This window comes from Streptomyces sp. Y2F8-2 (assembly GCF_014905555.1).
Lineage (GTDB): Bacteria > Actinomycetota > Actinomycetes > Streptomycetales > Streptomycetaceae > Streptomyces > Streptomyces cynarae.
On sequence record NZ_BNGS01000009.1, the window covers coordinates 228,122 to 341,050 of the forward strand.

Annotated in this window: 101 protein-coding genes, 1 tRNA gene, 3 pseudogenes and 1 riboswitch (2 of these 106 only partly in view); of the genes and pseudogenes, 48 read left to right on the forward strand and 57 right to left on the reverse strand. The window is 71.2% G+C overall.

From position 1 onward, the window contains the following. On the forward strand, window positions 1–898 hold the 3' portion of the coding sequence (locus tag SY2F82_RS28480) for an amidohydrolase family protein (RefSeq protein WP_200422013.1). The gene continues 311 nt to the left of window position 1, outside the view; 898 of the gene's 1,209 nt are visible here — the last part of the coding sequence; the start codon falls outside the window, past its left edge; the stop codon is at window positions 896–898. Between the two features lie 3 nt (window positions 899–901). On the opposite strand, the gene SY2F82_RS28485 is transcribed toward SY2F82_RS28480, so the two are convergent. Next, window positions 902–1,564 carry a TetR/AcrR family transcriptional regulator gene (locus SY2F82_RS28485; protein WP_236041845.1) on the reverse strand — a complete coding sequence of 221 codons (663 nt, stop codon included), beginning with the start codon at window positions 1,562–1,564 and terminating at the stop codon, window positions 902–904. 67 nt (window positions 1,565–1,631) lie between these two features. Here SY2F82_RS28485 and SY2F82_RS28490 point away from each other — a divergent pair, with 67 nt between their 5' ends. Further along, window positions 1,632–3,128, forward strand: coding sequence for an FAD-dependent monooxygenase (locus SY2F82_RS28490; RefSeq protein ID WP_200422158.1), 1,497 nt, complete (start codon window positions 1,632–1,634; stop codon window positions 3,126–3,128). A gap of 36 nt (window positions 3,129–3,164) precedes the next feature. On the opposite strand, the gene SY2F82_RS28495 is transcribed toward SY2F82_RS28490, so the two are convergent. Next, window positions 3,165–4,283 (reverse strand): PP2C family protein-serine/threonine phosphatase, encoded by a 1,119-nt coding sequence (locus SY2F82_RS28495; protein ID WP_236041846.1) that lies wholly within the window; start codon window positions 4,281–4,283, stop codon window positions 3,165–3,167. Window positions 4,284–4,681: 398 nt separating this feature from the next. On the opposite strand from SY2F82_RS28495, the gene SY2F82_RS28500 reads away from it, so the two are divergent. Continuing rightward, window positions 4,682–6,043: a hypothetical protein gene (locus tag SY2F82_RS28500; protein WP_200422015.1), complete on the forward strand. Its 1,362-nt coding sequence runs from the start codon at window positions 4,682–4,684 to the stop codon at window positions 6,041–6,043. Window positions 6,044–6,107: 64 nt separating this feature from the next. Here the strand turns inward: SY2F82_RS28500 and SY2F82_RS28505 are convergent, their stop codons facing one another. Beyond that, window positions 6,108–7,361: a cytochrome P450 gene (locus SY2F82_RS28505; RefSeq protein WP_200422016.1), complete on the reverse strand. Its 1,254-nt coding sequence runs from the start codon at window positions 7,359–7,361 to the stop codon at window positions 6,108–6,110. A gap of 137 nt (window positions 7,362–7,498) precedes the next feature. Between SY2F82_RS28505 and SY2F82_RS28510 the strand changes: the two genes are divergently transcribed. The 7 genes from SY2F82_RS28510 (at window position 7,499) to SY2F82_RS28540 (ending at window position 15,493) form a co-directional block, all read left to right on the forward strand. Then, window positions 7,499–8,731: an FAD-dependent oxidoreductase gene (locus SY2F82_RS28510; protein WP_200422017.1), complete on the forward strand. Its 1,233-nt coding sequence runs from the start codon at window positions 7,499–7,501 to the stop codon at window positions 8,729–8,731. Between the two features lie 543 nt (window positions 8,732–9,274). Beyond that, entirely contained in the window at window positions 9,275–10,036 is a 762-nt protein-coding gene (locus SY2F82_RS28515) for a DeoR/GlpR family DNA-binding transcription regulator (protein ID WP_200422018.1), read from the forward strand. Window positions 10,037–10,191: 155 nt separating this feature from the next. Then, the gene (locus SY2F82_RS28520) at window positions 10,192–11,556 is read left to right on the forward strand and encodes a sugar ABC transporter substrate-binding protein (RefSeq protein ID WP_200422019.1); all 1,365 of its coding nucleotides are present in this window, start codon (window positions 10,192–10,194) and stop codon (window positions 11,554–11,556) included. A gap of 85 nt (window positions 11,557–11,641) precedes the next feature. Beyond that, the gene (locus SY2F82_RS28525; RefSeq protein ID WP_200422020.1) at window positions 11,642–12,604 is read left to right on the forward strand and encodes a carbohydrate ABC transporter permease; all 963 of its coding nucleotides are present in this window, start codon (window positions 11,642–11,644) and stop codon (window positions 12,602–12,604) included. Beyond that, window positions 12,604–13,461 carry a carbohydrate ABC transporter permease gene (locus SY2F82_RS28530; protein ID WP_200422021.1) on the forward strand — a complete coding sequence of 286 codons (858 nt, stop codon included), beginning with the start codon at window positions 12,604–12,606 and terminating at the stop codon, window positions 13,459–13,461. The genes SY2F82_RS28525 and SY2F82_RS28530 overlap by 1 nt, the downstream gene beginning before the upstream one ends. Beyond that, window positions 13,458–14,447: a zinc-dependent alcohol dehydrogenase family protein gene (locus tag SY2F82_RS28535; protein ID WP_200422022.1), complete on the forward strand. Its 990-nt coding sequence runs from the start codon at window positions 13,458–13,460 to the stop codon at window positions 14,445–14,447. The genes SY2F82_RS28530 and SY2F82_RS28535 overlap by 4 nt, the downstream gene beginning before the upstream one ends. Further along, window positions 14,444–15,493 (forward strand): carbohydrate kinase, encoded by a 1,050-nt coding sequence (locus SY2F82_RS28540; RefSeq protein ID WP_308437794.1) that lies wholly within the window; start codon window positions 14,444–14,446, stop codon window positions 15,491–15,493. Before SY2F82_RS28535 ends, SY2F82_RS28540 begins: the two co-directional genes overlap by 4 nt. Before the next feature lie 305 nt (window positions 15,494–15,798). On the opposite strand, the pseudogene SY2F82_RS39180 reads toward SY2F82_RS28540, so the two are convergent. The 4 genes and pseudogenes from SY2F82_RS39180 to SY2F82_RS28555 all read right to left on the reverse strand — a co-directional run. Further along, window positions 15,799–16,185, reverse strand: a pseudogene (locus SY2F82_RS39180) (lectin); the annotation flags it as partial. Window positions 16,186–16,248: 63 nt separating this feature from the next. Beyond that, window positions 16,249–16,641, reverse strand: a pseudogene (locus tag SY2F82_RS39185) (septal ring lytic transglycosylase RlpA family protein); the annotation flags it as partial. Window positions 16,642–16,782: 141 nt separating this feature from the next. Next, on the reverse strand, window positions 16,783–17,853 hold the full coding sequence (locus SY2F82_RS28550) for a lectin (protein WP_200422160.1): 1,071 nt from the start codon (window positions 17,851–17,853) through the stop codon (window positions 16,783–16,785). 470 nt (window positions 17,854–18,323) lie between these two features. Continuing rightward, entirely contained in the window at window positions 18,324–20,567 is a 2,244-nt protein-coding gene (locus SY2F82_RS28555) for an RICIN domain-containing protein (RefSeq protein ID WP_374707215.1), read from the reverse strand. Between the two features lie 438 nt (window positions 20,568–21,005). On the opposite strand from SY2F82_RS28555, the gene SY2F82_RS28560 reads away from it, so the two are divergent. Together SY2F82_RS28560 and SY2F82_RS28565 are read left to right on the forward strand one after the other, a co-directional pair. Next, window positions 21,006–21,650 carry a dihydrofolate reductase family protein gene (locus SY2F82_RS28560; protein ID WP_200422024.1) on the forward strand — a complete coding sequence of 215 codons (645 nt, stop codon included), beginning with the start codon at window positions 21,006–21,008 and terminating at the stop codon, window positions 21,648–21,650. Window positions 21,651–21,775: 125 nt separating this feature from the next. After that, the gene (locus SY2F82_RS28565; protein ID WP_200422025.1) at window positions 21,776–22,039 is read left to right on the forward strand and encodes a hypothetical protein; all 264 of its coding nucleotides are present in this window, start codon (window positions 21,776–21,778) and stop codon (window positions 22,037–22,039) included. Here SY2F82_RS28565 and SY2F82_RS28570 read toward each other — a convergent pair. From SY2F82_RS28570 to SY2F82_RS28590, 5 genes are all read right to left on the reverse strand, one after another. Then, window positions 22,021–22,094 (reverse strand) — tRNA-Pro (locus SY2F82_RS28570). The two genes, SY2F82_RS28565 and SY2F82_RS28570, sit on opposite strands and share 19 nt — an antisense overlap. 107 nt (window positions 22,095–22,201) lie before the next feature. Further along, window positions 22,202–23,116: a YceI family protein gene (locus SY2F82_RS28575; protein WP_200422026.1), complete on the reverse strand. Its 915-nt coding sequence runs from the start codon at window positions 23,114–23,116 to the stop codon at window positions 22,202–22,204. A gap of 177 nt (window positions 23,117–23,293) precedes the next feature. Then, window positions 23,294–24,376, reverse strand: a complete 1,083-nt coding sequence (locus SY2F82_RS28580) for a maleylacetate reductase (RefSeq protein ID WP_200422027.1) — start codon at window positions 24,374–24,376, stop codon at window positions 23,294–23,296. Continuing rightward, window positions 24,373–25,248, reverse strand: a complete 876-nt coding sequence (locus SY2F82_RS28585; protein ID WP_200422028.1) for an intradiol ring-cleavage dioxygenase — start codon at window positions 25,246–25,248, stop codon at window positions 24,373–24,375. The genes SY2F82_RS28580 and SY2F82_RS28585 overlap by 4 nt, the downstream gene beginning before the upstream one ends. Before the next feature lie 48 nt (window positions 25,249–25,296). After that, on the reverse strand, window positions 25,297–27,075 hold the full coding sequence (locus SY2F82_RS28590; protein WP_308437795.1) for an FAD-dependent monooxygenase: 1,779 nt from the start codon (window positions 27,073–27,075) through the stop codon (window positions 25,297–25,299). A 118-nt stretch (window positions 27,076–27,193) separates the two neighbouring features. Here SY2F82_RS28590 and SY2F82_RS28595 point away from each other — a divergent pair, with 118 nt between their 5' ends. The 3 genes from SY2F82_RS28595 (at window position 27,194) to SY2F82_RS28605 (ending at window position 30,611) form a co-directional block, all read left to right on the forward strand. Then, window positions 27,194–28,906, forward strand: coding sequence for a helix-turn-helix domain-containing protein (locus tag SY2F82_RS28595; RefSeq protein WP_200422030.1), 1,713 nt, complete (start codon window positions 27,194–27,196; stop codon window positions 28,904–28,906). 53 nt (window positions 28,907–28,959) lie between these two features. Continuing rightward, complete coding sequence (locus SY2F82_RS28600; protein ID WP_200422162.1) at window positions 28,960–29,310, forward strand: DUF779 domain-containing protein; 351 nt, start codon at window positions 28,960–28,962, stop codon at window positions 29,308–29,310. Window positions 29,311–29,426: 116 nt separating this feature from the next. Next, window positions 29,427–30,611: a phosphodiester glycosidase family protein gene (locus tag SY2F82_RS28605; RefSeq protein ID WP_236041847.1), complete on the forward strand. Its 1,185-nt coding sequence runs from the start codon at window positions 29,427–29,429 to the stop codon at window positions 30,609–30,611. 3 nt (window positions 30,612–30,614) lie between these two features. Here SY2F82_RS28605 and SY2F82_RS28610 read toward each other — a convergent pair whose 3' ends face one another. The 5 genes from SY2F82_RS28610 to SY2F82_RS28630 form a co-directional block, all read right to left on the reverse strand. Further along, complete coding sequence (locus tag SY2F82_RS28610) at window positions 30,615–30,809, reverse strand: hypothetical protein (protein WP_200422163.1); 195 nt, start codon at window positions 30,807–30,809, stop codon at window positions 30,615–30,617. A gap of 207 nt (window positions 30,810–31,016) precedes the next feature. Beyond that, the gene (locus SY2F82_RS28615) at window positions 31,017–32,090 is read right to left on the reverse strand and encodes an acyl-CoA dehydrogenase family protein (protein ID WP_200422032.1); all 1,074 of its coding nucleotides are present in this window, start codon (window positions 32,088–32,090) and stop codon (window positions 31,017–31,019) included. Beyond that, window positions 32,087–33,268, reverse strand: coding sequence for an acyl-CoA dehydrogenase family protein (locus SY2F82_RS28620; protein WP_200422033.1), 1,182 nt, complete (start codon window positions 33,266–33,268; stop codon window positions 32,087–32,089). The genes SY2F82_RS28615 and SY2F82_RS28620 overlap by 4 nt, the downstream gene beginning before the upstream one ends. Continuing rightward, entirely contained in the window at window positions 33,265–34,236 is a 972-nt protein-coding gene (locus SY2F82_RS28625; protein WP_200422034.1) for an NADPH:quinone oxidoreductase family protein, read from the reverse strand. The genes SY2F82_RS28620 and SY2F82_RS28625 overlap by 4 nt, the downstream gene beginning before the upstream one ends. An 84-nt stretch (window positions 34,237–34,320) precedes the next feature. Beyond that, window positions 34,321–34,893, reverse strand: coding sequence for a helix-turn-helix domain-containing protein (locus SY2F82_RS28630; RefSeq protein WP_200422035.1), 573 nt, complete (start codon window positions 34,891–34,893; stop codon window positions 34,321–34,323). A 116-nt stretch (window positions 34,894–35,009) separates the two neighbouring features. Between SY2F82_RS28630 and SY2F82_RS28635 the strand changes: the two genes are divergently transcribed. From SY2F82_RS28635 to SY2F82_RS28650, 4 genes are all read left to right on the forward strand, one after another. Beyond that, entirely contained in the window at window positions 35,010–36,557 is a 1,548-nt protein-coding gene (locus tag SY2F82_RS28635) for an ATP-dependent DNA ligase (protein WP_200422036.1), read from the forward strand. Beyond that, window positions 36,554–37,039 (forward strand): NUDIX domain-containing protein, encoded by a 486-nt coding sequence (locus tag SY2F82_RS28640; RefSeq protein WP_200422037.1) that lies wholly within the window; start codon window positions 36,554–36,556, stop codon window positions 37,037–37,039. The genes SY2F82_RS28635 and SY2F82_RS28640 overlap by 4 nt, the downstream gene beginning before the upstream one ends. Before the next feature lie 79 nt (window positions 37,040–37,118). After that, window positions 37,119–38,504 carry an NADP-dependent succinic semialdehyde dehydrogenase gene (locus tag SY2F82_RS28645; protein ID WP_200422038.1) on the forward strand — a complete coding sequence of 462 codons (1,386 nt, stop codon included), beginning with the start codon at window positions 37,119–37,121 and terminating at the stop codon, window positions 38,502–38,504. A gap of 25 nt (window positions 38,505–38,529) precedes the next feature. After that, the gene (locus SY2F82_RS28650) at window positions 38,530–38,760 is read left to right on the forward strand and encodes a DUF6213 family protein (RefSeq protein ID WP_103839044.1); all 231 of its coding nucleotides are present in this window, start codon (window positions 38,530–38,532) and stop codon (window positions 38,758–38,760) included. Window positions 38,761–38,780: 20 nt separating this feature from the next. On the opposite strand, the gene SY2F82_RS28655 is transcribed toward SY2F82_RS28650, so the two are convergent. Next, window positions 38,781–39,446 carry a transcriptional regulator gene (locus tag SY2F82_RS28655; RefSeq protein WP_200422039.1) on the reverse strand — a complete coding sequence of 222 codons (666 nt, stop codon included), beginning with the start codon at window positions 39,444–39,446 and terminating at the stop codon, window positions 38,781–38,783. Window positions 39,447–39,634: 188 nt separating this feature from the next. Here SY2F82_RS28655 and SY2F82_RS28660 point away from each other — a divergent pair. The 3 genes and pseudogenes from SY2F82_RS28660 to SY2F82_RS28670 form a co-directional block, all read left to right on the forward strand. Beyond that, a pseudogene (locus SY2F82_RS28660) lies at window positions 39,635–40,708 on the forward strand (type III polyketide synthase); the annotation flags it as partial. 1 nt (window position 40,709) lies between these two features. Then, the gene (locus tag SY2F82_RS28665) at window positions 40,710–41,957 is read left to right on the forward strand and encodes a cytochrome P450 (protein WP_200422041.1); all 1,248 of its coding nucleotides are present in this window, start codon (window positions 40,710–40,712) and stop codon (window positions 41,955–41,957) included. A 7-nt stretch (window positions 41,958–41,964) separates the two neighbouring features. After that, window positions 41,965–42,504 carry a cupin domain-containing protein gene (locus tag SY2F82_RS28670; RefSeq protein ID WP_200422042.1) on the forward strand — a complete coding sequence of 180 codons (540 nt, stop codon included), beginning with the start codon at window positions 41,965–41,967 and terminating at the stop codon, window positions 42,502–42,504. Between the two features lie 17 nt (window positions 42,505–42,521). Here SY2F82_RS28670 and SY2F82_RS28675 read toward each other — a convergent pair whose 3' ends face one another. Continuing rightward, window positions 42,522–43,748: an acyl-CoA dehydrogenase family protein gene (locus tag SY2F82_RS28675; protein ID WP_200422043.1), complete on the reverse strand. Its 1,227-nt coding sequence runs from the start codon at window positions 43,746–43,748 to the stop codon at window positions 42,522–42,524. 188 nt (window positions 43,749–43,936) lie between these two features. Between SY2F82_RS28675 and SY2F82_RS28680 the strand changes: the two genes are divergently transcribed. Then, complete coding sequence (locus tag SY2F82_RS28680; RefSeq protein ID WP_200422164.1) at window positions 43,937–44,581, forward strand: TetR family transcriptional regulator; 645 nt, start codon at window positions 43,937–43,939, stop codon at window positions 44,579–44,581. Between the two features lie 90 nt (window positions 44,582–44,671). On the opposite strand, the gene def is transcribed toward SY2F82_RS28680, so the two are convergent. Continuing rightward, window positions 44,672–45,211: a peptide deformylase gene (def, locus tag SY2F82_RS28685; RefSeq protein ID WP_200422044.1), complete on the reverse strand. Its 540-nt coding sequence runs from the start codon at window positions 45,209–45,211 to the stop codon at window positions 44,672–44,674. A 142-nt stretch (window positions 45,212–45,353) separates the two neighbouring features. On the opposite strand from def, the gene SY2F82_RS28690 reads away from it, so the two are divergent. The 7 genes from SY2F82_RS28690 to SY2F82_RS28720 all read left to right on the forward strand — a co-directional run bounded on the left by SY2F82_RS28690 (window position 45,354) and on the right by SY2F82_RS28720 (window position 53,450). Further along, window positions 45,354–46,592 (forward strand): MurT ligase domain-containing protein, encoded by a 1,239-nt coding sequence (locus SY2F82_RS28690; protein WP_200422045.1) that lies wholly within the window; start codon window positions 45,354–45,356, stop codon window positions 46,590–46,592. 19 nt (window positions 46,593–46,611) lie between these two features. Beyond that, window positions 46,612–47,340, forward strand: coding sequence for a type 1 glutamine amidotransferase (locus SY2F82_RS28695; RefSeq protein ID WP_200422046.1), 729 nt, complete (start codon window positions 46,612–46,614; stop codon window positions 47,338–47,340). Window positions 47,341–47,590: 250 nt separating this feature from the next. After that, window positions 47,591–48,616 carry a 6-phosphofructokinase gene (locus SY2F82_RS28700; protein WP_200422047.1) on the forward strand — a complete coding sequence of 342 codons (1,026 nt, stop codon included), beginning with the start codon at window positions 47,591–47,593 and terminating at the stop codon, window positions 48,614–48,616. 120 nt (window positions 48,617–48,736) lie between these two features. Then, window positions 48,737–49,687 carry a cytochrome c oxidase assembly protein gene (locus SY2F82_RS28705; RefSeq protein WP_200422048.1) on the forward strand — a complete coding sequence of 317 codons (951 nt, stop codon included), beginning with the start codon at window positions 48,737–48,739 and terminating at the stop codon, window positions 49,685–49,687. A gap of 128 nt (window positions 49,688–49,815) precedes the next feature. After that, window positions 49,816–51,390, forward strand: a complete 1,575-nt coding sequence (locus SY2F82_RS28710; protein ID WP_200422049.1) for a PASTA domain-containing protein — start codon at window positions 49,816–49,818, stop codon at window positions 51,388–51,390. A gap of 58 nt (window positions 51,391–51,448) precedes the next feature. Then, a complete protein-coding gene (locus tag SY2F82_RS28715) occupies window positions 51,449–53,275 on the forward strand; it encodes a serine/threonine-protein kinase (protein ID WP_200422050.1) in 1,827 nt (608 codons plus the stop codon). Window positions 53,276–53,288: 13 nt separating this feature from the next. Beyond that, window positions 53,289–53,450, forward strand: a complete 162-nt coding sequence (locus SY2F82_RS28720; RefSeq protein WP_200422051.1) for a hypothetical protein — start codon at window positions 53,289–53,291, stop codon at window positions 53,448–53,450. Between the two features lie 21 nt (window positions 53,451–53,471). On the opposite strand, the gene SY2F82_RS28725 is transcribed toward SY2F82_RS28720, so the two are convergent. Then, complete coding sequence (locus SY2F82_RS28725; protein WP_200422052.1) at window positions 53,472–54,731, reverse strand: MFS transporter; 1,260 nt, start codon at window positions 54,729–54,731, stop codon at window positions 53,472–53,474. A gap of 54 nt (window positions 54,732–54,785) precedes the next feature. On the opposite strand from SY2F82_RS28725, the gene SY2F82_RS28730 reads away from it, so the two are divergent. Next, window positions 54,786–55,667 (forward strand): winged helix-turn-helix transcriptional regulator, encoded by an 882-nt coding sequence (locus SY2F82_RS28730; protein ID WP_200422053.1) that lies wholly within the window; start codon window positions 54,786–54,788, stop codon window positions 55,665–55,667. A gap of 159 nt (window positions 55,668–55,826) precedes the next feature. On the opposite strand, the gene SY2F82_RS28735 is transcribed toward SY2F82_RS28730, so the two are convergent. Genes SY2F82_RS28735 through SY2F82_RS28750 form a run of 4 tightly spaced genes read right to left on the reverse strand, consistent with a single transcriptional unit; the run spans window position 55,827 to window position 59,876 of the window. After that, on the reverse strand, window positions 55,827–57,032 hold the full coding sequence (locus SY2F82_RS28735; RefSeq protein ID WP_200422054.1) for a sensor histidine kinase: 1,206 nt from the start codon (window positions 57,030–57,032) through the stop codon (window positions 55,827–55,829). Then, window positions 57,029–58,741 carry a cation acetate symporter gene (locus SY2F82_RS28740; protein ID WP_200422055.1) on the reverse strand — a complete coding sequence of 571 codons (1,713 nt, stop codon included), beginning with the start codon at window positions 58,739–58,741 and terminating at the stop codon, window positions 57,029–57,031. Before SY2F82_RS28740 ends, SY2F82_RS28735 begins: the two co-directional genes overlap by 4 nt. A gap of 10 nt (window positions 58,742–58,751) precedes the next feature. After that, window positions 58,752–59,111: a hypothetical protein gene (locus SY2F82_RS28745; protein ID WP_200422056.1), complete on the reverse strand. Its 360-nt coding sequence runs from the start codon at window positions 59,109–59,111 to the stop codon at window positions 58,752–58,754. Window positions 59,112–59,120: 9 nt separating this feature from the next. Continuing rightward, window positions 59,121–59,876 carry a LytTR family DNA-binding domain-containing protein gene (locus tag SY2F82_RS28750; protein ID WP_200422057.1) on the reverse strand — a complete coding sequence of 252 codons (756 nt, stop codon included), beginning with the start codon at window positions 59,874–59,876 and terminating at the stop codon, window positions 59,121–59,123. A 123-nt stretch (window positions 59,877–59,999) separates the two neighbouring features. Between SY2F82_RS28750 and SY2F82_RS28755 the strand changes: the two genes are divergently transcribed. The 3 genes from SY2F82_RS28755 to rocD all read left to right on the forward strand — a co-directional run bounded on the left by SY2F82_RS28755 (window position 60,000) and on the right by rocD (window position 62,678). Continuing rightward, window positions 60,000–60,515 (forward strand): Lrp/AsnC family transcriptional regulator, encoded by a 516-nt coding sequence (locus SY2F82_RS28755; protein ID WP_200422058.1) that lies wholly within the window; start codon window positions 60,000–60,002, stop codon window positions 60,513–60,515. 124 nt (window positions 60,516–60,639) lie between these two features. Beyond that, window positions 60,640–61,461, forward strand: coding sequence for a dimethylargininase (gene ddaH / locus SY2F82_RS28760; RefSeq protein WP_200422059.1), 822 nt, complete (start codon window positions 60,640–60,642; stop codon window positions 61,459–61,461). Then, entirely contained in the window at window positions 61,458–62,678 is a 1,221-nt protein-coding gene (rocD, locus tag SY2F82_RS28765; RefSeq protein ID WP_200422060.1) for an ornithine--oxo-acid transaminase, read from the forward strand. The genes ddaH and rocD overlap by 4 nt, the downstream gene beginning before the upstream one ends. Before the next feature lie 256 nt (window positions 62,679–62,934). Here rocD and SY2F82_RS28770 read toward each other — a convergent pair whose 3' ends face one another. The 4 genes from SY2F82_RS28770 to SY2F82_RS28785 form a co-directional block, all read right to left on the reverse strand. After that, window positions 62,935–63,411 carry a TIGR00725 family protein gene (locus SY2F82_RS28770; protein WP_200422061.1) on the reverse strand — a complete coding sequence of 159 codons (477 nt, stop codon included), beginning with the start codon at window positions 63,409–63,411 and terminating at the stop codon, window positions 62,935–62,937. An 8-nt stretch (window positions 63,412–63,419) separates the two neighbouring features. Continuing rightward, the gene (locus SY2F82_RS28775; protein WP_200422062.1) at window positions 63,420–66,512 is read right to left on the reverse strand and encodes an FAD-binding and (Fe-S)-binding domain-containing protein; all 3,093 of its coding nucleotides are present in this window, start codon (window positions 66,510–66,512) and stop codon (window positions 63,420–63,422) included. Window positions 66,513–66,624: 112 nt separating this feature from the next. Then, a complete protein-coding gene (locus SY2F82_RS28780) occupies window positions 66,625–67,656 on the reverse strand; it encodes an SDR family oxidoreductase (RefSeq protein ID WP_200422063.1) in 1,032 nt (343 codons plus the stop codon). Between the two features lie 58 nt (window positions 67,657–67,714). After that, entirely contained in the window at window positions 67,715–68,044 is a 330-nt protein-coding gene (locus SY2F82_RS28785; RefSeq protein WP_200422064.1) for a helix-turn-helix domain-containing protein, read from the reverse strand. Between the two features lie 171 nt (window positions 68,045–68,215). On the opposite strand from SY2F82_RS28785, the gene SY2F82_RS28790 reads away from it, so the two are divergent. From SY2F82_RS28790 to SY2F82_RS28800, 3 genes are all read left to right on the forward strand, one after another. After that, window positions 68,216–69,049, forward strand: a complete 834-nt coding sequence (locus SY2F82_RS28790; RefSeq protein ID WP_200422065.1) for an anti-sigma factor antagonist — start codon at window positions 68,216–68,218, stop codon at window positions 69,047–69,049. A gap of 127 nt (window positions 69,050–69,176) precedes the next feature. Beyond that, the gene (locus SY2F82_RS28795) at window positions 69,177–69,545 is read left to right on the forward strand and encodes a hypothetical protein (RefSeq protein WP_200422066.1); all 369 of its coding nucleotides are present in this window, start codon (window positions 69,177–69,179) and stop codon (window positions 69,543–69,545) included. Between the two features lie 35 nt (window positions 69,546–69,580). Continuing rightward, window positions 69,581–69,775 (forward strand): hypothetical protein, encoded by a 195-nt coding sequence (locus tag SY2F82_RS28800; protein WP_200422067.1) that lies wholly within the window; start codon window positions 69,581–69,583, stop codon window positions 69,773–69,775. Between the two features lie 57 nt (window positions 69,776–69,832). Here SY2F82_RS28800 and SY2F82_RS28805 read toward each other — a convergent pair whose 3' ends face one another. The 11 genes from SY2F82_RS28805 to SY2F82_RS28855 all read right to left on the reverse strand — a co-directional run bounded on the left by SY2F82_RS28805 (window position 69,833) and on the right by SY2F82_RS28855 (window position 86,973). Next, window positions 69,833–71,215 carry an L-serine ammonia-lyase gene (locus SY2F82_RS28805; protein WP_200422068.1) on the reverse strand — a complete coding sequence of 461 codons (1,383 nt, stop codon included), beginning with the start codon at window positions 71,213–71,215 and terminating at the stop codon, window positions 69,833–69,835. 250 nt (window positions 71,216–71,465) lie between these two features. Further along, window positions 71,466–72,068, reverse strand: a complete 603-nt coding sequence (locus tag SY2F82_RS28810) for a sarcosine oxidase subunit gamma (protein ID WP_200422069.1) — start codon at window positions 72,066–72,068, stop codon at window positions 71,466–71,468. After that, on the reverse strand, window positions 72,061–75,384 hold the full coding sequence (locus tag SY2F82_RS28815) for a sarcosine oxidase subunit delta family protein (RefSeq protein WP_200422070.1): 3,324 nt from the start codon (window positions 75,382–75,384) through the stop codon (window positions 72,061–72,063). Before SY2F82_RS28815 ends, SY2F82_RS28810 begins: the two co-directional genes overlap by 8 nt. A gap of 11 nt (window positions 75,385–75,395) precedes the next feature. Further along, complete coding sequence (locus SY2F82_RS28820; protein ID WP_200422071.1) at window positions 75,396–76,628, reverse strand: sarcosine oxidase subunit beta family protein; 1,233 nt, start codon at window positions 76,626–76,628, stop codon at window positions 75,396–75,398. Further along, window positions 76,625–77,911: a serine hydroxymethyltransferase gene (gene glyA, locus SY2F82_RS28825; protein ID WP_200422072.1), complete on the reverse strand. Its 1,287-nt coding sequence runs from the start codon at window positions 77,909–77,911 to the stop codon at window positions 76,625–76,627. The genes SY2F82_RS28820 and glyA overlap by 4 nt, the downstream gene beginning before the upstream one ends. Further along, window positions 77,908–78,768: a bifunctional methylenetetrahydrofolate dehydrogenase/methenyltetrahydrofolate cyclohydrolase gene (locus SY2F82_RS28830; protein ID WP_200422073.1), complete on the reverse strand. Its 861-nt coding sequence runs from the start codon at window positions 78,766–78,768 to the stop codon at window positions 77,908–77,910. The genes glyA and SY2F82_RS28830 overlap by 4 nt, the downstream gene beginning before the upstream one ends. Before the next feature lie 22 nt (window positions 78,769–78,790). Continuing rightward, window positions 78,791–81,229, reverse strand: coding sequence for an FAD-dependent oxidoreductase (locus SY2F82_RS28835; RefSeq protein ID WP_200422074.1), 2,439 nt, complete (start codon window positions 81,227–81,229; stop codon window positions 78,791–78,793). Between the two features lie 207 nt (window positions 81,230–81,436). Then, a complete protein-coding gene (locus SY2F82_RS28840; protein WP_200422075.1) occupies window positions 81,437–82,402 on the reverse strand; it encodes an ABC transporter substrate-binding protein in 966 nt (321 codons plus the stop codon). 13 nt (window positions 82,403–82,415) lie between these two features. Next, window positions 82,416–84,392, reverse strand: coding sequence for a proline/glycine betaine ABC transporter permease (locus SY2F82_RS28845; RefSeq protein ID WP_200422076.1), 1,977 nt, complete (start codon window positions 84,390–84,392; stop codon window positions 82,416–82,418). Next, the gene (locus SY2F82_RS28850) at window positions 84,392–85,483 is read right to left on the reverse strand and encodes a glycine betaine/L-proline ABC transporter ATP-binding protein (RefSeq protein ID WP_200422077.1); all 1,092 of its coding nucleotides are present in this window, start codon (window positions 85,481–85,483) and stop codon (window positions 84,392–84,394) included. The genes SY2F82_RS28845 and SY2F82_RS28850 overlap by 1 nt, the downstream gene beginning before the upstream one ends. Window positions 85,484–85,503: 20 nt before the next feature. After that, window positions 85,504–86,973: an aldehyde dehydrogenase family protein gene (locus SY2F82_RS28855; protein ID WP_200422078.1), complete on the reverse strand. Its 1,470-nt coding sequence runs from the start codon at window positions 86,971–86,973 to the stop codon at window positions 85,504–85,506. Between the two features lie 208 nt (window positions 86,974–87,181). Between SY2F82_RS28855 and purU the strand changes: the two genes are divergently transcribed. Next, window positions 87,182–88,054: a formyltetrahydrofolate deformylase gene (purU, locus tag SY2F82_RS28860; RefSeq protein ID WP_200422079.1), complete on the forward strand. Its 873-nt coding sequence runs from the start codon at window positions 87,182–87,184 to the stop codon at window positions 88,052–88,054. Between the two features lie 124 nt (window positions 88,055–88,178). Here purU and SY2F82_RS28865 read toward each other — a convergent pair whose 3' ends face one another. Further along, a complete protein-coding gene (locus SY2F82_RS28865) occupies window positions 88,179–89,012 on the reverse strand; it encodes a 5,10-methylenetetrahydrofolate reductase (RefSeq protein WP_200422080.1) in 834 nt (277 codons plus the stop codon). A gap of 3 nt (window positions 89,013–89,015) precedes the next feature. Then, window positions 89,016–90,686, reverse strand: a complete 1,671-nt coding sequence (betA, locus tag SY2F82_RS28870) for a choline dehydrogenase (RefSeq protein WP_200422081.1) — start codon at window positions 90,684–90,686, stop codon at window positions 89,016–89,018. Between the two features lie 155 nt (window positions 90,687–90,841). Between betA and SY2F82_RS28875 the strand changes: the two genes are divergently transcribed. Beyond that, window positions 90,842–91,639 carry an IclR family transcriptional regulator gene (locus SY2F82_RS28875; protein ID WP_236041848.1) on the forward strand — a complete coding sequence of 266 codons (798 nt, stop codon included), beginning with the start codon at window positions 90,842–90,844 and terminating at the stop codon, window positions 91,637–91,639. A gap of 48 nt (window positions 91,640–91,687) precedes the next feature. Here SY2F82_RS28875 and SY2F82_RS28880 read toward each other — a convergent pair whose 3' ends face one another. The 5 genes from SY2F82_RS28880 to SY2F82_RS28900 all read right to left on the reverse strand — a co-directional run bounded on the left by SY2F82_RS28880 (window position 91,688) and on the right by SY2F82_RS28900 (window position 96,472). Then, the gene (locus SY2F82_RS28880; protein ID WP_200422082.1) at window positions 91,688–92,821 is read right to left on the reverse strand and encodes an aromatic ring-hydroxylating dioxygenase subunit alpha; all 1,134 of its coding nucleotides are present in this window, start codon (window positions 92,819–92,821) and stop codon (window positions 91,688–91,690) included. Between the two features lie 129 nt (window positions 92,822–92,950). Then, window positions 92,951–94,153: an NAD(P)/FAD-dependent oxidoreductase gene (locus tag SY2F82_RS28885; protein WP_200422083.1), complete on the reverse strand. Its 1,203-nt coding sequence runs from the start codon at window positions 94,151–94,153 to the stop codon at window positions 92,951–92,953. Continuing rightward, window positions 94,150–94,512: a bifunctional 3-phenylpropionate/cinnamic acid dioxygenase ferredoxin subunit gene (locus SY2F82_RS28890; protein WP_200422084.1), complete on the reverse strand. Its 363-nt coding sequence runs from the start codon at window positions 94,510–94,512 to the stop codon at window positions 94,150–94,152. The genes SY2F82_RS28885 and SY2F82_RS28890 overlap by 4 nt, the downstream gene beginning before the upstream one ends. Window positions 94,513–94,757: 245 nt before the next feature. Next, entirely contained in the window at window positions 94,758–95,387 is a 630-nt protein-coding gene (locus tag SY2F82_RS28895) for an MBL fold metallo-hydrolase (RefSeq protein ID WP_200422085.1), read from the reverse strand. Beyond that, window positions 95,387–96,472: an S-(hydroxymethyl)mycothiol dehydrogenase gene (locus SY2F82_RS28900; RefSeq protein ID WP_200422086.1), complete on the reverse strand. Its 1,086-nt coding sequence runs from the start codon at window positions 96,470–96,472 to the stop codon at window positions 95,387–95,389. Before SY2F82_RS28900 ends, SY2F82_RS28895 begins: the two co-directional genes overlap by 1 nt. A gap of 703 nt (window positions 96,473–97,175) precedes the next feature. Between SY2F82_RS28900 and SY2F82_RS28905 the strand changes: the two genes are divergently transcribed. Continuing rightward, the gene (locus SY2F82_RS28905; RefSeq protein ID WP_200422087.1) at window positions 97,176–97,901 is read left to right on the forward strand and encodes a 1-acyl-sn-glycerol-3-phosphate acyltransferase; all 726 of its coding nucleotides are present in this window, start codon (window positions 97,176–97,178) and stop codon (window positions 97,899–97,901) included. A 74-nt stretch (window positions 97,902–97,975) separates the two neighbouring features. On the opposite strand, the gene SY2F82_RS28910 is transcribed toward SY2F82_RS28905, so the two are convergent. The 8 genes from SY2F82_RS28910 to SY2F82_RS28945 all read right to left on the reverse strand — a co-directional run bounded on the left by SY2F82_RS28910 (window position 97,976) and on the right by SY2F82_RS28945 (window position 105,007). Further along, window positions 97,976–99,574 carry an alpha/beta hydrolase gene (locus tag SY2F82_RS28910; protein WP_200422088.1) on the reverse strand — a complete coding sequence of 533 codons (1,599 nt, stop codon included), beginning with the start codon at window positions 99,572–99,574 and terminating at the stop codon, window positions 97,976–97,978. A gap of 139 nt (window positions 99,575–99,713) precedes the next feature. Then, a complete protein-coding gene (locus tag SY2F82_RS28915; protein ID WP_200422089.1) occupies window positions 99,714–100,478 on the reverse strand; it encodes an urease accessory protein UreD in 765 nt (254 codons plus the stop codon). Then, window positions 100,466–101,143 (reverse strand): urease accessory protein UreG, encoded by a 678-nt coding sequence (gene ureG / locus SY2F82_RS28920; protein ID WP_200422090.1) that lies wholly within the window; start codon window positions 101,141–101,143, stop codon window positions 100,466–100,468. The genes SY2F82_RS28915 and ureG overlap by 13 nt, the downstream gene beginning before the upstream one ends. A gap of 186 nt (window positions 101,144–101,329) precedes the next feature. Then, complete coding sequence (locus SY2F82_RS28925; RefSeq protein ID WP_200422091.1) at window positions 101,330–102,004, reverse strand: urease accessory protein UreF; 675 nt, start codon at window positions 102,002–102,004, stop codon at window positions 101,330–101,332. After that, the gene (locus SY2F82_RS28930; RefSeq protein ID WP_200422092.1) at window positions 102,004–103,725 is read right to left on the reverse strand and encodes an urease subunit alpha; all 1,722 of its coding nucleotides are present in this window, start codon (window positions 103,723–103,725) and stop codon (window positions 102,004–102,006) included. The genes SY2F82_RS28925 and SY2F82_RS28930 overlap by 1 nt, the downstream gene beginning before the upstream one ends. Next, window positions 103,718–104,029 (reverse strand): urease subunit beta, encoded by a 312-nt coding sequence (locus SY2F82_RS28935; RefSeq protein ID WP_200422093.1) that lies wholly within the window; start codon window positions 104,027–104,029, stop codon window positions 103,718–103,720. Before SY2F82_RS28935 ends, SY2F82_RS28930 begins: the two co-directional genes overlap by 8 nt. Before the next feature lie 13 nt (window positions 104,030–104,042). Then, a complete protein-coding gene (locus SY2F82_RS28940; protein ID WP_200422094.1) occupies window positions 104,043–104,345 on the reverse strand; it encodes an urease subunit gamma in 303 nt (100 codons plus the stop codon). A gap of 386 nt (window positions 104,346–104,731) precedes the next feature. Continuing rightward, window positions 104,732–105,007, reverse strand: coding sequence for a type II toxin-antitoxin system Phd/YefM family antitoxin (locus SY2F82_RS28945; protein ID WP_200422095.1), 276 nt, complete (start codon window positions 105,005–105,007; stop codon window positions 104,732–104,734). 166 nt (window positions 105,008–105,173) lie between these two features. On the opposite strand from SY2F82_RS28945, the gene SY2F82_RS28950 reads away from it, so the two are divergent. The 4 genes from SY2F82_RS28950 (at window position 105,174) to SY2F82_RS28965 (ending at window position 107,938) form a co-directional block, all read left to right on the forward strand. Next, the gene (locus tag SY2F82_RS28950; RefSeq protein WP_200422096.1) at window positions 105,174–105,809 is read left to right on the forward strand and encodes an ATP-dependent Clp protease proteolytic subunit; all 636 of its coding nucleotides are present in this window, start codon (window positions 105,174–105,176) and stop codon (window positions 105,807–105,809) included. A 7-nt stretch (window positions 105,810–105,816) separates the two neighbouring features. Continuing rightward, on the forward strand, window positions 105,817–106,122 hold the full coding sequence (locus SY2F82_RS28955; protein ID WP_200422097.1) for a hypothetical protein: 306 nt from the start codon (window positions 105,817–105,819) through the stop codon (window positions 106,120–106,122). 315 nt (window positions 106,123–106,437) lie between these two features. Further along, a riboswitch (cyclic di-AMP (ydaO/yuaA leader) is annotated at window positions 106,438–106,633 on the forward strand. Window positions 106,634–106,636: 3 nt separating this feature from the next. Next, window positions 106,637–107,110, forward strand: a complete 474-nt coding sequence (locus SY2F82_RS28960) for a C40 family peptidase (protein WP_200422098.1) — start codon at window positions 106,637–106,639, stop codon at window positions 107,108–107,110. Window positions 107,111–107,401: 291 nt separating this feature from the next. Next, entirely contained in the window at window positions 107,402–107,938 is a 537-nt protein-coding gene (locus SY2F82_RS28965; RefSeq protein ID WP_200422099.1) for a DUF6328 family protein, read from the forward strand. Window positions 107,939–107,991: 53 nt separating this feature from the next. Here SY2F82_RS28965 and SY2F82_RS28970 read toward each other — a convergent pair whose 3' ends face one another. Further along, window positions 107,992–108,453 carry an ATP-binding protein gene (locus tag SY2F82_RS28970; protein WP_200422100.1) on the reverse strand — a complete coding sequence of 154 codons (462 nt, stop codon included), beginning with the start codon at window positions 108,451–108,453 and terminating at the stop codon, window positions 107,992–107,994. Window positions 108,454–108,704: 251 nt separating this feature from the next. On the opposite strand from SY2F82_RS28970, the gene SY2F82_RS28975 reads away from it, so the two are divergent. Continuing rightward, the gene (locus SY2F82_RS28975; RefSeq protein WP_200422101.1) at window positions 108,705–109,565 is read left to right on the forward strand and encodes a helix-turn-helix transcriptional regulator; all 861 of its coding nucleotides are present in this window, start codon (window positions 108,705–108,707) and stop codon (window positions 109,563–109,565) included. A gap of 9 nt (window positions 109,566–109,574) precedes the next feature. Next, window positions 109,575–109,793: a DUF397 domain-containing protein gene (locus SY2F82_RS28980; protein WP_200422102.1), complete on the forward strand. Its 219-nt coding sequence runs from the start codon at window positions 109,575–109,577 to the stop codon at window positions 109,791–109,793. Between the two features lie 151 nt (window positions 109,794–109,944). Here SY2F82_RS28980 and SY2F82_RS28985 read toward each other — a convergent pair whose 3' ends face one another. Next, window positions 109,945–111,072 (reverse strand): 8-amino-7-oxononanoate synthase, encoded by a 1,128-nt coding sequence (locus SY2F82_RS28985; RefSeq protein WP_200422103.1) that lies wholly within the window; start codon window positions 111,070–111,072, stop codon window positions 109,945–109,947. A gap of 146 nt (window positions 111,073–111,218) precedes the next feature. On the opposite strand from SY2F82_RS28985, the gene bioB reads away from it, so the two are divergent. Both bioB and SY2F82_RS28995 read left to right on the forward strand, forming a co-directional pair. Next, entirely contained in the window at window positions 111,219–112,409 is a 1,191-nt protein-coding gene (gene bioB / locus SY2F82_RS28990) for a biotin synthase BioB (protein ID WP_200422104.1), read from the forward strand. Next, on the forward strand, window positions 112,402–112,929 hold the 5' portion of the coding sequence (locus tag SY2F82_RS28995) for an adenosylmethionine--8-amino-7-oxononanoate transaminase (protein WP_200422105.1). 753 nt of this gene lie beyond the right edge of the window; 528 of the gene's 1,281 nt are visible here — the first part of the coding sequence; its start codon is at window positions 112,402–112,404; its stop codon lies beyond the right edge, outside the window. The genes bioB and SY2F82_RS28995 overlap by 8 nt, the downstream gene beginning before the upstream one ends.

Sequence of the window (112,929 nt, forward strand, 5' to 3'; positions counted from 1 at the left end):
GGGGACGGACGTGTTCTGCGTCGACACCGGCTACACGCCGCACCGCCTCACGACACCCGCGGAGCTCGCCGACGCCTCGGGTCGTCCGGGGGCGACCGCGTACGAAGTCGTGCGCCTGGAAGCCGTCGCGGAGGCCGTGGCAGCAGAGGGAGTGGAACCGGACGAGTACGCCTCGGCGTTCGTCACCGCCACGTGCGACGCCGTGGACGAGCGGCGCGCGGTGGCCGTGAAGTCCGTCGCCGCCTATCGCACCGGATTCGACCTGGACCCCAGCCGGCCTTCGGACGCGGACGTCACGGATGCGGCACGGAACTGGCTGGCCCCGGCGGGAACCGGCGGCAAGGCTGCCGGAACCGAGGCGGAAACCCGCACCCCTCCCCGCCTGAACGATCCCGTCCTCGTACGGCATCTGCTCTGGACGGCGGTGGACCTCGGACTGCCCCTCCAACTGCACACCGGCTTCGGGGACAACGACATCAGGATGCATCGGGTCGACCCCACCCGTCTGACCGACTGGCTGCACCGCACCTCCGGCACGATCGCCGTGCTGCTCCTGCACTGCTGGCCCTATCAGCGTCAGGCCGCCTACCTGGCCACGGTGTTCGAGCAGGTGTACCTCGACGTGGGACTCACCCTGCACCACGTCGGCCCCGTCCGCGCCCGGGCGATCCTTGAGGAGGCCCTCGAGATCACCCCGTTCCGCAAGCTCCTCTACAGCTCCGACGCCTACGGGATCCCGGAGTTCTACCAGCTCGGCGCGCTGGCCTTCCGGCGGGGTCTGGCAGAGTTGCTCCAGGACCGGGTGGACGCCGACGAACTGAGCCTGCCCGACGCGCGGCGCATCGCCGCGTGGACGGGCCGCGACAACGCCTGCCGCGTGTACGGGCTGCCCCGGTGAGATTCACTGCCGCGGGGTCAGGTGCCGCAATCCGTTCTCGAGCAGCGCGAACGCGTGTTCGGCGTCAGCCACCGCACCCGCATAGCGCTCGTCGGCCGGCTCCCCGTACGCCAGGCGTTCGGCGTTGTCCTGGGCCAGCGCCCAGTGGACCGCGACGATCTGGACGGCAGCCAGCCGCGCGGTGAGTTCCGGAGTCTCCGCCGTCTCCCGCAATGCCTCAGCGAGTGCGCGTTCGGCGCCGGTCTTGAACCGTTCCATCCGGGCCACCAGCGAGGGCGCGTCCAGGATCATCCGGAGGAGCCTGCGCACCTCGGGATGGTCGTTGAGCCCGGTGAAAGGGTCCCGCTCGCGCAGCCCCCTGAGGAAGTTCTCGCGCACTGCCGTCAGCGGGGCGGTGCCGGGCGGGCGGGCCCGCACGACGCGGGCGATTTCGGTCTCGTGGTCGGCGAGGCGGTGCACCACGAGGTCTTCCTTCGTCGGGAAGTAGGCGAAGAGCGTGCGTTTGGACACTTCCGCCGCCTCGGCCACCTGGGCCACCGAGACCTGGTTGAAGCCGTGTTCGAGGAACAGCGTGATCGCCGCCTCGGAGATCGCCGTGCGCGTCCGCTGCTTCTTTCGTTCCCGTAGCCCTGGCTTGCCGTCCACGGCCACCACGGTATCAGACATCTGCACTCAGAGGATTTCTGCACCTGGTATACATATAACCCGAGACGAGAAACGAGGGGGAGTGATGATGTTGACGGAGCGCACGACCGAGGTCGTCATCGCGGGCGCCGGCCCGACCGGACTGATGCTGGCGTACGAACTGGCTCTGGCCGGGGTCGAGACCCTGGTGCTGGAGAAGCTGCACCAGCGCATCCAGCAGGTGAAGGGCGGCGCGATCCAGCCCCGTACCGCCGAGCTGCTTCAGTCGCGTGGGCTGCTGGAGCCGCTGCTGGGGCGGGCCACACCGCGTGAGCCGGTGGGCGGGCACTTCGCGGCCCTGCCCGTGCCCCTGGACTGCACGCCCTGGCAGACCAGGCACCCTTTCCCGATCGCGATCCCCCAGTGGGAGATCGAAGAAGTGCTCGAGGACCGGGCGATCGCCGTCGGCGCGCGGGTCGTGCGCGGCGCCGCCGTCTCGGGGATCGAGGCGGACGACGACGGTGTGGTCGTGACGGCGGACGGCCTGAAGGTGCGGGCCCGCTACCTGGCGGCGTGCGACGGCGCCCACAGCACGGTGCGGAAACTGCTCGACCTGCCGTTCCCCGGCCGACCCGGAACGCATCAGGCGGTGGTCGCCGACATCCGCCTGTCCGCCGCGTCGTCGCTGGTGCCGCGGCAGATGGGCCATATGAGCAGCCTGACCCGTCACGCGGGCGGCTACTGGGCCATGCTGGTCCCGCTCGGCGGAGACCGGTACCGGCTCACCTTCGGGCGCGCGGACCAGGCGGACACCACCCGCGACCTCCCCGTCCCCCACGAGGAGATCACTGCGGCGCTGCACGCCGTGTACGGCCCCGAGACCACGCTCGGTGCCGTGGACAACGCGTCCCGGTTCACCGACGCCACTCGGCAACTGGAGCACTACCGCGCGGGCCGGGTCCTGTTCGCGGGCGACGCCGCCCACATCCACCCGCCGCTGGGCGGTCAGGGACTCAACCTCGGCATACAGGACGCGTTCAACCTCGGGTGGAAACTGGCCGCGGCCGTCCAGGACCGGGCGCCGAGCGGCCTCCTGGACAGCTACCACACCGAACGGCATCCGGTCGGAGCCCAGGTCCTGCATCACACGTCGGCGCAGCGCGTGCTGGCGGTTCCGGACCCGAGCGAGGACGTGTCCGCCCTGCGTGACATCTTCATCGACCTGCTGCGTCTGCCCGATGCCAACCGGCACCTCGCGGGACTGATGTCGGGCCTCTCACTGCGCTACGAACTGCCCGGCAAGCATCCGCTCACCGGACAGCGCACACAGGATGCCGACCTGGTCACCGAGGCCGGCCGCACCCGGCTGTCGGCGCTGTTCGACTCGGGGCACGCCGTCCTGCTCGATCTGGCCGGAGCCGTCCCGGCCGACCTCGCGCTCCCACCACGGGTCGACCTCGTCCGTGCCGCCTGCACCGACGACCTGGGCGCCGCTGTCCTGCTCATCCGCCCCGACGGCTATGTGTGCTGGGCGGCGGACAGCTCCGCAGCCGGCGACGATTCGCTGCTCACCACCATCGCCGACCACCTTGCGAAGGTGCAGTGATCCGGGTGCCCACCACGGCCGGACCGCGCTCGCCCCTTACGCGGAGCGCACCCGAGCCGGGGTGTGCCGGCAGCGCACAGCGAGGGCTGCGATGTCGTCGTCGAGCCTCCCGCCGCTGTAGTGGAGCAGGTCTTGATGGAGCCGGTCCAGCAGCTCGCGGGGCGGCGTCGGGCCGTGCTGCCGCATCCACTCCGGCAGGGGGAAGAACGTGCCGGTGCGATCCCGGGTCTCCGTGACGCCGTCGGTGTAGAGCAGCATCTGGTCGCCCGAGGCGAAGGCGATGGTGTCGACGTAGTAGTGGTGCCCGAGGAGCGTCGCGAGGTTGAGGGGTGGCGAGGGGAGGCTGGGTTCGAGGATCTGGACCTCCCCCTGCCGCACCAGAACCGGTGGCGGGTGCCCGCAGTTGAGGATTCTGGCGTGCCCGCTGTCGTGACGGATCTCGGCGATGAGGGCGGTGGCGAAGTGCTCCGGACGGTCCTGGGCGAGTGTCACGGCGCTGTAGCGGGCCAGACTGATCTCCAGGCGATGGATGATGCCCATCAGGTCGGGCTGGTCGTACGCGGTCTCCCGGAAGCAGTTGATCACCGCAGAGGCCGCCCCCACCGCCGACAGCCCCTTGCCCCGCACATCGCCGATGAGCAGCCGGACCCCGTACGGCGTGTCGACCGCCTCGTAGAAGTCACCTCCGATCCGGGCCTGCTCCTGGGCTGCCAGATACAGCGACTCGATTTCGACGTGCTGGATGCAGCGCGGCAGCGGGCGCAGCAGCACCTTCTGGGCCGCGTCGGCGACGAGCCGGATCTGGAAGAGTGCCTCTTCCCGCTGAAGTCTGAGGTGGCTGGCATACGCGGCTGCCAACGTGACCGCGACGATCGCGGCAGCCGTGTACGGCGTCCCCAGATCGGAGTAGACGAAGCTGAGCCCGATCATCACCAGCAGGCAGAACGCCCCCAGCAGGACCGTCGCGAGCACGGGCCACATCGCGGCGGCGAGCGCGGGAGCCGCGGGCAGGAGGCGGCTGAAGGCGATCTGCCTCGGAGTGGCGAACGCCAGACTCGCGACGAGGACGGTGAGGATCACCGGTGACAGCAGTACGGTGTCCCGCCGGCCACCGTACGGGGGGCGGCGGCGCCGGAGCCGTCCTGACCTGATCACAAAATGCATCCTATCGGGGTGAAGCGGACATCGAGCCGCGTGGGGCACGCGCCCGATCACCGCATCGAATCCCGTGCCGCGGCCCGCGGCGCCCCTCCCGTGAACCGTGCCTGCGCCCGTCGCTCCGCCCGGCTCGGCGACGACTCCCCCGCCGCTCGCCGGGCATCCGGACTCTCAGCGTGTCATCGAGATGACGCGCTGGGAGCCGGGGCAGCGACCAACCCGGGCACAGAAGGCGACCGCGCCGACGCTCGGGCTTGATTCCTTCGCGTACCGCTGACAGGCTCCCAAGCCGGGCCGGATGTGGATCTCGGTGACCGTGTGGCTCTCGCCCGCGGTTCCCTCGACCGCCTCAGGTCCCGGACGAACAGGACCCGACAGCGACTCAGCGAGTGACCGTGACGACCGACAACGACGAGCTGACTCCGCGTTCCGCGGGTCGGATGCGGACAACTCCCTCGCCGGGGCTGACGGTCGTCGGGCAGTTCCGGCCGCGGGCGGCCGTATGGACGGCCGTGGCGGGCATCGCACTGTTCGCGCTGGTCGGTGCGAGCGCGCCGAACCACAACACGCTCCGGGCGCCGATCACCTGGCTCCGGTTGCCCGCCATGCCCGGCGCCGTGTCCGCGGCGGTCACTTACGCGGCCATCGTGCTGTCGTGTCTCGGGACGCTCGGACTGCTCCGCGCGCACGGGCGGGGCTGGAGACCACACCCACGGCTCCTGTTCGGAGCCGGCGCACTCGCCGTGCTCGTCGTCGCCAATCTCACCCCGGTCGGCTCCTCCGACATGGCCAGTTACGCGGCGTACGGCCGTATCGCCGCGCTCGGCGCCGATCCGTATGTGACGACCCCGGCCCAATTGGGAGGCGCCTACGCCCATCTGGTGAGCGAGGGATGGCGGTACACCCCGTCCGTGTACGGGCCGGTGGCCACGTGGTGGCAGGCCGCCGGCGCGTACGTCGGCGGTGATCGGCCGTGGCTGACGATATGGGCGCTGATGCTCGCCAACGCGGCCGCGTTCCTGGGCACCGGCTACCTGCTGATCCGCACGGCCGACGATCCGGTCCGGGCCGGACTGCTGTGGATCGCCAACCCGCTCCTGATCGGCGTGCTGGTGGCGGGCGGGCACCTGGACACCATCATCGCGTGTCTGACCGTCTGCGCGATCCACTTCGTCCGCAGGGCCACCCGATGGCACCACGACCTGATCGTCGGGGGGCTGGTCGGCCTGGCCTGCGGCGTCAAGATAAGCGCCGCCCTGCTCGGCGCCGGACTGGCCTGGCCGTTGCTGCGGGCCGGATCCTGGCGACAGGCTGCCCGGCTGACGTGCGCGGCCGCGCTGACGCTCACCGTCCTCTACAGCGCGTACGGCGTGCACGCCCTGGCCCCGCTCTCCGCCGCCTCCCAACTGGTCTCCACACCGTCGTTGTGGGCGGTGTTCGAGAAGTTCGGCGCCTGGTTCCTGGGCCCTGGTGGGGCCGCGACCGCCACCGGCGTCCTGTGGCCCGTCGTGATGCTCGTGCTGGCCTGGGCACTGCACCGCCGCGTCCCGGCGGACGCTCCCGCCGTCGTCGCCGTACCGTTCGCGCTCACCTTCGCCTGGGTGCTCACGGCACCGTGGACGATGCCTTGGTACACGGCTGTCGCCTGGGCGTCGGCGGCCTTGTTCCGCCAAGGCCGCCTCACCCGGTACCTCGTGGTGACCACCGCGCTCCTGGCCATGTCCCACAACAGCGGCGGTCACGGCTGGACCCTGTGAGCCAGTGGGATGTCGCGGACGCCCGCCGAAACGGGAGTTCGCCTCGGGGTTGCCGCGCCGACCGTCAGCCGCCGCCCCCTCCCGGTCTTGCCGGGAAGGGACGGGAGGGAGTGAACGTGACGGGCAGGCGCTCGGGGCCGCGCAGGCCGCCGGGCCTCCATCGCAGCTCGTCCGGCGGGACGGCCAGGGCGAGACCGGGGAGGCGGCGCAGGGCGGTTCCGATGGCGACCTGGCCCTCCAGCCGGGCCAGCGGCGCGCCCAGGCAGTAGTGGATGCCGTGCCCGAACGCCAGGTGGGCGTTGTCGCGACGGGTGATGTCCAGACGATCGGGGTCGGGAAACCGTGCCGGATCGCGGTCGGCGATGGCGGAGGCCACCAGCACGGTGGCGCCGCGCGGGATCCTCACGCCCGCGATCTCGACGTCCTCCCGCGCGAAACGGGCGATGCCGGGGTTGACCGGTCCGTCGTAGCGCAGGAACTCCTCGATCGCGTCCGGCAGCAGCGCCGGATCGTCCCGCAGCAGCTGAAGCTGGTCCGGATGGGCGAGCAGTGCGGCGATGCCGCCGCCGATGAGGTTGACCGTGGTGATGTATCCGGCCACCAGGAGCAGGAACGCCATGGCGATCAGTTCTTCCTCGTCCAGCCGCTGCTCCTCGTCGCGCGCGGTGATCAGAGCGCTGAGCAGGTCGTCCTCGGCGTCGGCGCGCTTGGCCTCCAGAAGCTTGGTCAGGTACGCGCGCATCTGCTGCCAGGCACCGTCGACCACGGCAGGATCCGGCGGCTCGGGTCCCCGGAGGATCATGTCGTCGGTCCACCGCTGGAAGTCGTGCCGGTGCGTCGTGGGCACCCCCAGCAGTTCGCTGATCACGGTGACCGGAAGCGGCAGCGCGAAGTCCGCGACCAGGTCCGCGTGGCCTTGCTGCACGATCGCGTCGAGCAGCCCGTCTGTGACGGCCTGGACGCGGGGCCGCAGCTCGGCCACCCGGCGCGCGGTGAACGCCTTCGAGACGAGCCGGCGCAGGCGGGTGTGGTCGGGCGGGTCCGCCCGGAGCATGGTGCGCAGCATGGACTCGCGCTCCGTCGCGGGCAGCTGTTGCAGGAGACGCGGGTCCGACGCGTCGCGGACGTCGCTGCTCAGCCGTGCATCGGAGAGCGCTGCGAGGCCGTCCTCGTAGCGCGTGACCAGCCAGGCCTCCAGGCCGCCGGCGATGACCGCGCGCCGCACCGGGCCCTCCTCGCGCAGCTGCCGGTAGAACGGGAACGGGTTTGCCACGAAGGCCGGGTCGGCATAGGGAAGGAGGATCGGCTGCTCGCTCATCGTGGTCTCCCGAAGTGCGTCGAAGTGCTTCACAGAACGTCTGGGGTGGCCACGGACCGTGTGGCGGATTCAGCAGGCTTTGAAGATATATGCCCCAGTATGGTGACGCTGCCGTGCACGCCGAGGGGGAGGACCCGATGGAGCGGACCACATGCTGTGTGGTGGGTGGCGGCCCCGCCGGAATGGTCCTCGCCCTGCTGCTGGCCCGGTCCGGCGTGGACGTCACCGTTCTGGAGAAGCACGGCGACTTCCTGCGCGACTTCCGCGGCGACACGGTGCATCCCTCGACCCTGGCCCTGTTGGACGAGTTGGGTCTCGCCGAGCGGTTCGCCCGTCTGCCGCAACGGCGGGTGACGACCGTGCAGCTGCCGATCGGCCGGGACCGTTCACTGGTCACCGTCGGAGACATCGGCGCGCTGAGGGGCCCGTACAACTACATCGCCATGGTGCCGCAGTGGGACCTGCTCGACCTCCTGGCGGACGAGGCCCGACGGGAGCCGTCGTTCTCCCTGCGGATGAACACCGAGGCGACGTCCTTCCTGGTGGAGCACGGGAGGGTCACGGGGGTGCGGTACCGCACGTCGGACGGCCGTACCGGGGAGCTGCGGGCCACCCTCACCGTCGCCTGCGACGGCCGGGGCTCGCTGGCCAGGGCACTGCCCGAACTGCGGCTGCGGCGGTTCCCCTGCCCCATGGACGCCTGGTGGTTCCGGCTGCCGCGGCGGCAGCACGACCCGCACGGGCTCGTGGGAGGCGTCGGCGACCGGTTCCTCACGGCCATGATCGACCGTGGGGAGTACTGGCAGTGCGCCGTGCTGATCCCCAAGGGATCCGATGGCCGGCGCCGTGCGGCCAGCCTGGAGCGGTTCACGGCCGACTTCACGGCCGCCGTCCCCTGGCTCGCCGAGCGTGTGCACACGCTGCGGTCATGGGACCAGGTGAAGCTGCTCGACGTACGCCTGGACCACCTCAGGCGCTGGCACCGCCCGGGTCTGCTGTGCATCGGCGACGCCGCGCACGCGATGTCGCCGGTTTTCGGCATCGGCATCAACCTGGCCGTGGAGGACGCCGTGGCCGCCGCACGGCACCTCGTCGAGCCGCTGCGCGCGGGCACGGTCGGCCTGCGTGACGTACGCGCTGTGCAGCGCCGCCGCCGGCCCACCACGGCCGCGGCCCAGGCGCTGCAGCGGACCGCCCATGCCCGGGTCATCGAACCGCTGCTGGCGGGCCGCCCGCCTTTCAGCAACCCCCGGCGAGCACAGCGCATGGCCGACCTGCTCACCACCTCGCGGTGGCTGAATCGGGTGCCGGCGTACTTCCTCGCCTACGGCGCCGTACGCGAGCGACCGCCTGCTGCGGCGGTTCGCTGAGGGTCGGTTCGTTCTCCGTCGAAGCTCTTCTCCGCCCTCTTCCGACTCCAGCCCAGCGGCGATGTCACCGCCGTCCTTCAGACCAAGCAGCCCTGTCGGCGCCCCTTCACGCGGCCGTGCGTCGCCGTCGCCTGCGCCGCGCAGACGAACGACGCCCTCCCCCTGCGCAGCACGCGTGATCCATGGACCGGCCGTACGGGCCCGGCCGGCGAGGCATCCGACATCGTTCAGAGGACCGATCAGACCTGCCGAATCGTGCCGGCCGGGCCCTCCCGGCCTGGGTGAGCACGGACAGTGATGACATCGGTCACAGTCCGCTGTCCGCCCGAACCGGGCACCGCAGGCGGTCCACACGGGCAACGCTGGATGGGACAAAACGCACGGCACCGCCGTGACCTGCGGTTTCACGTAATCCCATCAGGCATCATCGGGCGATTTCAAGCCCATTGTGGGCCACTTTGCGCCAAAAGCTGGTTGGTATAAATGTGCGGCAAGACCGGGCACGCCGTGCCCGGACCGGGTACGGAAGGCGAGGTGAGTGCGATGAACGCCGAAGAGCGTCAGAGCCGGATTCTCGCGCTCGCTCGTCACCATGGACGAGTCGAGGTCACCACCACGGCCGTCGACCTTGCTGTCGCACCGGAGACCATCCGTCGCGACCTCAGCGTCCTGGAACGCAGGGGCCTGCTCCGCCGCACCTACGGCGGCGCCTATCCCGTCGAGGGCGCGGGCTTCGAGACGGGCCTCCCCGAACGAGAGACCCTGCACGTCAAGGACAAGCGCCGGATCGCCGCGGAGGCGGTCAAGCTCCTCGGTGACGCGGAGACCGTGTTCGTGGACGAGGGCTACACCCCCCAGCTCCTCGCCGCACTGCTCCCGGGCGACCGGCCCCTGACCGTGGTCACCGCATCGCTGTCCACCGCAGCCGCGATCGTGGACTCTCCGCAGGTCACCGTGTTGCTCCTCGGAGGCCGTGTCCGGGCTCGGACCCTGGCCACGGTGGGCTCATGGGCCTGCGCCATGCTCGAGAGATTCGTGATCGACCTGGCCTTCCTCGGGTCGAACGGGATCTCCCGGGAGCTCGGCCTGACCACTCCCGATCCTGTGGTCGCCGACGTCAAGGCCAAGGCGCTGGCCGTGTCGCGCCGACGTGTGTTCATGGGGCACCACAGCAAGTTCGGCGCGAGCAGCTTCTGCCGCTTCGCCGGCGTGGGCGACTTCGAGGCCATCGTCACCGACATGGGACTGTCCAGCGCCGAGGCGCACCGCTACTCACTGATGGGACCCCGCGTCCACCGGGTCTGACCCGCTCAGCCCGCCCCCTACCGCCAGGGACGACTCCGCCGGAGCCGCGCCGACGGCACCTCCCTGCCTGCACAGTCGAACACCACCGTCTGCCCGATCCCACATCCCCCTCGCCGTTCGCTGCACACACCCGACATTTCATGAAAGGGACGATCATGATTTCGAGACCGACTGTTCTGCGGCGCGCTGTACCGCTCGGCGCGCTGGCCATGTGCGGCGCACTGCTCACGGCCTGTGCGGGCGCGGGTGGCGCCGGAGGCGGCTCCGGCTCGCACTCCATCAACGTGCTGATGGTGAACAACCCGCAGATGGCGGACCTGCAGAAGCTCACGGCGGCCAACTTCACCAAGGAGACCGGCATCAAGGTCAACTTCACGGTGCTGCCGGAGAACGACGTCCGCGACAAGATCACCCAGGACTTCTCCAGCCAGGCCGGCCAGTACGACGTGGCGACGATCAGCAACTACGAGACGCCGATCTACGCCAAGAACGGCTGGCTCGCCCCGCTGACCTCGTACGCGAAGAAGGACACCGCCTTCGACCAGAGCGACATCCTGCCCGCCATGCAGCAGTCCCTGACGGCGTCCGGCCAGATATACGCCGAGCCGTTCTACGGCGAGTCGTCCTTCCTGATGTACCGCAAGGACGTCTTCAAGGAGAAGGGGCTGACGATGCCGGCCAACCCCACCTGGCAGCAGGTGGCCGCCCTGGCCGCCAAGGCCGACGGCGCCAGGCCCGGGATGAAGGGCATCTGCCTGCGCGGTCTTCCCGGATGGGGTGAGGTGATGGCTCCGCTGACGACGGTGGTCAACACCATGGGCGGCACCTGGTTCGACAAGGACTGGAAGGCCCAGGTCGACAGCCCCGCCTTCACCAAGGCGACCAAGTTCTACGTCGACCTCGTGCGCGCCCACGGTGAGGCCGGCGCCCCGCAGTCCGGGTTCGCCGAGTGCCTCAACAACATGGAGCAGAGCAAGGTCGCCATGTGGTACGACGCGACCTCCGCGGCCGGGTCGCTCGAAGCCAGTGGGTCGCCGGTGGCCGGCAAGATGGGCTACGCACCCGCGCCGGTGGACCGGACCAAGAGCTCGGGCTGGCTCTACACCTGGGCCTGGGGCCTGCAGAAGGCGAGCAAGCACCAGGACGACGCCTGGAAGTTCATTTCGTGGGCGTCCAGCAAGCAGTACGAGGACCTGGTGGGCAAGAAGCTCGGCTGGTCCCGCGTCCCTGCGGGCAAGCGGACCTCCACCTACACCAACCCGCAGTACGTCGCCGCGGCGTCGGCCTTCGCCGAGGCCACCGCGAACGCGCTGAAGTCCGCCGACCCGAACAACCCGGGCGTGCAGCCCCGGCCCGCCCCCGGCATCCAGTTCGTCGGCATCCCCGAGTTCACCGACCTGGGCACGCAGGTCTCCCAGCAGATCAGCTCCGCCATCGCGGGCAAGACCAGTGTCGATCAGGCGCTGAAGGCCGGCCAGGCGCTCGCCGAGAAGGTCGCCGCCAAGTACGCCGACAAGTGATCACTCCCCGTTCCACCCGACGTTCCCGCACTCCCGGTCCCGCCCTCGCGGGACCGGGGGACGGGAGCACAGCGGAGACACACCGATGACCCTCACTCACTCGCTCACCAGGCGTACCCGGGCACCGCAGACCGAGAAACAGGCGGCACCACCACGGCGATCCCGCGGGGCATGGGCCCGGCGGGCCCCGCTGCTCCCGGCCCTGATCTTCATGATCGTGGTCACCCAGCTGCCGTTCGTCGGCACCGTGGCGATTTCGTTCATGCGCTGGAACGCCCTCGACCCCGGTAACCGGGCCTTCGCGGGCCTGCAGAACTACAAGGACGCGGTCACCGACCCGCAGCTGCGTTCCTCCCTGCTGACGACCGTCGCGCTGACGGTCACCGTGGTGCTGGTCAGCCTGGTTCTGGGCCTCGGGCTGGCTCTGCTTCTGGACCGCCGGTTCCGCGGCCGCGGCATCGTCCGCACCATGCTGATCACACCGTTCCTCGTCGTGCCCGTGGCCTCCGCGCTGCTGTGGAAGCATGCGCTGTACAACGCCACCTACGGGCTGATCAACGGATCGCTGACCTGGCTGTGGAGCCTGTTCGGCAGCGACACCGCGCCGCAGCCCGACTGGCTGTCCTCGCTGCCGCTGATGTCCGTGGAGGCATCGCTGATCTGGCAGTGGACGCCCTTCATGATGCTGATCCTGCTGGCCGGACTGCAGAGCCGCCCCATGGACGCCGTCGAGGCGGCCCGCGTGGACGGAGCGACCACCTGGCAGGTCTTCCGCTACCTCACCTTCCCCCACCTGCGCCGCTATCTGGAGCTGGCCGCACTGCTCGGCAGCATCTATGTGGTGCAGAACTTCGACGCCGTCTTCACGCTCACCGGCGGCGGCCTGGGCACCGCCAACCTGCCCTACACCGTCTACGAGACCTTCTACCAGGCGCACGACTACGGGCAGGCCTCAGCGGAAGGCGTCATCGTCGTCCTCTGCTCCCTCCTCGTAGGCAGCTTCGCGCTTCGGACCGTCTCGTCCCTGCTCCGAGAGGAGACCCGCTGATGGCCGCGACCATCGCCACCCCCGGGAGCCTTGCGTCGCATCGCCGGCGCGGAGCGCTCGGCCTGCTGGCCTGGCTCTGCGGAGTCGCATTCTTCCTCCCGGTCGCCTGGATGGTGCTCACCTCACTGCACAGCGAATCCGACGCCGCCACCAACCCACCGAGCCTGGGGGCGCCGCTGACCCTCCAGGGCTACCGGGAGTTCTTCGGCGCGAGCACCGGCGTCTCCCCCTGGCCGCCGCTGATCAACTCCTTCTCGGCGAGCCTCATGTCGACGCTCCTGGTGCTGGTGCTGTCCATCCCGGCCGCCTACGCCCTGTCCATCAAGCCGGTCCGCAAGTGGACGGACGCGATGTTCTTCTTCCTGTCCACCAAGATGCTGCCCGCGGTGGCCGGACTGCTGCCGATCTACCTGATCGCCCAGAACAGCGGCCTGCTCGACAACGTCGCGCTGCTGGTCATCCTCTACACCTCGATGAACCTTCCGATCGCGGTGTGGATGATGCGTTCGTTCCTCGCCGAGGTCCCCGTCGAGATTCTGGAGGCCGCCTCCATCGACGGCGCCGGACTGCCCACCGTCCTCGCCCGGATCGTCGCTCCGGTCGTCGCCCCCGGCATCGCCGCCACCTCGCTGATCTGCTTCATCTTCAGCTGGAACGAACTGCTCTTCGCACGTGTGCTCACCGGCGTCGTGGCCGGCACCGCACCCGTGTTCCTCACCGGCTTCGTCACCAGCCAGGGCCTCTTCCTGGCCAAGGTGTGTGCCGCCGCCGTCTGCATCTCCCTGCCGGTTCTCATCGCCGGATTCGCCGCCCAGGACAAGCTGGTCCAGGGCCTGTCCCTTGGAGCAGTCAAGTGAAAGCCGCCGTCATCAGCTCGCCCGGACAGGTCGGCGTCGAGACCGTCGACGACCCCACGCCGGGCCCCGGGCAGGTGGTGATCGAGGTCTCGGCCTGCGGCCTGTGCGGCACCGATCTCCACATCCTCCAGGGCGAGTTCGCCCCCACCCTGCCCATCATTCCCGGGCACGAGTTCGCCGGCGAGGTCGTCGCGCTGGGCTCCGGGGTACGCGACCTCAAGGTCGGCGACCGGGTCGCCGTCGACCCCTCGCTGCACTGCCACGAGTGCCACTACTGCCGTATCGGGCGCGGCAACCTGTGCGAACGCTTCAACGCCATCGGCGTCTCCGTCCCCGGCGGCGCGGCACAGTACACGGTCGCCCCGGCCGCCAACTGCGTCAGGCTCCCCGAGCACGTCCGCACCGAGGACGCCGCCCTCATCGAGCCGCTGTCCTGCGCGGTACGCGGATACGACATCCTGCGCTCCACACTCGCCAGCAACGTGCTGATCTACGGCTCGGGCACGATGGGCCTGATGATGCTGGAACTCGCCAAGCGCACCGGCGCGGCCACCGTCGACATGGTCGACCTCAACGAGGACCGGCTCGCCACCGCCCGCACGCTCGGCTGCAGCAACGCGGTGACCACCGCCGACGCGCTCGTGCGCCCCCGCGGCTGGGACGTGGTCATCGACGCCACCGGCAACGCCCACGCCATCCAGGACGCCCTGGGACGGGTCGGCAAGGGGGGTACGTACCTCCAGTTCGGCGTCGCCGACTACGCGACCCGAGCCACCATCGACCCCTACCGCATCTACAACGAGGAGATCACCATCACCGGATCGATGGCCGTCCTGCACAGCTACGAGCGCGCCGCCGAGCTGTTCGCCGGTGGAGTCCTCGACCCGGAGATCTTCATCAGCGACCGGCTGCCGCTGACGGACTACGCCGAGGCGCTGCGGCAGTTCCAGGCCGGGAAGGGCCGCAAGATCCAGGTGCTGCCGTGACCGGGAGTACCGAACCCCGACCCGGCCGAGCCCGCACCGAGCCGACGTCCGGGGCCCTGGCCGGCAGCGGGGACACAGCAGCCCCCGGACTCCCGGCGCTCGTCATCGGCGAAGCCCTGGTGGACATCATCGCCGGTCCCGACGGCCCGTGCCGCAGCCACCCCGGTGGCAGCCCCGCCAACGTCGCGCTGGGACTGGGCAGGCTCGGCCACCCGGTACGGCTCGCCACCCGCGTGGGACACGACCACTTCGGCAGCCTGGTCCGACAGCACCTGGAGGCCGGCGGTGTCGGCCTGGTACCGGGATCCGTGGTCGAGGCCGCCACCTCCACGGCGACCGCCGTACTCGATGCCGCGGGCGCCGCGAACTACACCTTCGACATCACCTGGGCGCTGTCGGCGGCCGTCGAGGAAGCGCTGCGCGACGGGCCGCCGGCGCACGTCCACACCGGATCCATCGCCACCGCCCTGAGTCCGGGAGCCGACCAGGTCTTCGGCATCCTGCACGCCCTGCGGGCCTCGGCCACCGTCTCCTACGACCCCAACCTGAGGCCCGCGCTGCTCCGCCCCGCGGAGCAGGAGCGTGAACGGGTGGAACAACTCGTCGCCCTCAGCGACGTGGTGAAGGCGAGCGAAGAGGACCTGGCCTGGCTCCACCCGGGCGAGAACCCCCACAGGACGGCGGCCCGCTGGGCACGGAACGGCCCGGCGCTGGTCGTCCTCACCCTGGGAGCGAACGGCGCCCGGGCCTGGTGGCGACACGGCTGCCAGGACATCGCGCCGGTGCCCGTCCAGGTCGTGGACACCGTGGGGGCGGGCGACGCGTTCATGGCCGGCCTGACCAGCCGGCTGCTGCACGCCGGGCTGCTGGGCGGCGGCCCCGGAGCCGAGGCGGCGACCGCACGCGCGGCACTGCACGCGGCGACGGACACGGACCGACTGCCCGCGGTGCTCGGCGACGCGCTGGCGGTCGCCGCCCGAACGGCCGCTCTCACATGTGCCCGTGAGGGAGCGGACCCGCCCACAGCAGCAGAACTGATGGTGTGAGCCGACGATGGGCCGTCCGTCCCGCTCCGGCGTGGCCGGAGCGGGACGGACGAAGGCCGGCCGCGGTGAACGGCTGACGATCCTGCCCCCGTCGGCCACGCTGACCACCCTGGGCAAACGGATCCGCCGTGTGGTGGCCTCGACTCGGACCTCGACGAAGTGGGCGATCCGGCTGAATGCTGTGAAGGGGCCCTCTGAAGAGAGCCCCTCACCTGTGCAAACATCCGACATCACTGTCGGGACCACCCTGTCGGCCAAGCCCAGCGACATCACGTTCGGCCGACGGCAGCGAGCCGAAGCCGTGCCTACGACGGCAGTGACCACCGCTGGTTCGGTGTGCCTGCGCAGTCCCAGATCTGCAGACGCGTGCCGTTGGCAGAGCTGTTGCCGGTCGCGTCGAGGCACTTGCCGGACTGCGGGTTGACCAGCTCGCCGTCGGCCTGGTGCTGCCACCGCTGGGCACCCGTGCCGTTGCAGTCCCACAACTGGGTCGTCGCGCCGTTGGCGGTCGACCCGCCGGACACATCAAGACATTTCCCAAGGGCTCGGACGGTCCCGTCACCGGATACGGTCCAGCGCTGGGCCCCTGTGCCGTTGCAGTCGTACAGCTGCACCGCGGTGCCGTTGGCGGTGTTCGCGCCCGCGACGTCGACGCATTTGCCGTCGATGCCGCGGATGGGGCCGGAGGTGCCGGAGGCGGAGACGATCTGCTCGGTCACCACGATGTGGCCGGGATCGGGCGAGAGTGCCGCGAGACGGCTGAACGCGCCGTCGGTGAGGTCGAGGCACACCGGCGAGGTGAAGGTGCCCCGATCGTTGATGCGAACGGTGATGGATGCGCCGTTGGCCACATTGGTCACCTTGACCAGGGTTCCGAACGGCAGCTGCGGATTGCGGCTGAGGGACGTCGCGGCGGTCAGCGCGTTGCGGTCGAAGACCTCGCCGCTGGAGGTGAAGGAGCCGGGCGGTATCTCGGAGCCGTAGTGCGTGGCCCAGCAGGTGGCGTCCGCAGACGTTGCGTTGTGGGTGCCGGCGGGTGCCGCGGCAGCGGCCGGCGACGTGGGTGCTGCAACGAAGCCGGCGAAGGCCGCCGCAGCGGCGAACGCACCGGCAAGCAGGCGGCGTGAACGCAGGGATCGGGTGTTCACAGGATCCTTCCGGGCATGGGGGAGACGTCGGTGAGCGGGGGCGCCGCTTCACCATGGAGGTGGTCGCAGAGCCGAGCCGGGGGAACGACCGGAACCCACCTTTTTCCTGACGGGTCGTGGTTCCGGCCGTCCGCTGCCGGGCTAGCAGGTGAGGTTGGCGCCCGGGTCGACGCCGAGAAGCTGGGAGAAGCGCCGGTAGAGGTCCACGCGGTTTTGCATCTGGGCGGTGTTGTGGCCGTCGCACTCCAGCGTGCCGTTGATGCTGCGGATGGTCTGGCCGAAGCCGGCACCGTTCACCATGGCGTTGTGAGGGACGATCGAGCCGGCTCCGGTCTGGGTGTTCCAGAACCACAGAGCGGTCTTCCAGGAGATCGCGGCGTCGTTCTGGACGAGGTCGGGGTTGTGGAGCAGGTCGATGCCGAGCGCGTCGCCGGCGGCCTTGTAGTTGGTGTTCCAGCTCAGCTGCAGCGGTCCGCGGCCGTAGTACGCGGCCTGGCCGGCCGGGCAGCCATAGGGTGCACTGCGGTCGCAGTAGGTGGGGTAGTTGGCGGTGTTCTGCTCCACCACGTAGACCAGGCCGCCTGTCTCGTGGCTGACGTTGGCCAGGAAGGCTGCGGCTTCTCGCTTCCGGACGGTGTCGCTGCCGGTGTTGGCGAAGCCGGGGTAGGCGCGCAGGGCGTTGACCAGGCCGCCGTAGGTGTAGAACCCGTTCCTGTTCGGGAACATCTGGTTGAACTGCGCTTCGCTCACCACGAAGCCGGACGGGCTCGGGCTGGTGCCGCCGGCGGACGCGTGCCACTTCTGGTTGGCGGCACCGGTGCAGTCCCAGATCTGCAGCCGGGTGCCGTTGGCAGAGTTGCCGCCTGTGACATCGAGACACTTGTTCGCCTGCGGGTTGACGATGTCGCCGGCGGACGTGACGACCCACTTCTGGTTGGCTCCTCCGGAGCAGTCCCACAGTTGGACAGTCGAGCCGTTGGCGATGCCGCGGTCCGTCACGTCGAGGCACTTGCCGAGCGCCCGCAGGGTGCCGTCGCTGCCGACGGTCCACTGCTGGGCTGCGGTGCCGTTGCAGTCGTACAGCTGGACCGGTGTGCCGTTGGCGCTGTTTGCTCCGGCGACGTCCACGCATTTGCCCGCGAGGCCGGTGATCGATCCGGCCGGATCGGCCGCCGCAGGCTGGGAGAGCAGGCCGGAGGCCACCACGGTCATCGCCAGCCCGGTGGCGAGTCGCCCGAGTCCGAGGCTCCGAAGACGGGTGCCGTTCGTCGACATGCGGCTGTTCCCTTCTGATGTGATGTGAGGGGTGGTGTGACACGGCTGTCGGACACGGCAGGGTCCGGCATGGTGCCTGGCTTCTGCAGGACAGCCCGTCATGGCTCTGAGGGGTGCGCGTTGGCGCAGCACGGCGCGCGTCGCGTTTCACCGTGCAGGGTTGGCCGGTCCGCGACCTGCCGGCTTGGTCGGGTGCCGATACCGGTGGTCTTCCGATCGCCGGATCAGACTGCGGTCGGCACCGCATGTGCTGCCGTCAGCGGCAAAGCCGGTGCCCGGGGTCCACTGCTGGAGTGTGCGACCGCCCGACCCGACCGGTCGGCCTTGGGTGAGCCCGGGCGACGGCAGAGGGGCCGCCGCCGGGCGGGGCGGCATCTCTGCCCCGTGTCACATGGTCTGCGCCGGACTCAGGGGTAGTTGACCAGGTAGGCCACGTTGTTCCCGGCAGTGACCTGGTTGCCGGTGTTGTCGATGATGTGGTTGATGGTGCCGGCGCCACCCAGAACCGTGGTGACCATGCTGTGGAACTTCACCGTGGGCGTGGTGGGCACCTCGATGGCATGGCCCAGTACCACGGAGGGGTTGTCGCGGAGGTAGGCGTAGACGCCCACTCCCCATGCCTCGTGCGTGGTGACCGAGTTGGCGACCTTGTACGAGGCGTGGCCGAGGTCGCCTCCGCTGGTGGTCCAGCTGGACTGGTCGGGCACGTCGTAGGGGGTCTCGCTCTGGTAGAAGTACGTGCGGCCGCCGTTGCCGTTCCAGGTGGTCTGGTACTTCTGGTAGTGCTCGACCGCCAGGCCGTACATGGTGACGTTGTTGCCGTTGACGATCAGTCCGTTGGCGGCCGGGTTGGTCGTCCAGCCGACGCCGTTGGTGTGGTCCGCCCGCCACAGCCACAGGTCGTCGCCGATGACGTCGTTGCTGTTGATCACCAGTGTCCGGGTGGCCTTGCCGGCGATGTCGCCGCCGATGCGGAAGAACACGTCGTGCAGCACGATGGGGTCGGCGGTGTGAGCGGCGGTCGAGCCGGCCGGGCCGACCTGCATCAGCGTGTCGGAGTTGGTGGTGTTCGCGCTGATCAGCAGCCCGGCGATGTCGATGCCGTCGACATCGGCGGTCGTGATCGCGGTGACGCCGTTGCCCGGCACCAGGGTGGCCAGGCCCAGCCCCAGCACCACCGTGTCGGGCCGGGTGATGTTCAGCGGGGCGGACAGGTGGTAAATGCCCGGAGTGACGATCAGGTTCTTGCCCGCGGCGAGCGCGTTGTTGATCGTCGTCGCGGTGTCACCCGGCTTGACGATGTAGAACTGGCTGATCGGCAGCGAGGTGCCCGGGGCCGTCCCGTTGACCCAGTCCGGGCCCTGCACATTCGTGCGCACCGACGGGACGAACACCTGCCAGTTGCCCGAGCCGTCGACGTAGATGAACGGCTTCTCGCGCATCACCGGGCTCTGGGCGACGGTGGTGTACTGCGGATTGGGAAAACTGGTCGCAGGGGCCCCCGTGTCGCCGACGAAGACCATGTTCCAGTTGTGCCCGGTCCAGCCGCCGTCCATGGCGGTGTCCTGGGTGAGGAACTGTTGCTGGGTCCCGGAGTTGATCTGGCCCGAGATGCGGGAGTTGCCGATGTAACCGCCGCTGGACCAGTTGGTGGTCGTGCCGTGGGTGTCGTCCCACAGCTTCATGCTGCCGTGGACGTCCATCCGCCGGAACGGGTCGGCCTGCGAGACGGCCCACATGGTGCTTCCCGAACTCGGGCTCACCGACATGTTCTCGACGTCGCGCCAGAAGTTCTGGGTGGCGTTGCCGTCGCTGGTGTGACCCTCGACATGCACGCCGCCGCCCGTGATCGACACCTGGTCCGGTGACAGGCCGAGACCGGAGACCTGGGTGTAGTAGCCGACGGGAATGTCGACGTTGTACGTGCCGGGGGTGAACAGCAGCGCGTTGCGCTGGGTGCCGAACTCGTTGGTCCGCTGGGTGCTGTAGACCGAGTTGATCTTCGACTGGACGGTGGACATCGGCATCGACGGATCGAACACCGTGACGTTGGGGCCGAAGTCCGGTGTGTTGGGCGGCGGGGCGACACCGCCGGAGAGCGTGAAGGACTGGGCGGCGGTGCCATTGCAGGTGTACTGCTGCAACTGGACGCTGTCGGCGGTGGACGCCGACGGCACGTCGAGGCACTTGCCGCTGTTGCGGTTGACGAAGTGGTACGTCCCGGAGGCCTCGGCGACCGGCAGCCACTGCTGGTTGGCGCCGCCCCCGTAGAGCCACAGCTGGGTCGGCGCGCCGTCGGCCGTGGAGACGTCGGTCTCGTCCCAGACCTGATCGGGCGCGGAGGCCGCGCCGATTCGGTAGTAGCCGCTGTCGGTCGCGGTGAACTGCCAGGACTGGGCGCCTGTGCCGTTGCAGGTGTACTGCTGCACGGCGGTGCCGTTGCCGGTGGCAGCGGCGCGCGCGTCAACGCACTTGCCGCTGCCTGCGTTGACGACGGTGGTCGCAGTGGTGGGGATGGTTGCGGCGCCGGCACTCGGTGCGGAGGCCAGCGCGATACCGGCGGCGGCCGGCAGCAGGACGGCGGTCGTGAAGGCGGCTGTGCGTCTGCGGTACCGGGGGGCGCGGACGAGCACGGCGAGAACGTCGGTCACACGTATCTCCTGGGTCGCGTTGGGGGGCGCGATGTTGATCGGACGTTAGGCGCCGCCCGACCGGCCGTCAATACAAACGAAAAGTTAAGTCGTGAATTATGCGACGGGAAGGGGGGCGTGGGAGGGGATAAGTCTCAACCGCCCTTATTGCCATCGCAGTTACCGGGCGGTGACGCGAAGGATGACCTGATCGCCGTGGACGTTGGCCACCGTGCCCTCGAACGCGGTCCCGCGTCGTGGCGCAGGGTGATGACGGTCGGGGCGGCACAGCAGGCGCCCAGCCACCTCGATGCCGTCCGCGCCCGCCACGGGCACACCGCCGTTTCCCGACAGCCCTTGGAAAAAAGTTGTGGGCTGCTGTCGATCCGGACACGTCCCGTTCGACGTCATGATGTGCGGCGCCCCGCCACACGATGCCGGGACCTGACGAGGAGACACGTGGATCAACTGCTGAGAGTCATGAACTTCAACGTCTCGAGTGACGGAATCGGTGCCGGTGAGCACCAGAGTCTCGAGCGGCCGTTCGGCCACGACCATCCCGAGAGGTTGTTCGCCTGGGCCGGAGCCACAGCGAGCTGGCCCATGCGCACGGATCCTGGGGGGAACCGGGGCCTCGACGACTACTTCACGCGAGACTTCGCTCGCAACATCGGTGCCGAGATCATGGGCCGCAACAAGTTCGGGCCTCAGCGCGGGCCCTGGCAGGACCATGAGTGGCGCGGCTGGTGGGGGGAGGAGCCTCCGTTCCGCACGCCGGTGTTCGTCATGACCCACCACAAGCGTCCGTCGTTCACGCTCTCCGACACCACGTTCCACTTCGTCGACGGCGACCCGGCCACGGTCCTCGAACGGGCGCGGGAAGCGGCACAGGGCAAGGACGTCCGACTCGGCGGCGGGGTCACCACCATCCGGCAGTTCCTCGATGCCGGCCTCGTCGACACCATGCATGTGGCCGTCTCGCCGGTGAAGCTCGGGTCCGGACTACCACTGTGGGAGTCCCCCGATGAACTGCTCGACCGGTTCCACCTGGAGGTCGTGCCCAGCCCGAGCGGCGTGATGCACCACCTGTTCTGGCGTAGGTGACGCCAGGGCCCACTCGGGTTCAGGCTGCGACTGCAAGGGGGCGTCCGCCCCGGCGGACGCCCCTCTCGCTGCGGATGTGTCATCGAGCGCCCGGCCACGCAGGGGCGCTGCGGCACGCCGAGCACGTGGCCGAGCCGACCGAGGACTTCGAGGGCCTGGAGGGAGCGGTCGTGACTGTACTGGCCACCGTCGACGACGCGCTGACGCAGTTCGCGGCCGGCGGTAGCGGCGGAACATCGAAGAGGCGGCGTTCGACAACGTACGGCATCGGGTTCGCGCTCGCTCTCGCCGGCTCCCGGATTGCTCCCGCTCACACGTCAGGGGCCCTCCGAAGAGAGCCCCTGACCTGCGGAAACGTCCGACTTCACCGTCGGGACGACAGGATTTGAACCTGCGACCCCTTGACCCCCAGTCAAGTGCGCTACCAAGCTGCGCCACGTCCCGTCGCGCTCCCGTGTGTTGGGCGGGAGCGCGCAGGTAAACCCTACCGCACTGGTCTGAGGGCCCTCATCCGGCCGCCCTCGTCGGCTGCCGGCCGCCGCCCGCGGCCCCTACTCCGGCGGCGTCGGCGTGTCGTGGGTGCGGTACATCGCCTGGACGTCCAGCTCCAGTTGCACCGTCGGGCCGACCACCGCGATGCCCCGGGCCAGCATCGAGCGCCAGTTCAGGGTGAAGTCCTCGCGGTGCAGCTCCGCGTTGGCCAGGGCCGCGCAGCGCAGTTCCTCCCCGTAGCCGCCGTTCACCATGCCGAGGTACGTCGTGTCCAGCGCGACCGAGCGGCTCACGCCGTGCATCGTGAGGGAACCGTGCAGGGTCCACCTGCTGCCGCCCCGGTATGCGAAGCGTGTGCTGGTGAAGTCGATGTACGGGAAGCGCTCGACGTCCAGGAAGTCGGCGGACCGCAGATGGTTGTCGCGGGTGTTGTTGCCGGTGTTGATGCTGGAGGCGTCGATCCGGACGTGGACGCGGGACTGCGTCATGTCCTGGGCGATCTGGATGCCGCCGTCGAAGCGTTCGAAGCGGCCGTGGACGTTGGCCATGCCGACGTGCTTGGCGATGAAGCGGATCGCCGTGTGCGGCGGGTCGAAGAGCCAGCCGCCCGGCATCGGCAGCTGCTGGGCCTCGGCCGGCTGCAACCAGATCCGCTCGGTGCGCGCCGCAGTGCCCGCCACGATCTCGACGGTCTCGCGGTGCGGCCTGAGACCCTCCGCCGCGACCAGCAGGCTGTAGTGGCCGGGCGGCAGCGCGGCGAGGAAGAAGCCGTACGGGTCGGTCGTGCCACGGGCCGCGACGCGGTGCGTGTCCAGGGCGGTGACCGTGACGTCCGCGGACCCCATCGGCGAGCCCATCGGGTCGACGATCTCCCGTGCGACGGCACCCGCGCCGGGCGGGAGGGGGAGCGAGAGGCCCGCCGCCTCGGCCGAGGCGCCCCAGGGGCGCCGACGCCGGAGCAGTGAGAGGGCCATGATGTTCACCTTTCTTCACGGTGGCGCAGCCGTGCGAGCGGCGGCTCGGGCCACGCCGAAGCGGCCGCGCCTGCATGCGGTCCCCCCCTTCTCGATCTTGGGTCGGATCGCGCCGCCGCGGGTGTCTCATTACGAGACAGTTCTTGCGACAGGGTGCGAGCGCCGTCGTGAAGGTCCCTATGCCGCAGCGGTCTCCGGTGCCCGCCCCTCGTACGCCGCCCAGAGCACGCCCCGCACCCCGTCCGCCGTCACCGGGCGCGGGTTGGCGTACGGCTGGGCCGTCACCTGGGCGGCGGCCGCCGTCACATCGGGCTCCGTCAGGCCGAGTTCGGCGAGGGAGCGCGGCGCGCCGAGGCGCCCGCCCAGCTCCCACAGGGCGCGCGCCACGTCCTCGGCGCCGAGCGCCCGCCGCAGCGCGGTCACCGCCTCGGGGGCCGCGGGCGCGTTGTGGGCGAGGACGTAGGGCAGCACCACCGTGTGCGTCTCCGCGTGCGGCAGCCCGAAGGTGCCGCCCAGCACATGGCACAGCTTGTGGTGCAGCCCCATCGTGGTCGAGCCGAGGCAGGCCCCGCACAGCCACGCCCCGTACAGCGCGCGGCTGCGCGCCTCGAGGTCGCCCGGGTCCGCGACGAGCAGCGGCAGCGCCTCGGCCATCGCCCGGGTGCCGTCCTCCGCCATCAGCTGGACCAGCGGGGAGGTGTCGGGGGCGTACAGCGCCTCGACGGCGTGGGCGAGCGCGTTGATGCCGCTGGTCACGGTGAGCGGTACGGGCAGGGAGAGGGTCAGTTCGGGGTCGTAGACGACGCTGCGGGGCTGGACCTGCGGGTCGCGGCCGGTGCGTTTGGCCCCGTGTTCGGTCAGCCCCCACACGGGGGTCATCTCGGAACCGGAGTAGGTCGACGGCACGGCGATCAGCGGCAGCCCGGTGCGCAGCGCGATCGCCTTGCCGAGGCCGATCGCGGAGCCGCCGCCGACCGCGACGCACCCGTCGGCGCCGGCTGCCCGCGCCGCCTCGACGCCCCGGTCGACGACGTCGGCCGGTACGTGCATACGGGCCTCGGCGTGCAGTCCCGCGCAGGCGTCGCCGAGGGCGTCGGCGACCGTCCGTGCGGTGGGCTCGCCTCGGCTGCCGGAGATCACGAGCAGCCGTCGCAGGCCGAGGCGCGCGGCCTCGTCCGGGGTCGCGGTGACGGCGGCGCCGGGCCGGAAGACGACCCGCACGGGCCGCGTCTCGTAGGTGAAGTCGGTGGTGAAGGTCATGTCGCACGCTCCAGGACGAGGTCGAAGCGGGCCTGCCGGAAGGGGTTGGGTACCCCGAACTCCCGTGCCTGGAACGGGTCGTCGGTGACGGTGAAGTCCTGCACCAGGCTCTTCTTCACCGCGAACACGGCATCGGAGTCCAGGTAGTCGCTGCCGGCCACGAAGATGTGCGTGGTGACGGGGGCGTGTCCGTCGGCGGTGGCGATGAAGTGGATGTGCGCGGGGCGGTACGGGTGCCGGCCGGTGGCCCGTAGCAGTGCGCCGACCGGGCCGTCGGTGGGGATGGGATACGGGGCCGGTACGCAGGTGCGGAACCAGAAGCGGCCCTCGCTGTCGGCCGTGAACAGCCCGCGTCCGTTGCCCGCGGGCTGGAGGTCCGGCTGCTGCACGTCGTAGTGGCCGTCGGCGTCGGCCTGCCACACGTCGAGGACGGCGCCCGGCAGGGGGGTGCCGTCCTCGGAGAGCACCCGGCCGCTGATCACGCACGGCTCGCCGCTGCCCACCAGGTCCATGTCGTCGCCCAGTTGGCGCACCGGCGAGGCGGTCATGTGGAAGGGGCCGAGGACGGTCGACTCGGTGGCGCCCGGTGCCCGGTGGCCGTTCAGGCTCTCGACGAGCATGGAGACGCCGAGCACGTCCGACAGCAGGATGAACTCCTGGCGGGTGTCCGTGCAGGTCTGCCCGGTCGCCGTCAGGAAGCCGACGGCCTTCTCCCACTCCTCCTGGGTGAGTCGCGTCTCGCGCACGAAGGCGTGCAGATGGCGGATCAGGCCCGTGAGCAGCTCGCGGAGCCGGGGGTCGGCGGTCGCGCCGATACTGGCGACGGCCTCCTCGGTGACCGTGTCCTGTCCGGCGGTGCTCTCGATGGTCATGCCGTGCTCCTCGTCGTCCACGACGTCGCTTCTTCCATGATCCCGCGTTCAGGCGTGTCCGAGGATGCGCCGCAACGCCTCGGACAGCAGTTCCCGGGCGTCCGGGGCGGCGGACGCGTGCCGGAACGCGACGAAGCCGTCGGGCCGCACCAGCAGGGCGCCCGCATCGGAGATCTCGCGCAGCCGCGCCCAGTCGCCGTAGGGGTCCTCGTACTCCTGGCCCGGGCCGATCACCACGGTGGCGATCTCGGTCTCCTGCGCCTTCGCCGCCCGCACCCAGCCCTCGCCGCCGATACCGGTGAGCAGGGTGAAGCGGCCCTTGCCGACCGTGTCGAGGGTGGACAGGGTGCGCGTGCCGGAGGTGATCCAGGCGTGCGGGAGCCTGGCGCCGGGGCGGGAGGAGGGCTGGTGGTACAGCTCGGGGTCGCGGGTGAAACCCGGGTCGGGGGTGCCGTCCGGGACGATCGCGTCGGAGACGTAGCGCTGGTTGAGGTCGACGCCGTGCGCGTTGAACTCGTACACCTTGAAGGCGATCGCCTCGCGCAGCTTCGCGCGCTGTTTCTCGGCGGCCTCGGTGGCCTCCTTGCGTGCGGCGATGTTGGCCCACAGCTGCTCGGGGGTCTGCGGGGACAGCCCGTCGAGCGCCTCGAAGACGGGCGCGGTCTCGCCGATGGACTGGTTGGCGCGGGTGACGATCTGCTTGCCGACGGGGGCGCGCTCGGCGGTGTAGGACTGAAGCAGCTCGGGGCTCGCCGTGCCGTCGAGGACCAGCTTCAGCTTCCAGGCCAGGTTGTAGGAGTCCTGGATGGAGGTGTTGGAGCCCAGGCCGTTGGACGGCGGGTGGCGGTGCACGGCGTCCCCGGCGCAGAAGACGCGCCCATTGGAGTAGGTCTCCGCGTACATCTCGTTGACGGTCCACGCCGAGGACGACTTGACGGTCACCGGTATCTCGTCGTCGCCGACCAGCTTGCGGATGACGGACTCGGCGTACTCGGTGGTCAGATCGGGGGCGCCCGCCTGGACGTCGTAGCCCCAGACGATGAGCCACTCGGTCCAGGGCCGCACGCAGCGCACCAGTCCCGCGCCGATGCCGCCGACCGTCGCTCCGGGTGCGAGGACCCAGTAGAGGGTGGAGGGGCGGTGGGCCGTGTACTTCGTCAGGTCGGCGTCGAAGACGATGTTGAGGCTGCCCGCGACCCCCATCTGGCCGCCCATCGGCAGGCCCGCGTCCTCGGCGACCTTCGAGCGGCCGCCGTCCGCGCCGATCAGGTACTTGGCGCGGATCTCATAGCTGTCCCCGCGCAGCCGGTCGCGGACGGTGGCCGTGACGCCGTCGGCGTCCTGGGTGTGGGAGAGGTACTCGGTCTGGAAGCGCAGCCGGGTGCCGCGGGCGACGGCCGCGTTCACGAGGACCGGCTCCATGAGGTGCTGCGGCATGTCGCACATACGGGTGGGGCTGGCGAGTTCGTGCGCGGCCTGGACCAGCGGGTCGTTGCCCCAGGAGCGCACCCGGCCCAGTTCCTCCCCGGCGAGGCTGGTGCAGAAGGTGGTGTCGCCCATGAGGTGCTGCGGCGTGGCCTGTCGGCTGACGTCCTGTTCGACGCCGAGGTCGCGCAGCACCTCCATCGTGCGCTGGTTGGTGATGTGCGCGCGGGGTGTGTCGGCGAGGCTCGCGTAGCGGGTCACGACGAGGTTGGGCACGCCGTAGCTGCTCAGGGCGAGCGCGGCCGAGGCACCGGCCGGGCCGCTGCCTACGATCAGAACGTCGGTCTCGACGACGATGGACACGGGCGCTCCTGATGGGGGGAACGGACACCAAGCGTTCATGATCGTGGACCCGTGCGAGGGCGTGCGGGTGTCTCATTACGAGACATTGCGGCCGTCTCGTGCACGGAACAGGGGCAGTCGTTGCCCGTTCAACAGAACCCGCTACGGTGGGGGCGTTGTGACCACGACAGAGCACTCCCCCGCCGGCCCCGCGCTCGCCCCGCTGCGTCTGGCACGCGAGCGGTTCCTGTCGGGGCGTCCGCTGCCCGACGGCGTGCCGGAGGAGGTCGTCGCCGCCTGGCGGCGTGCGCGGTTCTTCGGGGTGCCGCACGACTTGGAGGAGCCGCCCGCCGATCCGGTACGTCCGGTGGAGTCGGCGCTGCTGGAGGCGGCCCGGCCCGTGCTCGAACGGATCGCCCCCGCGCTGGGCCGCGGACGGTCGGCCCTCGTGCTCACCGACGAGCGGCTACGGGTGCTGTGGACGACCGGGAGCGTGGCCGGGCTCGACCCCTGGCCGGATCTGTCGGAACGCACGGTCGGCCACAACAGCGCGGCGCTCGCCCTGCGCATCCGGCGTCGGGCCGAGGTGCACGGGCCGGAGCACTTCCTCGACCGGTGGCAGGACGTGTCGGCGGTCAGTGTGCCGGTGTCGGCGCCGTGGACCGGGCAGACGCTCGGCACGCTGACCGTGGCGTCACAGCTGTGCGGCGGGTGCCCGCCGCATCCGGGAGCGGCGCTCGCGGAGGCGGCCGCCGCGGCGGTGGAGGCCGAACTGCTCGCCCGGGCACGGCCGCCCGAGCGGGTCCTGCTGGACGCCTATCTGCGGGCGGCGCGCGGGCCGGACGCCGCGGTGGCCGCGCTGGACGGCCTCAGCCGCCTGGTCAGCGCGGCGGCGGAGCGCATGCTGGCACCGGAGTCCCTTCAGTCCCTGGAGCGTACGGCGGTGGCGGTACGGCACCAGGAGGACGTGCCGGCCGAGGCCGTCCTGCCCGAGGGCGCGGGGTGCACCGCGCGGATCACTCTGGTGTGCCGGGACGGCTCGGTCGTCGGCATCGTGGCCGTACTGGAGCCGCTGGCCGATCCCCCGCCGCCGGTGCCGCGCCCGGCCGTCGCCCTGGTCGGCTGCTCGGTCCCCTGGCGCCATGCCGTCGGGCGCGCCGTCGAGCTGGCCCGCTCCCGGGAGCCGCTGCTGCTGACCGGTGAGCGCGGGACGGGGAAGACCGCGCTCGCCCGGGAGCTGCTCGGCGAGCGCGCCACACGGGTGGTCGACGCGGCGGAGGACGGGGAACTCGACCGCGCCCTCGCCGAGCTGGCCCGGGGCCGCCCTCTCCTGCTCCGCCACGCCGAACGGCTCGCCCAGTCCGGTGTGGCCGCCCTGAACACCCTGCTCGACGCGCAGCCCGAGGCACCGCTGCTGGTCACCCACACGCCCGGCGCGCCGCCCGGCCCGTGTCTCCAGCGGCTCCTCGACACCCTGGCCGCCCGCTCGGTCACCCTGCCCGCGCTGCGCGAGCGCCCTGAGGACATAAGGGAGTTGCTGCCGGCGCTGGCCCCGCGGCCCGCACCGGGCAGCCCGCCGTTGACCTGGGCACTGGACGCCCTGCGCGCCCTGGAGCGGTATCCGTGGCCCGGGAACGTGACCGAACTCGCGCATCTCGTGAGGGCGCTGGCGGAGCACCGCCGGGCGTCCGGGCCGGTGCGCCGGGCCGAGTTGCCGGATCCCGTGCGCGACGGACCCGCGATCCGCCCGCTCAGCCCGATGGAGCACGCCGAGCGCACCACGATCCTGGAGGCGCTGCACCGCCACGGCGGCAACAAGGCGCGTACGGCGGCGGCGCTCGGCATCGGCCGCGCGACGCTCTACCGAAAGCTGCGCGGGTACCGGGGCTGACCGCAACGTCGTTGCAACGTGTCCCGTGCTGGGATCGTGGCGTGACCTTGGACATGATTCCGCGCGTGGAGCTGACCCCCGCGGCCGCCGAGCTGGTGCGGCGGCTGCGGGAGGTCCACGGGCCGCTGATGTTCCACCAGTCCGGCGGCTGCTGCGACGGCAGCGCGCCCATGTGCTACCCGGAGGGCGAGTTCCGCACCGGCGGCTCGGACGTGCTGCTCGCGGAACTGGAGGTCGACGGGGTCGGCGAACCGGTCGGATTCTGGATGTCCAGAAGCCAGTACGAGGCGTGGAGCCACACCCGGTTGATCGTGGACGTGGTGCCGGGCCGTGGCAGCGGCTTCTCCCTCGAAGCACCCGAAGGAGTGCGTTTTCTCATCCGTTCCCGCGTCGTCGACGCCTGAGCAGCGCGCGGGACATCACCGTCTGGTGCACTTCCCCCGAGTCCTGCGGAAGTTGACGAGACATAGGGGGAGCTGTGACGCGTCGTGACAGACGGTTGAGAGTCGTACTGACGGCCTTGGTTGCATGGAGCGCACTGGCCGGTGCCGCCCTCGCGGGGGCCGCACCGGCCAGTGCCGCGCCGGACGCCCGGAGGCTCGCGCCGGGTGTCCAGTACAGCGAGTTCGACATCTCCGCGGCCCACGGGGTGACGCGCGCCCACCTCGTCACCGTGGACCTGCGCGATCCGCGGGTACGGGTCGACCTGCTGCATCCGCGTGCCGTCGCCGCCCGCGCCACCGTCTCGCAACTCGTCGGCGCACAGCGTGCGGTGGCGGGCATCAACGGCGACTTCTTCGACATCACCGAGACCCAGCATCCGTGGGTCCCCGCGACCGGCTCGGCCGTGGGCCCGGCGGTCGCGAGCGGGCGCACGCTCAAGGCCGCCGTGCCGCGCGGGCAGCGCTTCGGGCCGGCCCTGCCGCCCGGTACGAGCACCGAGGGCGTGCTCGGCGTGGGCACGGACCGTACCGCGCGCCTCGACCGGCTGACCCTGGACGGCTCCGTGACCACGCCGGGCGAGCGACTGCCGCTGCGCGGGCTCAACCAGTACGCGCTGCCTGAGGGGTCGATCGGGGCGTACACCGCGGACTGGGGCAGTGTCTCGCGGCTGCGCGCCGTCTGCGGGACCGACACCGACCGGGGCGGGCCGTGCAGCACGGACTCGTACGAGGTGACCATCCGGGGCGGCCGGGTCACCGCCGCGGCCGATCATCCGGGCAGCGGCCCCATCGCGGCAGGCAGCACGGTCCTGGTGGGCCGTGAAGCGGGGGCGCGGCAGCTGCGCAAGTTCTTCAAGGGCGAGAAGGTCCAGGTGCGGCACCGGCTGGTGGCGGCCGCGTCCGGGGTTCCGTACCGCTTCGCCGTCGGCGGCTTCCCGGTGCTGCGGCACGGCACGCCGCTGCCCGGCCTCGACACCACCACATCCGCCGTGCGCACCGCGGTGGGCATCGAGGACGGCGGCCACCGCCTGCTGCTGCTCGCCCTGGACGGCTCGGCCGCCTATCGCAGCGGCCTCACCGTCGAGGAAGTCGCCCGGACCCTGCGGTGGCTGGGCGCCACGGACGGCTTCAACCTCGACGGCGGCGGCTCCACGACCCTGGTCACCCGGTCGTCGGACACGGGCACGGTGAGCGTGCGCAACCACCCCAGCCAAGGAGCCGAACGCCCCGTCCCGGACGGCATCGGGGTGTTCAGTCCGTGAACGTCAGGGGTGCAGGCTGCTGACGATCTGCGCGGTCGCCGCGAGCCCCTGGTGGATGGTCGGGGCCATGCTCGTACTGGCCAGGAAGAAGCCGAGCAGGACGCAGACCAGGGCATGCGAGATCTTCATGGCGTTGTTGCGCACGAAGATCACCGCAATGATCAGGAGCAGCAGCACCACCGAGATGGAAACGGCCATCATCACCCTCCTCCGCCACGCCCACTTCGCGGCTTTCGGCCGCAAGTGTGGCGTAGCGGAGGGTTCATCCGGGCGGCTGACGTGTCCGCCGAACGTGTGGTTCTCCACCCTCTCGTGGGCGTCGAGGAGCGCCTCGAGTCGGGGCAGGCGTCAACACGCGCATGCATGAAGCCCGCCCCGGACGGGGCGGGCTTCATGCGCGGTGGATCAGGGCGACTGGAGGTCGACCAGTTCGGCGAGTACCGCGCGGTGCGCTCCCGCCGTACCGCAGGCGATCGAATCGGCCTTGGCCCGCTTCAGATACAGGTGGACCGGGTGCTCCCAGGTCATGCCGATCCCGCCGTGCAGCTGCAGGGCCTCTTCGGTGGCGCGTACGGCGACCGGGGAGGCGTAGGCCTGCGCGACGGCCACCGTGACGTCGGTGTCCTCGCCAGTGGCGAGCGCATCGGCGGCCGCCCGTGCGGCGGCCCGCAGGCCCGCGACGTCCAGCCAGAGCTGGGCGAGCCGGTGCTTGAGCGCCTGGAAGCCGCCGACCGGACGGTTGAACTGCTTGCGCTCCTTCAGATAGCGGACCGTCTCGGTCAACGCCCAGTCGGCCACACCCAGTTGCTCGGAAGCGAGCAGTCCGGCGGCGGTGCGCAGGGCCCGTCGCACGGCGGGTTCAGCGTCGCCGATACGGCGGCCGGGCGCCCCGTCGAGGGTGACGGTGGCGAGCGGGCGGGTCAGGTCCAGGGAGACCTGCGGCGTGACGGTCACCGCGTCGGCGGTCACGGCGTACAGGCCACCGTCGTCGGCCGGGACCAGCAGGACGTCGGCGACGGCGGCGTCGGCTATGCCGGTCAACTCACCGTGCAGGGTGCCGTTCTCCAGCCTCGCGGTCTTCGCCACGGCGCCTGGAGCGGTGTGCAGGCCGACCGCCAGGGCGCCGATCGCGCGGCCTGAGGCCAGCCGGCCCAGGAGCTCCTCGTCACCGCAGACCAGCAAGGCCTCGGTGGCCACGACCGCGCTGGTGAGGTACGGCACCGGGGCGACGGCCCGGCCCAGTTCCTCCAGCACCACGGCGACTTCGCGGTGCGAGGCGCCCTGACCGCCCAGTTCCTCGGGCACCAGCAGGCCGACGAGACCCATTCCGTCGGCGAGCGCCTTCCAGGCCGCGAGGTCGTGCGGGGCGCCGGACTCGGTGCGCGCGATGACGCCTGGCGCGTCGCAGTGGTCGGCGAGCAGGTCCCGCACGGCGGCGCGCAGCGCCTCTTCCTCCTCGGAGTAGAGAAGATCCGTCATCGGGCCAGGTCCTTCCATGCGACGTCCTTGTCGGTGCGCGGCTCGGCGGGCAGGCCAAGGACGCGCTCGGCGACGATGTTCAGCAGGACCTCGCTGGTCCCGCCCTCGATGCTGTTGCCCTTGGAGCGGAGATAGCGGTAGCCGGCGTCCCGGCCGGTGAAGTCGACGAGTTCGGGCCGGCGAAGGGTCCAGTCGTCGTACAACAGGCCCTCCTCGCCCCGAAGTTCGACCTCCAGGCCGCTGATCTCCTGGTTGAGGCGGGCGAAGGCGAGCTTCATGCCGGAGCCCTCGGGGCCCGGCTGGCCCACGGCGAGCTGCTGGCGCAGCCGTTCGCCGGTGAGCCGGACGACCTCGGCCTCGACCCACAGCCCCAGCAGCCGCTGGTGCAGGTCGTGGGTGCGCAGTTCGGGGCGCTCGCGCCAGGTCCTCGCGACCGGGCCGATCATGCCGCCCTCGCGCGGGATGCGCATGCCGCCGATGGACACCCGCTCGTTCATCAGCGTGGTCTGCGCGACCCGCCAGCCGTCTCCGACCTCGCCGAGGCGGCGGGCGTCGGGAATGCGGACGTCGGTGAGGAAGACCTCGTTGAACTCGGCCTCGCCGGTGATCTGCCGCAGCGGCCGGACCTCGACGCCGGGGTCGGTCATGTCGCAGATGAAGTAGGTGATGCCCTGGTGCTTGGGCACGTCCGGGTCCGTGCGGGCGATGAGGATGGCCCAGCGGGCGATGTGGGCGCTGGACGTCCACACCTTCTGCCCGCCCACGACCCAGTCGTCGCCGTCCCGGACGGCCCGCGTGCCGAGGGCGGCGAGGTCGGATCCGGCGCCGGGCTCGCTGAACAGCTGGCACCACACCTCCTCGCCCGTCCACAGCGGCCTGAGGTAGCGCCGCTTCTGCTCCTCGGTGCCGTAGCGGAGGATCGTCGGCGCGGCCATGCCGAGCCCGATGCCGATGCGGCGGGGGTCGTTGTCGGGGGCGCCGGCCGCCTCGAGCTCGGCGTCGACGACGGCCTGGAGGGAGCGGGTGGCGCCGAGGCCACCGAGGCCCTCCGGGTAGTGCACCCAGGCGAGTCCGGCGTCGAAGCGGGCCCTGAGGAAGTCGAGGCGGTCGGTGGTCGCCGGCGGGTGGGCAGCGAGCAACTCCTGCGTACGGCGGCGCAGTTCGGCGGCGTCGGTCATGCGGCGGCTCCGTTCTCCAGGACGACGGCGACCCGGCCGGTCGTCACGCCGTCGGCCACGCGCTGCACGGCGGTCGCGGCACCGCTCAGCGGGACACGCTCGCTCACCAGCGGCTTGATGGCGCCGCGGGCGGCCAGTTCGGTGAGCTGTTCGTGGCAGTGCTGGACCAGCTTCGGGTTCTTGGTGTTGTACAGGCCCCAGTGCAGGCCGAGGATCGAGTAGTTCTTGACGAGTGCGTGGTTCAGCCCCGGGCTGGGGATGGACCCGCTGGCGAAGCCCACGACGACGATCCGGCCCTCGAAGGCGACGACCTTCGCGGACTGTGCGTAGGCCTGACCGCCCACCGGGTCGTAGATCACGTCGGCGCCCCGGCCGCCGGTCGCCTCCTTCACCGCGGCGACGACGTCCTCGGCGCGCCGGTCGATCACCACGTCACAGCCCAGCTCCCGGGCGACGGCCGCCTTGTCCGCGCCCCCGACGACGCCGATGACCCTCGCACCGGCCGCCCTGCCGAGCTGCACGGCCGCGCTGCCGACCCCTCCTGCGGCGGCGTGGACGAGCAGCGTCTCGCCGGCTTCCAGACCGGCCCGGCGGTGCAGACCGAACCAGCCCGTCTGGTAGCCGATGTGCAGGGCGGCGGCCTTGGCGTCGTCGAGGGAGTCCGGGGCGGGCAGCAGGGCCGCGGCGTCCGCGAGCGCGTACTCGGCGAAGCCGCCGTACGGCAGCACAGGGTTGGCGATCACGCGGCGCCCGTCCTCGGTCTCGCCGCAGATCTCCACGCCCGGCGTGAACGGCAGCGGCGGCCGGACCTGGTACTGCCCGCGGCACAGCAGCGCGTCCGGGAAGTTGACGTTGGCGGCCCGTACCTTCAGCAGGACCTGGCCGTCGCCGGGCGTGGGCCGCTCCACCTCCGCGAGGCGCATCACCTCACTCGGCTCACCGTTCTCGTGCACTTGCCATGCCTGCATGCGGGGCCTCCACCGACTGCTCTGTCCGACCGGGCTCGTCGCATACTAAGCGGTCGCTTGCCCATGAGGGAACAGTCGGATGCGTCACGAACGAGCGGGCCGCGCCCGTACGTGCATCCGCTCCCCCTGCGGGCCGAACAGGCTGAGGAACTCCACCGGCCCCTGCCCCGTCGACCCGAACCAGTGCGGCACCCGCGTGTCGAACTCCGCCGCCTCCCCCGCGGTCAGCACCACGTCGTGCTCCCCCAGCACCAGCCGCAGCTTTCCGGAGAGCACGTACAGCCACTCATAGCCCTCGTGCGTCCGAGGATCGGGCGCCGGCTTGCGCTGCGGTTCGAGGACCTTGAAGGCCTGGAGGCCACCGGGCTGCCGGGTCAGCGGCCAGTGGGTGCGGCCGCCGCGGACGATCGGCTTGGCGCGCACCCGCGGGTCCCCCACCGGGGGCGCACCCACCAGTTCGTCCAGCGGTACCTGGTGGGCCTGCGCGATCGGCAGCAGCAGTTCGAGGCTGGGCCTGCGCAGGCCCGACTCCAGTCGGGAGAGAGTGCTGACGGAGATGCCGGTGGCCTCCGACAGCGCCGCGAGCGTCACCTCCCGCTCCTTGCGGATCCGTCGCAGCCTCGGGCCCACGCCCGCGAGAACGTCATCGGTACTCATGGCTGCATTGCAGTTTCGGCAAACGCGTTTGTCAATGGCGCAGCATCTCGGCGACCTCGCCGCCGACCGGGACGGACGAAGGTGTAGGCGGGCCGCCCCAGGTGCACCATGACTGCATGCTGCTGAGCCGGCTCGCCCATGTGTCCCAGGAGGTCGCCGCCGCCTCGGCGCGGTCCCGGAAGATCGCGCTGCTCGCCGAGCTGTTCCGGGCCGCCGACGCGGACGACGTGCCGATCGTCATCCCGTATCTGGCCGGACGCCTGCCCCAGGGGCGGCTCGGCATCGGCTGGAAGCTCCTCGACCAGGGAGTACCGCCGGCCGAGGTGGCCACGCTCACCGTGCGGGACGTGGACGCCCGGCTGACCCGGATCGGCTCGGTCACCGGCACCGGCTCGCAGGCGGAACGCAGGAGGCTGGTCGGCGCGTTGCTGGCGGCGGCCACCGCCGAGGAGCAGCGGTTCCTGTTCGGCCTGCTCACCGGGGAAGTGCGGCAGGGGGCGCTGGACGCCCACGCCGTGGAGGGGCTGGCCGGGGCGACGGGCGCCGACCCGGCGGACGTACGGCGGGCCGTCATGCTCGCCGGGTCGCTGCAGACCGTGGCGCGGGCCCTGCTCGCCGACGGCCCGGCGGCCTTGGAGGCGTTCCGGCTCACGGTCGGCCGGCCGGTGCTGCCGATGCTGGCGCAGACCGCCTCCTCGGTCGCGGAGGCCGTCCGGAAGCTGGGTGCGTGCGCCGTCGAGGAGAAGCTCGACGGCATCCGCGTCCAGGTCCACCGGGACGGCGACGAGGTACGCATCCACACCCGGACCCTGGACGACATCACCGACCGGCTGCCGGAGATCACCTCGGCCGCCCTCGAGTTGCGGGGCGAGCGGTTCATCCTGGACGGCGAGGTCATCGCCCTGGACGCGGACGGCAGGCCGCGCTCCTTCCAGGAGACCTCGGGGCGTGTCGGCTCCCGGGTGGACGTCGCGACGGCCGCCGCGACCGTCCCCGTCTCCCCCGTCTTCTTCGACGCGCTGTCCGTGGACGGCCGCGACCTGCTGGACCTGCCGTTCACGGACCGCCACGCCGAGCTCGCCCGGCTGGTCCCCGAACCCATGCGGGTGCGGCGCACGCTCGTGCACGACCCGGGCGACCCGGGGGACGTCGCCGCCGCGGAGACCTTCCTCACCGAGACGCTGAAGCGCGGACACGAGGGCGTGGTGGTCAAGGCGCTCGACGCCCCCTACAGCGCGGGCCGGCGCGGCGCGTCCTGGCTCAAGGTGAAACCGGTGCACACCCTCGACCTGGTGGTGCTGGCCGCCGAGTGGGGCCACGGTCGCCGCACCGGCAGGCTGTCCAACCTCCACCTCGGCGCCCGCAACCCCGACGGCTCCTTCGCGATGCTCGGCAAGACGTTCAAGGGCATGACGGACGCGATGCTCGCCTGGCAGACCGAGCGGCTGAAGGAACTGGCCGTCGAGGACAACGGCTGGGTGGTGAAGGTACGGCCCGAGCTCGTGGTCGAGATCGCCTACGACGGGCTGCAGCGCTCCACCCGCTACCCGGCCGGCGTCACGCTGCGCTTCGCCCGGGTGGTGCGCTATCGGGAGGACAAGCGCCCCGAGGAGGCCGACACCGTGGAGACGCTGCTGGCCGCCCACCCCGAGGTGGCGCCGTGAGCGGGCGGAGCAGACGCAGCGCGGGTCTGCTGCTGTTCCGGCGCACCGACCACGGTCCGGAGGTCCTGCTGGCCCACATGGGCGGCCCGTTCTTCGCCCGCCGTGAGGCCGGCGCGTGGACCGTCCCCAAGGGCGAGTACGACCCCGACGAGCCGTCCTGGGACGCGGCCCGCCGCGAGTTCCGGGAGGAGCTGGGGCTGGCGCCGCCCGACGGGGAGGCCGTCCCGCTCGGCGAGGTGCGGCAGAGCGGCGGCAAGACCGTCACGGCCTGGGCGGTCGAGGCGGACCTCGACCCGGCGGCGATCGAGCCGGGCACCTTCACGATGGAGTGGCCGCCGAAGTCGGGGCGTCTGGAGGAGTTCCCGGAGGTGGACCGGGTGGCGTGGTTCGACCTCGACCGGGCCCGGGAGGTGATCGTGAGCGCACAGAGGGCGTTTCTCGACCGGCTCGCGGAGCACTCGAGCGACGGCGGTGTCCGATGACACCGGGACAACGCCGCCCGCGTTGCGGCCGCCACCGCCGCGCGGGAAGGTCGAAGCAAGCCCTTCCAGGAGGTCAGCCATGCCCATCGCCACCGTGAACCCGGCGACCGGCGAGACGCTCAAGACGTACGACGCCCTGGGCGCGGAGGAGATCGAGCGCAGGCTCGCCGCCGCCGAGGCCGCGTTCCGCACCCATCGCACCACGACGTTCGCCGAGCGGGCGCTGCTCATGCGCAAGGCGGCCGACCTGCTCGAGGAGGACCAGCAGGACATCGCCCGGGTGATCACCACCGAGATGGGCAAGCCGGTCAAGCAGGCCCGCTCCGAGGCCGCCAAGTGCGCCAAGGCCATGCGCTGGTACGCCGACCGCGCCGAGGAGCTGCTCGCCGACGAGGAGCCCCCCGACGTCGACGTGAAGGACTCGGGCGCCTCCCGGGTGATCGTGCGCTACCGGCCGCTCGGCCCGGTGCTCGCCGTGATGCCGTGGAACTTCCCGCTGTGGCAGGTGATCCGGTTCGCGGCGCCCGCGCTGATGGCGGGGAACGTGGGCCTGCTCAAGCACGCCTCCAACGTCCCGCAGACCGCCCTCTACCTGGAGGACCTGTTCCGCCGGGCGGGCTTCCCCGAAGGCTGCTTCCAGACCCTGCTGATCGGCTCCGGAGAGGTCGAGAAGGTCCTGCGCGACCCGCGGGTCAAGGCGGCCACGCTCACCGGCAGCGAGCCGGCGGGCCGGTCCGTCGCCTCGGTCGCCGGGGACGAGATCAAGAAGACGGTGCTGGAACTGGGCGGCAGCGACCCCTACATCGTCATGCCGTCCGCGGACCTGGACCGGGCCGCGCAGGTCGCGGTGACGGCCAGGGTGCAGAACACCGGGCAGTCCTGCATCGCCGCCAAGCGGTTCATCGTGCACGCGGACGTGTTCGACGCGTTCGCCGAGCGGTTCACAGCCGGAATGAAGGCGCTCAAGATCGGCGACCCGATGGACGAGGAGACCGAGGTCGGGCCGCTGTACAGCGAGCGGGGCCGGGCCGACCTCGAGGAGCTCGTCGACGACGCGGTGGAGGCGGGCGCGACGGTGCTGTGCGGCGGCGAGCGGCCCGACCGGCCGGGCTGGTACTACCCGCCGACCGTCCTCGCCGACATCACCCCCGAGATGCGGATCCACCACGAGGAGGCGTTCGGCCCGGTGGCCACGCTGTACCGGGCTGCGGACCTCGACGAGGCGGTGGCGATCGCGAACGACTCGCCGTTCGGACTGAGTTCGAACGTCTGGACGCGCAACGGGACCGAAGTGGACCGTTTCGTGCAGGATCTGGAGGCCGGCGGGGTGTACGTCAACGGGATGACGGCGTCCCATCCGGCCTTCCCGTTCGGCGGGGCCAAGCGCTCCGGTTACGGGCGCGAGCTGGCCGAGCACGGAATCCGCGAGTTCTGCAACATCACCACGGTGTGGCACGGGGCGTGAGCGTTCCACGGTTACGATCGCCTCTGTGAACCGCGAAGTGACCCTTCCTCTGATCGTCGACGACCGCGGGACCTTGCAGGTGGCTGCCGCCGATGTGAGCAAGTTGCTGCGCAGGCTGGGCGGTCGATGGGTGCGGCTTGTGGAGGAGGGGGACCAGGGGCTGGACGAGGACACGGTGGCCGCGTTGGCCATCGAGCTGGCGAAACTCGCGGACCGGATCGACGTCGCGTGCATCGCGCACAGCAGCGGTTCGTAGGCGGCCGGGGGCCGCTGCCGTCAGCCCTTGCCGTCCAGTTCCCACAGCGCGTGCCAGAAAGCGGTCTCGTAGCTCTGGAGCAGGCGGCCGTAGCGGTGGGCGCGCTCCTCGTTCAGGCGGTCCGCCTCCAGGGCCTCCTGGATCGCCGCGCCCGCCTTCCGGTCCAGGTCCGGGGACGGCTCCGCGAACAGGTCGAAGAAGGCGCAGGCCTCGTCGGTGAAGCCGTAGCAGTGGCGTAGCGCCAGCGCGATCCTCGCGCAGTAGTCGCCCCAGGTCGCGAAGTTGGCGCTCAGGGCCAGGGCGACGTCGGCCGGTTCCCCGTTCAGGGCCAGCCAGGCCACGTAGGCGGCATACCCCTGGCAGTCCGCCATCGGCTCGTACCCGGCCGGCTTCGCCTCCTCGCAGGCGGCGGCGTACGCGCCCAGGCGGTCCTGGGCCACGGCCTCGGCCTCGGCGAGCGCGGTGAAGAAGTCCGTGCACGCCGGCTGGTCCCGGCAGCGCTCGGCGAGGTGCCGGAAGGCGCGGCGGTCGGAGGCGATCACGTCCCGCTCTTCGGCGGCGAGGGCGGCGAGGGTGGCGGGCCGGGCCGCCCCGCGGGCGATCAGCGGAAGCAGCCGGTTGGCGTGCGGGTCGGGGGCCAGCCTCTCGGCGGCCGTCTCCAGCAGTTCCCTGGCCGTACGTGTCATCGACGCCCCTCCTCACTACGCTGTGCGACCTTACGCACACATGTCGTCACTGTACGTCCACCACTGGATCGGAGTATCACCGCGAGATATCCCCGCTGCGTCGGGTGATCGTGGGTGGACCACCCGCGTACGGGTGACGAACCCCCTTCCGCCGGGGGACGAAGAGTCCTCCGCCAAGGCGAAAGAAGGCGCGCTCCATGGCGACTCTGTGCAAGCCCGCGGTTTCTGTCCCGGAACACGTGATCACGATGGAGGAGACGCTGGACCTGGCGCGCTCCCGCCACCCGGACCATCCCCAACTCCCTCTCGCGCTGAGGCTCATCGCGAACACCGGGGTCAAGACCCGGCACATCGTGCAGCCCATCGAGGAGACCCTGAAGCACCCGGGCTTCGAGGAGCGCAACAACCTCTATGAGGCCGAGGCGAAGGCCCGCGTGCCCGCGGTGGTGCAGCGGGCGCTGGACGACGCCGAACTGCTCACCACCGACATCGACGTGATCATCTACGTGTCGTGCACCGGGTTCATGATGCCCTCGCTGACCGCGTGGCTGATCAACTCCATGGGCTTCAGCACCGACACCCGGCAGATACCCATAGCCCAGTTGGGCTGCGCCGCCGGCGGCGCGGCCATCAACCGGGCACACGACTTCTGCACGGCCTACCCCGACGCCAACGCCCTCATCGTGGCCTGCGAGTTCTGCTCGTTGTGCTACCAGCCCACCGACCTGGGCGTCGGCTCGCTCCTGTCCAACGGCCTGTTCGGCGACGGCGTCGCGGCGGCGGTCGTGCGCGGCAAGGGCGGCACCGGCGTGAAGCTGGAACGCAACGCCTCGTACCTGATCCCGAAGACCGAGGAGTGGATCGCGTACGACGTCCGGGCCACCGGTTTCCACTTCCTGCTGGACAAGCGGGTGCCCACCACGATGGAACCGCTCGCCCCGGCACTCGACGGACTGGCCAGGCAGCATGGCTGGGACGCCTCCGAGCTGGACTTCTACATCGTCCACGCAGGCGGCCCGCGCATCCTGGACGACCTGAGCAAGTTCCTGCACGTGCCGGCGGAGGCGTTCCGGTTCAGCCGGGCCACCCTCACCGAGTACGGCAACATCGCGAGCGCCGTCGTCCTGGACGCGCTGCGCCGGCTGTTCGAGTCGGGCGGTGCCGAACACGCGGCGCGCGGGCTGCTGGCCGGTTTCGGACCGGGCATCACGGCGGAGATGGCGCTGGGCCGCTGGCACATCTCCGGGAACGGGAAGAAATGAGATGACCACCGACACGGACGACAGGCGGCGCGCCGCGGCCGAGGGGACGAGCAGCGGGATCCTGCCGCCGGTCCGCCCCTGGCCCGCCCCCCGCCCGCCCGGCGTGGACCTCGACCCGGACCTGGCCGAGCTGATGCGCGAAGGCCCGGTCAGCCGGGTCGGGCGGCCCGACGGCGAGGGCTGGGCCTGGCTCGTGACCCGCTACGACGATGTGCGAGCGGTCACGAACGACCCCCGGTTCGGCCGTGAGCCGGTCATGGACGGTCGCCCGGCCCGGCTCGCCCCGCACGTCGTCCCGCAGCGGGACGCGGTCACCTTCCCGGACTCCTCCGAGCCTGCCCGGCCGCGCCGCTCGGTCGCCGCGGCCTTCACGGCGCGCGGCGTCGAGCGGGTGCGCGAGACGGCGCGGCGCATGCTCGACGAACTGGTCGACGAGCTGCTCCAGGACGGGCCTCCGGCCGACCTCATCGCGGCGGTTCTCGGCCCCTTCCCCGGTGCCCTGATCTGCGAGCTGATGGGCGTCCCGGCCGCCGACCGGCACGACATGCGCACCTGGACCCGGCTCATCCTCTCCCCCGCGCACGGCTCGAAGACCGGTGAGCGCGCCAGGGACGAGATGAACGCGTACTTCACCGGCCTGATCGGGGCCCGTGAGGGCGGCACCGGCGAGGACGTCGTCTCGCTGCTCGGGGCCGCCGTGGGTCTGGGTGAGGCGGCACTCGACGAGGCGGCCGGCCTCGCGGTGCTGCTGCAGATCGGCGCGGAGGCGGTCACCGGCCACACCGGCCGGATGTTCCACCTCCTGCTGACCCGCCCGGACCTGACCGAACGTCTGCGGGCCGAGCCGGCGATCCGCCCGCAGGCCGTCGACGAACTGCTGCGGTACGTCCCGCACCGCAACGCCGTGGGACCGCCCCGGGTGGCGACGCAGGACGTGGAGGTCGGGGGCGTGCGGATCCGGGCGGGTGAGGCGGTGTATGTGTCGTACGCGGCGGCGAACCGCGACCCGGGCGTCTTCCCGGACCCGGAGACGATCGACTTCGCGCGCTACCCGAACCCCCATGTGGCGTTCGGCTCCGGCCCGCACCGCTGCCCGGGCGGCATGCCGGCCAGGCTGGCGTCCGAGATGCTGCTGGACGCGCTCCTGGACCGGGTGCCGGGGCTGCGGCTCGCGGTGCCGCCCGATGAGGTCCCCTTCCGTGAGGGCGCGCTGACCCGCGGGCCCGATGCCCTTCCCGTGACGTGGTGAGCGGCTCATGACGACGACTGACAGACCAGTGGCCACCGAGGGCCTGTTCGTGCCGCCGGGTCAGGGACGTGTGGTCCAGACACCGGCCCAGCACGTGACGTTCAAGGTGACCGGCTCGCACTCGCGCATGGCGTCCACGTTCGAGGTGATCGTGCCGCCGGGCTTCGACGTCGGCGCCCATGTGCACACGCGCAGCGAGGAGCTTTTCTACGTGCTCGAGGGCGAGCTGGACGTGCTCGCCTTCGAGCCGCGCGTCCGGACCCCCGACAACTGGCAGAAGTGGGAGTCGAGCTCGGGCCGCCGGGTGCTCCGCGCCACCCCGGGCACGGTCATCGTCGTGCCCCCCGGCTGCCCCCACGCCTTCGCGAACCCGACGGAGACCCCGGCGAAGATGTTCTTCCAGGCGTCCCCGCCCCCGGACCACGAACGCTACTTCGAGGAACTCCTGGAGATCCTCGCCGACGGGGGCCCGCCGGACCACGAGGCGATCGAGGCGCTGCGGAGGCGGTACGACATCGAGCAGATCACGCCGCTCAAGCACCGGTAGAGCCTGGTGAGGGGCCCTCAGCGAATGGGCATGCCGGAAAGCGTCCGGGCGATCACCAGCCGCTGGATCTCGCTGGTGCCCTCGAAGATCGTGTAGATGGCCGCGTCCCGGTGCATGCGCTCCACGGGGTACTCCCGGGTGTACCCGTTGCCCCCGAGGATCTGTATCGCCTGGGCCGTGACCTTCTTCGCCGTCTCGCTCGCGAACAGCTTCGACATCGACCCCTCGGCAGCGGTGAACGGCTTGCCGTTGACCGCCATCCACGAGGCCCGCCACACCAGCAGCCGCGCGGCGTCGATCTGCGTGCGCATGTCCGCGAGCTGGAAGGCGACGCCCTGGTTGTCGATGATCGGCCGCCCGAACTGCTCGCGCGTCCTGGCGTAGTCGAGGGCCACCTCGTAGGCGGCGCGAGCGGTGCCCACCGCCATGGCGCCCACCGCGGGACGGCTCGCCTCGAAGGTGGCCATCGCCGCGTTCTTCACGCGCTCCCCGCCCTTCCTCGCCTTCTCCCGGGCGCGGGCGAGCCGCTCGTCCAGCTTCTCCTTGCCGCCGAGCAGGCAGGATCCGGGGACACGGACGTCGTCGAGGATCACCTCCGCGGTGTGCGAGGCGCGGATGCCGTGCTTCTTGAACTTCTGGCCCTGGGCGAGGCCCGGCGTGTTCGGCGGGATGATGAAGGACGCGTGACCCTTGGAGCCCAGCTCGGGGTCGACGACCGCGACCACGACGTGGACGTTGGCGATGCCGCCGTTGGTCGCCCAGGTCTTGGTGCCGTTGATCACCCACTCGTCCTTGGCCTCGTCGTACACGGCGCGCGTGCGCAGGGAGGCCACGTCGGAGCCGGCGTCGGGCTCGGAGGAGCAGAAGGCGGCCACCTTGACGTCGTCGGCGTCGCCGTACATCTGGGGGATCCAGGTGCCGATCTGCTCCTCAGTGCCGTTGGCGAGGACTCCGACGGCGGCGAGTCCGGTCCCGACGATCGACAGGGCGATGCCCGCGTCGCCCCAGAACAGCTCCTCCATCGTCATGGGGATGCCGAGACCCGTGGAGTCGAAGTACTGCTGGGCATAGAAGTCGAGGGAGTAGATGCCGACCTTCGCGGCCTCCTGGATGACCGGCCAGGGAGTCTCCTCACGCTCGTCCCATTCGGCGGCCGCGGGGCGGATGACATCGGCGGCGAAGCCGTGCAGCCAGTCGCGGACCTCCTTCTGTTCGTCGTTGAGCTCCATGGTGAACTCGGCCATGTCCCCTCCAGCACTGCGCTAACGTGTTACTTGCGGTAACAGCAGTCTGTTACTCGCCAGTAGGAGAAGTCAACTCCCGGGCCGGCCGGGCCGTCCCCTTGGCAAGTCGGCAGCTCGTTCGATACCGACTCGCCTTTCAGTGTTACTTTGCGCAGGCGTCACCGAATCAGGACGGGTGGGGAGAGATGATGGACACCACGCAGCGGACCGATCAGGAGCGGTCCGCCGACCGCCGACGGCGAGAGTTGCTGGAGGCCGCCGACCGAGTGGTGCTGCGCGACGGCCCCGGGGCCTCGATGAACGCCATCGCCGCCGAGGCCGGCATCACCAAGCCGATCCTCTACCGCCACTTCGGCGACAAGGGCGGGCTGTACGCGGCGCTCGCCAAACGCCACACGGACGCGCTGCTCGACTCGCTGCGGGCGGCGCTGGACGCCCCGGCGGACCGGCGCGAGCGGGTGGAGTCCACGCTGGACACGTATCTGGCGGCGATCGAGGCACGACCGCAGGTGTACCGCTTCCTGATGCATCCGGCGGAGGGGGGCTCGCAGAACGACCAGGGCTTCGACACCGGCCGCCACTCGATCCCGCTGCTGCGCCGCATGGGTGAGGAACTGGCCCAGGTCATCGAGGAACGCCTGGACCTCGGCCCGGACACCCACCAACTGGCGCGGGTGTGGGGCCACGGCATCGTCGGCATGATGCACGCCGCCGGCGACTGGTGGCTCGGGGAACGGCCGTGCTCACGGGCGGAGTTGGTGCGGAGCTTGGCGGACTTGCTGTGGGGCCGTCTCGCTGCGGCTGGGGACCGCATCGGAGGCCCCGGGTTCTGAAGCGCGCCCTTAGGGGCGCGGGGCTGTGTGGATATGCGGCTCCGCCGGGTGGGCGCGACCAGCCGAAGTCGGCCCCCAGTCGCCGACGTCTCATCGCCCCCACGACGCTCTCGCGGCCTGCCGCAACACCCTCCGCTTGCGCCACCCCGCCAGGTGGTCCACGTACAGACCGCCGGCCAGGTGATCGCACTCGTGCTGCAGGCACCGGGCGAACCACCCGGTGCCCTCCACCCGCACCGGCTCTCCACCCACCGTGAACCCCTCGACGACCGCCCGGTCGAACCGCTCCGTCCCCGCCTCGAGCCCCGGCAGGGACAGGCACCCTTCCGGTCCACGGATGACCACACCGTCCGCCTCCACCAGCCGTGGATTCACCACATGCCCCAGGTGACGCACGTCCTCGTCGTCCGGACAGTCGTACACGAACACCCGCAAAGGCTCGCCGACCTGGTTCGCGGCCAGGCCGACCCCCCGCGCGGCGTACATCGTCGCGAACATGTCCTCGACGAGCCGGGCGAGTTCGGGTCCGAATTCGGTGACGTCCCTGCACGGCTCGCGAAGTACGCGGTCGCCGAGCACGGTGATGGGCCGGACGCGCCCTCGGGCGCCCGGGATGGTGCGATGTGGCATGCCGGCAAGGGTACGGTCGGCAGGGCCGCGCGGGCGCCGGGGTGGTGCCGCGGTTCGGGGGCGTGCGGGGATCTCGATAGGCTGAGGCCCACACGTTGCCGGAACAGGGCGCGGCGTTGTACGCAAGGAGGATCGAGAACTGATGGCAGGCAACTCGGACCCGCTGACGCCGCGGGCCAAGCTGGCCGTGACCGCGGGCAAGGCGGTCGCTGCGGCATCGCGCGCCGCGGGGCGCGGCAGCGGTTCGGTGATCGGCGGCCGAGTGGCGCTGAAGCTCGACCCCGACCTCCTCGCCCGGCTCGCCCAGAACCTGGACGTCGTCCTGGTCTCGGCGACCAACGGCAAGACCACGACCACCCGGCTGATCGCGGAGGCGCTGCGCGCGGCGGGCCCGGTCGTCTCGAACGCGCTCGGCGCCAACATGCCCGCCGGCATCACCTCGGCGCTGGCGGGCGGTTCGGACGCCAAGTTCGCCGTGATCGAGGTCGACGAGAAGTACCTCGCCGGGGTCGCCCGCGACACCGACCCGAAGTGCATCGCGCTGCTGAACCTCTCCCGCGACCAGCTCGACCGCGCCGCCGAGACCCGTATGCTCGCCGAGAACTGGCGTGAGGGCCTGGCCGGGTCCAAGGCCGTCGTCGTCGCGAACGCCGACGACCCGCTGGTCGTGTGGGCCGCGTCCTCCTCGCCCAATGTGATCTGGGTCGCCGCCGGCCAGATGTGGAAGGACGACGCCTGGTCCTGCCCGTCCTGCGGCGGTGTGATGCAGCGCCCCGGGGACGACTGGTACTGCGGCGAGTGCGGCTTCCGCCGGCCGACCCCGAGCTGGGCGCTGTCCGGGGACCACGTCCTCGACCCGCACGGCTCCGCCTGGCCCATCCACCTCCAGCTGCCGGGCCGCGCCAACAAGGCGAACGCCGCCAGCTCGGCCGCCGTCGCGGCCGTGTTCGGCGTGCCCCCGCAGGTCGCGCTCGAGCGCATGTACCAGGTGCAGGCGGTGGCCGGGCGCTACGACGTCGTCCAGTTCCAGAACCGCGACCTGCGCCTGCTGCTGGCGAAGAACCCGGCCGGCTGGCTGGAGACGTTCTCGCTGATCGACCCGCCGCCGACCCCGGTGATCCTCTCCGTGAACGCGCGCTCGGCCGACGGCACCGACACCTCCTGGCTGTGGGACGTCGACTACACGCGGCTGACCGGCCACCCGATCTTCGTCATCGGCGACCGCAAGCTGGACCTCGCCGTGCGCCTGGAGGTCGCGAACCAGTCCTTCCAGGTCTGCGAGAACCTCGACCAGGCCGTGCAGCTCGCGCCGCCGGGCCGGATCGAGGTCATCGCCAACTACACCGCGTTCCAGGACCTGCGCCGCCGCGTCGGCAACTGATCACGAAGGACGAGCATCGATGAGTGACAACCAGCTGCGTCTGGTGTGGATCTACCCGGACCTGCTGAGCACCTACGGCGACCAGGGCAACGCGCTCGTCGTGGAGCGCCGGGCCCGCCAGCGCGGCCTCGACGTGGCCCGCCTCGACGTGCGCAGCGACCAGCCGATCCCGACCTCCGGCGACATCTACCTGATCGGCGGCGGCGAGGACCGGCCGCAGCGGCTCGCGGCCGAGCGGCTGCGCCGCGACGGGCATCTGTACCGGGCCGTGGAGAACGGCGCGATCGTCTTCTCGGTCTGCGCCGGCTACCAGATCCTCGGCCACGAGTTCATCAACGACCTCGGGCAGCGCGAGCCGGGCCTCGGACTGCTCGACGTGGTCTCGGTGCGCGGTGAGGGCGAGCGGTGCGTCGGCGACGTCCTCGCGGACATCGACCCGCGCCTCGGCCTTCCCCCGCTCACCGGCTTCGAGAACCACCAGGGCGTCACCCACCTCGGTCCGACGGCCCGCCCGTTCGCGCAGGTGAAACTCGGCAGGGGCAACGGCACGGGCGACGGCACGGAGGGCGCGTACAACGACACCGTCTTCGGCACGTACATGCACGGGCCCGTGCTGGCGCGCAACCCGCAGATCGCGGACCTGCTGCTGAAGCTGGCGCTGGACGTCAACGCGCTGCCGCCGGTCGACGACCGCTGGTACGAGGCGCTGCGCAACGAGCGCATCGCGGCTGCGCAGCAGCCTGCGTAGGCACAGCTGCGCAGCAGCCTGCGTAGGCACAGCCGCGCAGCAGCCTGCGTAGGCGGAGCCCAGGTCAGTACACCCGCCGGCCAACCTGCGGCAACCAGCCCGTCTGACAGTGCGTCCGCACAGCTGAGCGGGGGCGTCCAGCAGGCGGACGCACGGTGCGGCCCCGCCCCCCTCCGCCGGTAGGGTGGCGGGGATCGAGCCGGACAGCGCGGTCCGGTCCCGTGCCCACGTTGAGAAGGTTGTTCGGGCTATGCGCATTGGTGTCCTCACGTCCGGTGGTGACTGCCCCGGTCTGAACGCCGTCATCCGGTCCGTCGTACACCGCGCCGTCGCCGACCACGGCGACGAGGTCATCGGCTTCCGGGACGGCTGGAAGGGTCTCCTGGAGTGCGACTACCTCAAGCTCGACCTGGACGCGGTCAGCGGCATCCTGGCCCGCGGCGGCACCATCCTCGGCTCGTCCCGAGTCCGTCCCGAGCACCTTCGGGACGGCGTGGAGCGGGCCCGGGGCCATGTCGAGGAACTGGGTCTCGACGCGATCATCCCGATCGGCGGTGAGGGCACGCTCAAGGCGGCCCGGCTGCTGTCCGACAACGGCCTGCCGATCGTCGGCGTGCCGAAGACCATCGACAACGACATCGCCGTCACGGACGTCACCTTCGGCTTCGACACGGCCGTCGGTGTGGCCACCGAGGCGCTGGACCGGCTGAAGACCACCGCGGAGTCGCACCAGCGGGTGCTGATCGTGGAGGTCATGGGCCGCCACACCGGCTGGATCGCGCTGCACTCCGGCATGGCGGCCGGCGCACACGCGATCGTCGTGCCGGAGCGCCCCTTCGACATCGAGGAGTTGACCGCCCGGGTCGGCGAACGGTTCGCCGCGGGCAAGCGGTTCGCGATCGTCGTCGCCGCGGAGGGCGCCAAGCCGAAGCGCGGCACGATGGAGTTCGACGAGGGCGGCAAGGACATCTACGGGCACGAGCGGTTCGCCGGGATCGCCCGGCAGCTCTCGCTGGAGCTGGAGCAGCGGCTCGGCAAGGAGGCCCGTCCGGTGATCCTCGGCCATGTGCAGCGTGGTGGTACGCCCACGGCGTACGACCGGGTGCTGGCGACGCGGTTCGGGTGGCATGCGGTCGAGGCCGTGCACCGGGGCGAGTTCGGCATGATGACCGCGCTGCACGGCACGAAGATCGTGATGGTGTCGCTGGCGGAGGCGGTGGAGACGCTCAAGACGGTGCCGATGGAGCGGTACGCCGAGGCGGAGTGTGTTCTGTAACGCATCGGCGGACTTCAGCCGCCCCCGGTCGCAGCCGCGGCCGGGGGCGGTTCTACTCTGGGTGCGGACAGACAGCTGTGGACAGACAGCGCACAACCCCCACGAAACAGGAGCCGGCGGATGGATCACAGCGGGCACGGCATGACCATGGATCTGCCGCCGTTCACGCTGGGGCGGGGGCTCGTCTGGTCGACGGACCCGTTCTTCCTCGTCGCCTGCCTGGTCGGGCTCGGGCTGTACGGGTGGGGCGTCGTCCGGCTCGTGCGCCGCGGGGACAAGTGGCCGGCCGGCCGGACCCTCTCGTACGTCGTCGGGGTACTGATCGTGCTGCTCACCATGTGCACCAGGCTGAACGACTACGGCATGGTCATGTTCAGCGTGCACATGGTGCAGCACATGCTGATCAGCATGCTGGCGCCGATCCTGATCCTGCTCGGTGCGCCGATCACCCTGGCACTGCGCGCCCTGCCGACCGCGGGCCGCGGCCGCAAGGGGCCGCGTGAGCTGCTGCTGATGCTGCTGCACAGCCGCTACCTGCGGATCATCACGCACCCGGCGTTCACCATCCCGCTGTTCATCGCGAGCCTGTACGGGCTGTACTTCACCCCGCTCTTCGACTTCCTGATGGGGTCCAAGGCCGGGCACATCGCGATGATGGTGCACTTCCTCGCCGTCGGCCTGGTGTTCTTCTGGCCCATCATGGGCGTCGACCCGGGCCCGCACCGGCCCGGGCATCTGATGCGGATGCTGGAGCTGTTCGCGGGCATGCCGTTCCACGCGTTCTTCGGTATCGCCCTGATGATGGCGTCCACACCGATGGTCGACGCCTACCGGAACCCGCCCGCCTCGCTCGGCATCGACGCCCTGGCGGACCAGACGTCGGCGGGCGGCATCGCCTGGGCGTTCAGCGAGGTCCCGTCCGTGCTGGTGCTGCTCGCGCTGCTGTTCCAGTGGTACAGGTCGGAGCAGCGGCAGGCCAAGCGGACGGACCGGGCCGCGGACCGCGACGGCGACAAGGAACTCGAGGCGTACAACGCCTATCTCGCCTCACTCAACGCACGCGGCCGCTGAGTTCCGTCACACCGCTGAATTCCCTTTCTTTTCAGGCTGCCTGAAGTACCGCTCCATTCGGTAGCCTGGTGCGATGACGCCCTGCCGCCGCTCTGCAGGGCGCGGGGGGACCGCAGGGGGGAGCGGTGATGACAATGCGTGCGTCTCTGCACAGGGCGGGGAAATCCCTGGCCCGCAGGATCGGCGTTCTGCTGGCCGCGGTACTGGTCGTCGCCGGCTGTGGAAAAAGCGCACAGACGTTCGTGGTGAAGGCCGTCGCCGTCGGGATTCCGTCGCTGAATCCCTTCTTCGACGAGCGCAGCGGTCTCGGGCACGACACCACGGTCCGCATCCGGGAGGTGCCCGGAGGCCTGCAGGCCGGGAACACCCCCGGGCTCTACGGCGGTTCCCGGCAGCCCACGATCTGTGACGTCGAGCGGCTGAAGGAATTCCTCACCGATCCCGGGAACGACCGCAAGGCGAAGGTCTGGGCGCAGGTCCTCGGAATTACCCAGGCGCAGATTCCCGGCTATCTCGACCGGCTCACACCGGTCCTGCTGCGTCACGACACTCTCGTCCAGAACCACGACTACAAGAAGGGCAGCGCCACCCCTTTCAACTCGCTGCTCCAGGCCGGAATCGCCGTATTGGTGAACGACCAGGGACAGCCCACGGTGAAATGCTCCTGTGGAAACCCGCTGCGCCCGTTCCAGGGCGACACCACACGGATTTCGGTCATGTTCCAGGACGGCAACAGGAAATGGGCGGGATATGACCGTTCCTCCGTGGTGGCGGTCAGGCCCGCGCCGCGGCCGCTGACCCGGCTGGTGCTCGTCGACGTCGACGACCCGGGCCGCGGGATCAGCCGCCCCGTCGGGACGGCGGGTGGTCACGACTCCCCCTTCGACGCCCGGGTACGGCACCGGGTGCCCCGGGTGACCGGGATGCCGTTCGCCGAGGCCGGCCGGCGGCTGACGGACCTGGGACTCGCGGTCGCCTACGCCGGGAAGGGGGCGCCGCCCGACGAGGCCCTGGTCACGGGCTCGGATCCCGCGCCGGGCACCGAGCTGGCGTTCGGGCAGTACGTCACGCTGTCGGTGGCCACCGCCACCACGGACGGACCCGGCGGCGGCACGAGGGCGACGTCCACTCCCCCGTCGTCGGGCAGGACGACGACCCCCGGGAAGGGCGGCGGCGCCTCTCCCTCGACGCCGGCCGACAGCGGGAAGGTCTCCTCCCCGCCGGCGTCGGGCGGCTCGTCCTCGCCCCCGGCGTCAGGGGGCTCCTCCTCGCCACCGGGGAGCGGCGCGAGCACCTCGGGCAGCTCCTCACCGTCCAGGACCACCCAGCCGCCCGCGTCGAGCAGCGCGGCTCCGTCCGGTACGGCCCCCGGGGCGACCGGTTCACCGACCACCGGCAAACCGGGCTCGAGCAGCGCACCCGTGACGTCGGCGCCCGGCCCCTCCAAGACGCCCGGCTCGTCCAAGTCGCCCGGCCCCTCGAAGTCGCTCGACCCGTCCGAGCCACCCGACCCGTCCACGACTTCCCCGTCCAAGCCATCCTCGTCCAAGCCTGCCCCGTCCAAGCCACCGAAGCCCGTCACCTCGGCGCCCGAGACCGGCAGGCCGTCGACCGGCACGCCGCAGACCGGGAAACCGGCCACGAGCAAGCCCGCCACCGGCGCACCGGCCACCGGCGCGCGAGAGGTCAGGCCCAGCCCCTGACCGGTCGGCCCACGGACGTCCCGCACCAGAACGCCGCATCACACCGGGGAGCGACGCGATGCCATCAGGATCACCGCAGTCGGGAGTGGGCCGGACCATCGCCGGTCGTTACCTCCTGCTGAACCGGCTCGGCAGTGGCGCCATGGGCCATGTGTGGCGCGCCCATGACCAGCGGCTGGACTGCGAGGTCGCCCTCAAGGAGGTCGTGTTCCGCAACCCGGTGGAGGCGATCGAGGAGCGGGCCGCCCGGGTCGCCCGGGCCCGGGCCGAGGCCCGGCACGCGGCCGGGCTGCGCGGGCATCCGCACGTGGTGACCGTGCACGACGTACTGGAGCACGAGGGCCTGCCGTGGATCGTCATGGAATACGTCCCGGGCGCGCTCGACCTGCGGGAACTGGTCCACCGTCGCGGGCCTCTGGCCCCCGTGGAGTGCGCCCGCATCGGGCTCGCCGTGCTGGACGCCCTGACCGCCGGGCACGAGCGGGGCGTCATGCACCGGGACGTGAAGCCGGCGAACATCCTGCTGGCGCCGGACCGCGGCGGGGCGCCGTACGCCCGGGTCCTGCTCACCGACTACGGCATCTCGGTGCAGCCGGACGCGGGCGAGCCCCGGTACACACTGACGTCCGCGCTGGTCGGTACGCCCGGCTATCTGGCGCCCGAGCGTGCGACCGGCGGGCCGCCCACCGCGGCGGCCGACCTGTTCTCGCTGGGCTGCACGCTGTACTTCACGGTCGAGGGGTGCGGGCCCTTCGAGCGGGACAGCCAGCTCGCCGAGATCACCGCGGTGGTCCTGGAAGAGCCCCGGGCTCCGATGCGGGCGGGGGCTCTGGGGCCGCTGCTGTCCGCCGTACTGGTCAAGGACCCGGCCCTGCGGATCACGGCGGCGGACACGGCAGCCGCACTGACGGCGATCGCGGCTCCGAGCCGCCCGGTCCCGGTCCGGGGCTCGCGAACGCGGTGGGCGCGTCCGCACGCGCCGACGGAGACCTCGCACAACCCGACGGCAGGCGGCCCGCCGGTGCCCCCGCCCGCGCCCTCCCCGCCGAACGGACAGGCACACCACCCCAAGCGCGGGCATCTCCTGCGCGCCCTCCTCGCCTGCGCCCTGGGCCTGGTGCTCGCCCTTGGCGGGGTCTGGTACGCCGTTGTGCACCCGTCGGGCGGTGGGGTGGCCAAGCCGTACGGGGACGCCGTCGGCCTCGCGCGGCCCCTGAAGGACGGTGACTGTGTGGTCGCCGACTGGCCCGGGCCCCCCTTCCAGGGCGGCCCTCCGCGGCTGACCGTGGACCCGACCTGCTCCGAGAGGACGCCGGACGGGCAGGTCATGGCATTCGTCACCAGCCCGTCCGCGGACGAGGCCCGTCAGCAGGGGCCCGACGCGTGCGAGCAGCGCACACAGGACGTCCGCGAGAAGCTGGCCGACGTGCGCGGTTACGCCATCGTCCCGACCCGGGCCGGGTTCGAGGCGGCCGGGCGGCGCACCGCGTGTCTGGTGCTGGGCGCGCACGGGCCGGTGTACGGACCGCTCGGGGGCCACCGCAAGCCGGGCATGCCGTTCGTGGACACCGCCGACATGCAGAAACGGGACTGTCTGGACGCGCCCTCCCTGCGGGTCGCCCGCCTGGTCTCCTGCACGGGCACGCACGACCAGCAGGTGCTCGGCTTCACCCGGCTCGGCCCGGACACCACCCTGGCCGAGGCAAAGAGCCTGTCCGACGCCGCGTGCGCGAGGGACGTGCCGCCGAAGGACTACGGCTTCGACCCGTCCCGCTACGAAGCCGCGTCCTGGACGGGCACGAGCGCCTGGTTGTCCGGAACTCATCTCGTCGTCTGCACCGTGCGCAAGCAGAACGGGGGCACCATGGGTAAGGACGAACCATGAGGAGGGTGTTGCCATGCCCGGTTCCACGAAGGCGATGGGGGTGCTCACCGTCGGTGCGCTCGTCGTGGTGACGGCCTACACGGTGGCACTCGGAAGCAGCGGCTGGCTGTGGTTCGGCTGGGTCGTCCTCGGCCTGATCACCCTCGGCATGGTGGTCACCACCCGCAACCCTTGATGCGGTCCCCGCGGCCCCCGTTCACGCGAGTTCGCGCATCCGGCGGACCGGGCTCGCCAGGAGGATCGCCGGGCTGACCGTGGAGAGCACGGCCATGATTGCGAGGGAGGCGCGGGTCCCCCACAGGGCGGCGGCACCTCCAGCGGCCAACGCACCGAAGGGGATCGCACCCCAGGAGATGAAGCGGACCGTCGCCATCACGCGCGGCAGGAGTTCCGGGGGTGTGGCGGTCTGCCGGTAGGTGCGGGTCACGATGCTCGTCACCACCACGGCCCCGGCGAAACCGCCGTTCCCCAGGGCGAACAGGCCGAGTGCCACGGAGTGGCCGGCCAGCGGCATCAGCGCCGCGAAGCACGGGGAGACCACTGCGGCCCAGCGCAGCGCCCGGCCGCTGCCCAGACGTGCGACGATCCGGGGCGTCAGCGCCGCACCCACCAGGGTGCCGAGGCCATCGGTCGCGATGAGTAGCCCGACCAGGGCGGGCGGTGCGTCGAGGGTGCGGACCAGGAAGACGGGGGTGAGCGCCATCAGGCCGCCGCAGACGAAGTTGACGGCGGTCGCGTCTGCCGCGCAGGGACCGATGACAGGGTGGCGGGTGACGTACCGCCAGCCTTCGCGGATCATCTCGCCCATGCCGCGGCGCGGGCCCTCCTGTGCGGGGTGCGCCACCTGCGGCAGGCTGCCCATGAGCGCGGCCGAGACGAGGTAGCTCACCGCGTCGACCGTGATCGACGTCGCCGCGCCGAGCAGTTGGACCAGCACGCCGCCGAGGGATGGGCCACCGAGTTGGGTCGCCGCCCTGGTTCCCGAGGTGAGGCTGTTGCGGGCGGTCAGCTCCTCCTTGCTGACGATGGAGGGCAGGAAGGTCGAGTTGCCGACGTCGAAGACCACGGACGCCAACCCGACTACCAAGGCCACGACGATCAGCTGCGGCAGGGTCAGGACGCCGAGCGTGGCGGCCACTGGCACCGAGGCCACCGCAGCGGCCCGGACCACATCCATCGCCACCTGCGTCCCGCGCAACGGCAGACGGTGTACGAGGACTCCGGCCGGGAGGCCGATCAGGAGCCACGAAGCGAAGGAGGCGGCCGTGATCAGGCTGACCTCGAACGCCGAGGCATGCAGCACCAGTACGGCGAGCAACGGGAGGGCCACCGCCGTCACGGCATCGCCGATCCCGCTCACCGTGGAGGCGCCCCAGTAGCGCCAGAACGCCACCACGCTCGAAGCGCCGTCCGGCTGCTTCTCCTTCTCTCCCCGACCCTGCACCGCCGTCGCCATGCCTGCCCCCCCTGCGAGTGAGTCTCTTTAGGGAACTGACTATACTCATGGATCGTGCGGTACACAGAACTCGGCGACCCGGACTGCGCGATCGCGCAGGCGCTGACAGTGGTCGGTGACCCGTGGACACTGCTGCTCATCCGCGACGTCGCGGGCGGGACGCATCAGTTCGACGCGCTCCGGGACGGACTCGGCATCAGCCGTAAGGTACTGACGGACCGTCTGAAATCCCTGGTCGCGGACGGAGTACTGGAGAAGCGTCTCTACAGCCCGCATCCTGCCCGCTACGAGTACCACCTGACACCGGCCGGACGCGGGCTGCTACCGGTCCTCGTCGCCCTCCAGGACTGGGGCGCCCGCCATGTCATGGGCGACGACGTGCTCTCGGCGACCAGCGAGACCGACTCCGCGGAGACTCGACGCGTGCACGCCCTGGTGGGGCGTCGGCTCCCTCAGCTCGAACTCGCCGGCCCGGAGGGCGTGCCGGTCGACCCGGTCTCCAACCGGACCTGGACGGTCCTGTACTGCTTCCCCGGGGCCTACGCACCCGGCGGGAACGACTACCCGCCGGGCTGGGGCCGGATCCCGGGCGCCCGCGGCTGCACGCTGGAGTCGTGCACCTACCGCGACCGGATGGCGGCCTTCGCGGAACGCGATGCGAGGGTGCACGGAGTCAGCACGCAGCGCCCCGACCAGCTCGCCGCCTTCGCGGAGCACGAGCGGATCGCGTTCCCGCTCCTGTCCGATGCCGACCTTCAGCTGGCCGCGGCGCTGCGGCTGCCCACCTTCCGCGCAGCGGGTGTGGACCGGCTCAAGCGGCTCACTCTCGTCCTCGACTCCTCCCGCACGGTGCGCGGCGTGCTCTACCCGCTCGACGACCCGGCGGGTTCCGTCGACGACGCCCTGGCAATCGTCGACTCGCTGGCCGGGGCGTGACAGCTCAGCCCACCGAGAGGAGGGCACCCCGAACCGTGGGGCTTGCCCCGACGTCTGCCACCCGAGGGCGGTCTGCCCGTGGACCGATGACGGAAGAACCACAGGGAGCCCTGAGCACTGTGTCCGGACTTCGGGCGCCCGGAGTCCGGACACGGGCTCTCACGGCCCCGGCAGCCGCCCGGCCGAGTGCACCCCCGGCTGGTACTTCGGCAACCGGATCGTGATCTTCATGCCCGCCCCCGGCGCGGTCTCGATGACAAGTGCGTGCTCATCTCCGTAGACCTGGCGCAGCCGGTCGTCGACGTTGGACAGTCCGATGCCGCCGGACGGGCTGACCTCCCCGGCCAGGATGCGGCGCAGCAGCTCCGGGTCCATCCCCGCTCCGTCGTCCTCGATGACGACCAGGGCCTCGGCGCCCGCGTCCTGCGCGGTGATGCCGATGTGCCGTTGGTCAGTGGTGCCCTCCAGGCCGTGCTTGACGGCGTTCTCGACGAGCGGCTGGAGGCAGAGGAAGGGCAGGGCGACCGGCAGTACCTCCGGCGCGATCTGCAGGGTGACGGTGAGCCGGTCGCCGAAGCGGGCCCTGACCAGCGCCAAGTAGTGGTCGATGGCGTGGAGTTCGTCGGCGAGCGTGGTGAAGTCGCCGTGCCGGCGGAACGAGTAGCGGGTGAAGTCCGCGAACTCCAGCAGGAGTTCGCGGGCGCGCTCGGGGTCGGTGCGCACGAACGAGGCGATGACGGCGAGCGAGTTGAAGACGAAGTGCGGGGAGATCTGGGCGCGCAGCGCCTTGATCTCGGCCTCGATGAGCCTCGTACGGGACCGGTCGAGGTCCGCGAGCTCCAGTTGTACGGAAACCCAGCGGGCCACCTCCCCCGCGGCGCGGACGAGGACCGCGGACTCGCGGGGGGCGCAGGCGACCAGCGCGCCGTGGACGCGGTCGTCGACGGTGAGCGGTGCGACCACGGCCCAGCGCAGCGGGCAGTCGGGCGCGTCGCACGCCAGCCGGAAGGCCTCGCCGCGGCCGGTCTCCAAGGGGCCCGCGAGCCGCTGGAGCACCTCCTCGCGGTGGTGCTCCCCCGCGCCGTCCCAGGCCAGCACGGTCTCCCGGTCGGTGAGGCAGAGCGCGTCGGTGCCGAGCAGGGAGCGCAGCCGTCGCGCGGACTTGCGGGCGGTCTCCTCGGTGAGCCCGGCGCGCAGCGGGGGCGCGGCCAGGGAGGCGGTGTGCAGGGTCTGGAAGGTGGCGTGCTCCACGGGGGTGCCGAGCCCGCCGAGGCGCTCGGGGCGGGCGGTGCGCCGGCCGAGCCAGAACCCGGCGGCCAGCAGGGGCAGGACGGCCACGCACAGCCCGGCGAGGAAGCCGCTCACGCCGTCACCTCCGCCCGCAGCTCCTCGGGCAGGTGGAACCGGGCCAGGATCGCCGCCGTCCCGGCCGGCACCCGCCCGGGCGTGGCCAGGGACACCAGCACCATGGTCAGGAACCCGAGCGGCACCGACCACAGCGCGGGCCAGGCGAGCAGGGCGTGCAGGGTTCCGCTGCCGGGATAGCCCGCCATCGTCGCCGCCACCGCGAGGAACGCCGCACCGCCACCCGCCAGCATCCCGGCCGCGGCGCCCGGCGGGGTGAGCCGGCGCCACCAGATGCCGAGCACGAGCAGCGGGCAGAACGACGACGCGGACACCGCGAAGGCGAGGCCCACCGCGTCGGCCACCGGGAGCCCGCCGACCAGCACGCTCGCCGCCAGCGGCACCGCCATCGCCAGCAGCGTGCCGAGCCGGAAGTGCCGTACGCCCCGCGTCGGCAGCACGTCCTGGGCGAGCACCCCGGCCACCGCCATGGTCAGCCCGGAGGCGGTGGACAGGAACGCGGCGAAGGCCCCGCCCGCGAGCAGTGCGCCCAGCAGGTCCCCGCCGAGTCCGCCGATCATCCGGTCGGGCAGTAGGAGGACGGCGGCGTCGGCGTCGCCGGTGAGGGTGAGTTCGGGGGCGTAGAGCCGGCCCAGGGCGCCGTAGACGGGCGGCAGGAGGTAGAAGGCACCGATCAGGGCGAGTACGGCGACGGTGGTGCGACGGGCGGCGACCCCGTGCGGGCTGGTGTAGAAGCGGACGACGACGTGGGGCAGGCCCATGGTGCCGAGGAAGGTGGCGAGGATCAGCCCGTACGTGGCGTACAGCGGGCGTTCCGCGCGGCCGGAGACGAGTGAGGTCGACATGCCGCCGTTGCTGCCGTGCTCGGCGACGGGGACGGGGTCGCCCGGGGTGAAGGTCAGCCGGGTGCCGTGCTCGATGCGGTGGGTGCCGACGGCGAGGTCCGCGCGCTGTCCGTCGTACCGGCGGCCGTCGACGGTGCCCGAGGCGGTGACGGCGAGCGGGCGGGACAGCGTCAGATCGAGGGTGTCGTCGATCCGTACGACGCGGTGCTCGCGGAAGGTCGCCGGCTCGGCGAACGCCGCGCGGGGTGCGCCGTCGCCCTGCCAGGCCAGCACCAGGAACAGGGCGGGGACCAGCAGGGCGGTGAGTTTCAGCCAGTATTGGAACGCCTGGACGAAGGTGATGCTGCGCATGCCGCCCGCGGCGACGGTCGCCACCACCACGACGGCGACGATGATCCCGCCGAGCTGCTGGGGAGCCCGGGTCAGCACGGACAGGGTGAGTCCGGCGCCCTGGAGCTGGGGCAGCAGGTACAGCCAGCCGACGCCGACGACGAACGCCCCGGCGAGCCGCCGCACCGGCTGGGAGGCGAGCCGGGCCTCGGCGAAGTCGGGCAGGGTGTAGGCGCCGGAGCGGCGCAGCGGCGCGGCGACGAACAGCAGCAGGACGAGGTAGCCGGCGGTGTAGCCGACCGGGTACCAGAGCATGTCCGGGCCCTGGACGAGGACGAGTCCGGCGATGCCGAGGAAGGAGGCCGCGGACAGGTACTCGCCGCTGATCGCGGCCGCGTTCAGGCGGGGGCCGACGGCGCGGGAGGCGACGTAGAAGTCCGAGGTGGTGCGGGAGACGCGCAGCCCGAAGGCGCCGACGAGGACGGTCGCGAGGACGACGAGGGCGACGGCGGGGACGGCGTAGTTCTGGTTCACTGCCCCGGCCTCAGCGGTCCTCGACGAGCCGGACGAAGTCCTTCTCGTTGCGTTCGGCACGGCGCACGTACCAGCGGGCGAGCAGGATCAGCGGCGGGTAGAGGCCGAACCCGAGCACCGCCCATTCCAGACCGCCCGTGCGGGTGGCGGCGAAGAACAGGGGAAGGGGCCCGATCAGGAGCACCAGCACCGTGAACACGGCGAGAGCCGTGCGGAGTTGGCTGCGCATCAGTGAGCGGACGTAGGTGTGGCCGAGGGTGGTCTGCTCGTCGATCTCGGTGCGCGGGCGGTAGTAGCCCAGGGCGCGGCGGCGTCCGCTCCGGGGCGGCCCGGTGACGACGACGCGGCGTTCGGCGGGGTCCTGCGGCACGTCGTCCCCCTAGCCCGCGGTCCGGCGTATCAGCATCTCCCGCAGTTCGCGGGCGTGCCGGCGGCTGACCTGGAGTTCGACGGAGCCGACGAGGACGCTCACGGTGCCGGCGTCCAGCCGGAGTTCCTCGATGTGCCGCAGGGCGACGAGGTGGCGGCGGTGGATGCGGACGAAACCGCGTGAGCGCCACCGCTCCTCCAGGGTGGACAGCGGGATCCGGACGAGATGGCTTCCCTGGGCGGTGTGCAGGCGGGCGTAGTCGCCCTGCGCCTCGACATGGGTGATGTCCTCCACGGGCACGAACCGTGTCACGCCGCCGAGTTCCACCAGGACGTGGTCGGGATCCGGCTCGTGCACCGGGATCAGCGGCGTGGTCTCCCTGAGCTGTTCGGCGCGGCGCACCGCCTCCGCGAGCCGCTCACGGCGTACGGGCTTGAGGACGTAGTCGACGGCCTTGAGGTCGAACGCCTGCACGGCGAAGCCTTCGTGGGCGGTCACGAACACGACCAGCGGGGGCTTCGCGAACCCGGTGAGCAGCCGGGCCATGTCCAGGCCGTCGAGGCCGGGCATGTGGATGTCGAGGAAGACGACGTCGATCGCGTCGGGGCCGTCGGGCCCGGACTCCAGGGCGCGGTTGATGCGGCGCAGTGCCCCGGTGGCGTCGCCCGCGCCCTCCACGCTGCCGATCCTGGGGTCCGCGCGGAGCAGGTAGAGCAGTTCCTCGAGCGAGGGGCGTTCGTCGTCGACGGCGAGGGCGCGCAGCATGAAGGTGGAGTCTAGGAGCAATCCGCAGCTGTGGGCATGTGCGGAGCGTGGACGTTCTCGCTGGACGCGGTGGCGGCGCGGCGCCGGACGCGGCGGTGGTCCGGGTCTGGTTACAGTGCCCGCATGAACAGCAGGCCGGCATCGTTCGACGAGCTCGACCGGAAGATCATCACCGCTCTGATGGCGAACGCCAGGACCAGTTTCGCCGAGATCGGCGCGACCATCGGCCTGTCGTCCACGGCCGTCAAGCGCCGGGTGGACCGGCTGCGCGAGACGGGTGTGATCACCGGGTTCACGGCCACGGTGAAGCCGTCGGCGCTGGGCTGGCGCACGGAGGCGTACGTCGAGGTGTACTGCGAGGGGGCGGCGCCGCCCCGGCGCCTGGCGGAGGTGGTGCGCAACCATCCGGAGATCACGGCGGCGATGACGGTGACCGGCGGCGCGGACGCGCTGCTGCATGTGCGGGCGAGGGACGTCGAGCACTTCGAGGAGGTGCTGGAGCGCATCCGCGCGGAGCCGTTCATCCGTAAGACGATCAGCGTCATGGTGCTGTCCCACCTGCTCCCGGACAGCCCTGAGGCGGGCGCGACCCAGGCCGCGCCCGACGGCGCCGCGGACGACGCAGCAGACGTGCGCTGAGCGACCCGAAGACGCAGCATTGCTGCGCGAACACGCAGCTCTCGTTGCTTGTCGTCCGTATCCACCGCTTCCTACCTTGGTGTCAACCCTCAGTCGACACTCCGGGAAACGGAGGGACCCCTCTGTGCCTGACAGCCGTGTGCCGCGCCGACGGCGCTTCCTCGTCTGCGAACCCAGACACTTCGCCGTGCAGTACGCGATCAACCCCTGGATGCATCCCGACACCGCGGTCGACGTGGATCTGGCGCATGAGCAGTGGCAGGGGCTGATCCGCGCCTACCGCGCCCACGGCCACGCCGTCGAGGCCGTGGACCCGGTCCCCGGCCTGCCGGACATGGTGTTCGCCGCGAACTCGGCGGTCGTCGTCGACGGCCGGGTCTTCGGCTCCCTCTTCCACGCGCCCGAGCGGCGCCCCGAGTCCCTCCACTACGAGACGTGGTTCAAGGCGGCCGGTTACGACGTCCACCGCCCCGAGTCCGTCTGCGAGGGCGAGGGCGACCTGGTGTGGACGGGCCGGTACCTACTGGCCGGCACCGGGTTCCGTACGACCCGGGAGGCGCACCGCGAGGCACAGGAGTTCTTCGGCCACCCGGTGATCAGCCTGACGTTGGTGAACCCGTACTTCTACCACCTGGACACCGCGCTGTTCGTCCTCGACGACGACAACGTCGTGTACTACCCGGAGGCGTTCTCTCCGGGCAGCCGGGAGGTGCTGGCGCGGCTGTTCCCGGACGCGGTGCTCGCGACGCACGAGGACGCGATGGCGTTCGGCCTGAACTCCGTCTCCGACGGACGCCATGTCTTCATCGCGCCGAGGGCCGAGGCGCTGGCCTCACGCCTCGCCGACCAGGGCTACGACCCCGTCCCCGTCGACCTGTCCGAGTTCCACAAGGCCGGCGGGGGCATCAAGTGCTGCACCCAGGAGATCCGGGAGACCCGTTCATGACCGCACCCGCCCGTACGCGTTCGTCCGCCGAGCTGATCCAGGCCGAGGAGCCCGTCCTCGCGCACAACTACCACCCGCTGCCCGTGGTCGTCGCCCGCGCCGAGGGCACCTGGGTGGAGGACGTGGAGGGCCGCCGCTACCTCGACATGCTCGCCGGGTACTCCGCCCTCAACTTCGGTCACCGCAACCCCGTGCTGATCGAGGCGGCGCACCGTCAGCTGGACCGGCTCACGCTCACCTCGCGGGCCTTCCACAACGACCAGCTGGCCGAGTTCGCGGAGTCGCTGGCGGAGTTGACGGGCCTGGACATGGTGCTGCCGATGAACACGGGCGCGGAGGCGGTGGAGAGCGCCGTGAAGGTGGCCCGGAAATGGGCGTACGAGGTCAAGGGCGTGCCGGCCGACCGGGCGACGATCGTGGTGGCGGCCGGGAACTTCCACGGCCGTACGACGACGATCGTCAGCTTCTCCACGGACGAGACGGCGCGGGCGGGATTCGGGCCGTTCACGCCGGGTTTCCGGATCGTCCCGTACAACGACCTGGCGGCGCTTGAGGCGGCCGTCGACGAGACGACGGCGGCCGTGCTGATCGAGCCGATCCAGGGCGAGGCGGGTGTCGTCATCCCCGACGAGGGTTACCTCACCGGGGTCCGCGAGCTGACCCGCCGCGCTGGGTGCCTGTTCATCGCGGACGAGATCCAGTCGGGTCTCGGACGTACCGGTCGCACGCTGGCCGTGGAGCATGAGGGCGTCCTGCCGGACGTGCTGCTGCTCGGCAAGGCGCTCGGCGGCGGGATCGTACCGGTGTCGGCGGTGGTGGCGCGCCGGGAGGTGCTCGGGGTGCTGCGGCCCGGTGAGCACGGATCGACGTTCGGCGGGAACCCGCTGGCCGCGGCGGTCGGTTCGGCGGTCGTCGGCCTGCTGAAGACGGGTGACTTCCAGCTGCGGGCCGCCCGGTTGGGTGTGGTGCTGCGGGACGGCCTGACCTCGTTCGTCGGCAAGGGCGTCGTGGGCTTCCGTTCGCGCGGGCTGTGGGCGGGCGTGGACGTCGACCCGGTGATCGGCACGGGACGCGAGATCAGCGAACGCCTGATGGCGGAGGGGATCCTGGTCAAGGACACCCACGGCTCGACGATCCGCCTGGCGCCGCCGCTGACGATCACGGAGGAGGAGCTGCGGTCGGCGCTCGGGGCGCTGGAGAAGGTGCTGGCGGCTTGAGCGCCGTGCCGCACCGGGGTTGATGCGCCCCCGCCGCCCCTACCCTTCCCGTCCCCAGGGGCTCCGCCCCTTCGGCCCCACCGGGGGCTCCGCCCCTTCGGCCCCGCTGGGGGCTCCGCCCCCAGACCCCCGCTCCTCAAACGCCGGAGGGGCTGAATTTCAGCCCGTCCGGCATTTCAGGACGAGGCCGCAAGGCCGACAGCCGGGTCTGGGGGCGCAGCCCCAGGAACGGGACGGGCAGGGGCGGCCGTGCCGGTCAGGGCCAGAGGCCCGTCACCTCCAGCGCCTCCGCCGGCGTGCGCGCGTACCGTACGCCCCCCACCTCTTGCCCGTCGGCGTCCACGAGGCGCCAACCGTCACCCAGCTGGACCACGGGCACGCCGCCCCGGCGCATCGCCAGGGCCAGTTCCGAGAGCGTGCCCCAGGAGCCGCCGATCACGATGACGGCGTCCCCGCTGTGCACGATGACGCTGTTGCGGGCCTGCCCGAGGCCGGTGGCGATCGCGACGCTCAGGTCCGGGCCGGCGCCGGTACGGTCGGCCCCGGGCAGCACCCCGACGACGACGCCGTCGCGCGACCGGGCACCCGCCGCGACCGCGGCCATCACCCCGCCGTGCCCGCCGCAGATCACCACGGCCCCGCGCTCCGCCAGCAGCCGGCCCACCTCGTACGCGAGGGCTCGCTCGCCTTCCCCGCACTGCGCGGGCCCGCACACCGCCACCTGTACCGCCATGGCCGCGGTCAGGTACGCCGCCTCAGCCGGCGGGCGAGGGCCGCCGTGGGGGCCGCCGTCAGGGCGGCGGCGACGGCTGTCGTCGCCCAGGCGCCGAGGCGTGAGGGCGGCGCGGGGCGCTGCGCCAGACGCTCGGGCAGCTCCGCGGGCAGGGGTCCGTCCAGGCCCAGCGCCAGCGCCTCGGCCAGGTGGAGGGCCCGGCGGCCCGTGCCACCCTGCTCGATCTGGGTGCGGCAGCTGAAGCCGTCCGCGAGGACCAGACCGGACGGTGCTGCCCCGCGCACGGAGGGCAGGACGCCCTGTTCCGCGACGGCCATGGACAGCTCGTGGTGGCCCCGCTCGAACCCGAAGTTGCCGGCGAGCCCGCAGCAGCCCTCGTCGAGGACCTCGGCGTCGAGATGGGCCCGGCGCATCAGCTCCTGGTCGGCCTCATACTTCATGATCGCGTGCTGGTGGCAGTGGGTCTGCACGGTCGCCTGCCGGGCCAGGGCGGGCGGCCGCCAGTCGTCGGGGGCGTGGTGGACGAGGTGTTCGGCGAAGGTGCGGAACTGCCCGGCCAGGCGCTGCACGTCCTGGTCGGCGGGCATCAGTTCGGGCGCGTCGGCCCGGAACACGGCGGTGCAGGACGGTTCGAGGCCGATGACAGGGGTGCCGGCCTCGATCCACGGGCGCAGGACGTCGAGCGAGTGCCGCAGGACCTTCTTGGCCACCGCGAGCTGACCGGTGGAGATCCAGGTCAGTCCGCAGCAGACGGGCCTGCCGGGTACGGCGACCCGGAATCCGGCGTCCTCGAGGACCCGCACCGCGGACTTCGCGATCGAGGGGTGGAAGTAGGTGCTGAAGGTGTCGGGCCACAGCACCACGGCCCGCTCGTCGCCGGGCTCCGGTTCCTCGCTGCCGCGCGCCCGCCACCACTGCAGGAAGGACTCCTCGGCGAACACGGGGGCCCGGCGCGCGCCGTCGACGCCGGCCAGCCGTTTGCCGGCGGCGGCCAGTCCGGGCGCGTGCAGCAGGCTGTTGACGACCGCCGGGGCGAGACGGGAGAGCCGGGCCCACACCGGCAGCCAGCCCATGGAGTAGTGGGCGGCCGGGCGGGGCCTGCCCGCGTAGTGGTGGGCGAGGAACTCGGCCTTGTAGGTGGCCATGTCGACGCCGGTGGGGCAGTCCGACTTGCAGCCCTTGCACGCCAGGCACAGGTCCAGGGCGTCGCGGACCTCGGTGGAGCGCCAGCCGTCGGTCACAGCGGAGTCCGCGTGGCCGTCGAGCATCTCGAACAGCAGCCGCGCCCGGCCTCGCGTGGAGTGCTCCTCCTCCTGGGTGGCCCGGTAGGACGGGCACATCACGCCGCCGTGGTGGCTGCGGCAGTTGCCGATGCCGACGCAGCGCAGCACGGCGCGGGTGAAGGAGTGTTCGTCCTCCGGGTAGCCGAAGTGCGTGTCCAGGGTGGCGGGCCGCCAGGCGGAGCCGAGCCGCAGTTGGCCGTCGACGGGGTTAGGGCCTGTGACCTTGCCGGGGTTCATCCGGTTGTGGGGGTCGAAGAGCGCCTTGAGTTCCCCGAACGCGGCCACGAGCCGCTCGCCGAACATGCGGGTGAGCAGCTCGCCACGGGCCTGTCCGTCCCCGTGCTCGCCCGACAGGGAGCCGCCGTAGGAGGCCACAAGGTCGGCGGCGCGCTCCAGGAAGCGGCGGAAGTCGGCCACGCCCTCGGCGGTCCTCAGTCCGAACGGGATGCGGGTGTGCACACAGCCCTGCCCGAAGTGCCCGTACAGCGAGGGGTGGTCGTAGTCGAACTCCTCGAAGAGCCCCTTGAGGTCGCGCAGGTAGTCGCCGAGGCGGTCGGGCGGGACGGCGGAGTCCTCCCAGCCCTCCCAGGTCTCGCGGTCGTCCGGGGGCCGCGCGGTGACCCCGAGTCCGGCCTCCCGGGCCTTGAGCATCCGCTGCTCGCGCTCGGGGTCGTCGGAGAACGCGACGGTGGACTCCTTCTCGCTCCGGCCGACCGCGCGCAGCAGCGCGTGCGCCTTCTCGTCGACCTCCTCCTGGCTGTCGCCGCTGAACTGCAGCAGCAGCCAGCTGTCCCCCTCCGGGAGGGAGTTGAGGGACTCCAGGTAGGCGTGCTCCTCGCGCATCAGCTGTGCCATCCGCCCGTCCAGGGCCTCGAGCTGGCTGGGTGAACAGTGCTCGAGGAGGTGGGGTACGTCGTCGGCGGCGGCGCAGATGTCCTCGTACCCGAGGACTAGCAGCGACTGGTACGGGGGCACGGGGACCAGGTCGAGTTCGGCGCGCAGTACGGTCACCAGGGTTCCCTCGCTGCCGACCAGGGCCCTGGCGACATCGAAGCCGTTCTCCGGGAGCAGGGAGTCCAGGTTGTATCCGGAGACGCGGCGCGGGATCTTGGGGTAGCCCTGGCGGATGTCCGCGAGGTACTCGGTGACGATGCGGTCGAGGCCGTCGTAGATCTCGGCTCGGCGCCCGCCCTCGGCGGCGATCTGCGCCCGCTCGGCCTTGGAGGTCGGCCCCACCCACATGCGGGTTCCGTCGTAGGTGAGGACTTCCAGGCGGCGCACGTTGTCCACGGTCTTGCCGTACGCCTGCGCCGACGCCCCGCACGAGTTGTTGCCGATCATGCCGCCGAGCGCGCAATGGCTGTGCGTGGACGGTTTGGGCCCGAACTGGAGGCGGTGGTCGGCGAGCTTGCGGTTGAGCTCGTCCAGGACCAGCCCGGGCTCCACGACGCAGGTGCGGGCGTCGGGGTCGACCGACACCAGGGCGTCGCAGTACTTGGTCCAGTCGATGACGACGGCCGTGTTGGTCGTCTGGCCGGCCAGGCTGGTGCCGCCGCCCCGGGACAGGACGGGCGCGCCGAACCGTGCGCACACCTCGACCGCCCGGGCGCCCGCCTCCACGCCGCGCGGGACGACGACGCCGATGGGGACCTGGCGGTAGTTGGAGCCGTCGGTCGAGTACGCGCCCCTGGTGCCCGCGTCGAACCGGATCTCCCCGTCCACGGCGCTGCGCAGCGCCGCCTCCAGGCCGGCCACGTCGAGCGCGGTCCCCGCCCGACCGAGGGCCGGGATCGTGTCGTTGCGGGATGTCAGGGCCATGGATCGAGACCGCCTTTCCTGCACCGTTGGACTATGCAAGGGAGTTTCGCGATCCGTACCGCCCAAACGGGCGCGCTGGGCGATCTGTGAGCCCCGGTGGCCGATCGGGGTGTCAGCCGACCTTGCGGCCCTGCATCGGTGCCGTCGGGACGCCGGCGCCCTCGTGCAGCCCGTGCAGGAACTCCTCCAGCACCTCGGTCGCGGCCCGCCGCGGCTGCCAGCCGAGCACGGTGCGCGCGCGGGTGCAGTCCATGAGCGGCAGCCTCAGGACGGCGTCGAACAGGTGGGGCGAGGCGGGCAGCAGCCGCAGCCCCCAGGCCGCGGCGATCGCCGACCGGGCGGCCGTGCGGGGCAGCCGTACGGGGCGGGATCCGAGCAGCTCGCCCAGGATCTCGGCGTCGAGGGGCGGATCCGCGGCCAGGTTGAACGCGCCCCGGACCTCGGTGTGGACGGCGAGCTGGTAGGCGCGGGCCGCGTCGTCGGTGTGCAGGGCCTGCACACGGAGCCCCTGGATGTCCGGCAGGAAGGGCAGCAGTTCCGGGCGGGCCAGCGGTCCCGGCAGGAACTTCCCGCCGAAGATGCGGCGCTGTTCGCTCGCCGATTCACGTTTGAACAGGAACGCGGGCCGCATCCGTACGACGCGGATCCCGGGGTGCCGGAACTCGAAGGTGTCGAGATACCTCTCCAGATAGGCCTTCTCCCGGGTGTAGGCGGCGTCGGGCCAGCCGTGCGTGGGCCACGACTCGTCCACGGAGCGGTTCTTGGGCCCCGGAGAGTAGGCCCCCACGGAGGAGGCGTGCACCAGTGTGGGCACCGTGGCGGTGGCGGCGACGGCCTCGAAGACCCGGATGCTGCCGAGCACGTTGGTCCGCCAGGTCGCGACCGGATCGTGCGTGGGCTGGAACGCCCACGCCAGGTGCACCACCGCGTCGGCGCCCCGGAACTCCCGTACGAGGTCGACGTCCTTCGCCGCGAGGTCGACCTTCGACCACTCCACGCGGTCCGGGCCGAGGTCGGGGATGCGGCGCGCCAGGCCCCGGACGCTCGCGACGGCCGGATCCTCGGCGAGCAGCCGCACGAGGCTGGTGCCCACATTGCCGGTGGCACCCGTGACCACGATCTTCCTGCCTGCTTCGGTGCTCACGTCGGGCTCCTCTCGGTGACCGGTGACCGGTACCTGCGAGTACCCACGGTGAGGGGCGTTACTGCTGCTGGCGCTGCCTGCTGTGTTCGGCGTCCTGCCGGACGAGGAGGGCGAGCAGCTCGGCGACGGTCAGGCTGGCCTCCGCGGGGTGGCGCAGCGGCGTGCCCGGCTGGATGTGGTACGTGTTGCTGCGCCCCTCACGGGTGTGCGTGAGATAGCCGTCCTGCTCGAGATCGGCGATGATCTTCTGAACGGCACGTTCCGTCAGTCGGCAGTGGGCCGCGATGTCCCGGATGCGGACACTCTGGTCGTCGGCGATGGCCGCCAGCACGCGCGCGTGGTTGGTCAGGAACGTCCATCCTGTATGCGGCTCCCGCGCTCCACCCATGCATAGAGAGTAGGCCCCACGATTCACGAATACAAAAAGGTGAATTCGAATTCGTGTATCTCTTGACATATGACCTGGGGCGGGCAGAGCCTGGCTAGGGGGTGCCCGGCAGTTCGCGCCGGGCACCCCCTGGGTCGGGGGACGCGGTAGGGGCGAGCTCGGGAGGCTGCCATGGACGAATGCGTACTTCCCGAGCCCGGCAGCGCGGACGGCGGCGTCCGGGTGACCTGGGCACACCCGCCGCAGCACCTCCTGCCTCCCTGCCTGCGGGTCGAGACCCACCAGGACGGGGACCGGGTGGCCGTGGTGGTGTCCGGTGAGCTGGACATCGACACCGAGCAGGCTCTGCAGGACGCCCTGCGGGAGGCCGTACGGCGCTCGGTGAGAGGTGTCGACGTGGATCTCGGCGGTGTGGACTTCTGCGACTGCTCCGGACTCAACGTGCTGCTGAGCGCCCGCCGCCAGGCCCTGGCGGACGCCAAGACGCTCGTCCTCGGCCCGACCGGCCCCTCCGTGGACAGGCTCCTGTCGCTGACCGGCACCCGAGCCCTGTTCGACACCTCCTCCACCGCCGGTACGGCCGCGGGAGATGGCCAGGACGGGCGGATCCCGCAGCTGCACGGTCCTCCGCGTCGGGAGGAGCGACCCGAGGACACCGACCGGGACCCGCACATCGCCCCGGACCTGGCCCCCGACCGGGACCTGGACCCGGCGAGTGAGCGGGACCTGCACATCGAGCTGGTGCAGCTCAGACGGGCCATGCAGACGCGGCCGGTGATCGACCTGGCCCGGGGGGTACTGATGGCGTCCTTCGCGCTGAGCCCGCAGGACGCCTGGGACGTCCTGGTCACCGTCTCCCAGAAGACCAACACGAAGCTGCACAACGTCGCCGAGGACCTGGTGGCGGCCGTCAACGGCGACGCCCCGCCCGACCCCCTGCGCCAGGAGCTGGCGGCCGCGGTCACCGCGGTCAAGGAGCCCTCGGGCGCGCGTTCCGCGGACTGAGGTCCGCCGCGCGGTGGGTGCGGTGCGGGGGTGCGGTTCACCCACCCGGGTGCACGCCCCGGGGTGCCACCACCCGTCGGCGGTACGCGCACCGCCTCCAGAACAGCGGCAGGGTAAGCCTTCCCCCATGACCTTCAAGAGTCCCGCCCACCGCGGCGGCCCCAAGCGCGGCATGTTCGAGGAGCTGGCGGAGAGAGCCTCCAACTTGACGAGCTCTCCGCTCTTCTTCGTGATCTGCCTGGCCTTCGTCGGCTTCTTCGTCGCCGCGCACGCCGCACACCTGCCCCTGGAGCTGCTCCTGCTCGCCGGGGAGTCGATGACCGCGGTCACCCTTCTCCTCCTCGCCCTGCTCAAGAACTCGGAGATGCGGGCGGAGCACGCCATCCAGCGCAAGCTCGACGCCATTGCACGCGCCCTGCTGGACATGAACGAGAACAGGGACAGCCGTGCCCTGAGGGAACTCAAGGAGTCGATCCGCATGGAGGAAGAGACATAAAATGACACTCACCGATATGACGGGAGTGAGCCGATATGACCGACCGAGAGCATGGCCGGTACGCGGACGGCTCCGGCCACCTCAGGGACATGACCGAGGAAACCCTCGGCGCCCAGGAACAGGCACGCCAGGAGCGTCAGCACCGGCTCGAACAGCAGAGCGGCCGTCGGGCGGACGACGAGTCCACCTACCCCGAGCTCTTCGACCAGGGAGACGACGACTATCTGTGAGGGCCGTTTTCGGGGTGTGACCCCGGCTGCGGCCCCTTTCCCACTCCGACCGCTTCCTCAGCACTCGATGACGTTGACGGCGAGGCCGCCACGGGCGGTCTCCTTGTACTTGACCTTCATGTCGGCTCCGGTCTCCTTCATGGTCTTGATGACCTTGTCGAGGGAGACGTGATGCCGGCCGTCGCCGCGCAGGGCCATCCGGGCGGCTGTCACGGCCTTGACCGCCGCCATGCCGTTGCGCTCGATGCAGGGGATCTGGACCAGGCCGCCGACCGGGTCGCAGGTCAGGCCGAGGTTGTGCTCCATGCCGATCTCGGCGGCGTTCTCCACCTGCTCCGGGCTGCCGCCCAGCACCTCGGCGAGGCCGCCGGCGGCCATCGAGCAGGCCGAGCCGACCTCGCCCTGGCAGCCGACCTCGGCGCCGGAGATCGACGCGTTCTCCTTGAAGAGCATGCCGATGGCGCCCGCCGCGAGCAGGAAGCGGACGATCCCGTCCTCGTCGGCGCCCGGCACGAAGGTGAGGTAGTAGTGCAGCACGGCGGGGATGATGCCCGCCGCGCCATTCGTCGGGGCGGTGACGACCCTGCCGCCTGCGGCGTTCTCCTCGTTCACCGCCATGGCGTACAGCGTCACCCACTCCATCGCGCGGGCCGCGGGGTCGCCCTCGCTGCGCAGCGCCCGGGCCGCCGCCGCGGCCCGCCGGCGGACCTTGAGGCCACCGGGGAGGATGCCCTCGTGGGACAGGCCGCGGGAGACACAGCCCTCCATGACGCGCCAGATCTCCAGCAGACCCGCACGGATCTCCTCCTCCGTGCGCCAGGCCTTCTCGTTCTCCAGCATCAGCGCGGAGATCGACAGGCCTGTCTCCCGGGAGAGCCGCAGCAGCTCGTCCCCCGTGCGGAACGGGTGGGGCAGCGCCGTGTCGTCGAGCTTGATCCGGTCCGCCCCGATGGCGTCCTCGTCGACCACGAAGCCACCGCCGACCGAGTAGTACGTCTTCTCCAGCAGCGGCAGTCCGTCGGCGTCGTAGGCGAAGAGGATCATGCCGTTGGCGTGGTACGGCAGCGCGCGGCGACGGTGCAGGACCAACTGGCTCGAGACGTCGAAGTCGATCTCGTGGGCGGCGCCGATCTCGGCACCGAGGAGGCGAATGCGCCCGGTGGTGCGGATCCGCTCGACGTCCAGTTCGGCCTGGGCGACGTCGACCGTGTGCGGCTCGTTGCCCTCCAGGCCGAGCAGTACGGCCTTGGGGGTGCCGTGGCCGTGCCCGGTGGCACCGAGCGAGCCGAACAGTTCGGCCCGCACCGCGGCGGTCTGGGCGAGCAGGCCGTCCTTCTTCAGCCGGGCGGCGAACATCCCGGCCGCCCGCATCGGGCCGACGGTGTGCGAGCTGGACGGGCCGATGCCGATGGAGAACAGGTCGAAGACGCTGATTGCCACGCCATACTCCGTGGGGTGGGAGAGGCGTGCCGAGCATGGCACTGGCGCGCCCCTGCGGGAGGTTGTCGGTTACGGGCCTGGGTGGAGCGGGTGCTTCTCCCGGGTGCGGAGCGGCCGTGAGCCCTTCTCGTGCTCATGGTTCGAAGAGGCGGGCGGCCGGGCGGTGCGCACGCATGCCGCGGCGGTGCCAGGCCGCCTGCCCGTGACGGCCTGGCACCGCCGGGTCACCCTTGCCGCCCTGCCGCGCCGCTCACCCGTATTCCACGGCCGCGTCCAGCAGCCAGTCCGTCAGGTAGCCGGCGAAGGAGGAGCGCACCAGCACCCAGAAGCCGGCCCTGGCTTCGTCGCGGGCGACCAGGACGACCTGCGTGCGCGCCAGCGTCGTCTGGGCGCAGCGACCGGGGCCGAAGGAGCGCGGGTGCAGGTCCAGCGCGCAGCCGTGGGACAGCAGGTCGCGGGCGCGGGGTCCGGCGACCAGGAGGGTGGTGCGCTGGGCGGAGACATCGGTGACGGAGACGGGTTCGTCCCCGGCCGCCGCGCGGATCCGGCCCTCCAGCTCCCGCTGCGTTCCGGGCGGGGCCACCAGCAGCCATTCGTCGGGGCCGAGCCACACCGCGGTCAGGTCGCCGGCCCGTACCACGGTGTTCGGCTCCAGGGGCAGCTGGAACCCCAGGGCGAGACCCACGGCGTCCGCCGCCGGGCTCTTGGCGTCGAGGCGGATGTTCACCTGGGCCAGGAAGGGGAGTTCGGCCAGGCGGATCGCGCCCCCGGAGGAGCGCGTCGCGGCGGCCAGGCGGTCGGCGGCGTGCGCCAGGGGGCTGCGCTGCCGTGCGGTCAGGGCGGTGTCAGCCATCGCGGCGGGCTCCCTCGGGGTCGTAGAGGACGGGGCTGGCGACGGTCACCGGGACCAGCCGGTCGCCGACCGGCGCGTAGAGGCGTTCCCCGATGCGGTCGCGGCCGCCCTTGATCAGGGCGAGAGCGAAGGTCCGGCCGAGCGCCGCGCTGCGGTAGCTGGAGGTGACGTGACCGAGCATCGGGACGGGCGGGGCGGGCAGTTCGCTGTCGGCGACCAGGTGGGTGCCCTCGGGGAGGAAGGCGGCCGGATCCTCGGGGAGGAGGCCGACGAGGTGCTTGCGGTCGGGGCGCACGGTGTCGGCGCGAGCGTAGGAGCGCTTGCCGATGAAGTCCGGCTTCTTCTTCGACACCGCCCAGCTCATGCCCAGGTCCTGCGGCGTGACCGTGCCGTCGGTGTCCTGACCGATGATCGGGTAGCCCTTCTCGGCGCGCAGGACGTGCATGGTCTCGGTGCCGTACGGGGTGATGCCGTACGGGCCGCCGGTCTCGTACAGCGCCTCCCACAGGGCGAGGGCGTCCCAGGGCGACACGTTGATCTCGTAGGCCAGTTCGCCGGAGAAGCTGATCCGGCACACGCGGGCGTCGATGCCGGCGACGGTCGTCTCACGCCACGCCATGAACGGGAAGTCGTCGTTGCTCACCGCCAGTCGGGGCGCGAGCGAACCCAGGACCTCGCGGGAGCGGGGGCCGACGAGGGCCACGGTCGCCCACTGCTCGGTGACCGAGGTGCAGCGGACGCGCAGTTCGGGCCACTCGGTCTGGAGCCACTCCTCCATCCAGTCCAGGACGGCGGCCGCGTTGCCGGTGGTCGTGGTGACCAGGAAGCGGTCCTGCGCGAGCCGGATGACCGTGCCGTCGTCGAAGACCATGCCGTCCAGGCGGCACATCACGCCGTAGCGGATCATGCCGACCTTCAGGGTGCTCATCATGTTGGTGTAGAGCCGGTCGAGGAAGAGCGCGGCGTCCGGGCCCTGCACGTCGATCTTGCCGAGGGTGGAGGCGTCCATGAAGGCCACACCCTCGCGGGCGGCGCGGCACTCGCGCAGTACGGCGGTCTCCATGTCCTCGCCGTCCTGCGGGTAGTACCAGGGCCGCTTCCACTGGCCGACGTTCTCGAAGAGCGCGCCGTGCTCCACATGCCAGGCGTGCAGAGCGGTGGTGCGGATCGGGTCGTGCAGCGGACCGCGGTCGCGGCCGGCGAGGGTGGCGAAGGAGACGGGGGTGAACGGCGGCCGGAACGTGGGCAGGCCGAGCGCCGAGAGGTCCACACCGAGGAGTTCGGCGACGACGCCGCTCGCCAGGACGCCGGCCGTCCTGCCCTGGTCGCCCCCGGTGCCGGCCGTGGTGTAGCGCTTGGTGTGCTCCACCGAGCGCAGGCCCGCACCCGTGGCGCGCGCCAAGTCATCGACGGTCACGTCGCGTTGGAGGTCGACGAATCGGGGGGCGCCGGTGGAGGTGGGGATGGTGAAGACCTGCATGGGCGGGGTGTGCGGCCGGGCGGCCACGGCCGGGAGGGTCGGCGCCTCGGCGGGGTAGCCCTCCGCCTCGACCGCGCGGGTGCCGGCCGCCGCGCCCTGCGCCAGAGCCGCGGCGAGGTCGAAGGCCCCGTTCGCGCTGCCCGCGACCTCCACCGCCTGACGGCAGCTGTCGGGGACGAACGTGCCGAGTGCCTCGTCGTGGCGGAGCTTGCCGCCCGCCTGGCTGAACAGGTGCGCCACCGGGTTCCAGCCGCCGGAGACCAGGAGCAGGTCGACGGCGAACTCCCGCTGTCCGGCGGACTCCCCGTACGGGGCGACCGTCACGGCGGTGAGGCGGGCCCCGCCCTCGGTGCCGGTGACCGCGTGTCCGGCCAGCACCTCGATCCCGGCGGAGCGGGCACGCTCGGCCCACTCCCCCGGCTCGGGCCGGGTGTCGACGATCGCCGCGATGCCCACTCCCGCCGCCGCCAGGTCGAGCGCGGCGGCGTAGGCGCTGTCGTTGGTGGTGAACACGACCGCGTGGCGGCCGGGCAGAACGGCGTACTTGTGGAGGTACGTCCGGGCCGAGGCGGCCAGCATCACGCCGGGGCGGTCGTTGTCGCCGAACGCCAGCGAACGCTCGTGGGCGCCGGTCGCGAGGACCACGCGGCGGGCACGGATGCGCCAGACTCGCTCGCGGGAGACATGGTCCGGGGCCTGGGCGCCGAGGTGGTTCGTGCGGCGCTCGACGGCGAGGAGGTGGTTGTCGTCGTAGTGGCCGAAGACGGTGGTGCGGCGCAGGACGCGCACCTCGGGAGCGGCCTCGAGTCGAGCGCGCGTCGCCTGCACCCAGTCGAGGTGTTCGCCGGTGCCGAGCAGGCTGCCGCCGAGATCGGGCTGGTCGTCGGCGAGGATGACGCGGGCGCCGCTGTTCGCCGCCGCCGCTGCGGCGGCGAGGCCGGCGGGGCCCGCGCCGACGACCAGCAGGTCGCAGTGGGCGTGTACGGCGTCGTAGCGGGCGGGGTCGGGTTCGGTGGCGAGGCGGCCCTGGCCGGGGAGGCTGCTCGCGACGAGGCCGTCGTAGAGCTCGACGGTCGTGGCGGGGAGCATGGGCTCGGGGAAGGGGGCCTCGATCTGGACGACCGCGTTGGGTTCCTCGACGCCGGCCGAGAAGATGCCGCGGGGGCGGCCGAGTTTGATGCTGGTCGCTGCCGCGATGACGCCGTTGGCGAGGAGGGCGGAGGCGAGGGTGTCGCCGCGGTGGCCCTGGTATTCGGTGCCGTCGAAGACGAAGGTCAGGGGAGCGCTTCGGTCTACGCGGCCGCCGGTGGGGAGGCGGAACGGCTGGTTTTCCTCCCCCACCCCGCCCCTTCCCGCCGTATCCGATATGCGGCTGCCGCCGCGTGGCAGGGGGGCCGCCCCCTGGACCCCGACTGGGGGCTCTGCCCCCAGACCCCCGTCGCCCTGAACGGGCTCGTCCTCAAACGCCGGACGGGCTGCTGGTGCCGAACGTGGCTCGACGGTGGCCGGACGCGGCGGTGCAGCAGCCGGGCGCGGCCCCGTCGCGGCCGGGCGCAGCCCACTCGCTTCCGGGCGGTCCTCCCCCACCCGGTACACCGCCAGGATCTCGTTCGTCGCCGTGTCCCGTACCGCGTTGAACCACTTGCGGCAGCCCGCCGCATGGCTCCACCGCTCGGCGAACGGCCCCTTCGGGTTGGCGCGGAAGAACAGGTAGCGCGCCCACTCCTCGTCGGTGAGGGCCGCCGGGTCCTCGGGGTAGGGCACGTGGGCCTGGCCACCGTAGTGGAACTCGGCCTCGTCGCGGGGCCCGCACCACGGGCAGGAAATGAGCAGCATGGTTCGGCTCCCTAGTGGGCCACCGCGGCCGCGCCGTGCTCGTCGACGAGCGCGCCGGTGGTGAAACGGTCGAGCGAGAAGGGGGCGTTCAGGGGGTGGGGCGTGTCGTGGGCGATGGTGTGGGCGTAGACCGAGCCGACTCCCGGGGTGGCTTTGAAGCCGCCCGTTCCCCAGCCGCAGTTGAGGTAAAGGTTGTCGACCGGGGTGAGGCCGACGATGGGCGAGGCGTCCGGGCTGACGTCGACGATGCCGCCCCAGGTGCGCAGCACGTGGGCCCGGGCGAAGACCGGGAAGAGTTCCAGGGCGGCGGACATCTGCTCCTCGATGATGTGGAACGCGCCGCGCTGGGTGTAGGAGTTGTACGCGTCGATGCCGGCGCCCATCACCAGCTCGCCCTTGTGGGCCTGGCTCACGTACACGTGGACGGCGTTGGACATGACCACCGTGGGGTGCACCGGTTCCAGGAGTTCGGAGACCAGGGCCTGCAACGGGTGGCTCTGGAGCGGGAGTTCGATGCCGGCCATGGCGGCGAGGACCGAGGTGTGACCGGCGGAGCACAGGGCCACCTTGCCCGCCGCGATCGGGCCGAGCGTGGTCTGCACGCCGACCACCCGGCCGCCGACCACGTCGAGGCCGGTGACCTCGCAGTTCTGGATGATGTCGATGCCGGCCGCGTCCGCGGAGCGGGCGAAGCCCCAGGCCACGTAGTCGTGCTTGGCGATGCCGGCGCGCGGCTGGTAGGTGCCGCCGAGGACGGGGTAGCGCACGTCGGGTGAGGTGTTGACGATCGGACAGACCTCTTTCACCGCCTGCGCGTCGAGCCACTCGGCGTCGACGCCGTTGAGCCGGTTGGCCTCGACGCGGCGCACGCTGTCGCGGACGTCCTGCAGGCTGTGCGCGAGGTTCAGCACGCCGCGCTGGGAGAAGAGGATCGGGTAGTCGAGCTCCTCCTCCAGTCCTTCCCAGAGTTTGAGGGCGTGCTCGTAGATGCCGGCGCTCTCGTCCCACAGGTAGTTGGAGCGGATGATCGTGGTGTTGCGGGCCATGTTGCCGCCCGCGAGCCAGCCCTTCTCCAGGACCGCGACGTTGGTGATGCCGTGGTTCTTCGCCAGGTAGTGGGCGGTGGCCAGGCCGTGTCCGCCGCCGCCCACGATCACCACGTCGTACGACCGCCTGGGCTCGGGGGTGCGCCACAGCCAGTCGGGGTGGTCGGGGAGGTCGGCGCCGGGGGTGCGGGGGCTCATCGGACGTCTCCTGAAGGACCGGAAAGGTGCGGGTAGAGCGGGTGCTCGGCGGCCAGGGCCGCTGTGCGGGCGCGCAGCGCGGCCACGTCCGGCTCGGGCTGGAGGGCGAGCGCGATGACGTCGGCGACCTCCGTGAAGTCCTCCTCGGTGAAGCCGCGGGTGGCGAGCGCCGGGGTGCCGATGCGCAGGCCGGAGGTGACCATGGGCGGGCGCGGGTCGAAGGGGACGGCGTTGCGGTTGACGGTGATGCCGATCTCGTGCAGCAGGTCCTCGGCGCGCCGGCCGTCGAGTTCGGACTCACGCAGGTCGACCAGGACGAGGTGGACGTCCGTGCCGCCCGTCAGCACCTTCACCCCGGCCGCTGCCGCGTCGGGCCGGGTGAGGCGTTCGGCGAGGATGCGGGCGCCGGCCAGGGTGCGGGCCTGGCGTTCGGCGAACTCGGGCGACGCGGCGACCTTGAAGGAGACCGCCTTCGCGGCGATGACGTGCTCCAGGGGGCCGCCCTGCATGCCGGGGAACACCGCCGAGTTGATCTTCTTGGCGAGGTCGGCGTCGTTGGTCAGGATCACCCCGCCGCGGGGACCGCCGAGCGTCTTGTGCGTGGTGGTGGTGACCACGTGCGCGTGCGGGACGGGACTCGGGTGAAGTCCGGCGGCGACCAGGCCCGCGAAGTGCGCCATGTCGACCATGAGGAGGGCACCGACCTCGTCGGCGATGCGGCGGAAGGCCGCGAAGTCCAGCTGCCTCGGGTACGCCGACCAGCCCGCGATGATCATCTTGGGGCGGTGTTCCTTGGCGAGCCGCTCCACCTCGTCCATGTCGACGAGGTTGTCCGCCGCGGAGACGTGGTACGGCACGACATTGAGCATCTTGCCGCTGTAGTTGATGCGCATGCCGTGGGTGAGGTGACCGCCGTGCGCGAGGTCGAGACCGAGGATGGTGTCGCCCGGCTGGAGGAGGGCGAAGAAGACCGCCGTGTTCGCCTGCGCGCCCGAGTGGGGCTGGACGTTGGCGAAGCCGGCGCCGAACAGGGACTTGACGCGCTCGATGGCCAGGCGTTCGGTGACGTCGACGTGTTCGCAGCCGCCGTAGTAGCGGCGGCCCGGGTAGCCTTCCGCGTACTTGTTGGTCGCGACCGAGCCCTGGGCCTCCATGACGGCGGAGGGCGCGAAGTTCTCGGAGGCGATCATCTCGAGGGTGGACTGCTGTCGGTGCAGCTCGGCGCCGAGGGCGGCGTGGACCTCGGGGTCCAGCTCCGCCAGCGGGGTGTTCAGCACGTTCATACGGTGTTCGCGTTCCTCTCGGCGGCCTCGACGACGTTGGCGAGCAGCATCGCCCGGGTCATGGGTCCCACTCCCCCGGGCATCGGCGCCAGCCACCCGGCGACCTGGGCGGCCTCCGGGTGGACGTCGCCGACGAGCCCGTGCTCGGTGCGGGTGATGCCGACGTCCAGGACGGCCGCGCCGGGGCGCAGCATGTCCTTGGTGATCAGTCCGGGCGAGCCGGCCGCGGCGACGACGATGTCCGCCTCGCGTACGTGCCAGGCCAGGCCCTTGGTTCCGGTGTGGCACAGGGTCACGGTGGCGTTCTCGGACCTGCGGGTGAGCAGGAGCCCGATCGGCCGTCCCACCGTGATGCCCCGCCCGATCACGCACACGCGCGCTCCGGCGAGCGGCACCTCGTACCGGCGGAGCAGTTCGACGATGCCGCGCGGGGTGCAGGGCAGGGGGGCGTCGACACCGAGGACGAGCCGGCCGAGGTTGACGGGGTGCAGTCCGTCGGCGTCCTTGGCGGGGTCCATGCGTTCCAGTACGGCGTTCGCGTCCAGGTGGCGCGGCAGCGGGAGTTGGACGATGTAGCCGGTGCAGGCCGGGTCGGCGTTGAGTTCGTCGATGACGTCCTCGACCTGCTGCTGGGTCGCGTCGGCGGGCAGCTCGCGGCGGAGGGAGGCGACTTTGATCTGCGCGCAGTCACGGTGCTTCCCTGCGACATAGGCGTGGCTGCCCGGGTCGTCACCGACCAGGACGGTGCCGAGACCCGGCGGGCGGCCGGTCGCGGCGGTCGACTTGGCCACTCGTTCGGCGAGTTCGCGACGGATGGCGGCTGCGGTCGCCTTGCCGTCGAGCAGTTGTGCGGTCACCGGCGATACCTCTTCCCCACGGTCAGCCACGAAGCCGGGACATGGTCGGGTCGAACAGGGGCTCCTCGGCGACGACCGCCTCGACGCGCCGGTCGAAGTAGCCGATGTGGACCGTGGTGCCGGGGGTGGCGAGCTCGGCAGGCAGCCAGGCGTAGGCGATGCCCTTGCCGATCGTGTAGCCGTAGGCGGCGCTGGTGACGTAGCCGACGGCGCGGTCGCCGTCGTACACCGGCTCCTTGCCCATGACGACCGACTGCGGGTCGTCGATGGTGAGACAGGTCAGCTTCCGCCGTACGTCCGCCTTGCGGCGCTCCAGAGCGGCCTTGCCGATGAAGTCGCCCTTGTCGAGCTTGACGGCGAAGCCGACGCCGGCCTCGTAGGGGTCGTGCTCGTAGGTCATGTCGGTGCCGAAGGAGCGGTAGCCCTTCTCCAGGCGCAGGCTGTTGAAGGCGCCGCGGCCGGCGACGATGCCACCCAGGGGTTCCGCCGCCGCCCACAGGGTGTCCCACAGCTTCTGGCCCAGGTCGGCGGTGGTGTACAGCTCCCAGCCCAGCTCGCCGACGTAACTCAGGCGCATGGCGGTGACGGGGACGGAGCCGATGTGGGCGCGCTTGGCGCGGAAGTACTTCAGGCCGTCGGCCGAGAAGTCCTCGTCGGTGAGGGGCTGGAGCACCTTGCGCGCCAGCGGGCCCCACAGGCCGATGCAGCAGGTGCCGGCGGTGATGTCGCGGACCTGGACCGTGCCGTCGGCGGGGAGGTGGCGGGTGAACCAGTCGAGGTCCAGGTTGCCGTTGGCACCGACCTGGAAGAGGTCGCGGGCCAGGCGGGCGACGGTGATGTCGCTGCGGATGCCGCCGTCGTGGTCCAACAGCAGGGTGTACGTCACCGAGCCGACGGACTTGGCGACCTTGCCGGTGACGAGGCCCTCCAGGAAGTCGGCGGCACCCGGGCCGCTCACCTCCAGGCGCTTGAGGGCCGTCATGTCGTACAGGGCGACGGTCTCTCGGGTGACCTGGGCCTCGGCGCCGACGATGGGCGACCAGTACCGCGCGGCCCAGTCGTTGGGCGTCGGGATGGAGCGGCCTTCGACCAGATGCGCGTTGGACTCGTACCACTGAGGGCGCTCCCAGCCGTTCGCCTCCAGGAAGAACGCGCCGTGTTCCCGCTGGCGGGCGTAGAAGGGGCTGGTGCGGATCGGGCGCGGCTCACCCGAAGGCTGGAGGGGGTGGAGGATGTCGTAGACCTCGACGAAGTTCTGGCAGTCCCGGGCCAGGACGTACTCCGGGGAGAGCTGGTGCGGCTCGAAGCGGTTGACGTCGCACTCGTGCAGGTCGAAGGAGGAGCAGTAACCGTCGACCAGCCATTCGGCGACGGCCCGGCCGACGCCCGCGGAGTGGGTGACCCACACGGCCTCGGCGACCCAGAAGCCCTTGACGTCCTGGGACTCGCCGAGGAGCGGGTAGCCGTCGGTGGTGAAGGAGAACAGGCCGTTGATGCCCTCCTCGACCTTGGCCTCGCGGGTCGCGGGGAGCAGGGACCGGGTCTCGGTCCAGGCGTCCTCGAAGTCCTCCTCGGTGAACTTCAGGACCGAGGGCATCTGCTCGGCCTGGTCCACGGAGAGGATGTCGTCGGCGGAGACGGGCATGGGGCGGTGGCCGTAGTAACCGATGCCGATGCCGTCGAAGCGGTCGCGGTAGTAGAGGTCGGCGTCCTGGTGGCGCAGGATCGGGCGGACCGCTTCCTCGGTCTGGCCGGCGAGGGCGGGAATCGGGCCGGTCCAGGCGAGCTGGTGGGCGAGCGGGGTGAGCGGCAGGTTCATCCCGACCATGCGGGCGATCTTCGGGCCCCAGATGCCGGCGCAGCACACGACGATGTCGGCGGGGATCTCACCCTGGTCGGTCAGCACGCCGGTCACCCGGCCCTCGCTCTGCCGCACGTCGAGGACTTCGTGGCGGGCGAGGAAGCGGACGCCGCGTTCGGTGGCCCGGCGGATCTGCGCCTCGACGGCGAGGACGGCCTTGGCGAGGCCGTCGGTGGGGACCAGGAGACCGCCGAGGACCTTGTCGCGGTCGACCAGCGGGTGCTGCTCCACGCACTCGTCGGCGGTCAGCAGGCGCGCCTCGATTCCCCAGGCGGTGATCCAGCCGTGACGGCGGTGGAGTTCGGCGAGGCGCTCGGGCGTCGTCGCCACTTCCAGGCCGCCGACCTGGAGGAAGCAGGGCTTGCCGTCGACGTCCAGGGAGCAGAACTTCTCGACCGTGTAGCGGGCCAGCTCCGTCATGGTCTTGGAGGGGTTCGTCTGGAAGACGAGGCCCGGGGCGTGCGAGGAGGATCCCCCGGTGGCCGGGAGGGGGCCCTGGTCGACCACGGTCACCTCGGTCCAGCCGCGTGCGGAGATCTCGTCGGCGAGGGCCGCTCCCACGACGCCCGCTCCGATGATGACCACTCGGGGTCCCGCCATCGCCCAACCTCCGAACTTGAAACCGGTTCAGTTGCTGTCTGCGCAACTCGATTCAGGCTGCGCAACTCAATGTGCCTGTCGCCGAGGAGGGGTGTCAAGGGGTGCGTGACGTCGGAAAACAGCCCGAAACACGGCAATGCCCGGCGGGCGGTGCGCACCTGAACGCACCGCCCGCCGGGCGTGTTCGACCTGCTCGTCCGGGCTCGGCTACTTCAGCCAGGCCTCGACCTTGTCGCGGTTGGCGTCGACCCACTTCTTGGCCGCCGCGTCGTCCGACATCTTGTCCACCGCGATGTACTTGGCCACGGTGTTCTGGTCGTCGTTGGTCCAGTTGAAGTTCTTCACCAGGTTGTACGCGGGGCCGGCGGACTTCGCGAAGCTCGCGCTGACGATCTTGTCCAGGTTGTAGACGGGATAGTCGCACGCCACCTTGGCCGCGTCGGCGTCACAGCCCGTCTTGTACGCCGGCAGGTTGACCTTGACCAGCGGCACCTCGGACATGAACCACTGCGGCTCGTAGAAGTAGCCGATCATCCACTGCTTGTTCTTCTCGGCGGTCCGGAACGCCTGGATGAGCGCGGTCTCGCTGCCCGCGTACACCACCTTGAAGTTCAGGTTCAGGTTCTTCACCAGCGCCGCGTCGTTGGTGACGTAGGACGGGTCGCCGTCGAGCAGCTGGCCCTTGCCGCCCGACTCGGAGGTCTTGAACTTGTCGGCGTACTTGTTGAGGTTCTTCCAGTCGGTGATGTCCGGGTGGGCCTTGGCCAGCCACGGCGGCACGAACCAGCCGATGACGCCCTTGTTGCCCGTCTGCCCGGCATCGACGGCCGTCTTCTGCTCGGTGATGTACTTCTTCTTCAGGTCGTCGTGGCCCCAGTTCTCCAGGACGGCGTCGACCTCGCCGGTCCCGAAGCCCTGCCAGGCGATCTCCTCCTTCAGGTCCTTCTTGTGGACCGTACAGCCGAGGTCGTGCTGCGCGACGTACGCGACGACCGCCGCGTCCGCCTCGTAGCCCACCCACGGGTTGACGGCCAGGTTGAACGTGCCGCACTTGCCGCCGGAGGACTTCGAGCCCGCGGAGGAGCTGTCGCCGACCTTCGCCCCTGCGCACGCCGTGAGGGTGAGGCCGAGGACGGCCAGGCCGGCCGCGCCGGCTCGCCAGTGTCTTGCCATGGTGTCGTGCTCCTTATGCCCTGGTGCGTCGCGCCGCAGCCTGAGTGATCCGGTCGAACATGACTCCGAGCAGTACGATGGCGAGCCCCGCCGCCAGCCCCTTGCCGTACAGCTCTCCCTGCGAGAATCCGGCCACGACGTCGTAGCCGAGGGCGCCGGCCCCTACCAGGCCGCCCACCACAACCATCGACAGCACGTAGATCAGCCCCTGGTTGGTCGCGAGAGTCAGGGCGCTGCGTGCCATCGGCAGCTGAACCTTGGTGATGATCTGCCAGGTGTTGCACCCGGCCGAGGTGGCCGCCTCCACCGTGGACTCGGACACGCTCCGCACACCGTCCGCGATGATCTTGATGGCGACGGGCGCCGCGTACACGACGGCCGCGACGATCGCGGTGAAGCGGGTGGCGCCGAAGAGGGCAAGGAACGGCACGAGATAGACGAACGGCGGCATCACCTGTGCGGCGTCCAGGGTGGGCCGCACCAGCCGGTCCACGAGCAGGCTGCGTCCCATCCACACGCCGAAGGCGACACCGAGCAGCATGACCAGCACCGTGGCCACGGCGGTCGAGGCGAGGGTCGTCATGCTGTCCGACCACAGGCCCGTGCCGACGAGCAGCCCGACGCACACGGCGGCCGTCACTCCGGCGCGCCAGCCGCCGAGCACCGCGCCGAGCGCGACCAGGGTGACGCCGACGAGCCACCACGGGGAGTCGGTCAGCAGCGCCTGGAACGGGTTGAGCAGGCCGTTGGTGATGATGTCCCGAAGTGCGTTGGTCAGGCCCGAGAGATGGTCCTGCAGCCAGGTGGTCGTGGTGTCGGCCGCGCTCGCGATGTGACTGCCGGTGCTGCCGTTGCCGGGGAACTCGGCCGCCCAGACGTAGGTGTGGGACAGATGGACCAGGACCGCGGCCGTGATCCCGCCGGCCACCAGCAGCGGCCGGCGCCACTTGAGGAACCGGCCGCCCGTGCGGCGGGCCGCCTCGGTGCGTGCGGCAGCGGCCGTGGTGACCCGGTCCAGGACGATGGCCATGACGACGATGGCGAGGCCGGCGTTGAAGGCGGTCCCGACGTCGAGCGACTGCAGGGCCTGGACGACGGTCTTGCCGAGCCCGGGCGCGTCGATCAGGGCGGCGATGGTCACCATGGCCAGGGCGGCCATGATGGTCTGGTTGACGCCCATGACCACGGTGCGCTTGGACATCGGCAGCAGCACTTTGAGCAGTTGCTGCGACCGCGTCGTGCCGAGCGAGTCCGCCGCCTCGACGGTGGTCTCGGGCACGGAGCGGATGGCGTGCGCGGTGATGCGGATGGCGGGCGGTGCCGCGTAGATCACCGTGGTGATCACGGCGGACGCCCCGCCGATGAGGAAGATCAGGGTCAGCGGGGCGAGGTAGACGAAGGTCGGCATCGTCTGCATGAAGTCCAGGAAGGGCGTCATGATCCGGTTGAACCGGTCGGAGAGACCGGCCCACACGCCCAGCGGGATGCCGATGACCAGCGCCACGATGACCGCCGACAGGGTGAGCGCCAGCGTGTCCATGCTCTCCTGCCACAGCCCCTGCAACCCGAAGAACGTGAAACCGGCCACGGCCAGCAGGGCGACCCGCCAGTTGCCCACGGCCCAGGAGACGTAGCCGGTGAGGCCGACGACGCCGAGCCAGCCGATCTGCGGGACCGGGCGGCCGCCGGTCGGCTGCGAGATCAGGGACTGGACGAAGGTCACCAGGTTGTCGATGACCAGGCGGATCTCGTTGAAGAAGTACAGGAAGAGCGGGTTGGAGTTGCGGTTGGCGCCGATGCTGTCGTTGACGTCGTTCAACCAGCGGTGCAGATCAGTGAGATCGGCCGCGGCGAGGGACAGCGTCTGCCGGCCGCGCAGCACGGCGAACAGCACCACCCAGACGATCAGGATCGCCGCCACCACCGTGGGACGGCTGACCTTCCTGCGTACGGTCGCGACCGGCGCGGCCGCGTCGGCGGCGACGGCCATCACGCACCGCCTTCCTGCCCGGCGACGACGGAGAGGATCTCCTCGTCGCCGACGATGCCGAGCAGCTTGCCGCCCTCGACCACCTTGACCGGCTTCTCGGCCGCCAGCACCGCCCGGGTGGCTTCCCGCACCACGACGTCCGGGCCCAGCTCCGGGCCGTCGAGTGCGTCGTCGGGCTGCGCGGGGCGCATGATCCAGCGCAGGGTGAGGACGTCGCCGCGCGGCACGTCCTTGACGAAGTCCCGTACGTAGTCGTCGGCGGGGGCGCCGACGAGTTCGTCGCCGGTGCCGCACTGGACCATCCTGCCGTCGCGCATGATCAGGATGCGGTCGCCCAGCTTCAGGGCCTCGGAGAGGTCGTGGGTGATGAACACCATGGTCTTGCCGACCTCGTGGTGCAGGCGGATGACCTCGCTCTGCATGTCGCGGCGGATCAGCGGGTCGAGGGCGGAGAACGGCTCGTCGAAGAAGAGGACGTCGGGGTCGCCCGCGAGGGCACGGGCGAGGCCGACGCGCTGCTGCATGCCGCCGGAGAGCTGGTCGGGATAGGAGTTCTCGTATCCGGCCAGGCCCACCAGCTCCACGACCTCCAGAGCGCGCCTGGTCCGCTCGGCCTTGCCCATGCCCCGGATCTCCAGGCCGAACGCCACGTTGTCGACGACCCTGCGGTGCGGCAGCAGGCCGAAGTGCTGGAAGACCATGGAGAACTTGCTGCGCCGCATGTCCCGCAGCCGCTTGGCGTCGGCGCCGCGGATGTCCTCGCCCTCGAAGACCACCTCCCCGGCGGTGGGTTCGATCAGCCGGGTCAGACATCGCACCAGGGTGGACTTGCCGGAGCCGGACAGGCCCATGACGACGAAGACCTCGCCGGGCGACACGTCGAAGTTCACGTCGCGGACGGCGGCGGTGCACCCGGTGCGGTCCATGAGCTCGCGGCGGGTCAGCCCGCACAGTTCCTCGGAGTCCGGCACCTGGTCGGCCTTCGGCCCGAACACCTTCCACAGCCGGCGCACGGAGATGACCGGAGTCCGGTCCTGGGGGTCCTGGGACGTGCCGCGCCGCTGCGACACCTCGGTCTGTGTGGGGGTCACGATCGACCTCTTTTCGGCGTTCAGCCGCGGAACCAGTGCTGCGGCCGGGGTTGGATGTTCTGCCAGACGTGCTTTGGCTCTCGGTATTCGTCGAGTCCGGTCGGTCCCAGCTCCCGGCCGACGCCCGAGTGCCCGAAGCCACCCCATTCCGCTTGCGGCACGTAGGGGTGGTAGTCGTTGATCCAGACCGTGCCGTGGCGCAGCCGGCGAGCGACCCGCTGGGCCTTGCCGGCGTCCTGCGTCCAGACGGCGCCGGCGAGTCCGTACTCCGTGTCGTTGGCGATGCGGACGGCGTCGTCCTCGTCACGGAAGCGCTCGACGGTGAGCACGGGGCCGAAGGACTCCTCGTGCACCACCCGCATGTCCTGCCGGCACTCGTCGAGGACGGTGGGCGGATAGTAGAAGCCGCCCGCCAGCGCGGGGTCGTCGGGGCGCTCGCCGCCGCAGCGCAGTACGGCACCCTCGGCGAGCCCTGCGGCGACGTACGCCTCGACCTTCTCCCGGTGCTGTGCGGAGATCAGCGCCCCGGTCTCGGCCTGGGGGTCGAACGGGCCGCCGAGCCGGATGAGCCGGGCGCGGCGCACGATCTCGTCGACGAAGGCGTCGTGCAGGGAGTCCTCGACGATCAGGCGGGCGCCGGCCGAGCAGACCTGGCCGGAGTGCAGGAAGACGGCGGTGAGCGCGAAGTCGACCGCCGTGTCGAAGTCGGCGTCGGCGAAGACCACGTTGGGGTTCTTGCCGCCGAGTTCCAGGGCGACCTTCTTCACCGTCGCGGCGGCAGCGGCCATGATGCGCCGCCCGGTCTCAAGGCCCCCGGTGAAGGACACCATGTCGACGTCCGGGTGCTCCGACAGGGGCGCGCCGGCCTCCGCTCCGGCACCCAGGACGAGGTTGGCCGCGCCGGCCGGGAGCCCGGCCTCCTCGAGCGCCTTCATCAGCAGGATCGAGGTGGAGGGCGTGAGCTCGCTGGGCTTGAGCACGATGGTGTTGCCCGCGAGAAGCGCCGGGGCGACCTTCCAGGACGCCTGGAGCAGGGGGTAGTTCCAGGGGGTGATCAGTCCGCAGACGCCGACGGGTTCGTAGGTGACCCGGCTGAGGGCGTCGTCGCGGCCGGTGTCGACCACCCGGCCGGCGCCGGTGCCGGCGATGCCGCCGTAGTAGCGGAAGCAGGAGACGACGTCGGCGATGTCGTACTCGCTCTCGACCAGGCGCTTGCCGGTGTCGAGCGACTCCGCGCGGGCGAACTCCTTGGCGTCGCGCTCGAGGATGTCGGCGGTGCGGAGCAGCAGGGCGCCGCGCTCGCGCTCGGGGGTGCGCGGCCAGGGGCCTGCGTCGAAGGCGCGCCGGGCCGCGGCGATCGCGGCCTCGGTGTCGGCGCGTGTCCCCTCGGACACGGTCGCGACCGGCGTGCCGTCGGCGGGACAGCGGATCTCCCGGTGACCTCCGGCCACCGCCTCGCGCCATTCTCCGTCCACATACAGGTCTGCCACGCGCGGAGCCCTTCGACCGATTCGTTGCGCATCGCGCATCGAATTGCTTGTGGGGGAACCCTGACCGAAGGGCCGACGTACGTCAAGAGGTCCCGCCGTTTTCACAAGGGCGGAACGTCCCCCGTCTTGACCGCCGACCGCCTTCGCCCCAACTATGTTGCGTATTGCTCATCGCGTTGTGCATTACGCATCAGACGGAGGCCTGCGCATGTCCCCTCGACCGCAACCCGGCGACGAGTACGTCCTCACCTTCTCCTGCCCGGACAGAGCCGGACTGGTCCATGCCGTGAGTGGCTTCCTGGTCAGGAACTCGGGCAACATCCTGCAGAGCCAGCAGTTCGACGACCGCCTTCAGGACCGCTTCTTCATGAGGGTCCACTTCAATGTGTCCGATCCGGACATCACCCTGGAACATCTGCGTTACCGCTTCGGCCCCGTCGCGGAGGCCCACGGCATCTCCTGGACCCTCCAGGACGCCGCGACGCCGACGCGGACGCTGATCATGGTCTCGAAGTTCGGTCACTGCCTCAACGACCTGCTCTTCCGCCGCCGCACCGGCGCCCTCAACATCGAGATCCCCGCCATCGTCTCCAACCACCGGGACTTCGAGGCCCTGGCGGAGACCTACGGCATCCCCTTCCACCACATCCCGGTGACCAAGGAGACCAAGCCCGAGGCCGAGGCGCGGCTGCTGGAGCTGGTGCGGGAACTGGACGTCGACCTCGTGGTCCTGGCCCGCTACATGCAGGTGCTCTCCGACGACCTGTGCAAGGAGCTGGAGGGCCGTGCCATCAACATCCACCACTCCTTCCTGCCGAGCTTCAAGGGCGCGAAGCCCTACCAGCAGGCGTACGAGCGCGGCGTGAAGCTGGTCGGCGCGACGGCCCACTATGTGACGCCGGACCTGGACGAGGGCCAGATCATCGAGCAGGACGTGGTCCGGGTGGACCACTCCCTCGACCCTGACGAACTCGTCACGGTCGGCCGCGACGTCGAGGCCCAGGTCCTGGCCCGCGCGGTGAAGTGGCACACCGAGAGCCGCGTGATGGTGGACGGCAGCCGCACGGTGGTCTTCCGCTGAGGCACCCCTGCCGATCGGGCGGGGCCGGAACCACCGGGGTTCCGGCCCCGCCCGATGTTCGTACGCGGCTGTTGTTACGACTGTCCGATGTATACGGCTGTCCGACGTATACGGCTGTCCGGGCTCAGCCGAGCCTTTCGAGCAGTGCGCGGCGCCAGCGCTCGGTCTCCGCGATCTGGTTGAAGGTGAACAGATGCAGGCCCGTCACGCCCGCCGAGGGCGCCGTGAGCGTCTCCGCCGCGCGCGTGAGCAGTCTCTCCGGCGCGTACCCGCCCGGCGTCGCGAACCGCAGGAACCACGACGGGTGCCGGCTCAGGAAGCGCGTCGACTCCCCCACCCCGATCTTCGTCGCCATGGACAGCAGCTTCGCCCGCTGCACCGGCCCGGCGACCCCCACGTACACGGGCAGCGCGACGTCCCGGCGCCTTATCCGGTCGATCCAGTCGCCGAGCACGCGCGGGTCGAAGCACAGGTTGCTGACGATGTACGTGGCGTGCGCGCGCTTGTCCCACATCGCCTGGATGGTGATGTCGTCGTGGATGAGCGGATGGCTCTCCGGGTAGCCGGTGATCCCGATGTGCGCGAAGGGCCTGCCCAGCTCGCCGAGCCTGCGCAGCACCGGCAGGGCCCCGTCGTACGGCCCGGCCGGCGGATCGGCGTCGCCCGCCGGCACGAACACGTCGTCGACACCCGCCGCACGCAGCCGCTCGGCGACGTCCTTCAGGTGCGTGTCGTCCCGCAGCAGCCGCGCGGGCACGTGCGGGACGACGCGGAAGCGGTGCGCGGTGAGCCGCTCGGTGAGGGCGAGGGTCGGCTCCAGGCCCTTGACCGGCGACGCCGTGACCGTGACCACGACGTCGCGCGGGACATGGGCGAGGACCTTCTCCTCGGTCGCCTTCGCCGGCAGCACCTCGTAGCGGACGCGGTCGAGCAGCGCCCGCAGGGCCTCGGCGCCCAAGGCCTACCCGGCCTGCTTCTGGGCGTCGCGGTGCCGGTAGTAGGCAGCCTTGGAGGGTGGCAGCGGCTCCCTGCCGAGGATGAGGTCGGCCGCCTTCTCGGCGATCATCATCACCGGGGCGTAGATGTTGCCGTTGGTGACGTACGGCATCACCGACGCGTCCACCACGCGCAGCCCCTCCAGGCCGTGCACCTTCATGCTCAGCGGGTCGACGACGGACATGTCGTCGGTGCCCATCTTGCAGGTGCACGAGGGGTGCAGGGCGGTCTCGCCCTCCTTGGCGACCCAGGCGAGGATCTCCTCGTCGGTCTCGACGGAGGGTCCCGGCGAGATCTCGCCGCCGTTGTAGGGGGCGAGCGCGGGCTGGTTGAGGATCTGGCGGGCGACGCGGATGGCCTCGACCCACTCGCGGCGGTCCTGCTCGGTGGACAGGTAGTTGAAGCGCAGGGCGGGGTGCTCGCGCGGGTCCTTGCTCTTGATCTTCACGGAGCCGATGGCGTCGGAGTACATGGGCCCGACGTGCACCTGGTAGCCGTGGCCGCCGGCCGGTGAGGACCCGTCGTAGCGGACCGCGACGGGCAGGAAGTGGAACATCAGGTTGGGGTACTCGACGTCCTCGTTGCTGCGGGCGAAACCGCCGGCCTCGAAGTGGTTGGTGGCCGCCGGGCCCTTGCGGAACAGCCACTGCAGCCCGATGAAGGGGGCGCGCCACTTCGCCATGTACGGCTGCATGGAGACGGGCTGCTTGCAGGCGTACTGGACGTACACCTCCAGGTGGTCCTGCATGTTCTCGCCGACACCCGGCAGGTCGTGGACGACGTCGATGCCGAGGGCGGACAGCTCGGCGGCGTTGCCGACGCCGGAGAGCTGGAGCAGCTGCGGGGAGTTGATGGCACCGCCGCACAGGATGACCTCACCGGCCCTGACCTGCTGGGGCGCGCCACGGCCGTGCCGGTACTCGACACCGACGGCGCGCTCGCCCTCGAAGAGGACCCGGGTGACGAAGGCGCGGGTCCTCACCGTGAGGTTCGGCCGCTTCATCGCCGGCTTGAGGTACGCCTTCGAGGCCGACAGCCGACGCCCGCGGTGGACATTGCGGTCGAACTTGGCGAAGCCCTCCTGCCGATAGCCGTTGACGTCGTCCGTGGGGGCGTAGCCCGCCTCCTGGGTGGCCTTGAGGAAGGCGGTGAACAGCGGGTTGGTCGCCGGCCCGCGCTCGAGGACGAGGGGGCCGTCGTGACCGCGGAACTCATCGTCGGGGTTGGCCGCGAGACAGTTCTCCATCCGCCGGAAGTACGGCAGACAGTGCGCGTAGTCCCAGGTCTCCATGCCGGAGTCGGCGGCCCAGCGCTCGTAGTCCATCGGGTTGCCGCGCTGGAAGATCATGCCGTTGATGCTGCTGGAGCCGCCCAGCACCTTGCCGCGGGCGTGGTAGATGCGCCGGCCGCCCATGTGGGGTTCGGGCTCGGACTCGTACTTCCAGTCGTAGAAGCGGCTGCCTATCGGGTAGGTCAGCGCCGCGGGCATGTGGATGAACACGTCCCAGGGGTAGTCGGAGCGGCCCGCCTCCAGCACGAGCACCCGGTTTCCGGGGTCGGCCGAGAGCCGGTTCGCCAGTGCGCTGCCGGCTGATCCACCGCCGACGATGACGAAGTCGTAATGCAGGGGAGCCATGGTGCCTCGTCTCGCTCGCTCGCGCCGTCGATACGCGGGGCATGCTAGTACGGGTATCGCTATACGCACTAGGTTGCGGCACGCGCAACTTGCAGCGTCTTCGTTTCCCGGAGGTTACTTGCATGGTCGTTGTTTACTGCGCGTATAGTTTCACCATGGGCAACTTGAGTCCGGATACCGAAACGAACGGTTCACAGGCCGGCGGAGTGCAGTCCGTCGACCGCGCCATCAGTGTGCTCGAGATCCTGGCCCAACGCGGCGAGGCGGGCGTCAGCGAGGTGGCCGCCGAGATCGATGTCCACAAGTCCACCGCGTTCCGGCTGCTCGGCGCCCTTGAGTCGCGCGGTCTGGTGGAGCAGTCGGGCGAGCGCGGCAAGTACCGGCTCGGCTTCGGCATCGTACGCCTGGCGGGCGCGGTCACGGGGCGCCTCGACCTCACCCAGCAGGGCCGTCCGGTGTGCGAGCGCCTCGCGGAGGAGATCGGCGAGACGGTCAACATCGCCGTCATGCAGGAGCACTACGCGATCAACCTGTACCAGGTGCGTGGTCCCGCAGCCGTCGCCGCGCACAACTGGGTCGGGGAGCTGACCCCGCTGCACGCCACCTCGAGCGGCAAGATCCTGCTGGCCCACCTGCCCGCCAAGGAGCGCGCCGCACTGCTGGCGGAGGCGGGGCTGAAGAAGGTGACTCCCCACACGATCACCGCGAAGACGAAGCTGGAGAAGCACCTCGCGGAGGCCCGTGAGCGGGGCTACGCCTGGACGCTGGAGGAGCTGGAGATCGGACTGCACGCGATGGCGGCGCCGATCCGTGACCGCGAAGGCCAGGTCATCGCGTCGATCAGCGCCTCCGGGCCCTCGTACCGGTTCACCGAGGAGCGCATGCACGAGCTCGCTCCGGTGCTCCTCAAGGGCGCCGAGGAGATCAGCCACCGCATGGGGTACCTCGGCTGAGCGTGCTCGCGCGGGCGCGCCGGCCGCGGGCCCCCCGCCTCGCCGGGACTACTCCGGCTGCCGGGTGCCGAGGCGCTCGTGCACCCAGTCGTGGAAGGCGCCGATGTGGTGCTCACTCGGCACGAGCACGCCGCCCTTGGCGTACAGCCGGGAGCTCATACCGGGCTGCGTGCGCTCACAGGCGTCGAAGTCCTGGCGGTTGACGCGGTCGAAGAGCTCCACGGACCGGCTGACGTCCTTGCCGCTCTCCACCACGCCCGGCAGATAGAGCCAGTCGCACTCGACGATCGTGCGGTCGACCGCCACCGGGTACATGCGGTGGAAGATCACGTGGTCGGGCACCAGGTTGATGAAGACCTGCGGCTTGACGGTGATCGCGTAGTAGCGGCGGTCCTGCTCCTCGGAGACCCCGGGGATACGGTCCAGGCCCTCGGAGCCGTCGACGGTGAAGCCCTGGATCTCCTCGCCGAACTCGGCGCCGTGGCCGACGTAGTACTGGGCCGCGTAACCGTCCGCGAACTCAGGGAGCACCTCGGTCAGCTCCGGGTGGATCGTGGCGCAGTGGTAGCACTCCATGAAGTTCTCGATGATGAGCTTCCAGTTCGCCTTGACGTCGTAGACGATCCGCTTGCCCACCGCCAGGTTGTCGATGTCGTAGCGCTCGATCGACTCGACGTCACCGAGGCGGGTGATCACCTCGCCGATGACGTCCTCCTCGAAGGAGGGCGGGTTCTCCGCGAGGCACACCCAGACGTAGCCGAGCCATTCGCGAACGGCCACGCTCACCAGGCCGTACTCGGTGCGGCCGACGTCGGGCATCTTCGTGAGGTTGGGCGCCGCGACGAGCTTGCCGTTCAGGTCGTAGGTCCACGCGTGGTACGGGCACTGGAAGGCGCGCTTGACCTCGCCGGTCTCCTCCGTGCAGAGCTTGGCGCCACGGTGCCGGCAGACGTTGAAGTAGGCGCGTATGGAGTTGTCCCGGGCCCGGGTGACGAGGATGCTCTCGCGGCCCACGTCGACGGTGCGGAAGGCGCCGGGCTTGGGCAGGTCGGACGCCCGGGCGACGCAGAACCACATCGTCTCGAAGATGCGCTCCTGTTCCTGGGCGAAGATGCCGGGGTCCGTGTAGGAGGAGCCGGGGAGGGTGGCGATCAGGCTGTCCGGCAGGCTTGTCGAGGTCACGCTGCACTCCTCGGGAAACGTCGTGGAAGGGTAGGGCACGCGCCGGGAAGAGCGACTTCGGGCGGCGTTGTGTATGAAGCAACGCTGCGTGTCATATGCAACGCAGCATGAGAGGCCGCATCAGCGGTGTCAAGACCTGGCCGCGGTGAACTGCTTGCGCCACCGGGTGAACAGTCTCGGCTGGTTCATCCCGAGCACGGCGACCGGCGTACCGGCCCTGCGGTAGACGGCCAGGAAACTCCGCTCGTCGGGAGCGCCTTCCTCGACCGTCACACTGTCGGCACCGGCGGCATGGCCGACGAACTGGATCTTCACGCCGTACTGGTCGGACCAGAAGTACGGCGGCCGCGGCACGCCCGGCTGCGTCGCGCCGTACGCGAGCAGCGTGGCCACCGCCGCGTCGGGCCGCTCCAGTGCGCCCGTCCAGTGCTCCACTCGCCGGTGGATTCCGGTGTGCGGGTCGTACCAGTTGGCGCAGTCGCCGACGGCGACGACTCCGGCGAGGCTGGTGCGGCCGTCGGCCCCGCACTTCACGCCGTTGTCGAGTTCGACGCCGGATCCCTCGAGCCACTCGACGCAAGGACGCGCGCCCACACCCACGACGACGGTGTCGGCGGGGATGCTGCGGCCGTCCTCGAGCAGCACGGCGTCCACCCTGGCCCGGACTCCGTCCGGAGGGACCCCCATCTCGCTCCGCTCGCCCCCGCTCAGCCCTTTGACCCCCACCCCGCACAGGAGCCGTACGCCGTGGTCGGTGTGGAGGGCGGAGACGATGCCGCCCATCACCTCGCCGAGCGGTCCCGCCAGTGGCGTCGGCGCCGCCTCGACGACCGTGACGTCGAGGCCGAGGGCGTAGGCGGTGGACGCGACCTCGGCGCCGATGAATCCGCCGCCGATCACCACCAGCCGTCCGCCGCGGGCCAGGTCGTCGCGCAGGGCGCGGGCGTCGTCCAGGGTGCGCAGCACATGGACGCCGGCGAGGCCCTCGGTGCCGGGCAGCGTGCGCGCGGCCGCACCGGTCGCGATGACCACGCCGTCGGCACGGATCTCCCGGCCGTCGGCGAGCCGGATCGCCCGCTCGGTGCGGTCGAGCCCGGTGGCGCGGGTGCCGAGCACCCATTCCGCCTGCAGGTCCTCGTCGTCCCTCTCCAGCGCGAGATCCGCTTCGCCGAGGGTGCCGGCGAGGAACTCCTTGGACAGCGGCGGCCTGTCGTACGGGCGGTGGGGCTCGTCGCCGATGACGACCAGCCGACCGTCGTACCCCCGTTTCCGCAGCGAGCGCGCGGCCGACAGTCCGGCCAGCGAGGCGCCCACCACGGCGACGGTCCTCACGCGGGGCCTCCGGCCAGGCGGGAGGCGATGCAGGGCGGCAGGTTGGGGGCCTCGGTCGACAGCTGGACGTAGATCATGCCGTCCTCGACCAGGACCTCGTGGGTCCGCACCGGCAGCTTGGCCGGCGGGGCGTCCACCGCTCCGGTCCTCAGGTCGAACTTGGAGGCGTGCAGCGGGCATTCCACCTCGCAGCCCTCCAGCCAGCCGTCGGCGAGCGAGGCGTCCTGGTGGGTGCAGGTGTCGTCGATGGCGAAGAGCTCGCCGTCATCGGTGTGGAACACCGAGACCGGCGGGTCGATGTCGAGCCGGTGGGCCTCGCCTCGCGGCAGATCCGCGAGACGGCACGCGGGAATCATCATGACACCTCGGTGCGTATAGCGAAACGGATTGCGATTAGCGCAACGCCAGTCTGCGGGCCGCCCTGAACCGTTGTCAAGGCGTCCAAGGCCCGCATCGAGCCGGGTCCGCGGCCCGTTTTCCGCGCACGGCGAAGCGGCCTCGAAAGCGGAGGTGAGCAGGCGCGACAGGCGTGGCGCAGGGCAGCGACGGCCTCGCCGCCGGCGACGTCGTCGGACGTCACCGGGGCGAGGCCGTGAGGCGGCGGTCAGAAGCCGCGGTCGATCCACTCCTGAAGGTGCGGCGCTTCGGCGCCGATGGTGGTCGTCTCCCCGTGGCCGGTGTGCACGACGGTGTCGCCGGGCAGTGCGAGGAGGCGTCGACCGATCGAGTCGATGATGGTGGGGAAGTCGCTGTACGACCGCCCCGTCGCCCCCGGACCGCCGGCGAAGAGCGTGTCGCCGCTGAAGAGGGCGCCGAGAGCCGGGGTGTACAGGCAGACGGCGCCCGGGGCGTGGCCGGGCGTGTGGAGCACGGTCAGCTCGGCACCCGCGACCACCAGGGTCTGCCGGTCGGCCAGTTCCGCGTCGGGCGCCCGGTCCGGATGGGTCTGCTTCCACAGCGGCAGGTCGTCGGGGTGCAGGAGAACCGGGGCGCCGGTACGGTCGGCGAGGGCGGGGGCCGCGTCGATGTGGTCGTTGTGGGCGTGGGTGCACACGATCGCCGTCAGGCGCCGGTCGCCGACGGCGGCGGCGATGGCGTTGGCGTCGTGTGCGGCGTCGATGACGATCACCTCGTGGTCGTCGCCGACGATCCACACGTTGTTGTCGACGTCCCAGGTGCCGCCATCGAGCGTGAACTGCCCGGAGGTGACGAGCCGTTCGATGCGCGCGCCCATCACAGCACCACCACCGAGCGCAGCACGTCCCCGTGGTGCATGCGCTCGAAGGCCTTCTCGACCTCGTCCAGTGCGATCGTCTCGGTGACGAAGGCGTCCAGGTCCAGGCGGCCCTGCAGATAGAGGTCGATGAGCATGGGGAAGTCGCGGGAGGGCAGGCAGTCGCCGTACCAGGACGACTTCAGCGCACCTCCCCGGCCGAAGACGTCCAGCAGCGGCAGCTCCAGCTGCATCTCCGGGGTCGGCACGCCGACCAGGACGACCGTGCCGGCCAGATCGCGGGCGTAGAAGGCCTGCCGGTAGGTCTCCGGACGGCCCACCGCCTCGATGACGACATCGGCGCCGAACCCGCCGGTCAGGTCCCGGATCGCCGCCACCGCATCGGTCTCCCTGGAGTTGACCGTGTGGGTCGCGCCCAGCTTCTTCGCGGTGGCCAGCTTGCGGTCGTCGATGTCCACCGCGATGATCTTCGCCGCGCCCGCCAGGTTCGATCCGACGACCGCCGCGTCCCCGACGCCGCCGCAGCCGATGACGGCCACGCTGTCACCGCGTCCCACGTTCCCGGTGTTGATCGCCGCACCGATGCCCGCCATCACTCCGCACCCCAGCAGTCCGGCGGCGGCGGCCGACGCCGCCGGGTCCACCTTGGTGCACTGCCCGGCCGCCACCAGCGTCTTCTCGGCAAAGGCGCCGATGCCCAGCGCGGGCGACAGCTCCGTGCCGTCGGTCAGGGTCATCTTCTGCTTCGCATTGTGCGTGTTGAAGCAGTACCACGGCCGCCCGCGCAGACAGGCGCGGCACTGGCCGCACACCGCACGCCAGTTGAGGATGACGAAGTCACCGGGCGCCACGTCCGGAACGCCCTCGCCCACCGCCTCGACCACGCCCGCGGCCTCATGTCCCAGCAGGAAGGGGAAGTCGGCACTGATGCCACCCTCGCGGTAGTGCAGATCCGTGTGGCAGACGCCGCAGGCCTCTATCTTGACCAGCGCCTCGCCCGGACCGGGGTCGGGCACGACGATCGTTTCCAGGCTGACGGGGGCACCCTTGCCCCGGGCGACGACAGCACGGACCTGGTGAGCCATGGCCACTCCTCGGCTGACAGAAGATCGAGATGTTGCCTATTACGACACGCATCTCGTATTTCGCAACACAGCATCGTGGAGAGCGCAGCAGCGGTCAAGGATCCGTCCTGCAATCCGACGGAGGCTGTAGGCGTCGGTCCGGGCACGGGCGGACGCTGTAGGCGTCGGTCCGGGCACGGGCGGACCGCATCGCGCCGGCAGGGGTGACGCACTGCGCTGCGCGGAGCGGCGGGCACGCCACTGTCCGCGGCGCTGTTCGAAGGTCACCGACCTGCTCGCGACCGGTGGCAGCAAGCGGTGAGACCGGTCTGCACGCACCTTCGGCCCGACGGTCTCGGGCGACCCGGCGGGGCCGGCCGGCGGCGGTCGGGGGCGGGAGGCCGTCGGCGAGGGCGGTGGGCATACGGCGCACGGCGTTGTTCGAACATGAGACGACTCGGACGAGGACGGCCGTGAGAAGCTGATGCCGGACGATCCAGCAGCGCAACCAGGCAGGTGCGACGGTGCGCCCATGCCCGCATGACGCGACGCCGGCATCACCGGACTGACCGGGTGTCAGCAAAGTCGGCAAAGGGGCGGCATGAGTCCGGCCAAAGGCGGTTACAGATGACTACAGTCGCACCTGGGCCAACCCTCGGGATGCTGGCCTCGACCTGGGAAAAGCGCCGGTTTGCAGCCGACCTGGCAGAGTGAGGGGCCAGCCGTGTTCTATTATCTGCTCAAATACGTCTTTCTCGGACCGCTGCTGAGACTGGTCTTCCGGCCGCGTATCGAGGGCCTCGAACACGTTCCGGCTCAGGGGCCCGCCATCATCGCCGGCAACCATCTCTCCTTCTCCGACCACTTCCTGATGCCCGCCATCCTCAAACGGCGCATCACCTTCCTCGCCAAGGCCGAGTACTTCACCGGGCCCGGCATCAAGGGCCGGCTCACCGCCGCGTTCTTCCGCAGCGCCGGTCAGATCCCGGTGGACCGCTCCGGCAAGGAGGCCGGGCAGGCCGCGATCCGCGAGGGCCTCGGCGTCCTCGACAAGGGTGAACTGCTGGGCATCTACCCGGAGGGCACCCGCTCCCACGACGGCCGCCTCTACAAGGGCAAGGTGGGCGTCGCGGTGATGGCCCTCAGGGCGAAGGTGCCGGTCATCCCCTGCGCGATGATCGGCACCTTCGAGGCACAGCCGCCGGGCCAGGTCATCCCGAGCATCCACCCCGTGGTGATCCGCTTCGGCAAGCCCCTGGACTTCTCCCGCTACGCCGGCATGGAGAACGAGAAGGCCGTCCTGCGAGCCATCACCGACGAGATCATGTACGCCATCCTCTCCCTGTCCGAGCAGGAGTACGTCGACCAGTACGCGGCGGTCGTCAAGGCGGAGGAGGCGACGGAGAACGCGGAGAGGGCCCGCAAGCTCCCGCGGCTGCCGCTGAGTTGAGGGCGCGTCGGCGGACGACGAAGGGGCGGCCGGGATCGGCCGCCCCTTCGCGCGCGTGTGGCGAGGACCGCGTACTACGGCTTCGGCGTGGCGTGCGGCGCGCACGTCACGTCGGCGCCGTCCGTCCGGCCGGTGAGCAGGTAGGTGTCGACCCGGTTGTTGATGCACGGGTTGACCAGACCGGTCACACCGTGGGAGCCCGCGTCCTTCTCGATGATCAGGCGGGAGCCCTTGAAGCGCTTGTGGAGCTCGACCGCGCCGTCGAAGGGCGTCGCGGCGTCACGGGTGGACTGCACGATCAGGACGGTCGGCAGGCCCTTGCCGGTCCCCACGTCGACCGGGTTCTGCTGCTTGACGGGCCAGGTGGCGCACGGCAGGTTCATCCATGCATTGGCCCAGGTCATGAACGGGTAGTCCTTGTTGAGCCGGGTGTTGTCCCGGTCCCACTTCCGCCAGCTCTTCGGCCACTTCGCGTCGGTGCACTCGACGGCCGTGTAGACGGCGTTGCCGTTCTCGGAGGCGATGTTGCCCGCCGTGTCCGACAGGTCCGGCGCCGCCGCGTCGACGAGCGCCTTGGTGTCTCCGGCGACGTACTTGCTGAAGACGGTGGCGACCGGCACCCACGAGGAGTCGTAGTACGGGGCGCTCTGGAAGAAGGAGATCAGCTCGGCCGGGCCGACGACACCGCCGATCGGGCTCTTCTTCGCGGTGGCGCGCAGCTTCAGCCACTTCTCCTGCACCGCCGCGCGGGTCGTGCCCAGGTGGAAGGAGGCGTCGTTGGCGGCGACCCAGTCCTCCCAGTCCTTCCAGCGGCCCTCGAAGGCGACGTCCTGGTCGAGGTTGGCCTGGTACCAGATCTTCTCGCGCGACGGGTTGACCACGCTGTCGACGATCATGCGCCGGAGGTGGCCCGGGAAGAGCGTGCCGTAGACGGCGCCCAGGTAGGTGCCGTACGACACGCCCAGGTAGTTGAGCTTCTTCTCGCCCAGCGCGGCACGGATGACGTCCAGGTCGCGCGCGGTGTTGGGCGTGGTCATCTGCTGGAGCATCGCGCGGCCGGTGCGCTCCAGGCAGCCCTCCGCGTACTCCCGCGCCAGCTTGCGCTGAGCGAGCTTGTCCGCCTCGGAGTCGGGAACCGGGTCCGCCTTCGGCGCCTTCACGAACTCCTGCGGGTCCGCGCAGGAGATGGGCGCGGAGTGGCCGACGCCGCGCGGGTCGAAGCCGACGAAGTCGTACGCCTTCGCCACGTTGGCCCAGACGGGGTTCTTGGTGGTGACCCGGCGCGGGAAGCGCAGTCCGGAACCGCCGGGTCCGCCCGGGTTGTAGACGAGGGCGCCCTGGCGCTCCTGCTTGGTGCCCGTGTTCCCGATGCGGTCGACGGCGAGCCTGATCTGCTTGCCGTTCGGGTGGGCGTAGTCGAGCGGGACGGTCACCCAGCCGCACTGGATGGGCTTCTCCAGCCCCCAGTCGGCCGGGCAGTCCTGCCAGTCGATCCCGTCCTTGGCGGCCCGTGCGGCGGCGATCGCGGCGCCCCGGGCCTCCCGGTCCTGGCCGTGGCGCGAGTCGGCGGTGGCCGACGGTGCCGCCACGGCGCCGGCTATCAGCGTCGCCGTGACGAGCGCCCCCGCTGAGCCGAGCGCGGACGCTCGCCTCGTCGGTCTGATTCCCCTCAAGTGGGACCTCCCCGTACATCGTTGCGATGGGTACGGGGGATCCTTTCGGCTGCGAGCTCCCTGAGAACAGGGGGTATTTGACTTTCTTTACCAATCCGATAACCGGTACAGCGCTGTCCGTTGAGCGGAGAGTCGGGTTTCAGCCAAGTGCGCCCAACGCCTCGTCCAGCGTCCGCCGCAGCCGCAGCGCGTCGGGCGCGACCGCGGTGACGAGCACACCGGGCCCGGCCAGCGGGGTGAGCGCCGCGCACTCCCCGAGCGGCCGTGCCGTCGCCGGCGTTCGCTCGAAGTCGGGCCGTACGACGACCAGTTGCCCGAGTGCCCGATGCCCCGCCAGCACGGCGGGCCCGTCCCAGCCGCCGGGGGCGCCCGGCCCGCAGGCCACCTCCTGGTCGAGCAGCGGCCGTCCGTCAAGCCGTACGGTGAGACGGCTGGTGAGTCGCCCGGGCTCCTCACCGGCGCGCCCGAGGACCTGTTCCTCGCGGAAGACGAGACGGGCTCCCGGCGCGAGGTCGATGCGCGAGGAGACGTACAGCTCGCTTTGGCTGGCCGAAATCAACTGTTCGGGCAGCCAGTGCAGTTCACCGTCGGCGGCCACGTCGAGCCGGACGTCGTAACGCGCCTCGCCCTTCGCCTGACCGGGCAGTGCGATGGTCGCGGCGGCCGATCCGACGTGCAGCAGGGCGCCGCCTCCCACCTCGGCCTCGACGGTGAGGTGGTCCCCGCCGAGTGGCCCGCTCATCGCGCCGACGAGCATCACGCGCGCCTCATCGCCCCGCGCCCGCGTCCGGCGCAGCGCGAGCGGCCCCTCGCCGGCCAGCACCGGCAGGGCCGTACCGCCCCGGCCGTCGTCCCGGGCCACGATCCGCGCGGTGGCCCGTACCCCCGTGGTCACGCCGCCCATGCGGCGAGCCGCTGCCGCACCCAGTCGGCGACGGCGCCGACACCGGCCTCACCGCGCAACGACTGGAGGACGACGGGCAGCTCACCCCGCTGCGCCTTGGCGTCGGCGGCCATCCGGGCGAGGTCGGAACCGACGTACGGCGCCAGGTCGGTCTTGTTGACGACGAGCAGATCGGCGGTGGTGACACCGGGACCGCCCTTGCGCGGGATGTCGTCCCCGCCGGCGACGTCGATCACGAAGATCTGCGCGTCGACGAGCCCCTTGGAGAAGGTGGCGGTGAGGTTGTCGCCGCCGGACTCGACGAGGACGAGGTCGAGCGGCCCGACGGCGTCCTCAAGGTCCTCGACGGCTTCGAGGTTGGCGGAGATGTCGTCCCGGATGGCGGTGTGCGGACAGGCGCCGGTCTCGACGGCGGTGATCCGCTCGGGCGGCAGCACGCCCTCCCGCAGCAGGAACTCGGCGTCCTCCCGGGTGTAGATGTCGTTGGTCACGACGGCGAGCGACAACTCGTCCCGCAGGGCCCGGCAGAGCGCGGCGACGGTGGCGGTCTTCCCTGACCCGACGGGCCCGCCGAGCCCGATGCGCAGGGCACGGCGGGATCCGTCGGGGCGGTGCGCGTCGGCGCTGAGGGCCGAGGGACCGGGGTGGGTGTGGTCAAGGTGCATGGAAGCGGCTCCACAAGTCTCAATACACGGTGCCCTTTTCAGCCGGGCCGAGCATCCATCAGCCGGCGTTCGAGGACGAGGCCGTTCAGGCCGATGGGGGTCAAGGGGCGGAGCCCCTGGCGGGGTCGGAGGGGCGGAGCCCCCTGGGGTGGGAACGGGCGAGGGCGGCGGGGGGCGACACACCTCCTATGACGCGAACAGACGTACAGGCCAAGCGGCATGCGCCTCCGCACCGATCTCCAGCAGCGGCGCGGAGGCGGCAGGCAGCGCATCGACGCCTTCGTCGACGACGCGACGTGCGGTATCGCTCGCCTGACGCGCCACGAGATCCAGCTCCGGCGCCAACCGGGCGAGCACCGCCGTGGCGTCGAACGGATCCAGGCTCAGCAACCGCACCACGGCCGTGGCCGGCCCACTCACACTCTCGTACGCGGAGCAGTATGCGGCGTCCTCTGCCCCCAACCCCGCCGCACGAGCCGCGACGCCCAGCACAACCGGCTGATGCGTCCCCTTGGGAAACTCCCGCGCCACCGCGTCCAGTTCCCCGGAAGGCCACGCGGCCCGAGCGGCCCGCATCAGCTGCCGCCCCAGCCTGCGCGCGGCGACACGCAGCGCGGCCGACGGCGTACGGGCGTCCGCCGCGGCGTCCAGGGCGGCCGGGTCGACACCGAGCGCGGCCGCCGCGGCCAGCGAGGCGGCCACCAGCCCGGCCGTGTGCAGCCGCCCGCGGCAGAAGTCCTCCAGGCTCGCGGCCCCGGTGATCCGTCCCGCGCGGACGGCCGCCTCGGCCCCGCCGGAGTGGGCGTGCCCTCCGGCGGGGAAGCGGCCGTCGGCCAGGACGAGAAGCGCTGCCCGGGACATCAGAAGAGGAAGTAGCGCTGGGCCATGGGCAGTTCGGCGGCGGGTGTCGCCTCGACCAGCTCGCCGTCGATGTGGACGGCGAAGCTGTCCGGGTCGACCTCGACCCGCGGCCGCGCGTCGTTCTCGCGCATGTCCGCCTTGGTGACGCCGCGCGTCGACTCGATGGCCACGAACCTCTTCCCCAGTGCCAGCCGCTCCGGCAGCCCGTCCTCGAGGGCGAGCGGCGCCACGAAGTTGAACGAGTTGGACGCGGGCGCGCGCCCGATCGCCCCGTACATCGGGCGCGGCAGGATCGGCTGCGGGGTCGGGATGGACGCGTTGGCGTCGCCCATCTGGGCGTACGCGATCTGCCCGCCCTTGATCACGAGCTGTGGCTTGACGCCGAAGAACGCGGGCTCCCACAGCACGAGGTCGGCGAGCTTGCCGGTCTCGACGGATCCGATCTCGCGGGCGAGGCCCTGGGCGAGAGCCGGGTTGATCGTGTACTTGGCGACATAGCGACGTACGCGGTGGTTGTCCGCGCGGCCGTCGCCCGGCAACGCGCCCCGCCGCCGCTTCATCACATGGGCGGTCTGCCAGGTCCGCAGGACGACCTCGCCGACGCGCCCCATGGCCTGGGAGTCGGACGAGATGATCGAGATGGCGCCCAGGTCGTGGAGGATGTCCTCCGCCCCGATCGTGGACGGCCGGATCCGTGACTCCGCGAAGGCCAGGTCCTCCGGGACGGCGGGGTTCAGGTGGTGGCAGACCATCAGCATGTCGAGGTGTTCCTCGGCGGTGTTGACGGTGAACGGCCGGGTGGGGTTGGTGGAGCTGGGCAGCACGTGCGGCTCGGACACCACGGTCATGATGTCCGGAGCGTGCCCGCCGCCCGCGCCTTCGGTGTGGTAGGCGTGGATGCCGCGGCCGTTGATCGCGGCGAGGGTGTCACCGACGAACCCGGCCTCGTTGAGCGTGTCCGTGTGGATGGCGACCTGGATGCCGGTGCGGTCCGCGACGGTCAGGGCGGCGTCGATGACGGCCGGCGTGGAGCCCCAGTCCTCGTGCAGCTTCAGGCCGAGGGCGCCGCCGCGGATCTGGGAGAGCATCGCGTCGTGCGAGACGGTGTTGCCCTTGCCGAGGAGGCCGATGTTGAGCGGGTGGCCCTCCATGGCCTCCAGCATCCGGGCGAGGTGCCAGGGGCCGGGCGTGACGGTGGTCGCCTTGGAGCCCTCGGCGGGTCCCGTACCGCCGCCGACCAGCGTGGTGACACCGGCGGCGAGGGCCTCGTCGGCGATCTGGGGGCAGATGAAGTGGACGTGCGCGTCGATGGCGCCGGCGGTCAGGATGCGGCCGTTGCCGGCGATGATCTCCGTCTCCGGGCCGAGCACCAGGTGGGGGTGGACCCCGTCCATGGTGTCCGGGTTGCCGGCCTTGCCGATCGCCGTGATGCGGCCGTCGCGGATGCCGACGTCCGCCTTGACGATGCCCCAGTGGTCGATGATGACGGCGCCGGTGATGACGGTGTCGGGGGTGCCGTCCGCGCGGGTGGCGCGGGACTGGCCCATGGATTCCCGGATGACCTTGCCCCCGCCGAACACGGCCTCGTCACCGGCGAGCCCGGGACCGCCGGAACGATCCTCCTCGATCTCGATCAGGAGGTCGGTGTCGGCGAGCCGGATGCGGTCCCCGGTGGTCGGGCCGAACAGGTCGGCGTACGCGGCGCGCGAGATCTCAGGCATCGAGGGCACCTCCGGTCTCCCCGCGCAGTCCGGGCACGACACGGGCTCCGGCGAGCGGGACGAGTTCGACGTCCACGGGGATGCCGGGCTCGAAGCGCACGGCGGTCCCGGCGGCGATGTTCAGCCGCTTGCCGCGCGCGGCGGCCCGGTCGAAGTCCAGACCGGGGTTGGCCTCGGCGAAGTGGTAGTGGGAGCCGACCTGGACGGGCCGGTCGGCGGCGTTGAGGACGGTGAGCCGGGTGACCTCGCGGCCCTCGTTGTAGACGATCGGGCCGTCGTCGAACAGGATCTCTCCGGGAATCATGCGGCCTCCCCCGTCAGACGATCGGGTCGTGGACGGTGACGAGCTTGGTGCCGTCCGGGAAGGTCGCCTCGACCTGGACGTCGTGGATCATCTCGGGGACGCCCTCCATGACGTCGTCCCGGGTGAGCAGCTTGCGCCCGGAGGCCATGAGCTCGGCCACGGTACGTCCGTCGCGAGCGCCTTCGAGGATGTGCGACGTGATGAGCGCTACCGCCTCGGGGTGGTTGAGCCTCAGCCCCCGCTCCCGGCGCTTCTCGGCGACGTCGGCCGCCACATGGATCAGCAGCCTCTCTTGCTCGTGCGGGGTCAGTTGCACGTCCCACCTCACAGTCCTCGCTCCGGACCGTGCGGGGCCCGGTTGCCGCAGCCACGGGGCAAAGTCCCTGGTGGCGTGGAGGGGCAGGCTAATTGCACCGGGTTTCGGGCACGTTAACCGGGGATCTGCGGCCACTGCGCCGGGGGGCGACGCCAGGCGCGAGTCCGCCGGGTCGCTCGCCGAAGCGCGCATCCGGCGGCACCGCTCGCCGAGCCCGGGTCCGAGTCCGGCGACACGCCGTCCATCGCCCCTGGACCTCCTACAGGGGCCTTCGCCCGCCGTCAGGAGGCGCACGGCCGCCGGCTCCCGTGAAGGCGCCCGGCCACCGGCTCCCGTGAAGGCGCCCGGCCACCGGCTCACGTGGAGGCGCCCGGCCGTCGGCCCCGTCAGGAGGCGTCCGGCCGCCGGTGTTCCGCAGCGATGCCGAAGCGGTGACGTTCGCGGGGGGCGGAGCCGGCCTCGCGGACGCTGGAGACCGAGCTGATCACCTGCTCCTCCGCGGCGTCCAGCTCGGCGAGCCGCTCGAGGTCGGCGGCGGAGACCAGGGCGACGAGAGGCTTTCCGTGCCGCGTCACGACGACGCGCTCGCCGCCGTACACCACGCGGTTGATCAGATCGGCGAGCTCAGCCCTGGCTTGCGTCACCGGAATCTCGTAGGCCATGACGTCCAGCTTAGACCGAGGCCTCCACCGGCCTCCCGGGATGGAAGCGGGCCCGTGGGCGGGCTCGGTCCGTCGCGCAGCCGTTTTCGCTGACAGCATGCTTCCCACCCATAGAAACGTACGTCCTGTACATTTTCTACGAAGCCAGCCCGAGGAGGCGCATGTCATGAACCGACCGTCCGCCCGCCATGTCCTGCCCGAGTTCACCGAACGCACCGGCTACGGCCACCGGACCCTCGATCCGTACGCGAAGCTTCTCGAGGAGCGGATCGTGTTCCTCGGAACGCCGGTCGACGACACGTCGGCCAACGACGTGATGGCGCAGTTCATGCACCTGGAGTACCTGGACCCCGACCGGGACATCTCGCTGTACATCAACTCCCCCGGCGGCTCCTTCAGCGCGATGGCCGCCATCTACGACACGATGCAGTACGTAGGCTGCGACGTGGAGACGATCTGCCTGGGACAGGCGGCGTCCGCCGCGGCCGTCCTGCTCGCCGGCGGCACACCCGGCAAGCGGTTCGCGTTGCCCGGCGCCCGTATGGTCATCCACCAGCCGTCCCTGCCGGAGCCGGTTCAGGGGCAGGCCACCGATCTGTTCATCCAGGCCGACGAGCTGATGCGGATCCGCGGCCGCCTGGAGGAGATGCTCGTCCGGCACACCGGGCAGAGCCCCGAGCGGATCGCCGCCGACATCGAGCGGGACACGATCTTCGACGCGCCGGCGGCGGTGGAGTACGGCCTGATCGACCGCGTCATCCCGAGCCGCAGGGCCTCGCGCACCACACCCGGCGCGAGGTGAGCCGCGGATGCTGCCACCGGAACTGCCCCCGCTGCCCGCGCTGACCCGGGCCGAGGCGGAGTTGATCGACCGTTACCTCGACGTGGTCGACCTGCTCGGCCGTATCAACCCGGCACACTCCGGGGACACCTACCGTGGTCTGCGCGCCGCCCAGGCCCTGGTGACCAAGGCGACGGCGCTGCGCGAGGCGCTGACGCTGATGCACCAGCGCGGGGAGAACGAGCTGCACGGGCCCACTCTCGCCCGGGCCCTCCGCGTCCTCGACGGCGAGCGCCGCGCGGCCCGCGTCACGGTGCCGCCGGACCCGGACTGACGGAGAGTGAGCCCTCCGCGCGCGACGCACGGTTGCCGGAGCGGGCCGAACGGGGTACCGCCGGCTGGGTAGTTCTCTGTCCTCCCGGTGGCCCGGAGGAGTCGCACAACGTGTGGAGCGCCAGGGCGCAATGACCTGCTCCGGTGCAGGTCCGGGCCTCGTCCGCCCTCTCAACCCCCTTCGAACAAAAGGTTGTCCACCCGAACGGGCGAGTGGTGAGTAATGCCACAAACCCCCGATTCCGTTGTGATTTTCCGACGCCTTTAGGTGAAGATCCCTTCCTGACGACAAGCCCCCGCCACCGCGGCGGGGCGGTCCGGGCGGACGCCGAGTCCTGCCGCCGCCCGGATGACCGGTCGACAGGAGTGGATCGGCAGGAGTGGAGGACCCAGCAAGGCGGGCCGCCGGAGAGATCCGGGCGGTCCTTGGGGTGAAGCCGCGTCAGCGGCCGGGCTACTTCGCCAGCCCGAATCCGACAGGTCATCCTTCACAGGCGGCTGACGAAGGGTTGCGCATGACTGCGCTCAATCGAGTCCCGTCGCTGCTGGGCCGGGCCGGAACGGCCTCCGCCCTCACCATCGCCGCCGTCGGCGGCAGCATCGCGGTGCCCGGCATCGCCTCCGACGCGTCCGCCGTGACCCCGGCGACGAAGGCACTGCAGGTCGCGGCGTCCAAGAAGGGATCCCCCTACCAGTACGGCGCCGTGGGACCGCGTCGCTTCGACTGCTCGGGGCTGACGCTGTACGCGTTCAAGAAGGCGGGCAAGACCCTGCCCCGGACGGCGGCGGCGCAGTACAACAAGACGCGGCACATCTCCGCCTCCCAGCGGCAGGCCGGGGACCTGGTGTTCTTCCACTCGGGCCGGAACGTCTACCACGTCGGCATCTACGCCGGGAAGGGCAAGATCTGGCACTCCCCGAAGACCGGGGCGGTCGTCAGGCTGGAGAAGATCTGGACGAAGAGCGTCTGGTACGGCCGCGTCCGCTGAGGCCGTACGGCGGGGTGACGGCGGTTGTCTGCCGTCACCCCGGCGCGCTCAGGCTCCTCGAGCCCACCGAGCCCGTCAAGCCCAGCTGACGCAGAGGGCGCGCACGGCACAGGTGGCACAAGGGCGCACAGGGCGCTGGAACCCCACAGGCGCGGCACGCGAACGTGTCGCGGACGCCCGCGCCCGTCACCCGCACGAGCGACCGTCGGTAGCCTCCGTCCTGCCACGGAGGTGTGAGGACGGACGCAGCGGGGCGGGCGTGAGGAGGGGGGAAGCGGATACTCGATGACCATGGCCGATCGACCTCCCGAGCAGGCACGACGCGAGACCCCCCTGGAGCGTGCCGACCGCAACTTCGCCGAGTTGCTGCAGGAGCTGCGTGTCACCCAGACGGGCGTGCAGATCCTGTTCGCGTTCCTGCTGACGCTGGCCTTCACCCAGCGCTTCCCCACCCTGGACACGGTCCAGCGCGCCACCTATGTGACGACGCTCCTGCTCGCCATGCTGGCCGCGGCACTGTTCACGGCGCCCGCCGCACTGCACCGGTCGCTGTTCCAGCAGAACGCGAAGCCCGCCATCGTGAAGGTCTCCTCCCGTCTGGCCACGATCGGGATGAGCGTGCTGATGCTGGCGTTCACCGGATCGGTCCTGCTCGTGGTGGACGTGTCCCTCGGCCGCGTGGCCGGGATCGCGGCCGGCGCCTGCACGCTGCTGGTGTGCGTGGCACTGTGGCGCGTCCTGCCCTGGATGGTGCGGCGCGCGGTCGTCGCACGGCGGCGGGCTTCCGGAGCGCCGGACGAGGGAGAACCGCCCGAGGGGCACCGGTGACCGCCGGGTCCTCCGCTGCGGTACGCACCGCGGCGGCCCGGCGCGAGCACCGTTCACGCCTCTCCCGGTCCCGGTGATGCCGCGACCGGCTGCATCGGCTTCGTCCACGGCAGTTCGATCGCGACCGTCTTGCCGCCCTCGCGCGTGGGCCGCACGCTCAGCTTCCCGCCGCACTCCGCCGCCAGACATCGGATGATCACCATGCCCCGCCCGTTGTCCTGCTGCACGGCAGCCGGCAGGCGCTTGGGGAAGCGCGGGTGGCTGTCGGTGACCCCGATGCGCAGTAACTCGTCCCGGTCGAGCGCGATGTCGACCGTGAACGTGGGCGACTGCCCGAGGGTGTGCTGCACGGCGTTGGTGGCGAGTTCGGAGACGATCAGGCGGACGGTGTCGGCGACTTCGGCGTCGCCGGGCATTCCCCATTCGACGAGGACGCTCGAGACATATTTTCGGGCGGCGGAGACCGAGGCGGGATCGCTCGGCAGAGTGACGGATGCTTCCTGATGATCTGCCATGGCGACGTCGTCCCTTTCCTACGGGACCGGAGTCCGACACGGAGCGGTTGGTACGAGTAACGGTCCCGGACTTGGTGCTGCGCGCCAGCCTGCCACCACCTGGGCCCTGCCGGGCCCGATCCCCCGAGATATGCATATATCTGTCGCTCGAAGCGGTGAACTCTGCGACGACCGAGCGAGTTTGGGGTGCGCCCGGGCTCATCCTCTACCGTCTCGCCGTGAGACCGCGCGCCGTGCGGAAGGAGTCGGCCATGCAGTACGGACCAGCGGTGCGCCGCCGCAAGCTCGGCGCCGAATTACGCGCCCTGCGCGCCCGGGCGGGGCTCACGAGCGGGGAGGCGGCCGGCCTCGTCGGCTGGCACCAGTCGAAGGTGAGCCGGATCGAGACGGGGTCCAGCGGGGTCAAGCCGGCGGACGTACGCCTGCTGCTGGACGCGTACGACGTCCAGGATCCCGAGTTGCGGGACCTGCTGCTGGTGCTGGCGGGCTCGGAGGACGGCGGGGGCCGGCAGAACTGGTGGCACGCATACCGCGGGGTGCTGCCCCCGACCTACCGGGATTTCATCAGCCTGGAGTCCCAGGCGAGCGGCATGCGCACCCTGGAGACGTCCGTGGTGCCGGGCCTGCTGCAGACGCCCGAGTACGCCCGGGCCGTGACCCGGGCCGCCGTCGGCACCCTGGAGGACGCCAAGCTGGACGCCCTGGTGGAGGTGCGGCTGGCCCGCCAGGACGTGCTGCGCGCGGATCCGCCTCTGGAACTGAGCGCGGTCCTGGACGAGGCGGTGCTGCGGCGGGAGATCGGCGGGCCGGGGGTCATGGCGCGGCAGCTGAGGCGCCTGCTGGAGGCGGCCCGGCTGCCCCAAGTACGGCTCCAGGTCCTGCCGTTCACCGCCGGGGCGCACATCGGCATCACCGGACCTTTCGTTATCTTCTCATTTCCGAGCAGATCCGATCTGGATGTGGTCGTTCTCGACCACTTGACGAGTAGCCTCTATCTCGAGCGGAAAGAAGACCTCCAGGCCTACAGCGAGGCCTTCACGTCCCTTCAGATCCACGCCCTTTCGCCCGAGGAATCGTTGGATTACATCGCCGCGTTGGCCGGCGACGCGTAAGGAGGCACCATGTCAGCCCCCCACATCCCTTCCAGCACCTGTCTCGACGGTGTGCGGTGGTTGCGCAGCAGCCGTAGTACGGGAATGAACAACTGCGTCGAGACCGCCCGTCCGGGCCCCGGTCCCTGGGCCGGACGGGTGGCCGTACGCGACTCCAAGAAGGTGACCGGACCGGCCCTGACGTTCAGCCCCGAAGCGTGGAAGGAGTTCCTCAAAGGGCTGAACTGACCACGTTCGTCGGCGGAAATCGGCGGTGAGTGAGCCGATTTCGAGCCACATTCAGGGGCACTCCGACAAGGGCACTTCCGTGGGACCGCCGCCGTACGACGGCGTACGGGTCAGGTCCCCGTGCCGCGCGATGCACGGCCGTCTCGCCGACTCACGGTCGCGTCTCGCCGATCACCCGTACGGCGTGCTCGACCTGCCCGTCGGTGAGATCCGCACGGGCGGTCAGCCGCAGGCGTGAGATGCCGTCCGGCACGGACGGCGGGCGGAAGCAGCCGACGACGACCCCGGCCGCCCGGCAGTCGGCCGCCCACCGTACGGCCTGCTCCGGGGAGGGTGCCCGCACGGAGACCACGGCGGCGTCCGGACGCACCGTCTCATGGCCCTCGGCCGTGAGACGGGCGTGCAGGGCCGCCGCCACCGTGCGGGCCCGCTCGGCGCGCTCCGGCTCGCGGCGCAGCAGACGCAGCGCCGCGAGTGCCGCGCCCACCGCGGCCGGGGCGAGCCCGGTGTCGAAGATGAACGTCCGGGCCGCGTTGACCAGATGGTCGATCACATGCGCCGGTCCGAGGACGGCGCCGCCCTGGCTGCCCAGCGACTTCGACAGCGTCACCGTCGCCACCACGTCCGGCGCGCCCGCGAGCCCGGCCGCGTACGGGGCGCCCCGGCCGCCGGACCCGAGGACGCCGAATCCGTGCGCGTCGTCGACGACCAGGCCGGCGCCGTGAGCGCGGCAGGCGGACGCCAGTTCGGCCAGCGGTGCCGCGTCGCCGTCCACCGAGAAGACCGTGTCGGACACCGTGACCGCGGGCCCTTCACGGGTGCCGAGCGCCTTGCGCACGGCGTCGGGGTCGGCGTGCGCGACGACCTGGGTGGTGCCGCGCGCCAGCCGGCAGCCGTCGATCAGCGAGGCGTGGTTGCCCGCGTCCGAGACGATCAGGGAGCCGTGCGGGGCGAGCGCGGTGACGGCCGCGAGGTTGGCCGCGTACCCGGAGGAGAAGACGAGGGCCGCCTCGAAGCCGCAGAACTCCGCCAGTTCGCGTTCCAGCTCGCCGTGCAGCTCGGTGGTGCCGGTGACGAGCCGCGAGCCGGTCGAACCGCCGCCCCACCGCCGGGCCGCCTCCGCGGCGCCCTCGACGACCTCCGGGTGACGGGCGAGGCCCAGGTAGTCGTTGCTCGCGAGGTCCAGCAGCGGGGAGTCGGCGGCGCGGGGGCGCAGGGTGCGGACCAGTCCGGCCCGGCGGCGTGCCTGTGCCTGCTCGTCGATCCAGCCGAACGCCATGGCTCCTCCGCGGTTTTGTAGGCAGTGCACAGACCCTAACGGGACGACCGGCCGCCCAGGATGTGGCAATACCCACACGTCGAACCGTCTCTGTTGTGCAAACTCTCCTTGGCCAGGGGCGGTCCCGTAGGACAGGATCGGCTCTCATGGACCTGCTGAACACGCTGGTGGACAAGGGGTTGCGGCGCGAGACGCCGACCCGCGAGGAGGCTCTCGCCGTTCTCGCCACTTCCGACGACGACGTGCTCGATGTGGTGGCCGCGGCCGGCAAGGTGCGCCGCCACTGGTTCGGCCGACGGGTGAAACTCAACTATCTCGTCAACCTCAAGTCCGGCCTGTGCCCCGAGGACTGCTCCTACTGCTCCCAGCGGCTCGGCTCGAAGGCGGACATCCTCAAGTACACCTGGCTGAAGCCGGACGAGGCCTCCCAGGCCGCCGCGGCCGGTGTCGCGGGCGGCGCCAAGCGGGTGTGCCTCGTCGCCAGCGGTCGCGGGCCCACCGACCGGGACGTGGAGCGGGTCTCCGACACCATCAAGACGATCAAGGAGCAGAACGAGGGGGTCGAGGTGTGCGCCTGCCTCGGCCTGCTCTCCGACGGCCAGGCCGAACGGCTGCGCGCGGCGGGCGCCGACGCCTACAACCACAACCTGAACACCTCTGAGGGCACGTACGGGGACATCACCACCACGCACACCTACGCCGACCGGGTGGACACGGTGCAGAAGGCGCACGCCGCCGGTCTGTCGGCCTGTTCCGGCCTCATCGCGGGCATGGGCGAGAGCGACGAGGACCTGGTCGACGTGGTCTTCGCGCTGCGTGCGCTGGACCCGGACTCCGTTCCGGTGAACTTCCTGATCCCGTTCGAGGGCACCCCGCTCGCGAAGGAGTGGAACCTGACGCCGCAGCGGTGTCTGCGGATCCTGGCGATGGTGCGGTTCGTGTGCCCGGACGTCGAGGTGCGCATCGCGGGCGGCCGCGAGGTCCACCTCCGCACGCTGCAGCCGCTCGCCCTGCATCTGGCCAACTCCATCTTCCTGGGCGACTACCTCACCAGCGAGGGCCAGGCGGGCAAGGCGGACCTGGAGATGATCGCGGACGCCGGGTTCGAGGTGGAGGGCACGGACCAGGTGACCCTGCCCGGCCACCGGGCCGCGACGGGCGGATGCGGCTCGCAGGAGGGCGCCGGGTGCGGCTCCCACGACAGCGCCGGATGCGGCTCCCATGAGGGTGGCGCTGTGTGCGGTTCCGCCGCGGTGCCGTCCGCCGACGAGCCCCGTACGGACCTGGTCGCCGTTCGCCGCCGCGGTGCCGGAACGGATCTCGCGCCCAATGCCTGACCTGCCCGTGGACGTGCTGCTGGCGCTGGACCGGCAGCACGTCTGGCATCCGTACGGTCCCATGCCCGGACGGCAGGAGCCGCTCGTCGTGGAGTCGGCGAGCGGGGTGCGGCTGCGGCTCGCGGACGGCTCGGGAGAGCTGGTCGACGGGATGTCGTCCTGGTGGTCGGCGATCCACGGCTACAACCACCCGGTGCTCAACGAGGCCGCGCGCGAGCAGCTGGCACGGATGAGCCATGTGATGTTCGGCGGGCTCACCCACGAGCCCGCCGTCCGGCTGGCGAAGCTCCTGGTCGACATCGCGCCCGAGGGTCTGGAGCATGTGTTCCTCGCGGACTCCGGGTCGGTGTCGGTCGAGGTCGCGGTCAAGATGTGCCTGCAGTACTGGCGCTCGCTCGGCCGCCCGGACAAGCGGCGCCTGATGACCTGGCGCGGCGGCTACCACGGCGACACCTGGCAGCCGATGTCCGTGTGCGACCCCGAGGGCGGGATGCACGAGCTGTGGCAGGGCGTGCTGCCC

Bases quoted from the DNA above. Each gene is read 5' to 3' on its own strand.
- SY2F82_RS28770 (WP_200422061.1), bottom strand. From the start codon at position 63,411: ATGGCGGTACAGGTGGCGGTGTGCGGGCCCGCGCAGTGCGGGGAAGGC.
- SY2F82_RS28510 (WP_200422017.1), top strand. From the start codon at position 7,499: ATGGAGCGGACCACATGCTGTGTGGTGGGTGGCGGCCCCGCCGGAATG.
- SY2F82_RS28750 (WP_200422057.1), bottom strand. From the start codon at position 59,876: ATGCTGCGCGCCCTCGCCGTCGACGACGAACGCCCCTCGCTCGAGGAA.
- SY2F82_RS28900 (WP_200422086.1), bottom strand. From the start codon at position 96,472: ATGGCTCACCAGGTCCGTGCTGTCGTCGCCCGGGGCAAGGGTGCCCCC.
- SY2F82_RS28810 (WP_200422069.1), bottom strand. From the start codon at position 72,068: ATGGCTGACACCGCCCTGACCGCACGGCAGCGCAGCCCCCTGGCGCAC.
- SY2F82_RS28600 (WP_200422162.1), top strand. From the start codon at position 28,960: ATGATTCCGCGCGTGGAGCTGACCCCCGCGGCCGCCGAGCTGGTGCGG.
- SY2F82_RS28925 (WP_200422091.1), bottom strand. From the start codon at position 102,004: ATGTCCCGGGCAGCGCTTCTCGTCCTGGCCGACGGCCGCTTCCCCGCC.
- SY2F82_RS28835 (WP_200422074.1), bottom strand. From the start codon at position 81,229: ATGGCGGGACCCCGAGTGGTCATCATCGGAGCGGGCGTCGTGGGAGCG.
- SY2F82_RS28625 (WP_200422034.1), bottom strand. From the start codon at position 34,236: ATGCAGGCATGGCAAGTGCACGAGAACGGTGAGCCGAGTGAGGTGATG.
- rocD (WP_200422060.1), top strand. From the start codon at position 61,458: ATGACCGCACCCGCCCGTACGCGTTCGTCCGCCGAGCTGATCCAGGCC.
- SY2F82_RS28695 (WP_200422046.1), top strand. From the start codon at position 46,612: ATGAGTGACAACCAGCTGCGTCTGGTGTGGATCTACCCGGACCTGCTG.
- SY2F82_RS28720 (WP_200422051.1), top strand. From the start codon at position 53,289: ATGCCCGGTTCCACGAAGGCGATGGGGGTGCTCACCGTCGGTGCGCTC.
- SY2F82_RS28580 (WP_200422027.1), bottom strand. From the start codon at position 24,376: ATGACCTTCACCACCGACTTCACCTACGAGACGCGGCCCGTGCGGGTC.
- SY2F82_RS28790 (WP_200422065.1), top strand. From the start codon at position 68,216: ATGGACGAATGCGTACTTCCCGAGCCCGGCAGCGCGGACGGCGGCGTC.
- SY2F82_RS28800 (WP_200422067.1), top strand. From the start codon at position 69,581: ATGACCGACCGAGAGCATGGCCGGTACGCGGACGGCTCCGGCCACCTC.
- SY2F82_RS28675 (WP_200422043.1), bottom strand. From the start codon at position 43,748: ATGGCCGAGTTCACCATGGAGCTCAACGACGAACAGAAGGAGGTCCGC.
- SY2F82_RS28525 (WP_200422020.1), top strand. From the start codon at position 11,642: ATGACCCTCACTCACTCGCTCACCAGGCGTACCCGGGCACCGCAGACC.
- ureG (WP_200422090.1), bottom strand. From the start codon at position 101,143: ATGCACCTTGACCACACCCACCCCGGTCCCTCGGCCCTCAGCGCCGAC.
- SY2F82_RS28715 (WP_200422050.1), top strand. From the start codon at position 51,449: ATGCCATCAGGATCACCGCAGTCGGGAGTGGGCCGGACCATCGCCGGT.
- SY2F82_RS28795 (WP_200422066.1), top strand. From the start codon at position 69,177: ATGACCTTCAAGAGTCCCGCCCACCGCGGCGGCCCCAAGCGCGGCATG.
- SY2F82_RS28635 (WP_200422036.1), top strand. From the start codon at position 35,010: ATGCTGCTGAGCCGGCTCGCCCATGTGTCCCAGGAGGTCGCCGCCGCC.
- SY2F82_RS28840 (WP_200422075.1), bottom strand. From the start codon at position 82,402: ATGGCAAGACACTGGCGAGCCGGCGCGGCCGGCCTGGCCGTCCTCGGC.
- SY2F82_RS28630 (WP_200422035.1), bottom strand. From the start codon at position 34,893: ATGAGTACCGATGACGTTCTCGCGGGCGTGGGCCCGAGGCTGCGACGG.
- def (WP_200422044.1), bottom strand. From the start codon at position 45,211: ATGCCACATCGCACCATCCCGGGCGCCCGAGGGCGCGTCCGGCCCATC.
- SY2F82_RS28890 (WP_200422084.1), bottom strand. From the start codon at position 94,512: ATGATGATTCCCGCGTGCCGTCTCGCGGATCTGCCGCGAGGCGAGGCC.
- SY2F82_RS28820 (WP_200422071.1), bottom strand. From the start codon at position 76,628: ATGAGCCCCCGCACCCCCGGCGCCGACCTCCCCGACCACCCCGACTGG.
- SY2F82_RS28700 (WP_200422047.1), top strand. From the start codon at position 47,591: ATGCGCATTGGTGTCCTCACGTCCGGTGGTGACTGCCCCGGTCTGAAC.
- SY2F82_RS28575 (WP_200422026.1), bottom strand. From the start codon at position 23,116: ATGGCCCTCTCACTGCTCCGGCGTCGGCGCCCCTGGGGCGCCTCGGCC.
- SY2F82_RS28680 (WP_200422164.1), top strand. From the start codon at position 43,937: ATGGACACCACGCAGCGGACCGATCAGGAGCGGTCCGCCGACCGCCGA.
- SY2F82_RS28520 (WP_200422019.1), top strand. From the start codon at position 10,192: ATGATTTCGAGACCGACTGTTCTGCGGCGCGCTGTACCGCTCGGCGCG.
- SY2F82_RS28960 (WP_200422098.1), top strand. From the start codon at position 106,637: ATGACTGCGCTCAATCGAGTCCCGTCGCTGCTGGGCCGGGCCGGAACG.
- SY2F82_RS28670 (WP_200422042.1), top strand. From the start codon at position 41,965: ATGACGACGACTGACAGACCAGTGGCCACCGAGGGCCTGTTCGTGCCG.
- SY2F82_RS28875 (WP_236041848.1), top strand. From the start codon at position 90,842: ATGGGCAACTTGAGTCCGGATACCGAAACGAACGGTTCACAGGCCGGC.
- SY2F82_RS28915 (WP_200422089.1), bottom strand. From the start codon at position 100,478: ATGGGCGGCGTGACCACGGGGGTACGGGCCACCGCGCGGATCGTGGCC.
- SY2F82_RS28775 (WP_200422062.1), bottom strand. From the start codon at position 66,512: ATGGCCCTGACATCCCGCAACGACACGATCCCGGCCCTCGGTCGGGCG.
- SY2F82_RS28945 (WP_200422095.1), bottom strand. From the start codon at position 105,007: ATGGCCTACGAGATTCCGGTGACGCAAGCCAGGGCTGAGCTCGCCGAT.
- SY2F82_RS28975 (WP_200422101.1), top strand. From the start codon at position 108,705: ATGCAGTACGGACCAGCGGTGCGCCGCCGCAAGCTCGGCGCCGAATTA.
- bioB (WP_200422104.1), top strand. From the start codon at position 111,219: ATGGACCTGCTGAACACGCTGGTGGACAAGGGGTTGCGGCGCGAGACG.
- SY2F82_RS28965 (WP_200422099.1), top strand. From the start codon at position 107,402: ATGGCCGATCGACCTCCCGAGCAGGCACGACGCGAGACCCCCCTGGAG.
- SY2F82_RS28930 (WP_200422092.1), bottom strand. From the start codon at position 103,725: ATGCCTGAGATCTCGCGCGCCGCGTACGCCGACCTGTTCGGCCCGACC.
- SY2F82_RS28725 (WP_200422052.1), bottom strand. From the start codon at position 54,731: ATGGCGACGGCGGTGCAGGGTCGGGGAGAGAAGGAGAAGCAGCCGGAC.
- SY2F82_RS28705 (WP_200422048.1), top strand. From the start codon at position 48,737: ATGGATCACAGCGGGCACGGCATGACCATGGATCTGCCGCCGTTCACG.
- SY2F82_RS28485 (WP_236041845.1), bottom strand. From the start codon at position 1,564: ATGTCTGATACCGTGGTGGCCGTGGACGGCAAGCCAGGGCTACGGGAA.
- SY2F82_RS28550 (WP_200422160.1), bottom strand. From the start codon at position 17,853: ATGACCGTGGTGGCCTCCGGCCTGCTCTCCCAGCCTGCGGCGGCCGAT.
- SY2F82_RS28615 (WP_200422032.1), bottom strand. From the start codon at position 32,090: ATGACGGATCTTCTCTACTCCGAGGAGGAAGAGGCGCTGCGCGCCGCC.
- SY2F82_RS28955 (WP_200422097.1), top strand. From the start codon at position 105,817: ATGCTGCCACCGGAACTGCCCCCGCTGCCCGCGCTGACCCGGGCCGAG.
- SY2F82_RS28620 (WP_200422033.1), bottom strand. From the start codon at position 33,268: ATGACCGACGCCGCCGAACTGCGCCGCCGTACGCAGGAGTTGCTCGCT.
- SY2F82_RS28785 (WP_200422064.1), bottom strand. From the start codon at position 68,044: ATGGGTGGAGCGCGGGAGCCGCATACAGGATGGACGTTCCTGACCAAC.
- SY2F82_RS28935 (WP_200422093.1), bottom strand. From the start codon at position 104,029: ATGATTCCCGGAGAGATCCTGTTCGACGACGGCCCGATCGTCTACAAC.
- SY2F82_RS28610 (WP_200422163.1), bottom strand. From the start codon at position 30,809: ATGGCCGTTTCCATCTCGGTGGTGCTGCTGCTCCTGATCATTGCGGTG.
- SY2F82_RS28690 (WP_200422045.1), top strand. From the start codon at position 45,354: ATGGCAGGCAACTCGGACCCGCTGACGCCGCGGGCCAAGCTGGCCGTG.
- SY2F82_RS28645 (WP_200422038.1), top strand. From the start codon at position 37,119: ATGCCCATCGCCACCGTGAACCCGGCGACCGGCGAGACGCTCAAGACG.
- SY2F82_RS28980 (WP_200422102.1), top strand. From the start codon at position 109,575: ATGTCAGCCCCCCACATCCCTTCCAGCACCTGTCTCGACGGTGTGCGG.
- SY2F82_RS28530 (WP_200422021.1), top strand. From the start codon at position 12,604: ATGGCCGCGACCATCGCCACCCCCGGGAGCCTTGCGTCGCATCGCCGG.
- SY2F82_RS28845 (WP_200422076.1), bottom strand. From the start codon at position 84,392: ATGGCCGTCGCCGCCGACGCGGCCGCGCCGGTCGCGACCGTACGCAGG.
- glyA (WP_200422072.1), bottom strand. From the start codon at position 77,911: ATGAACGTGCTGAACACCCCGCTGGCGGAGCTGGACCCCGAGGTCCAC.
- purU (WP_200422079.1), top strand. From the start codon at position 87,182: ATGTCCCCTCGACCGCAACCCGGCGACGAGTACGTCCTCACCTTCTCC.
- SY2F82_RS28985 (WP_200422103.1), bottom strand. From the start codon at position 111,072: ATGGCGTTCGGCTGGATCGACGAGCAGGCACAGGCACGCCGCCGGGCC.
- SY2F82_RS28970 (WP_200422100.1), bottom strand. From the start codon at position 108,453: ATGGCAGATCATCAGGAAGCATCCGTCACTCTGCCGAGCGATCCCGCC.
- SY2F82_RS28950 (WP_200422096.1), top strand. From the start codon at position 105,174: ATGAACCGACCGTCCGCCCGCCATGTCCTGCCCGAGTTCACCGAACGC.
- SY2F82_RS28815 (WP_200422070.1), bottom strand. From the start codon at position 75,384: ATGCTGCTCATTTCCTGCCCGTGGTGCGGGCCCCGCGACGAGGCCGAG.
- SY2F82_RS28585 (WP_200422028.1), bottom strand. From the start codon at position 25,248: ATGACCATCGAGAGCACCGCCGGACAGGACACGGTCACCGAGGAGGCC.
- SY2F82_RS28755 (WP_200422058.1), top strand. From the start codon at position 60,000: ATGAACAGCAGGCCGGCATCGTTCGACGAGCTCGACCGGAAGATCATC.
- SY2F82_RS28590 (WP_308437795.1), bottom strand. From the start codon at position 27,075: ATGAACGCTTGGTGTCCGTTCCCCCCATCAGGAGCGCCCGTGTCCATC.
- SY2F82_RS28490 (WP_200422158.1), top strand. From the start codon at position 1,632: ATGTTGACGGAGCGCACGACCGAGGTCGTCATCGCGGGCGCCGGCCCG.
- SY2F82_RS28655 (WP_200422039.1), bottom strand. From the start codon at position 39,446: ATGACACGTACGGCCAGGGAACTGCTGGAGACGGCCGCCGAGAGGCTG.
- SY2F82_RS28665 (WP_200422041.1), top strand. From the start codon at position 40,710: ATGACCACCGACACGGACGACAGGCGGCGCGCCGCGGCCGAGGGGACG.
- betA (WP_200422081.1), bottom strand. From the start codon at position 90,686: ATGGCTCCCCTGCATTACGACTTCGTCATCGTCGGCGGTGGATCAGCC.
- SY2F82_RS28515 (WP_200422018.1), top strand. From the start codon at position 9,275: ATGAACGCCGAAGAGCGTCAGAGCCGGATTCTCGCGCTCGCTCGTCAC.
- SY2F82_RS28505 (WP_200422016.1), bottom strand. From the start codon at position 7,361: ATGAGCGAGCAGCCGATCCTCCTTCCCTATGCCGACCCGGCCTTCGTG.
- SY2F82_RS28895 (WP_200422085.1), bottom strand. From the start codon at position 95,387: ATGGGCGCGCGCATCGAACGGCTCGTCACCTCCGGGCAGTTCACGCTC.
- SY2F82_RS28710 (WP_200422049.1), top strand. From the start codon at position 49,816: ATGACAATGCGTGCGTCTCTGCACAGGGCGGGGAAATCCCTGGCCCGC.